The following is an 84599-nucleotide window of genomic DNA, read 5'->3' on the forward strand; positions in this document are numbered from 1 at the left end:
AATCACCCAGATCAACGCCGAATACACCGCAAACAGATAAAACTCCGGATGACCTTCGATCATGTGCCTGATCTGAAGAATGAAAATAAACACGAATGAGACCTTTCGTGGTCGAGGGCGTGAAATCCACAACGTCGGGGACCTGGTCGGATTCGGGATGTCCTGTTTCTAGCCGCCTTCTCAGACCCGGCGCAAGTCGAAAATCGGGTCCTCCGCCCGCGTTCGGAGACCCACCCACCGCGCGGTTTCGAGGGCGTCGACGGCACCCGGGTCCGCCGACACGCGGACATCGGAAACGCGTCGGCGAAATGACGGACACACCCCCGAGTGGGGGTCGCAGAATGGCCGGTCACGCGGCATTCCGTTTTCGTCGTGCATTGAACCCGCATCAATCTCCGGCAGCGCCCGTGTACCCCGCCTTGTACCCCGGTTGGTGACCCCCGAAAGAGGGTCTGAAAGCGCTTCCAAAACTCGTGAAAATTTACACAGCGGACACAAGCCGTTCACAGCGCTGAGCACTCCCACGTCCTCCGCAATGCGGACTCGACAGCGAGGCGAGAACGCGTTCCACGATCAGCGTCCACCCGTGACAGCGTCGGCGGCATCCCGTAGCCTCGACGCATGACGGAGCCGTCGGCAGTCGCGTCAGAGAGATCCACCCCGCCTGCGGGCGGCATGCGCACGTTCGCTCAGGTGCTCATCAACACGATGATCGCGAACATCACGACGAGTTTCCTCTGGTTCGCGCTGACGTTCTGGGTGTACCTGGAGACGCGATCCGTGCTCGCCACGGGCATCGTCGGCGGCACCTACATGCTGCTGGTCGCCGTGTTCTCGATCGTGTTCGGCACCGTCGTCGACCGTCATCGCAAGTATCACGTGATGCTGTTCGCGAGCGTGATAACGCTCGTCTCCTTCAGCATCGCCGGCGTCTTCTACCTGCTGTACCCCGAGTCGGCGATCATCGATCTCGGTGGCCCGATCTTCTGGATCTTCGCCGGCGTCATACTGTTCGGCTCGGTGATCGAGAACATGCGGAACATCGCGCTGTCGACCACGGTCACCCTCCTCGTGCCGGTGGAGCGGCACGCGAACGCGAACGGCATGGTCGGCACAGTGCAGGGCCTCGCGTTCATCGTGACGAGCGTCTTCAGCGGCCTGGCGATCGGCCTACTCGGCATGGGCTGGACGCTCGTGATCGCCATCCTGCTCACGGCGATCGCGCTACTGCACCTGCTGTTCCTGCGGATCCCGGAGGAGGCGCCGCACGTCGAAGGAGGCAAGCGGCCCGCCGTCGATCTGCGCGGCAGCATCGCGGCCATCCGGAGCGCTCCCGGGCTGTTCGCGCTGATCATCTTCTCGACGTTCAACAACCTCATCGGCGGCGTCTACCTGGCCCTGATGGACCCGTACGGTCTCGAGTTGTTCCCCGTCGCCCTCTGGGGCGTGGTGTTCGGCGTCGCGTCGACGGGCTTCATCGTCGGCGGCCTGGTCGTCGCGAAGTTCGGCCTCGGCGCGAACCCGATCCGCACGATGCTCGTGCTCGTCGTCGTGATGGGCGTGCTCGGCTCACTGTTCACCATCCGGGACTGGTGGTGGCTGTACGCGGCGGGCATCTGGCTCTACATGACGCTGATCCCGGCCGTCGAGGCCTCGGAGCAGACGGTCATCCAGAAGGTCGTGACCTTCCGCCGGCAGGGCAGGGTGTTCGGCTTCGCCCAGGCCTTCGAGTCGGCCGCCGCTCCGATCACGGCCTTCCTCATCGCGCCGATCGCGGAGTTCATCATCATCCCGTTCCTCGAAACGGAGGAGGGACAGGCGAGCTGGGGATGGCTGGTCGGTGACGGCGAGGCCCGCGGCATCGCGCTCGTGTTCTTCTTCGCCGGCATCGCGCTGGTGCTGCTCGCGCTCGGCGCGTTCCTCACGAAGTCGTACCGGATGCTCTCGAAGGAGTACCAGGACGGCGAGGCGCCGATCGCCGCGTGATCGGCATCCGCGCTACGGCGGCGCCGCCGCTGACGAGGAACGTCATGCGGAGCGCCGGACTCTGGGAATACCTCACAGATTGATGCGTTTACATGGATGAACAGAAATAGATAGGCAGGCAATGGAGCCGCGTCTTCACCCACCCTCGACTCCAGGAGTTCCATGTCACTCGCCGACCTGTCGACCCGCACCGCCGACACCACCGCACAGCTGCTTCCGGCCCTCGCCGAGCGCTGGAGCCCGCGGTCGTACGACGCCGCAGCCGTTATCGACGAAGAGAAGCTGAACGCCGCCCTCGAAGCGGCGCGCTGGTCGCCTTCCGCCGCCAACACGCAGCCGTGGCGCTTCATCGTCGCCCGTCGCGGAACGCCCGCCTTCGACGCGATCGTCGCGAACCTCCTCGGCTTCAACGCCACCTGGGCCGGTTCGGCCGGTGCCCTGATCGTCGCCCTCGCCGAGGTCATCGACCCCGAGGGCAACGAGCGCCGCTGGGCGAACTACGACCTCGGACAGGCCGTCGCCCACCTGACCATCCAGGCCCACCACGACGGACTGCACGCCCACCAGATGGGCGGCTTCGACGCACAGGGCCTGCGCGAGGCGTTCGACATCGACGAGCGCTTCGTTCCCGTCTCGGTGACGACCCTCGGCACCGTCGGCGACCCGGATGCCCTTCCCGACCGCCTGCGCGAGCGCGAGCTCGCCCCCCGCACGCGCGTCGCGCTCGACGACATCCTCGTCGTCAACGCCTAGCAGCGCGCAACGCGCCGTGCCGCGCCCGCACGCGGCACGGCACTGAGTGGCGCCGACTCGACCTTCACCCGACTCCGGAAGGTCGATCGGCGCCATTCGTGTTTCTCCACAGCCTGGGCGGGCGCCGGGGCGTGAACGGTCACGAACTGTCGCTGCCGGCGCCTGAGGGCCCTTGCGCGCGACAGTTAGCGACCACTCACGCCGGGGTGTCGCGCGGCAGCCCGGCAGCCCGGCAGCGGTAGCGCTCTACGGGCGTAGCAGCACCTTGATCGCGCGGCGCTCGTCCATCGCCGCGTACGCCTCGGCGGCCTCTTCGAGCGGCAGCTCGAGGTCGAACACGCGGCCGGGGTCGATCGCGCCCGACCACACGTCCTGCAGCAGCTCCTCGACGTAGTTGCGCACCGGGGCGACACCGCCGTTGACGCCGATGTTGTCGTTGAAGAGCGGGCGAACCGGAAGCTCGGGGCCGCCGTTGGGGACACCGACGTAGCCGACCATCCCACCCGGGCGGGCCGAGCGGATCGCCTGGTCCATCGACTCCTTGGTGCCGACCGCTTCGAGCACGCAGTCGGCGCCGATCCCGTCGAGCAGTTCCTTCACGGCCGCGACGCCCTCGTCGCCGCGCGTCGCGACGATGTCCGTCGCTCCGAAGGCGCGAGCCAGCTCCTGGCGCGACTCGTGCCGCGACATCGCGATGATCCGCGAAGCGCCGAGCCGCGAAGCCGCGAGCACGGCGCAGAGGCCGACGGCCCCGTCGCCGACCACCACGACCGTGCTTCCCTCGGTGACACCGGCCGAGACCGCAGCGTGGTGCCCGGTGCCCATCACGTCGGAGAGCGTCAGCAGGCTCGGGATGAGCTCCTCGCTCGGGTACTCGGGCGTCGCCACGAGGGCGCCGTCGGCGTGCGGAACGCGCACCTTCTGGCCCTGGCCGCCGTCGGCGAACCCGCCCAGCTTGTCGTCCGAGCCCCACCAGCCGCCGTTCAGGCACGACGTGCTGACGCCGTTCTTGCAGTTGACGCAGGTCATGTCGCAGTCGTAAAAGGGCGCGATCACGAAGTCTCCCGGGGCGATGGTCGTGACCTCCGGACCGACCTCCTCGACCACGCCGACGAACTCGTGTCCGATGCGGTGCGCGTGATGCGTGGGGGTGACACCCCGGTAGGGCCACAGGTCGGAACCGCAGACGCAGGCGGCGACGACGCGCACGATGGCGTCGCCTCCGGTGGAAAGAACGGGATCGGGGACCTCTTCGACGCGGATGTCCCGTTCGCCGTGGATGACGGTAGCAAGCATGGCTGAAAGCCTACGCCGCCACGGCTGGGCGCCGGGGCCGGAGTCCCCCGTTCGAGGTACGGCGCGTGGCGGTCGGGTGAACAGAACGTGAAGCCGGGCTCCGGTCGCTCGGCGCCGCCCTAGCATCGCACTGTCCGCTGGCGTCGCACCTCTCTGCTCGCCCCGCGGACGACCCCCACCCATCACCTCGAGGAGGCATCGCGCGATGTCCAAGCGCTCCCGGATCGCCGCGTTCTTCGCGGCACTCGGAGTGCTGGTGGCGGTCGCGGTGGTGCTGACGATCGCGGCCAGACCGGGCGTGGTGTCGGCCGCCGCGCATCCGGGCAGTGCCGCGTCGTCGACCACCTATTCGGTTTCGGCGGATCTCGACACGTGCGGCGCCGGCTGGGGTTCCGGCGCGAAGGCCCACGTGAACGGCGGCGACCAGACCTTCACCGTGACCAACCGCACCGTCGCGGGCATCGAGGTCTACCTGCAGGCCGCCGACAGCAAGAAGGTGTACCTCGACCTCGAGAGCATCGGGGCCGCGGCGCGAGCGACCGCCCGGGTGACGCTCGGGTCCGGACGCTACCGCTTCGTCTGCCTGCCCGCCGACGCCGATCCGGTCCGCGGCCCCACCGTGATGGTCGGCGCCGCACCACCGGGAGCTCAGCTGACGCCGGGCATAGTGCCGGTGACGCGCAACGACCTCATACCCGTCGCCCAGACCTACGGACGCTGGGTCGCCTCGCGCATCCCCGTGCTCCGCCAGCAGGTCGCGCTCCTCGGCGACGACGCATCGGAGGGCCACTTAGCGGCCTCACGCCATGATTGGCTGACCGCTCACCAGACCTACCAGACGCTCGGCGCCGCATACGATGCCTTCGGCGACCTCGGCGATGCGATCGACGGGATGCCCGCGCCGGGCCGCACGGCCGCCGACGACCCCGGCCTCACCGGCTTCCACAAGATCGAGGCACTCCTCTGGCCGGGCTCGGGAGCCGTGCCCGACACGACGTCCGGCGCGATCCCCGCCGCGATCGCGCGGCTCGCCTCCGACACCGCACAGCTCGCCACGGACTTCGCCGACGCGGAGATCGATCCGAACGACATCGGACTCCGCGCGCACGAGATCGTCGAGAACGCGATCCAGTTCGACCTCACGGATGCGACGGACGCGGGCTCCGGGTCCACCCTCGCCAGCATCGACGCCGAACTCACGGGGGCGGAGCAGGCCCTGGCCCCGCTGCACGACATCCTGAGCTCGCGTTACGAGGCGCTCGCGGCGACGATGGCCTCGCTCGTCTCGTCGCACCGCCTGGTCGAGACCTACCGTCACGCCGACGGCACCTGGACACCGCTCGCCTCGCTGCCGCGGGCCGACCGCCAGCGCCTCGACGCAGCACTCGACGAGGCGGCCGAATTGCTGGCCCCGGTGGCGGCCATCTGCGACATCCGGAGGGAATCATGACGGGGATCGATCGACGGGGGTTCCTGGGCGCGGCGCTCGGGGCCGGGGTGGCGGCGCCACTCGCGGCGGCCGCCGGCGCAACGCTGACGGCCGGGTCGCCCGCTGCCGCAGCGTCGTCGCCGGGCGGAACCGCGGCGAGCACCGTGGAGGGATCCGGCGCGTTCCCGTTCCACGGCGTGCACCAGCAGGGCATCCTGACCCCGGCCCAGCGCGCCTCCGCGTTCGTGGCCCTCGACGTCACCGCGGCCAATCGCGCCGAACTCGCCGACCTGTTCCGCACCATCACCGCTCGCGCGCGATTCGCCACGACCGGCGGCACCCCGCCCGACCCCGGACTCACCGCACCGCCGCGCGACTCGGGCATCCTCGGCGGCACGGTGCAACCGGATGGCCTCACTGTGACGCTCTCGGTCGGGGCGTCGCTGTTCGACCACCGGTTCGGGCTCGCGGCGGCCAAGCCTGCCCGGCTGCGCACCATGGAGGACTTCCCGAACGACGCCCTCCGACGCGAGGTCTGCGACGGCGATCTACTGCTGCAGGTCTGCGCGAACGACCAGGACGCCGTGACCTACGCCGTGCGTGAGATCGCCCGCGCGACGCGTGGCGCGATGCAGGTGCGCTGGCGGCAGGACGGGTTCGTGTCGCCTCCGCGGCCGTCGGGCACGCCGCGCAACCTGATGGGGTTCAAGGACGGCACCGGCAACCCCGCGGTGACGGATGCCGCGCTGATGGCATCCCTCGTCTGGGCGAAGGCCGGCGGAGCGGAACCGGCCTGGGTCTCCGGCGGCAGCTACCACGTGGTGCGCCTCATCCGGATGCTCGTCGAGTTCTGGGATCGGGTGAATCTGCACGAGCAGGAGAACATGATCGGCCGTCGGCGTGACAGCGGCGCACCCCTCACGGCCTCCCACGAGTTCGACGACCCGCACTACGAGAACGACGCGACGGGCGACGTCATCCAGTTCGACGCGCACATGCGACTCGCGAATCCGCGAACCGCGGAGACTGCGGATCAGCGCATGCTCCGCCGGGCATACAACTACGACGCGGGTCTCGACACCAACGGCAACCTCGACATGGGCCTCATCTTCACGGCGTTCAACCAAGACATCGAGCGCCAGTTCGTCACCGTGCAGAAGCGGCTCGCCGACGAGCCGCTCGTCGACTACATCTCGCCGTTCGGGGGCGGCTACTACTTCGCGCTGCCCGGTGCGCGCGACAGCTCCGACTGGCTCGGGCGCAGCATGCTCGCCTGACCGGCCGCACAGACTCGGCGCACCCGCGCCGACACCAGAGAAGAGAAAGAGGAACCAGTGTTCAGCACGTTCCGTCTGCGTCATGCGGCTCTCGCGCTCGTCGGCGCGACAGCCCTGGTCGGCGCGGGGATACTCGCGGGATCACCGGCGGTCGCCGGCACCGATCATTCGCCTTCACACTCGTCGTCGTTCACGATGACGCCGATCAAACACGTCGTCGTGATCTTCGACGAGAACGTCTCGTTCGACCACTACTTCGGCACCTATCCCACCGCCGCCAACACCGACGGCACGACCTTCACCGCAGCGAAGGGTACCCCGAAGGCGAACACCCTCGTCACCTCGGGCGCCCTCACGAAGAACCCCAACCTCTACCCGCCCAAGCGCCTGGCGCCGTCGCAGGCAGCGACCTGCGACCAGAACCACGGCTACAGCGCCGAGCAGCAGGCGGTGGACGGCGGCAAGATGGACCTCTTCGTGCAGAAGACGTCCACCGACACCTGCACGGGACTCTTCGGGGCTCCGGGACTCGCCATGGACTACTACGACGGCAACACCGTCACGGGTCTGTGGAACTACGCCCAGAACTACTCCATGAGCGACAACAACTGGGACACCCTGTTCGGACCGTCGACGCCCGGCGCGCTCAACCTGATCTCGGGCCAGACGCACGGCGGCACGGCGTACGACCCGAAGTCCGGCGCGGTGCTGCCCGCCTCGACGGCGGTCTCGTCGCCGAATGCGGCCGGCGTCGGAAGCGTGATCGGCGACCCCGACCCCGCGTACGACGACTGCTCCGACAACGACCACACGTCGACCAGCGCGGTCGTCGGGATGTCGGGCAAGAACGTCGGCGACCTGCTGAACAAGCGCAACGTGACCTGGGGCTGGTTCCAGGGCGGGTTCACGCCGACCACGCCGTGGAGCGGCGCCGCCGGAAGCTACGCGAAGTGCGACGCGACCACGGCGAACATCACCGGCGCGGCCGTGAAGGACTACTCGCCGCACCACTCGCCGTTCCAGTACTACAAGTCGACGTCGAATCCGCACCACCTCGCGCCGTCGTCGGAGAAGGCGATCGGTCACACCGACCAGGCCAACCACCAGTACGACCTGACCTCGTTCGACGCCGCCCTGCAGAACAACAACCTCCCGTCGGTGTCGTTCCTCAAGGCTCCGGAGGCTCAGGATGGGCACGCCGGCTACTCCGACCCGTTGGATGAGCAGAAGTTCCTGGTCAACGAGATCAACGCCATCCAGAAGTCGAGCTCGTGGTCGAGCACTGCTGTCGTCGTCACCTACGACGACTCCGACGGCTGGTACGACCACGTGGCACCGAAGGTCGCGAACGGGTCGAACGACCCGGCAGCGGACTCGACCGTCTGCACGAGCGTGAAGCATGTGGCCGGCGGCTACGCCGACCGCTGCGGACCGAGCCAGCGCATGCCGCTGCTCGTGATCTCGCCGTACGCGGCCAAGAACAAGGTCGACCACACGGCGATCGAGCAGACGTCGGTGCTGCGGTTCATCGAGAACAACTGGCTGACCGGACGCATCGGCGACTCGTCGTTCGACAGCCGCGCCGGATCGCTCGGCGGCCTGTTCGACTGGTTCCACCCGCAGCAGCGCGAGGTGCTGCTGTCGCCCTCGACCGGCGCAGTGTCGTCGATCGTCTCCACGAAGCCGCATTGGCCGACTCCGCCGCGCCACGGCTGGCTCGCCCAGCCGTAGCAGCTCCACCGAAATCGAGTCCGAACTTGTTGCCGCAACACGCCGCATTTCGGCGCAACAAGTTCGGACTCGATCGTGTGTGCGGGGGTGCTGAGTGCGCTGCAGGCGGAGGGGTTACTCCTCGTCGCGCACGGGGACGACGGTGAGAGCGTCGCCGCCGGGTGCGATGTCGACGCGCACGAGGTCCCCGTCGCGCACGACCCCGCTGAGCAGCGCCGTCGCGAGCCGGTCCTCGATCTCGTGCTGGATCAGCCGGCGCAGCGGACGCGCACCGTAGATCGGGTCGTAGCCGCGCTCGGAGAGCCAGGCACGCGCATCCGGCGTGACGGCCAGCTCGAGCCGGCGGTCCTGCAGGCGCCGCATCAGGCGGTCGATGTTCAGCTCGACGATCTCGCCGAGCTCCTCCTTGTCGAGCGTCGAGAACACCACGATGTCGTCGAGGCGGTTCACGAACTCGGGCTTGAACGCCTGGCGCACCATCTGCAGCACGGCCTCCTCCTTCTCGACCTCGTTCAACGTCGGGTCCACCAGATACTGGCTGCCCAGGTTGGAGGTGAGGATCAGGATGGCGTTGCGGAAGTCGACCGTACGGCCCTGACCGTCGGTCAGCCTGCCGTCGTCGAGCACCTGCAGCAGCACGTCGAAGACCTCTGGGTGCGCCTTCTCGACCTCGTCGAGCAGGATGACGGAGTACGGACGACGCCGCACCGCCTCGGTCAGCTGGCCGCCCTGCTCGTAACCGACATAGCCGGGAGGGGCGCCGACGAGCCGCGAGACGGAGAACTTCTCCCCGTACTCGCTCATGTCGATGCGCACCATCGCCTTCTCGTCGTCGAACAGGAACGCGGCGAGCGCCTTGGCCAGCTCGGTCTTTCCGACACCGGTCGGACCCAGGAACAGGAACGACCCGGTCGGCCGGTCGGGGTCGGAGATCCCCGCGCGGGTTCGGCGCACCGCATCCGCCACGGCCGTCACCGCACGCTTCTGCCCGATCAGCCGGCGGCCGAGCTCCGCCTCGAGGTGGAGCAGCTTCTCCGTCTCGCCCTGGGTCAGGCGATCGACCGGGATGCCGGTCCACGCCGCCACGACCGCCGCGATGTCCTCGCTGGTCACCTGCTCGTTCACCATCCGCGGGCGATCCGGGTGCTGCTCGGCCTGCTCGGCCTCCGCGAGCTCGCGCTCGATCGACGGGATGGTCTCGTACTCGATCTTGGACGCCTCCTGGTAGCGGCCGTCGCGCAGGGCGAGGTCGCGCTTGGTCTTGGCCTCCTCGAGCTGCGAGCGCAGCGCGCCCACGCGGTTGAGTGACGCCTTCTCGAGCCGCCAGCGCTCCTGCAGCTCTTCGAGCTCGCTCTCGCTCTCACGCAGCCGCTCCTGCAGCTGGGCGAGGCGGTCCTTGCTCGCGTCGTCCTTCTCCTTCTTGAGCGCGAACTCCTCGAGCTTCATGCGCTCGACGACGCGCTGCAGCGTGTCGATCTCGACCGGGGCCGAGTCGATCTCCATCTTGAGCCGGCTGGCCGCCTCGTCGATGAGGTCGATCGCCTTGTCGGGGAGCTGCCGGGCGGTGATGTAGCGGTTCGAGAGCGACGCCGCGGCGACGAGAGCGGAGTCTTCGATGGTGACACCGTGGTGCGCCTCGTAGCGACCCTTGAGCCCGCGCAGGATGGCGACCGTGTCTTCCACGCTCGGCTCGCCCACGTACACCTGCTGGAAGCGGCGCTCGAGGGCGGCGTCCTTCTCGATGAACTCGCGGTACTCGTTGAGCGTGGTGGCGCCGATGAGCCGCAGCTCACCGCGCGCGAGCATCGGCTTGAGCATGTTCGAGGCCGCGACGGATCCTTCGCCACCGCCGGCGCCCATCAGGATGTGCAGCTCGTCGACGAACGTGATGATGCCGCCTTCGGCGTCGTTGATCTCCTTGAGCACGGCCTTGAGGCGTTCCTCGAACTGGCCGCGGTACATCGCGCCGGCGACCAGCGCGGAGAGGTCGAGCATCACGAGCTGCTTGCCCTTGAGAGAGTCGGCCACGTCGCCCGCGACGATGCGCTGGGCGAGGCCCTCCACCACGGCGGTCTTTCCCACGCCTGGCTCGCCGATGAGCACGGGGTTGTTCTTGGTGCGACGGGTCAGCACCTGGCTCACCCGGCGGATCTCGGCGTCCCGCCCGATGACCGGGTCGAGCTTGCCGCTCTTGGCGATCTCCGTGAGGTTCACACCGTACTGTTCGAGCGCGCTCTTCTGCTCCTCCTGCGTGGAGGGTGCACCCTGCATGTTGGCCATGGGTCTCCTTTCAGACGGGTCGGACAAAGTTGAGTCTACTAAGCTCAACTTTCATCCGCATCCCCGTATTCCGGCCATGAGCGGATGCGGGCCGCCCCGCATGAATCCGGATGATCGGGGCCGTCGGCGCGCGTTCTCCGGAGTTGTGCCGGTCGACGCGGCGTGTCCGCTCGAGGTTCCGGAAATGCGTCGGCGGCAGGTGGCCGGCCACGCCGGCCAACCGGGCAGGCCGCCGGCCGGCTAGGGCACGTCGGTCGGCTCGTCGTTCGCGGAGGCCTCGATCCAGTCGACGGCCGTGTCGGGCATGGAGTGGTGCTTCGGCACCTCATCGCCCCACCACGAGTCGTGCAGGCCGGGGCCGCCGGCGGCCTCGATCTCTTCGACGATCTCCGACGGAACCTCATCGCCGTTGTTCGCAACGAGCCACTCTCGAGCGGATTGCGCGAGCCGCGGCCACCACTGTTCGATGTCCATGCCCGAAAGTCTGCCACCGGCCGCTCACGAGCGCGCCCCCGATCTTCTAGCCCTCCATCCTCTAGCCCTCGACGCGGAACCAGCGGTACCCGTATCCGTCGAGCGGCACCTCCGCGGCACCGCGCTCGACCGGCACCGTCACGCCGGTGAAGTGGTCGACGAGCCGGATGCCGTGCTCGCCGACCGGCTCGGCAGCCAGTGCCGCGTCGGGCAGGCCCACCGGCAGGCGCACCGTGCGGGCATCCGGCGAGAAGTTGTGGACGGCGACGGTGCGGTGACGCCCGGCGGTCAGCGTGTGCGCGAACACCGCGGAGTCGGGCTGCTCGATCACCTCGAACGCTCCCCAGCCGAGCTCGCGGGCGTTGCGGTAGTGCCGGATCAGGCCGGTCATGAACTGCAGCAGCGAGTCCGGGTCGTGCCGTTGGTCCGCGACGTTGACATGCTCGGGACCGAACGCGCCCTCGGTCATCGGCGTGCGGAGCCGCGACGGCCGGGCGGTGGAGAAGCCGCCGTTGCGTCCGGCGGTCCACTGCATCGGCGTCCGCACCGACATCCGGCCGCCGGCATCGAGGTTCTCGCCCATCCCGATCTCCTCCCCGTAGAACAGCACGGGGGTGCCCGGCAGCGAGAAGAGGAGGCTGTAGACCATCCGGATGCGGCGGGGGTCGCCGTCGAGCATGGGCGGCAGCCTCCGGATGAGACCGCGCCCGTACACCTGCATCCGCTCCTCAGGGCCGAACGCGGCGAACACCTCTTGGCGCTCGTCGTCCGTCAGCTTGTCGAGGGTGAGTTCATCGTGGTTGCGCACGAAGTTCGCCCACTGGATGTCGGGAGAGCCCTCCGGCCGCGAGAGCAACGCCTCGGCGAGCGGCCGCGCGTCGCCGCGGGCGAGGGACAGGTACAGGTTCTGCATCGCGATGAAGTCGAACTGCATCGTCAGCTCGTCGCCCTCCGCACCGTCGAAGAACTCGTTCTGCCTCTCGCGCGACAGGTTCACCTCGCCGAGGAAGATGCCGTCGCCCGTGCGCCGCCCGAGGAACGCCCGTAGCGAGCGCAGGTAGGCGTGCGGGTCGGGCAGCTTGCGGGCGCCGTCGATGACGCCGTCGGTCTGCAGCAGGAACGGAACCGCGTCGATCCGGAACCCGGAGACGCCGAGCTCCAGCCAGAAGCCGATGACCTTCACGATCTCGTCGCGCACGCGCTCGTCGGTGATGTTGAGATCGGGTTGCTGGCGATAGAAGACGTGCTGGTAGTACTGGCCGGCCTTCTCGTCCCACTGCCAGTCGCTCGTCTCCTGATCAGGGAACACCGGGGCCGGCTGGTGGGCGGGCGGCTCGTCGCGCCAGACGTAGAAGTCGCGGTAGGGGGAGTCGCGGCTCGATCGCGCCGCCTTGAACCACGGATGCTTGTCGGAGGTGTGGTTCACGACGAGGTCGACGATCACCCGGATGCCGCGGTCGCGCGCGATCCGGATCACCTCGACGACGTCGCCGAGGTGCCCCAGCCGGTGATCGACGCCGTAGAAGTCGGTGATGTCGTAGCCGTCGTCCCGGTCGGGCGACGGGTAGAAGGGCATCAGCCACAGGCAGGTGACACCGAGCTCAGCGAGGTAATCGATGCGGGTCGCCAGACCCCCGAGATCCCCGATCCCGTTGCCGTCGCCGTCCATGAAGCTCTCGACGTCGAGGCAGTAGATCACCGCGCTCTTCCACCACAGGTCACTCGTGTCACTGACTTTCATCGCGCCTCCTGGCCACACCGTACTCCGGGCCGCGATTCATCCGGTCGTCTGCTGAATGGCATCGCAAACTCGTGTTGGAATCGATCAATGGAGTGGGATTAGCATCGAGCGTGGGGAAGTTGGCGCCGTCGCCGTGAGCGGCGGTTGCCGGCACGACGACACTCCTTCGTCCTCGGAGAGATCACCGGCCCGCGCGTGCGGGCCCCGAGACACGAGGTGCCCGAGATTCGCGACCTGAAGATCGAGATCGTAGCCCGAGACGACATCGGGTCGATCGTCGCCCTGATCACGACCGACGGCGTCGTGGACGTCTGCACGGCATCCGCGGAGATCGCCACCGGGCGCGCCCGCTACTTCGCCGGACCCGACGCCTACGTGCGCGCTCCCGTCAGAGCGTTCTCGGACGCGGGCGGCACCTATCTCTACGCGAACTGGGACGGATCGCGGCGCAACCAGCTGCACGATCTCGCGGCGGCCGGGCGTCGCTCCCTGCGTGCAGCGGCGCACCGCACGTCGCCGCCCGCGTCGCCGGTGACGGTGACCAGCGCGCGTCCGTCACGCTGGTCCGCACTGTTCCGCGCGCTCGGCCTGGGCTGACGACCGGGCCGCCCACAACCGCAGACCTCCCGACAGCTCGGGCAGGAACAGCCCCCACGCCCGCCGCCGCGCTCGATGCGGATCGTTCTCGATCCGGTCGTTCTGGTCGATGATCAGCGTGGCGCGGCGCTCGACGTCGTACGGCGGCCAGGTGTCGGCCACGCGGCCCTCCTCGGCGAAGTCGAGCCAGTACGCACGCATCCGCTCGCCCGCCGCCGCATAGGGTTCGCGGCCGCCCAGCGAGGTCATCGCCCGGGCGAGCGGCAGATCGAGACTGTCGAAGAGCGCGAACATCTCGACCCCGTGCGTCGCGTCGAGCCCGAGCACTTTGAGCAGGCGGGGTGCGAGGTCGAACCGGTACGAGTGCACGGGCGCGTACGCCGAGTGGAAGTCGGCCGTCAGCACACTCGGGTACCAGAACCCGTAGTCGCCGCTGAAGTCGGCGGCGGCCCCGCGCGCGTCGGGGAGCCCCGGATACGCCGACCTCATCCGGTCGCGGGACCACACGGGCGCGCGACCGAACACGGCGGCGATCCGGCGGGGCGAGCGCGGCAGGATGTCGACACGACCGCGGAACACCGTGCCCTCGCGATCGTTGGTGCCGATGATGAGCGGCACCCGATGCGCCCGGCCCATCCGGATCGCGGTCATCGGATGCTCGGGCAGCAGGTCGCCGTCGATCACGGGCGCGAGGCAGAACCGGCCGGGGTACACCTCGGGGGTCCGGGTCTGCAGCACCAGCGAAGCGGCGAGCAGGTCGGCCACCTCGGCGCCGGCGATCAGGTCCCCCGCCTCCTGCTCGTCCCCTGGCGAGGCCCCGGTCGAGGCGGCCAGGATGTCGACGAAGTCCGCCGCCCACGCCGACGTCAGTTCCGGCCCGTACATCGCGGACGGCGGCGCGCTCTGGGCGATCGCGCGGGTGAAGAGGCCCTCGGCCGTCGGCATCGCCAGCAGCGCGATCACCGCGTTGCCGCCGGCGGACTCCCCGAAGATCGTCACGTTGCCCGGGTCCCCGCCGAACTCCCGGATGTTGTCCCGAACCCATCGCAGCAGAGCCAGCTGATCGCGCAGTCCGAGGTTGTTGTCGAACGTGTGCGACGGCGTCGAGTAGAGGGAGAAGTCGAGGTAGCCGAACGGCCCGAGCCGATAGTTGAAGCTGACGTAGACGGCCCGGCCGGACGCGACGAAACTCTCCCCGCGGCCCGAGAATTCACGAGACGATCCGGAGCTGTAGCCTCCACCGTGGATGAAGACCATCACCGGCAGCGGTTCGCCGCCGTCGTCGTCCACTGGAGCCTGCACGTTGACGGTCAGGCAGTCCTCGTCCGTCGCGACGAGCGCCGGCGCTCCGCGCAGCCGGCGCCGCAGCGTCTGCGGAGCGATGGCGCCGAACGCGGAGGCGTCTCGGGTGCCGGTCCACGGGATGACCGGTGCCGGGGCGCGGAAGCGCCGTTCACCCGTCGGCGGCGCTGCGTAGGGGATGCCGCGCCAGGCGCAGATCGCCCCCTCGCGCACACCCAGTACCTCGCCGCCGGTGACGTGCACGCGCAGCCGGCGCTCCGCGTCTCGGCGAGGGCTCATCGGGCACCTCCGTCCCGCTGGCCATAGAACACGCATCCAGCCGCAATGTAAGCGGGGCGGGCGGACTCAGCTCTCGTTCACGGGGACGCGCTGGCTGCGTCGCGAGCGCTGCGCCTTCGCTGTGCCCTGAGGAAGCTCTTCCCTGATCTCCGCGCGCAGGTCGTCGTCGAGCCGGAGACCGGGATTGGAATTCGCCTTCTCCGTGAGGATCTCGAGCCATTCGCGCTGGATCTCCGGAAGCGCGGTGCCGGCGAAGGCGAACTGCACGCTGATGGACGGATCGAGCCAGATCGAGCGCAGGTGTCCCTCGGGAGACGCGGTGCGATCGGTCCAGATCAGCAGGAAACCCTCGCGTCTCCGCAACTTGCTGCTGACGACGATCTGCAGGTGCGCGAGCACCCGGTCGTCGAATGTGAACTCGGCGCTGCCGTCATAGATCAGGCTCCCCACCGCGATCTCCTCTCAGGTCTCTGGGAGTACCTTCGCCTGGCGCGGGCGCTGAGTCAAGATGCGATCAGGCGGCGACTCCGCGATGTCGAGCGGAACGGGGCGCGGCCACGGTGCGCTGGAACACGTAGGTGACGAATCGCGGCGCGTCCGAGACGTCGTAGAGCGCGAACAGGTCGACGGAGGCGTCGCTCTCCGACTCGAGAGCGATCCTGCTCGGCAGTTCGTCGGGGTCGGCGGTCAACGTGGCCAGCACGTCTCCGCCCTCCCGCTTCGGGTAGACGAGAAACGCGGCCACCGTGACCAGGTGATGCCGGAGGGCCATTGCCCGCCGGAGCCGGATCAGCGTAGGACGGCCGCCGCAGGGCAGTCGAACGGGTCGCGGGCCGAGAGGCCGACGCGGTTCAGGTACGCGATGACGATGGCGTACGACCGCATCAAGGTGGTCTGCGTGTAGGGGATGTTCTCGGCCTCGCAGTGCTCGCGCACGATCGCCGCGGCCTTGCGCAGGTGCGGCCGCGCCATCGACGGGAACAGGTGGTGCTCGACCTGGTAGTTGAGGCCACCCATGAACGCGGTCGTTCCCGCGCCCTCGACGTTGCGCGAGGTGAGCACCTGGCGGCTGAGGAAGTCGACCTTGACGCCGGGCTCGATGATGGGCATGCCCTTGTGGTTGGGCGCGAAGCTCGCTCCCATGTACACGCCGAACACGGCGAGCTGGACGCCGAGGAACGCGACGGCCATGCCGAACGGCAGCAGCCAGAAGACGAGGCCGAGGTAGACCGTGAAGCGGACGGCGAGGAACGTGAGCTCCTTGCCGCGGCCGTCGATCTTCCCCTTGCCGAACAGCGTGGCGATCGAACGGCCGTGCAGGTTGATGCCTTCGAACATCAGCAGCGGGAAGAAGAGATAGCCCTGGCGCTCGGTGATCTTCGCCATGATGCCGGTGCGCTTGGCAGCGTCCTCCTCGAGGAACGAGATCGTGTCGACCTCGATGTCGGGGTCTTTGCCGATGGTGTTCGGGTTCGCGTGGTGACGGGTGTGCTTCGTCATCCACCACGAGTAGCTGATGCCGACGACGAGTGTGGAGAGCAGCCGGCCGATCCGATCGTTCACGGGGCCGGATGACGCGATCTGACGGTGCGACGCCTCGTGCCCGAGGAACGCGAACTGGGTGAAGATGATGCCGAGTGCTGCGGCGACGAGCAACTGGAACCAGCTGTCGCCGAGGAGGACCATACCGGCGATGCCGGCGCCCAGCGCGATCACGAGGCCGGCGAACAGCAGCGCGTAGAACACGGGCGAGCGGCGCAGGAGGCCCGCGTCGCGCACCGTGTTGAGGAGCCGCGAGTAGCTGGCCGTGCCGGTCGGCTGCGTAGTGATACGCGGGCCGGTTCTACGGATCGGACCGAGAATGGGTGCGAGGGTAGGAGCGGGTGCGGACATTGCGCGCCGTTCTGTCGATTTCGACTTCCCAGCCGCTGGGTCGGGTATTCACCCTCAGATGTCGCAAAGCTACCGCGCTACCCTGACCAGCGCCCGTGAATCGGCTGGCGCCGCGCCGGGCATCCTCAGCCGATCGGGCCGTCGTCCACGTGGGCGGGCGCCGTGGCGTCGAGCTCCTCCGGCAGTTCGAGCGGCCGCCGCGTGTAGTAGCCGCGCGCCTTGCGGAAGAAGATCAGCATCGGGATGATCCCGAGCACGATGAGCCCGATTCCGAGGATGTTGACGATCGCGTCATTGCTCGGGATGGACGCGATGAAGATCCACGCCATGAAGACGGCGCCGACCGCCGGCCAGAGCCCGATGAGCAGGAAGTTCTTCACCGAGCGGAAGAGCACCCGCCGATAGGCCACGACCACCGCGACACCGGCGAGCGTGTAGTAGAACGCGATCTGCAGACCGATCGACAGGATCGCGTTGTTCATGATGTCGCCGACGCTTCCGAGGAAGTTCGAGCCGATGAACAGCACCATCGAGACGCCGACCACGATCAGGGTGGCGAAGGCCGGCGTGCGCCACTTCGGGTGGATGCGCCCGAAGGCCGCCGGGATCGTGTGATCACGGCCCATCGAGAACAGGGTGCGAGTGACCTGGATCAGCGTGGTCTCGAGCGTGGCGATGGTCGACAGCGCGACCGCCACGACGAGGATCTTGCCGCCGATGCCCGGCCACACCACGTCGCCGAGGACCGACAGGATGTTGCCGCTGTTCTCCTCGATCGTCTTCGCGGGCAGCATGATCAATGTGCCTATGGTGAAGATCTCGAAGAGCAGGAAGACGATGACGACGCCGATGATCCCGGCGGCGCCTGCACTCTTGTGGCCGTCCTTGGTCTCCTCGTTGAGGTTGGCGCTGACGTCCCAGCCCCAGTAGTAGAACGCGGCGATGAGCGCGGCCGAGACGAAGACGCCGGCGCCCGACAGATGCGAGAAGCCCAGCCAGTCCCACGAGAACGACGGCCCTGCGTGACTCGTGGTCGCGGCCCGCACGATCATGAGCACGGCGAAGAGCACGAGGATGCCGACCTCGATGACCGACATGATCCACTGGGCCCTCGCGGTGACGTGCACGCCGAACAGCACGCAGGCGGCCATCACCAGGAACCAGAGGGCGCCGACGGCCGTGATGAGCGCCACGTTGCCGGCGTCCTTCGGGCTGAACAGGGTGACCGTCATCGCACCGGCCGGCAGCGCTCCGGCGACCATGAAGATCGTCGCCGAGATCACCAGCGCCCAACCGGAGAGGAAGCCCAGCACCGGATGCAGCGCCCGCGCGACCCAGGAGTACGAGGCTCCCGCGTTCACGTCGGCCCGACCGAGATAGAGGAAGGCCCACGCGATCCCCATCATCGGGATGGCCGACCAGAGCAGCGCACCCGGAGCACCGAGCACGGCGGTGCTGACGAGCGTCGCCGTGGTGGCGGCGATCGAGTAGGCGGGTGCGCTTCCGGCGACGGCCATCACGATCGAGCCGGCGGCGCTCACACCGTCGGACTGAAGCTTGTGCGGGTGGCCGGAACGGTCGGCCGGTCCCGTCGCTGGTGCGGTCGCCTGGTCGCCGGCAGGATCGGTGCGCGTCATTGCTCTCCCTGGGGGTCCGTCATGGAGGTCCTACGTTGGATGTCCAGGCAGAACCTAGCAGCGGTCGGTGACGGAGACAAGTCGCGTTACGCGGATTTCGTCGCCGAATCGCGCATCGGCATCGCAAACGGCCTGGCATTCGGCGCGTTCACCACCGAAACCGAAGCCAGAGCCCCGCGGCTCGCGGCGGCGTCGGCGAGCACGAGATCTTGACTTCGCGTCGGAGCCGGCCCAGTGTGGCGGCATGGCTCTCACCGTCGATCATGTGCTCGCCGTCGTCGCTGTGTCCGAAGTCGAGACCAGCGCCGCCTGGTACGAACGGCTCTTCGGTGTCGAGCCTACGAACATCCCCATGCCCGGCATCCTGGTGGAGTGGCGGGTGACCGGCAACGGCTGGGTGCAGGTCACGGAGGACCGGGAGCGCTTCGGATCGTCGCAGCTGAATCTGGCCGTCGACGACCTCGACGAGAAGCTGCGCGAGATCGAGGCGCGCGGGATCATCGTGGGCGACATCATCGAGGCGAACAAGGGCGTGCGGCTCTGCTCGCTCTACGACCCGGACGGCAATGTCGTCACGCTCATCGGCGGCTTCCGCGAACGGTACTGATGGCCGTGCGGATCGGCGACACCCTCCCTGAGGGCGCGCAGCTCGTCGACGGCACCGCGGACGATGTCGGAGCCTGCGTGGCCGTGTGGTTGTCGGCCGTCGAGGCACGGGACGGGCACCCGGCCGTGGCGGGGACGACTGAACGCTGCCTGGCGAAGTTCGAGCGACCGCGCGTCGCTTTCGTCGTCGCGCGGACGGCCGGCTCGGAACTCGCCGGATTCGGCCTCGTGACCGCTCCGGGCGGTGGCGCGGCGACCGATCCGCCCGGCGCTGCGTATCTCGCGCTGCTCGCGGTCGCACCGGCCGCTGCCAGACACGGCATCGGCGGCGCCATCCTGGACGCGCTCGTGGCCGGATCCGCTGCTGCCGGCCACGACGAGCTCGTCCTCCATGTGCTGACGGACAACACGGCCGCGGTGGGCCTGTACACGTCGAGGGGCTGGCGGGCCTACGGCGACGGGCACGCGCATCCGCTCACCGGCGCGGCGTCGCAGACCTACGTGCTGAGCCAGCGGTAGAGCTGGGCGTCTCGCAGCTCGACGGCTTCGGGAGCCGCCAGCGGCTCGCCCGCCTGCGAGCGAGCGGTGAGCATCGCGAGAACGTTCGTGCATCCACGAGTCGTCGTGCCGTCGGGGCCGGTCCAGTGCAGATAGGGGTGCAAGCCGCCACCCCCGGGCCGTCGCGCGCTGAGTCGCATCGACTCAGGCCGGTGGGCGGCGCGACGCCGTGACGGTGAACTTCGCGTTGCGGGCGATCTGCCGGGTGGGACCGACCGTGCGCTCGAGCGCCGAGCGGTAGCCGAGGTGCGAGTTCCACACCGTCCAGAGCTCGCCGCCCGGCCGCAGCACGCGGGCGGCGTCGGCGAACATCCGGAGCGCGATGCCGGTGTGCACAGCGCTGCCGATGTGGAACGGCGGGTTCAGCACGATGAGGTCGGCGCTCGCATCCGGCTGCGAACCGAGAGCGTCATCGCGCACGACCTCCACCCGATCGGCGACCCCGTTCGCCTCCGCCGTCGCCCGCGCCGATGCGACCGCCGCCGCGGACTGATCGGTCGCCAGCACCCGGATGCCCGGCCGCCGCCTCGCCAGTGTGGTCGCGATCACCCCGGTGCCGCAGCCGAGGTCGATGGCGGCCTGCGCGTCCGGGAGGGCGTCGTCGATCACCGTCAGGAGGAACCGGGTGCCGATGTCGACGGAGGTCCCCGCGAAGGCAGCGCCGTGCGCGCAGACCCCGACCCCGAGTTCGTCGTCGAACGCGCGGCGCGGCCACGGCTCGAGCGACTCCGCCGCATCCGGGCGGGCGCCCGTCACTGTGAGGACACGCGCCTTCTGCCGCGCGAGCGAGGCGGCGACACTGCCGAACGACTCGGCGAGCACCCCGTTCATAGCCGTCGTCAGGTGCTTCACCATCCCGCCCGCGAAGACCACGACATCCGGATGCGCGTGCCGGGCGACGAGCGCGGCGATCTCGGCGAGGGCGTCGAGACTGCGCGGTAGTCGCAGCAGCACGACGCGGGCGCCGGCGACCAGCGCGGCGTCGAGGTCGTGGTCGGCATAAGCGGTCTCGAGGCCGAGGGTCGTGGCGTTGGCGGCGAGCGCGCGGGTGCCGGTCAGCGCATCCTGATGCACGCGGATGTCACGTGCGCCGAGGTCGGCAGCGGCCAGGGTGAGGGCGCCGTAGGCGTCGCCGATGACGACGAGCTCGCCGTCGCCGAGCGCATCGAACGCGCCGGCTTCGGCCGCGGTGTCAAGGATGAGCCGGTCGGCGGCGTCGGCGGCGAAGAGGTTGGGCGCTTCGACGTCCGGCCAGCGACGCAGTCTCTCGAAGGCGAATCCAGGCACGCCCTCTTTCCTACCCGACATTCGACGCGAGCGGTGCCGAATGTCGGGCATTCGGGCGAAATGAGCGACATCCGGCACCTCTCGCGTCATAGGAAAAGCAGAATGTCGAACGGGGCGTGAGCCGTTCGACGTTCAGGTGTCACCACCACCGACAGGAGAGCACGATGCGATTCGAGATTCTGATCTACAACAACGCCGAGTTCGACGCCGCCATCGAGGGGCCGGATGCCGACCCGGCGGTCACGGCTGAGTGGAAGGAGGTCCACGAGCAGTTGCAGACGGAGCTCCGGGCATCCGACGAGCTGCTGGACTCCAACGAATACAGCCAACAGACCGCGGTCGTCGTGCGCCAGGACCGGGACGCCCCACATCGGGTGCGCTCGACCGACGGGCCGTTCAGCGAGTCCAAGGAGTGGGTCGGGGGCTTCTACACGGTCGACTGCGAGAGCGTCGAGCGGGCGGTCGAGATCGCCGGGCGCTTCGTCGAGGCGCGCTACTCCCCCGTCGAGGTGCGGCAGCTGGTGCATCCGGTCGCGTGAGCATCGACGACCGGGCCGTGTTCACTTGCATTTTCTACAGAGCGTAGAATTGTAAACACGGCTCGGGCGACGATGGCCGGCATCGACGACCGGCGTGGAACCTCGCGTCGACGCGAAAGGCTCCACCATGACCGCTCCACCCTCCGGCGAATCGACGCGCAAAATCGTCACGGCCGCACGATGGAACGAACTCAAGCGCGAGCACACCGCTCGTACCGCGCGCGCCGCCCGCCGTGCCGCCTGGCGGGAGGACGACCCTGCCGCCGCGGGCGACGCTTCCCCGATCGACGACGAACAGGGGTAGCGGCTTACAGCCAGCCCTTGCGCTTGAACGCGAAGTACAGGCCGAACCCCATCGCCACCATCAGGGCCACCGCGAACGGATACCCGAACGCCCAGTGCAGCTCTGGCATATGGGTGAAGTTCATCCCGTAGATCGTTCCCACCAGGGTCGGCGTGAACAGGATGGCCGCCCACGACGAGATCTTCTTCACCTCGTCGTTCTGCCGCTGACCCACCAGGGTCGTGTGCACGGTGAGCGCGTTCTGCAGAACCTGCCGGAACCCGTCGGCGCGCTCGGTGATCCGGATGACGTGGTCGTGCACGTCGCGGAATCCCTCGCGCAGTGCCGCGTCGGCGTGAACCGCCTCGAGGTGGTCCCGCAGCGTCTGCAGCACGGCACCGAGCGGCGCGACGGCGCGCTGGAACAGCATCACCTCGTTGGAGAGCTCGTAGATGCGCCGCGAAACCGCCTGGTCGCCGTTGAAGAGCTGGTCTTCGATCTCGTCGATGTCGTTCTCGAGGCCGGCGATGACGGGCGCGTACTCGTCGACGACCTCGTCGATGATGCCGTAGAGCGCACCGATCGGGCCGTGCTCCAGCATCACCGGGTCCGCCTCCATCCGCTGCCGCACGGCGGCGAGGTCGGGCTTCTCGGCGTGACGGACGGTGATCACGAACTGCTCACCGAGGAAGACGTGCACCTCGCCGAACTCGACCTTCTCGGTCTCGTCGATGTAGCGCGCGGGGCGCAGCACCACGAAGGTCGTGCCCGAGTACTTCTCGATCTTGGCGCGCTGGTGACCGGTCAGGGCGTCTTCGACGGCCAGGTGCGGCAGGTCGAACTCGGTCGCGACGGCGCCGAGCTCCGACTCCGACGGCCGGTAGAGGCCGATCCAGGCGAAGCCGTGGCGGTCGCGCACCGTTTCGAACGTCTCCTCGAGCGAGGTGGGATCGGCGGTGCGTCGTCCTTCCACATAGACGGCGTTGTCGACCAGCATGGCGGCGGCCCCTTCTCTCGGCTGCCGCCACGCTATCCCGTTCAGACTGTGAACTCGACGGGTGCCGACAGTGTCGCGACAGAGGTTCCGACGCGCACGGCGTAGGTTCCCTCTTCGGTGCGCCACGCGTGATCGTCGACCGACCAGTACTGCAGCGAGCGCGGCTCGACCTCCACAGAGGCCACCGTCGCCGCTCCCGGCTCCGAGCGCACGACGGCGTACCCCGCCAGCCAGAGCACCGGACGCTCGATCGCGGAGTCGGACACCCGCTGCAGGTACACCTGCACGACCTGCTTGCCGGCGCGGTCGCCGACGTTGGTCACCGGCACACTCACCGTGAGGCCGTGCGTCGCGACGTCCCCCTCGTGAGCACCCGCCGCCGCACCGGCGCCGAGCGTCGGCTCGCCGAGCTCCCACTCGGTGTAGCCCAGGCCGTGACCGAACGGGATGGCCGGCGCAGGTCCGCCGACGGCCGCGCGACGCGCCCACTCGCGGTAGCCGATGTTGAGGCCCTCGCTGTAGAAGAGCTTGCCGTCCACCGGCTCGACCTGCCACACAGGAACGTCGTCCTCGGCCGCCGCCCAGGTGGTCGGGATGCGGCCGCCCGGCTCACGGGCGCCGCTGAGCACGTCCGCGATCGCCGCGCCCATCTCCTGCCCGGGGAACCAGGTGAGGAGCGTGGCCGGGGCGTCGTCGAGCCAGGGCATGATGACCGGACCACCCGAGTTGACCACCACGACGGTGCGCGGGTTGGCCGCGATGACACGGCGCACGAGCTCGTCCTGACCTTCGGGAAGTCTCAGGTTCGCGCGATCGAAGCCCTCGGACTCGAGCTGGTCGGTGGTGCCGACGACGACGACGGCGACATCCGAGTCGGCGGCGAGCGCCACGGCTCGTTCGAGTTCGGCGTCGGCGTCGGAGAACGGCTCCTCGTAGCCGAGGGTGAACATCACGGCCGAGAGGCCCGCCTGCTGCTGCGGGCGGTGCTCGAGCCGAAGCTCGACGGTCTGACCGGCCGCGAGGCGGATCGGGAACGACTGCTTCGGCGGGTTGAGGAACGCCATGAACGGGTCCGTGCCCTCGGGGAAGAACAGGCCGTCGCTCTTCAGCTCGCCGTCCACCTCGAAGCGGAAGAGGCCCAGCCCGGCGAAGCCGACCGCGTACTCGCCGTCGGCGGGCGCGGTGAACGTCGTCTTCGCCTCGACGACGGCCGTGTCGCCGAGGATCGGGTCGCCCAGCCACATCAGCCGGCCGCTGCCGCGGTGCTCGTCGAGCACGACCCGGCCGTCGTCGGAGAGGAACCGCACGTGCACGCCCGATTCGCCCGTGACCGGATCGGACGCCACCGACGCGTCGACGGGCAGCAACGACTCGGACGACCGCACGCCCGGGGCGAACCGGACGGCGTCGCCGAATGCCTCGGTCAGACCGGCGAGCGGGGTGACGACGTGGTCGGGGAACACGGTCGCCGATCCGCCGCCCTGGCTGCGCGCGATGCGGGCGTGCTGGCCGATGACGGCGATCGACTGGCCGGAGCCGGCGTCGAGCGGCAGCACGCCGTCGTTCTTCACGAGCACGATGCCGTCGGCGGCCGCCTCGCGCAGCAGGGCGTCGATGCGCTCCTGCGGCCACGGCTCGGCGAGCGGCGCAGCCGCCTCGACGCCGGCGAGTGCCCCGATGCGCCCGGCGAGCCGCAGGATGCGGAGCACTTTCTCGTCGATGTCGGTCTCGGAGACCTGGCCGGCGCGCACGGCCTCGACCAGCGCATCCCCCCAGACGCCGTCGGGACCGGGCATCGCGAGGTCCTGCGCAGCCGCACCGGCGGCGACCGTGTCGCGCACGCCCATCCAGTCGGAGACCACGACGCCGTCGAAGCCCCACTCGTCTTTGAGCGGCGAGCGCAGCAGCTCGTTCTCGGTCATCGTGATGCCGTTGACCGAGTTGTACGACGACATCACCAGCCACGCGCCCCCTTCGGTGACCATCCGCTCGAACGGGGCGAGGTAGACCTCGCGCAGGGTGCGCTCGTCGACCACCACGTCGACGGTCATCCGGTCGGTCTCGCTGTCGTTCGCCACGTAGTGCTTGGGCGTGGCTCCGACGCCGCGCGACTGCACGCCCTTGACGAAGGCCGTGCCGACGACACCCGACAGCCACGGGTCCTCGCTGTACGCCTCGAAGTGGCGGCCGCCACGGGGCGAGCGCTGGATGTTCACGGTCGGGCCGAGCGCGACGCCGACGCCCTTGCGCCGCGCCTCGGCGGCGATCAGCTGTCCGAGCTCGAACACGCGCTCGACATCCCACGATGCGGCGAGCGCGGTCGGCGACGGCAGGTTCGCCGAGCTGTCGCGCTCATCCCAGAGCTGCCCGCGCACGCCGGCAGGACCGTCGGAGACGACGATCGTCTCGAGGCCGATCTGCGGTTCGTCGTGGAGGGTCCAGAAGGAGGCGCCGGTGAGCAGGCGCACCTTCTGCTCGAGGCTGAGGTCGGAGACGAGCCCGGCGATGAACTCGTCGGTGTCCTCCGGAGTGGTGGCGGCGGTGTCGGTGCTGGTGTCGGTCATGACGGATGGTTCACTTTCGGTTGAAGAGGCGGCGGCCGTAGTCCCTCTGCAACAGAGGGTAGAACGCCCACCAGACGAGGATCGAGGCGAGGATGCCCGCGAGCACGCCGAACAGGGTGTCGGAGAGCCAGTGAGCGTTGATGAGGGTGCGCTGCCAGACGATCCCGGCGACCAGCACGGCGGAGATGATCCACCAGCCGAGCCGGCGGCCGGCGGGGATGAGGGCCGCGACGCCGATGACGAGCGCGCCGACCGTCACGGCGTGGCCGGAGGGGAACGAGCCGTGGTCGACGGTGAAGAGGGGGCCGAACAGTCCGTTCGGTTCGTCGGCGGCCGGTCGCGGGCGATTCACGAGGTTCTTCGCGATCTGCGCGATGGCGATGGATGCGATGGCATCGTTGGCGAGGAAGAAGAGCGCCGACCGCCAGCGGCCGACGATGAAGAGCGCCACCGGAATGACGACGATCATCAGCACGGCCCCGGCCAGTTCGCCCAGGTTCTGGAAGAACAGCGACGGAACACTGTTCTCGAGTCCACCCGGACCCGAGCCGACCAGGCGGCGCCAGGCGTCGTCGAGCGGCTGGGTGAACGGGTGCTCCGGGTCGATCGCGACGTGCACGGCGAACGCGACGAACACGGCCAGCAGGGCGAGGGCGGTCCAGAGCATCCAGTTCGGCCGTGCCGACCGCCGCTCAGCGGGCGGCGCGGCGAACGTCGTCGTGCCGGCGGCGGCCGTCATCAGCGGACCGACTTGATGGGCAGCACCGCGAAGGCGCCGACGAGGGCGATGACGATGCCGATCGGGAACAGCGCCGCGTAACCGCTGAAGACGACCACAATCAGTCCGGCGATACCGGGTGCGAGCGTCTGCGGGAGGGTCGCGGCGATGTTCAGCACGCCGAGGTCTTTGGCGAAGTCGTCCTTCGACGGCAGCACCTCGCTCATCAGGGCCGTATCGACCGACTGGTACGCGCCGAAGCCGAGGCCGGAGACGAACGAGAAGATCAGCATGCCGGTGACGGTGGGCATGACCAGCGGGAAGACCAGCGAGATCGCGAGGATGACGCCCGCCACGATCACGACGATCTTGCGGCGTCCGAGCCTGTCGGAGAGCGGTCCGCCGATGAGGGTCGCGATGATGATGCCCGCGAGGCTGACCACGCCGAGCAGTGGCACGATGGCGACAGCCTGATCCTTGAGGCCGATGAAGTCCTGCAGGATGTACAGCTGGTACCCGGTGACCATGAAGTAACCGGCGTAGAGGAGCAGGCGTCCGGTGAAGCCCCAGAAGAAGTCGGGGTGCTTGCGGGGGCTGACCCAGAAGGTCTTCGCGAACGCGACGAGGTTGAACGGCGGCTTCGGCTCGCCCTTGTTCGAACGGTCCGGGTTGAAGATGATGAACAGCACCACGATGATCATCGCCAGGCCGGCGAAGGTGAGGTAGCCGGCAGGAACGTTCTGCGCGAACTGCACGCCGACGATCTGGCCGCCCAGGGCGCCTACCATGACACCGAGCCCGGCCAGGGCCGAGAACGTTCCGCGCACGGCACTGGGAACCCGGTCGGGCAGGATGGCGCTCAGCGGACCCTGCGCGAAGTTGTACGCGATCTGCACGATCACCCAGGCGATCGCGACCTGCACGACCCCGTTGGCTGCAGCCATCCCGACCAGGGCGAGTCCGCCGACGAGAGCGCCGGCGACCATCCACGGCGCGCGACGGCCGAAGCGGCTGCGCGTACGGTCGGACACCATGCCGGCGATCGGCTGAGCGAGCATCGCGGCGAAGGCGCCGATCGTGGCGACCACGGCCAGCGTTCCCGCCTTGGCGCTGTCACCGACGATGCCCTGGATCTGCAGGGGAAGCAGGATGCCGGGAACCGCTCCCCAGATCATGAAGATGCCGACGTTCGCGAACATCATCGAGATCATCAGCTTGAGCAGTTTGCCGCGCACCTTGACCTTGGGGGCGACGGCCGAGGTGGCCGAGGTGGGCGCCGCGCTGAAGGCGGAGCCGGAGGTGGTGAGTGTGGAGGCGAGTGACGAGCTCTCGACCGTGCCGGTGAGATTCGGCGGAATGGTCGGCTGAACGGGGCGGGGCTGGTTCGGATCTGACGGCGATGTCACGAGGGGTGTCCTTTCACAGCAGGCGACTTTGCGTGCTAACACGCGTAACCATAACCGACGACCGCCGCCGAATACAAGCCGTTGCTCGGTTTTCGGTTACCCGCGTAAGCAGATTGTCACCCGACGCCTAGACTGAAGCCAGCATGTTCACACCTCAGGTCGTCAAAGCACCGACCAGCACCGACGTTGCGCTCGCGGCCGGAGTGTCGCGCGCCACCGTGTCGTTCGTGCTCAACGACAAGCCGAACTCGCGCGTCTCCGAAGACACGCGTCATCGCGTGCTCGAGGCCGCCCGGCTGCTCGGCTACACACCGAACAACGCAGCACGATCGCTCGCCAGCGGCGAGGCCGTCGCCGGGTTCCTCCTCTCCGCGTCGCGCCAGGACTACGGTTCGACTCTCGGCCGCACCTTCGACGCGCTCCTCGCCCGCACCACCGACGACGGCACGGATGCCCTGCGCCACACCGACACGGAACAGGCGGGTGCCGAGGCGGCCCAGCTCTGGGCGAAACTGCGACCGGAGGCGGTACTCGCCGAGTCGTCCCGCTGCGACGCGGAAGCGACGGAACTCCTGCGCCTTGCCGGCGTGCGAGCGCTGATCGTTCATGGTGCGGTCGCCGTCGACTATGCGCCGTCGCTCGTCGTGCCGCAGCAGCCGTTCGGGCGCATCGCGGTCGAGCACCTGGCGGCACTGGGGCACACGCGGGTCGCGTTCCTCACGCCGACCGACCCCGCCGCGGCGGACACCGCGCGCGAGCGGCTCGCCGGCGCGCGCACCGCGGCGGACGCGGCCGGCATCACCCTCACCGTGTCGCCTGCGGCCGCATCCAGTGCGTCACTGCGCGATTGGGCCCACGCCTGGCGGTACGACCCGCACGCCCCGACGGCTGCGGTGGCGTACGACGACCGGATCGCGATGGCGGCGGTGCGGGCACTGGCCGATGCGGGCATCCGGGTGCCGCGCGATGTCTCCGTCATCGGAGCCGACGATCATCCGGCCGGTGCCGACTTCATCCCGCGCCTGACCACGGTGACCTTCGCGGCGGACCTGCTCGCGGACCACCTGCTCGACGCCTACACGCAGATGCGCGCCGGCACCCGCGTCGAGCGCGTCGACGCCCCCGCGATCACCCTCGTCGCGCGCGAGTCGACCGCAGCGCCGGCCCGCCCATAATCGAGTCCGAACTTGTTGCTCCCTCCGCTCGGCGTGTCGGGGCAACAAGTTCGGACTCGATTGCAGGGATGAGGCGAATCGCTCAGGCGGCGGCGACGGCGTCGCGGGCGGCGACGAAGGCGTCGACGCAGCGACGGATCTCGTCGTCGGTGTGCGCTGCGGAGAGCTGCACCCGGATCCGCGCCTTGCCGCGCGGGACCACCGGGAACGAGAACGCCGTCACGTACACCCCGCGCTTCTGCATCTCGTCGGCCATGCGCGCGGTGAGCGCCGCATCCCCGAACATCACGGGAACGATCGGATGCTCACCCTCGAGCAGCTCGAAGCCGGCATCCGTCATCAGCGACCGGAACAGGTAGGCGTTCGCGATGAGCTGCGACCGCAGGCCGTCCGACTGCTCGAGCAGGTCGAGCGCGGCCAGCGTACCGGCGACGATCGACGGCGCGAGCGTGTTCGAGAAGAGATACGGACGCGCGCGCTGGCGCAGCAGATCAACGATCTCCTGGCGCGACGACACATAGCCGCCGGATGCTCCACCCAGCGCCTTGCCGAAGGTTCCGGTGTAGATGTCGACCCGGTCGGCCACACCGCAGAACTCCGGTGTGCCCCGCCCGTGCTCGCCCACGAAACCGACCGCGTGCGAGTCATCGACGAAGACCAGCGCACCGAACTCGTCGGCGAGGTCGCAGATCTCGCTCAGGGGTGCGATGTAGCCGTCCATCGAGAAGACCCCGTCGGTCACGATGACCGTGTGCCGGGCATCCGCCGCCTGAGCCGCGACGAGCTGCGCGCGCAGGTCGGCCATGTCGCGGTTCTTGTAGCGGTAGCGCTTGGCCTTCGACAGCCGGATGCCGTCGATGATCGACGCGTGGTTGAGCTCGTCGGAGATGATCGCGTCCTCGGCGGAGAACAGCGTCTCGAAGACGCCGCCGTTCGCATCGAAGCACGACGAGAACAGGATGGTCGCCTCGGTTCCGAGGAACTGCGAGACGCGGCGCTCCAGTTCGAGGTGCTGCTCCTGGGTTCCGCAGATGAAGCGCACGCTCGCGAGTCCGTATCCCCACTCGTCGAGCGCGCGTTTCGCCGCGGTGACGAGTGCGGGGTGGTCCGCGAGTCCCAGGTAATTGTTGGCGCAGAAGTTGAGCACCTGGGCGCCGTCGGCCGTGATCAGCGCCGCCTGCGGACCCAGGATGCTGCGCTCGTGCTTGGTGAGCCCGGCCTCCTCGATCTCCGCCAGCTGGGCCGCGACGTGTTCGCGAAACGTTCCGTACATCAGAGCTCCGTCCAGTCGAGGATGACCTTGCCTCCGCCGCCGGCAGCCGCCGCGGCGAATCCGTCCTGCCAGTCGCGCGCCGCGAACCGGTCGGAGACGATCGACGCGATCGCCGTGCGCAGCACCTCGCTGGTCTGCAGCATGGCACCCATCGCGTTCCAGGTCTCGAACATCTCGCGCCCATAGATCCCCTTGAGCGTGAGCATGTGGGTGACGACGATGCCCCAGTCGACCGCGATCTGCGACGACGGCAGGCCGAGCATCGCGACGCGACCGCCGTGGTTCATGTTCTCGATCATCTGCGGGAGGGCCGTCGGTGCGCCGCTCATCTCGAAGCCGACGTCGAAGCCTTCGCGCATCCCGAGCGCCTCCTGCGCCGACCGGATGGGGGCCTGCGAGACGTCGACCGTGAAGTCCGCTCCCATCCCCATCGCGAGCGCGAGACGGGATGCGCTGACGTCCGTTCCGACGATGAACCGGGCGCCCACGTGCCGCGCGACTGCGATCGCCATGAGACCGATCGGGCCGCATCCGGTCACCAGCACGTCTTCGCCGACGACCGGGAACGCGAGTGCGGTGTGGACGGCGTTGCCGAGGGGGTCGAACAGCGCGCCCACCTCGGGCTCGATCGCGCTGTGATGCACCCAGACGTTGGTGGCCGGCAGCGTGAGGAACTCGGCGAACGCCCCGTTGCGCTGAACGCCCAGCCCCTGAGTCCGGATGCACATCTGGCGGCGTCCGGCGCGGCAATTGCGGCAGGTGCCGCAGACGATGTGCCCCTCGCCGGAGACCAGGTCGCCGAGGGCGACGTCGTGCACGAGGGGGCCGACCTCGACGACCTCGCCGAAGAATTCGTGGCCGGGGATGAGGGGGGCCTTCACAGCGGAGGCCGCCCAGTCGTCCCAGCGCTGGATGTGCAGATCGGTTCCGCAGATGCCGGTGCGGAGCACGCGGATCTTGACGTCCTCCGGACCGATCTCGGGTTCTGGTACGTCGACCAGTTCGAGGCCTGGTGCGGCCTCGCTTTTGAACAGCGCCTTCATCGCCACCTTCCTTGTAGGAATTCTGTGTTCATGGTGCGCGCGGCCCTCGTGAGGCTGCGGATTCACCGCAGTAAGCCTACGCGGCGCGCGCCGAGTCGTCTCTTCCCGTTGAAGGGCGGCTAACGCAGCCAAAACGGCGGTTTTGGATGCGTTAGCCGCCCCTCGACGAAAGGCATTCGGCCTTCGGCCGCGCGCTCAGCGGGAGGCGGCACTCCGCGCGGGCTGGCCCTGGTCGAAGTAGTCGATCAGCTCGGGGACGAGGGTCGGGACGGGGAGCGTGCGGCCGTCGCCGCGCAGCGATTCCGTGGCGACGACACCGGCCGCCACCGCGTTGCGTGCCGCGACCGGCGACGTCTCCGTCGCGCCGCCGTCGCGCACGAAGCGAACGAACTCGGTGATGAGCAGGCCGTCGGCGCCACCGTGGCCGCCCACCGCCTCCGGCACCACGAACGTCTCGTCCGCCGGCGCCGCCCCCTGGTGCCGCCGGTTCCACAGCTTGACCTCGGCCCCGGACTCGTCGCCGAAGTTCTCGATGCGCCCCTCCGTACCGATCACCGTGTAGTTGCGCCAGTAGTCCGGTGTGAAGTGGCACTGCTGGTACGAGGCCAGGGCTCCGTTGTCGAGCACCATGTTCACCTGCGAGATGTCCTCGACGTCGATCACCGGGTTGAGGCCCTCGGCGGCCGTGGGCGGCCAGTTGTCGAGGCTGAACCAGTCGCGCATCCGCTCACCCGATCGGTCGCGGCGGTCGTCGATGTCGCCGTAGACGCTCAGCGACCCGATCGCCTGCACCCGGCTCGAGTAGCCCCCGGCCAGCCAGTGGATCACGTCGATGTCGTGAGCGCCCTTCTGCAGCAGCAGCCCGACCGACTTGGAGCGGTCGGCGTGCCAGTCCTTGAAGTAGAAGTCGCCGCCGTTGCCGACGAAGTGCCGGCACCAGATGGCCTTGACCTCGCCGATGCGGCCCTCCTGGATGAGGCTGCGCATCAGCGCGATCACCGGCATGTGACGCATGTTGTGCCCGACGTAGAGGCGCGAGCCGGTGCGGTGAGCCGCTTCGAGGATGCGGTCACAGTCCTCGATCGAGATCGCCAGCGGCTTCTCGCAGAACACGGCGAACCCCGCCTCCAGGGCCGGGATGGCGACCGCCGCGTGCTGGTCGTCCGGCGTGAGTACCATGACCGCGTCGAGATCGAGCGCGAGGAACTCCTCGAGGCTCGCGGTGACGGCGGCATCCGGGAACGCCGCCAGCGCCTCTTCGCGCGATCGTTCGCTCAGGTCGCACACGGCGACGACGGCGGACCCGGCCCCCGGCCGATGCGCCTCGAGGGCCAGGTGCCCTCGCAGCCCGAATCCGACGACCCCGATTTTGACGTCCACGAAAAACTCCTTCGGTTGTGGTGCTGATGGTGATGGGTGGTGCGGTGGTGATGGATGGTGCGATGGTGCGGTGGTGCGATGGTGCAGTCGAGCGCTCGGTGCGCCGATTCGCACGGGAGGCGGCATCCACGATGCCGCCGGAGCGCCGGAGCGCCGGGGTGCCGGAGCGCCGCCGACGGCCCGGGGCGACCTGCCTAGGCCCCGGTCGACTCGCGCACGATGAGCGACCACTCGAAGACGTGCAGCTCACCGGGCTCCGGTTCGCCGCGGCCCTCCAGGGCTCGGTCGACGATGATCTCCGCCTGCCGCCGGTAGAAGTCGGTAGGGCCGACGGTCGAGAGCGCGGGCTGGATCAGGCTGCCATCCGGTGTATTGCCGACGCCGATGACCGCGACGTCGTCCGGCACGCGCATCCCGAGCCGGTGGGCGGCGTTGATGGCCGCGATCGCCGCGAAGTCCGTCGTCGCGTACAGCGCAGTCGGCCGGTCGTCGCGCGAGAGCACCTCGAGCGCCGCCGTGAACGCGCTCGCCTGGGTGTCTTCGAAGAAGCCGACCCACTCGGGTCGCACCGCGATGCCGCGCTCGGCCAGCGCATCCCGATACGCCGAGTAGCGGGTCTCGCCCCGCGACTCGAACGAGCCGCGCGTCGTGAGACAGGCCACGTCCGTGTGCCTCTCGAGCAGGTGCTCGACCGCGAGCCTCGCTCCGGGAAGCGCATCCGACCGGATGACGTCGAAGCCGTTGGGCTCCAGGGTCTCGTCGAACACGACCAGCTTCTGGCCCCGCTCGACCAGGGCCGCCAGCTTGCGTTCGCCCTCGACCCGGTCGGCGCCGATGCCGTCGACGTAGGCGACATCCGCGTGCTGACGTTCCAGCGCGCCGAACCAGTCGCCGTCGGCGAGGATCATCGTCGTCAGGTCGTGCTCGTTGGCCGCGGCGTTGACGGCCGCCGCCACCGCGAGAGACCAGGGGTCGCTGAGCATGTGGAGCGACAACTGCACCACGCCGGTGCGCCCGGTGCGCACGGCCTGAGCCGAACGGTTGGGGTGATAGTTGAGCCGTCGAGCCACCTCGTGCACCCGGCGGGCCGTGTCCTCGCTCACGCCTGGGCCGCCCTTGGAACGGCCCGAGAGCACGTACGACACCGTCGCGGTCGAGACCCCGGCCTCCGACGCCACTGTCTTCAGGGTGGGGCGGGTCGACTCGCGCTGCGCTGCTTCCGTCACCGGCTCATCCCTTCGATCCCGAGAAGGCTATGCCCTGGATGAACTGCTTCTGGAGTATGACGAACGTGATCAGCATAGGAAGGGACGCGAGCAACGCGCCAGCCATCAGAACCGGATAGTCGGTTCCATGCAGACCGACCAGCTGCGAGAGCCCGACGGACAGCGGCATCTTCGATGGATCCGTCGTGATGACGAGCGGCCAGAGCAGGTCGTTCCACGACCAGAGCACCGTGAAAACGGTCAGGGCCACGATGCCCGGCTTGGCCAGCGGCAGCATGATCCGCCAGAACGTCTGCCACACGCTCGCTCCGTCGATGCGCGCCGCCTCTTCGAGCTCGGCAGGCATCGACATGAAGAACTGACGCATCAGGAAGGTGCCGAACGCGCTGAAGATGCCCGGGATGATCAGACCTTGCAGCGAGTTGAGCCAGCCGAGCGACTGCACGATCTCGTACTGCGGCAGCAGGTAGAGCTGCGACGGCACCATCAGCACCGAGAGGAACACGACGAACAGCGCGTTGCGACCACGGAACGGGATGCGCGCGAACGCGTAGCCCGCCATGGTGCACAGCACGACCTGTCCGACGGTGCGCCCGATCGTCAGCACCACGGAGTTGACGAACATCATCGCGAACGGCATGGAGTCGAACACCTTGGCGAAGTTGCCGAACTCCCACGGGCTCGGGATGAGCTGCGGGGGCACCTGCACGGAGCCGTTGAACGTCTTGAACGCGGTGAGCACCTGCCAGACGAACGGGAAGACCATCACGATCGCCCCGAGGATGAGCAGCCCGTGCACCAGCCAGGGCTGACGCCGGCGCGGCTCGGAACCCCTGGTCGAGAGGGTCGAAACGCTACTCATAGTGCACCCACTTCTTCTGCAGCCGGAACTGCACGACGGTCAGCCCCAGGATGATGATCAGCAGGAGGAACGCGATGGCCGCCGCATACCCCCGGTCGTTGTCGAGGAAGCCCGCCTGATAGAAGAGGTAGACGATCGTGCGCGTGTCCGGCATGGCCGGGTTGGTGCGCCCGATCATCAGGTAGACCAGGTCGAACACCTGCAGCGAGCCGATCACGCTGATCACGCTCACGAAGAAGATGCTCGGGCTGAGCAGCGGCACCGTGATCGAGAAGAACTTGCGCACGGGGCCGGCGCCGTCGAGATCCGCCGCCTCCATCACGGTGTCGGGGATGGACTGCAGGCCGGCCAGGAAGATCACGATGTTCGTGCCGAGCCCCGCCCAGATGCCCACCAGCGCCACGGCGTACAGCGCGGTCGCCGGGTTCGTCAGCCAGCTCGTCCCCTGGATGCCGACGACCCGCAGCGCCTCGTTCAGGATGCCGTAGTCACCGTTGTAGAGCATCCGCCACACCAGCGCGATCGCGGCCGGCATGGTCACGACCGGCAGGAAGTACAGCACGCGGTACAGGCCGCGTCCGGCCAGCCCCTTGGTGTTCAGCAGACTCGCGATCACCACGGCGATCGGGATGCCCACCAGTGCGATGACCGTATAGATCGCCGTGTTCGCGAGGGCACCGAGCAGGTCCGGATCGCTCACCAGTCGGGAGTAGTTGTCGAGCCCCACGAACGTCGAACCGCCGAAAGCGCCCGACTGGGTGAACGACAGGATGAACGTGCGGATCGTCGGCCAGAGGTAGAAGACGACCAGGCCGAGGGCGGTGGGCCCGATGAAGAGCAGCGCCCACCACGGCGAGGCCGAGGGGCTCTTGCGCCGCCGGGTCGCGGATCCACCCGCGGCCGGGGCCGCCCCGCCCGGCGCCGGGGACACCCCCGGCGCCGAGACGGTGCGCCCTCGCGATTCGGTTGCGACGGACATGGGCTACTTGTTCTCTTTGTCCAGCGCGGCCTGCATCTTCGTGGCCAGCGTCTTCAGCCCGTCCTCCGGCGAGACGCTCAGCGCCCACACCTGCGACAGGGTCTGGTCTTGGATGGTCGTCCAGGCGGCCGTGTTCTTCGAGGCGGGATACGGCACGGCCGTCTTCAGCCCGTCGGTGAAGATCTTCAGATCGAACTTCGGCATCGAGTCCACCCAGGTCTGCTGGGTGCCGTTGTACGCGGGGATCACCGCGCCGGCCTCTGCCTGGATGTCGGCGGCTTCTTTGCCGCTGGCGAACTCGGCGAACTTCTTCGCGGCGTCGAGGTGGGCCGACTTGGCGTTGGCGACATTCGCGAGTCCGTGCACGACCGACTGGTTTCCTTCGGGCCCGGCGGGCAGGGCCGCGACGTTCACGAGGTCTTTGGTCGCAGCATCCTGACCGAACTTGTTGGCGCTCCAGGACCCGCTCCAGTACATCGCGATCTTGCCGGAGACGAACGCGTCCTCCGGCGACGTGTCGGTCATCTGCTGCTGGGTCGGCGAGACGCCGTCTTTGATCTGGTTCGTCCAGAACTCGATGCCCTTGAGCGAGGCCGGGTCGTCGTAGCCGGAGGTCTTGCCGTCTTTGCTGATGACGTAGCCACCGGCCTGCGGGATGGTGTTGTAGTAGTTCTGCTGGTCGTTGAGGGCGGCGGCACTGCCCCAGACGCCGGCGCTCTTGTTCGTCAGGGCCTTGGCGTCGGCGAGGTAGTCGTCCCACGTCCAGCCGGCTTTGGGGTACGCGACGCCGGCGGCGTCGAAAAGCTTCTTGTTGTACCAGACACCGATGGTGTCGAAGTCTTTGGGGGCGCCGTAGAGCTTGCCGTCGTAGGTGTAGATGTCGACGAGCCCCTTGGAGTAGTTCGCGGCGTCGACGTCGTCGAGCGGTGCGAGCATCCCGTTGGAGGCGTAGAGCTTGATGTTCGGGCCGTTCATCCAGAAGACGTCGGGCGCGCTGCCGCCGGTCGCTGCGGTCTGCAGCTTCGTCCAGTACTGGGCGAACGGGGTGACCTGGATCTTGACGTCGATGTCCGGGTTCTTCTTCTCGAACGCGGCGATGATCTTCTCCATCGCCGGCTGCTGCACCGGGTCCCAGATTCCGTACTGCAGCGTGACGTTGCCGCCATCGCCGCCCGAGCCGCTCGCGCAGGCGCTCAGGCCGACGGCGGCCAGCGCAGTCGCGGCGACGGCGGCCGCGATCCGGAATCTGTGGGTGGTGCGTCGCATCTCGATCTCCTTTGATGTGGGGCGGTGCCAGGTCGTTAATCGATTAACGTGTTAATCGATTAACGGCGACTCTAGGCAAGGACCACCGGATGCGTCAAGCAACGATCACCGCAGGTGCGCGGTTCGATTGCATTGAAGAGCGACGACGAATTCAGCGCTCGAGCGGGCGCCAGACGACGATCTGGTTGCTGCGGCGCACGCGGGTGCCCGCGCGCATCGAGATGACCTCGCCCTCCGAGCCCGCCGCGAAGACGCGGCGGCCCGGGCGGTTGAGCAGCTCGTCGGCGAGCGCGCTCTCCAGCTCATGGACGCGCGAGGTCAGTGCGCCCACCTGGTCTTCCAGCTCGAGGATGCGGCGGATGCCCTCGAGGCTCACGCCCTCTCCACCGAGCCGGGCGATCTCCTGCAGCTTGGCCACATCGCGCATCGAGTACCGTCGCGACTTCCCCGACGTGCGGGTGGGGCTGACGAGTCCGAGCCGGTCGTACTGCCGGAGCGTCTGCGGGTGCATCCCCGCGAGCTCGGCCGCGATCGAGATCACGAAGACCTGGCTGTTCTCGTCCATCATCATCCGCGTGCTCTCGCCAGGAGGTCGTCGCGCGGGTTCTCGTCGGGGAGCTTCTCGGCGAACGACTTGAGCGCCTCCTCCGCCTCGGCGGAGAGGTGCGACGGCACGGCCACCTGCACGACGGCGAGCAGGTCGCCCGTGCCCTTGGCCGTCTGCACTCCGCGACCCTTGACGCGCAGCACGCGGCCGCTCGGCGTGCCGGGCGCGACGCGGAGCTTGACTGGATCTCCACCAAGCGTCGGAACCTCGATGGTCGCTCCGAGAGCGGCCTCGGTGAAGGTGACCGGCACGTTCACCCGCAGGTTCAGGCCGTCGCGCTCGAACACCGGATGCTTGCGGACGCTGACCGTCAGCACGATGTCGCCGGCCTCGCCGCCATCCGGGCTCGGCTGGCCCTTGCCGCGCAGCTTGATCTTCTGACCGTCGGCGACACCGGCGGGGATCTTCACCTTGATCGGCTTGCCGTCCGACGCCTGCAGCGTGATCGTCTCGCCCCTGGTCGCGGTGAGGAAGTCGATGGTGGTGTGCGCGGTCACGTCGCGTCCACGGGTCGGTCCGCCGTAACCGCGGTAGCCGCCGCTCGACGAGCCGAAGCCGCCGTTGCCGAACAGGCCGCTGAAGACGTCGTCGAAGTTGCCGCCCTGCTGGGTCGTGTAACCGCGAGCGCCGCCACCCTGACCGAACATCCCGCCGAACACGTCGTCGAAGCCGCCCTGGCCGGCCGAACCGGGGGCGGTGAAGCGGGCGCCGGAGCCCATCGCGCGGATCTGGTCGTACTCCTTGCGCTGCTCCGGGTCACCGAGCACCGAGTGGGCCTCGCTGATCTCCTTGAACTTGGCCTCCGCCGCCGCGTCACCCGGATTCGAGTCGGGGTGGTACTTGCGTGCGAGCTTGCGGTAGACCTTCTTGAGTTCCGCCGGGGTGACGTCTTTGGAGACACCAAGGACCTTGTAGAAGTCCTTGTCGAACCAATCCTGGCTTGCCACGGCGCCTCCTCTCTACGTCTGCTGCTGCTGTGTCTGATGTTGCCTGAATGAAGTGTGCATTGTGAAGCCGGGGAGCGGTGGGATGTTCATCCCTTCGCTCCCCGGCCGCATGTTCCGTCTAAGCGGGGACCGCCACGACGACCTTGGCCACGCGCACGATCGTCGACCCGAGCTGATAGCCCGTCTCGACCACATCGGCGACGGTGTCGGCCGTCACATCGGCACTCGGCTGCTGGAAGATCGCCTCGTGGATCTGCGGATCGAACGGGTCGCCTGCGGCGCCGTACGAGGTGAGCCCGAGACGCTCGACCGTGGTGCGCAGCTTGGCCGCGATGGTCGCGAACGCGCTGCCCTCCTCGAGGTCGCCGTGCTTCTCAGCCCGGTCCAGATCGTCGAGCACCGGAAGGAGTCCCTTCACTGTGTCGCCGATCGCGCGCTCGCGCTCGACCTCGCGGTTCGCCTCGGTGCGCTTGCGGTAGTTCGCGTACTCGGCGGTGACCCGCTGCAGATCCGCGAGCCGCTCGGCGGCCAGCTGGTCGGCGGTCGCCTGACCGCTGAGCAGGTCGAGGTCGTCGTCGCTCAGGAGTGACGCGAAGCCGTCGCCGCCCTCGGTCGGCCCGACGTCCACGAGCTCCTCGTGGGCGAGGTCGGGGTCGGAGGCCGCGTCCGAAGACGCGTCCTCCGCCCCGTCAGCCGGCTGCCGAACCTTTCCGGTCTCGGGGTCGATGCGCCGCTTGTCGCGGATGATCGGCTCCTCGTGCTCAGGCTCGTTCGAGTCCTGTCCGTTGGGGTTCTGGTCGGACATGCTTACTTCTTCTCCTCGTCCTCGACGACCTCGGCGTCGATGACGTCCTCGTCGTCGGACGAGGTCTCGCCCTCGGCCTGCTCGCCGGCCGGAGCCTGCTCACCGGCGGCAGCGTCGGCCTGGCTCGACGAGTAGATCGCCTCGCCCAGCTTCTGCTGGCTCGCGTTGAGCTTGTCGTACGCGGTCTTCACCGCGTCCTCGTCGTCGCCGGCGAGTGCGCTCTTCAGCGCGTCGACGTCGCCCTGGACCTCGTTCTTGACGTCCTCGGGGAGCTTGTCTTCGTTGTCCTTGATCAGCTTCTCGATCGAGTAGGCGAGCTGCTCGGCCGTGTTGCGGGTCTCGGCGGTCTCACGGCGCTTCTTGTCCTCGGCTGCGTGCTCCTCGGCCTCGCGCACCATGCGCTCGATGTCGTCCTTCGGCAGCGACGAGCCACCGGTGATCGTCATCGACTGCTCCTTGCCGGTGCCCTTGTCCTTGGCGGACACGTGCACGATGCCGTTGGCGTCGATGTCGAACGTGACCTCGACCTGCGGGATGCCGCGGGGAGCCGGGGCGATACCGGTCAGCTCGAAGGTGCCGAGCGGCTTGTTGTCCCGGGTGAACTCGCGCTCGCCCTGGAAGACCTGGATGGCGACGGACGGCTGGTTGTCGTCTGCCGTGGTGAAGGTCTCGCTGCGCTTGGTCGGGATGGCCGTGTTGCGGTCGATGAGCTTGGTCATGATGCCGCCCTTGGTCTCGATACCGAGGCTCAGGGGGGTGACGTCGATGAGCAGCACATCCTTGCGCTCGCCCTTGAGGACACCGGCCTGCAGGGCGGCGCCGACGGCGACGACCTCATCCGGGTTCACGCCCTTGTTGGGGTCCTTGCCACCGGTCTCCTGCTTCACGAGCTCGCTCACGGCGGGCATACGCGTGGAGCCACCGACGAGCACGACGTGCGCGATGTCGGACACCTTGATGCCGGCCTCACGGATGACGTCCTGGAACGGCTTCTTGGTGCGGTCGAGGAGGTCGCTGGTCATCTGCTCGAACTGGGCGCGGGTGAGCGTCTCGTCGAGGTTGGCCGGACCGTTCTCGGTGAGCGACAGGTACGGCAGCTGGATGCTGGTCGACATGCTCGACGACAGCTCCTTCTTGGCCTGCTCCGCGGCCTCCTTCAGACGCTGGAGGGCGATCTTGTCCTTCGAGACGTCGACGCCGGTGCTGTCCTTGAAGCGCTTGATGAGCCACTCGACGACGCGCTGGTCCCAGTCGTCACCACCGAGGCGGTTGTCACCGGCGGTGGCGCGCACCTGGATGGTCGAGAAGTCGTCGTCCTTGCCCACCTCGAGGAGGGAGACGTCGAACGTTCCACCACCGAGGTCGAAGACCAAGATGAGCTCGTCTTCCTTGCCCTTGTCGAGGCCGTAGGCGAGCGCAGCGGCGGTCGGCTCGTTGATGATGCGGAGCACGTTGAGGCCCGCGATCTCGCCGGCCTCCTTGGTGGCCTGGCGCTCGGCGTCGTTGAAGTACGCGGGAACGGTGATGACGGCATCCGTCACGGTGTCACCCAGGTACTGCTCGGCGTCGCGCTTCAGCTTGGCCAGGATGCGCGCGGAGATCTCCTGCGGCGTGTACTTCTTGCCGTCGATCTCGACCGTCCAGTCGGTGCCCATGTGGCGCTTGACGGAGGCGATCGTGCGGTCGACGTTGGTGACGGCCTGGCGCTTGGCGGTCTCGCCGACCAGCACCTCGCCGTCCTTGGTGAAGGCGACGACCGACGGGGTCGTGCGGAAGCCTTCGGCGTTGGCGATGACGGTGGGCTCGCCACCCTCGAGGACCGAGACGACGGAGTTCGTGGTTCCGAGGTCGATTCCTACTGCACGTGACATATGTGCTTCTCTCCTTGTTGTTGCGGGTGTTGCTCTGAAAGTCAGGGTCAAGACTTGAGTCTTGATGGCTCAAGTGTTTCATCGGGCATCCGGGTTGTCAAGACGACCGGTCGAAACTTGAGCGTACTTAACTCAACTTTGTGCACCGTCTTTTCATTCCTCGGGCGCGCGCTTTTCTCTCGCCCCGGCCGCGCTGCTTCCGCACCGTTTCGGCGCCCATGGCCGCAACGCGTCGTTTGCCAGTAGTGGTGGCTGAGCCGTCGTCCTAGCCACCGTTACTGGCAAACGACCGGATGGCCTCCCCGACTAATACCCGACGAATGCCCAGGCACAGGATGGCCACCGGCGCGCATCCTGTGCCTGCGCCGGGGTGCCGCGTGCGCCCGCCGCTACGCCTCTTTGCCGAGCTGGATCAGCAACTCGGGCGCGCGGGCCTCGAGCAGGCGGCCGCCGACGCGCACGCCGACGGCGAGCAGCACGGCGCCGAGCACGGCGCCCACCACGAGTCCGACCCACCCCCAGATCGCCTCCTGCGTGACCAGCGAGACGATCAGCAGCACCGCCTCCGGCAGGCAGAGCACCGCCAGAACGGCCCACGACACGAACGTGGCCCCGACGTTGGCAACGTTCGAGCCGGGACGCGAACGGAACGGGTTGTCACCGGGCGCCGGCACTGGGAAGACGAAGAGCGCCGAGGTGACCGACGACACCGCCAAGCCGCTCAGCAGCAGCCCGAAGGCCAGCCCGAGGAGGCCGGGGAGCGCCAGCCAGCCGTCTTGAAGGGCGGCGGGGAGGATGGTCAGCAGCAGCACGATCGGGATCGCGAACACCAGCACGGCCGACGCGCGGCCGAGACGGTCTGCGCTGCCCGGGACCGCCTTGGACATGTGGAGCGCGAACGCCGTCGAGTCGAGCGAGACGTCCGCGAGCAGCGAGATCCCGAGCAGGAAGGCCACGATCGGGCCCGACGCGATGAGGAAGCCGGAGCTGTTGTTGAGGCTGGCGTAGAACCAGAGCAGCAGCGGCAGCAGCGGGATGACGATCAGCTGCCGCAGATACCGCGGGTCACGGAACCAGTAGGTCAGGGATCGAGCCGCGATGGCGCCTGTCTGCGTGCCCGGGAACAGCCCGAACAGGCCGAGGCTGCTGCTCGCCCGGGTGCGCGACGCCGAGTGCGCCGGGGTGACGAGCGAGCGGGTCAGCCCCCAGCGCCAGAGCGCGAGCAGCACCCCGAGCGTCGCGAGCGCGATGAGCAGCCGCAGCAGCGCCCCGACCGGATCGCCGAGCGCGACCGACGAGGGGACGGCCCAGACCGCGCCGAGCGGCGTCCACGACAGCGCATCGGCGACGCCGGGCAGGCCGTCTGCCGTGCTGCGCAGGCCCTGTGTGATGCCGATGATGATCGGACCGGCCAGGATGAGCGGGATCATGATGAGCAGGCCGCTGGCCTCCCGGAATCGTCGCCCGGACGAGAGCCCGCTCGAGACCGAGGTGACCGCCCGCGCGGCGACGACGCAGGTGACCGCCCCCAGCGCACCGGTGACGAGCGCGATCAGCGCGACCCCCGGCATCCGGAGCCACGAGCCGAACGTCGCGAGCGCGGCGATGGTGGTCACCGCGCCGGGCACCCCGACGATGCCGCTCAGCAGCATCCCGGTCAGCAGCTGATTCAGCGGGATCGGGTACACCGCCAGATGCGACGGATCGAGCGTCTGCTCCCCGCCCAGGAACAGCGGGAAGATCACCCAGCCGAGCACAGCGGCCGAGCCGGCGAGCACGACGACCGTGCGCACGACGTCGACCGGCGCGAGATTGAGGAAGAACAGGCCGAGGATCGCCGCGAAGAGCATCCCGAGGCCGTAGACCGCGCCGATGATCACGGCGACGAGCTGGCTCGTGCTGCGCCGGAACGAGTTGCGGAGGACGAGAAGCCGCAGCCTTACGAGTGTTGCAACCACTCCGGCCCCTCCCCGACGCGACGGCCGCCGACCAGCTCGACGAACCGGTCTTCCAGCGTGGACGCGCCGCGCACGTCGTCAACGGTTCCGGATGCGACGACGCGGCCTGCGGTGATCACGGCGACGTGGTCGCACATCCGCTGCACGAGATCCATCACGTGAGACGACACGATCACCGTGCCGCCGCCGCGGACGAAACCGGCCAGGATGTCGCGGATGTTCGCCGCGGACACCGGATCGACCGACTCGAACGGCTCATCGAGCACGAGCAGCCGGGGTGCGTGCACCATGGCGCAGGCGAGCGCGATCTTCTTCGTCATGCCGGCGGAGTAGTCGACGACGAGCGTGCCGCCGTCCTTCTCGAGATCGAGGAGCTTCAACAGGTCGGCCGTGCGCTGCGTGGCCGTCGGGCGATCCATGCCGCTGAGCAGCCCGGCGTACTCCACGAGCTGCGTTCCGGTGAGGCGGTCGAACAGCCGCACGCCGTCGGAGAGCACGCCGACCATCGACTTGGCCGCGATCGGGTCGCGCCACACATCGACGCCGTGGATCGACACCTGGCCGCCATCCGGGCGCAGCAGCCCCGTCGCCATGCTGAGCGTCGTGGTCTTCCCCGCGCCGTTCGGGCCGACCAGCCCGTAGAAGCTCCCGCTCGGCACATCCAGGTCGATGCCGTCGACGGCCGCCTTCGAGCCGAAGCTCTTGTGCAGGTTCCGGATGCTCAACGCAGTGCCCGGGTCATGCGGTGGTAGCTCGCTCGCGGCGTTGACTCTGCTCATTCGGCTTCCCGTTCGTCGGTGACAACTCCGCCAACAGTACAAGCGGTCCACCCCCGGGCAAAGAGGCCGAGCGGTGGTCGCTTTACTTTCACACCGAGGCTTTCACACCGGGCCCACAAGCGGCTTCGCTAGCGTCGAATGCGTGACTTCGGAACCTCTCGCAGCTGAACCCGGCGAACCCCTCCTGTCGGAGCGCGCGATCCTGGCGCTCCAGCAGATCGACCCGATGACGCTGTTCGAGATGCGCGCATTCCGGGAGAGCTTCGCGCGCTTCATCATGCCGTACAAGTTCGGTATCGACGAGATCTCGACCAAGGTGAGCATCCTGCGCGAGGAGTTCGCCCAGCTGCACGACTACAACCCGATCGAGCACATCTCGAGCCGTCTGAAGTCGGCGGAGAGCATCGAGGCGAAGATCGTCCGCAAGCAGTGCGAGCCGTCGTTCGACGAGATCCGCAAGTCGATCACCGACATCGCCGGCGTCCGCATCGTCTGCAGCTTCGTCTCCGACGTCTACCGGGTGTACGAGCTGCTCGCGGCGCAAGAAGACGTGCACATCGTCAAGGTGAAGGACTACATCGCCAACCCCAAGCCGAACGGCTACAAGAGCCTGCACGTGATCCTCGAGATCCCGGTGTTCCTCAGCGAGGGCAGCGTGCTGGTGCCCGTCGAGGTTCAGCTGCGCACGGTCGCCATGGACTTCTGGGCGAGCCTCGAGCACAAGATCTACTACAAGTACGACGGGGACGTGCCCGCCGGGCTGCTGAGCGACCTCACGGACGCGGCGGCGACGGCCAACGAGCTCGACGTGACGATGGAGAAGTTGCACCGTCAGGTGCGCGGCGGCGCGGTCCAGTCGCGGGCGATCGCGATCTGAGGTCTTGATCCAGGGTCTTGATCCAGGGTCTTGATAACGGGCGGCGGCAGACGCTAGCCTGATCAGGTTCTGCCGGGAGGTCGTCTCCTGAGCCCGGAGCGGAGAGGATGCGTGACACCATGACTGCGATTGCCGTGCCCGCATCCGGCCCCCTCTTCTTCGAGGCCACCGCGAACATCTGACGTTCGGTGGCCTCCGTTCTCTGGAGCTCACCACCGTGACATTCGACGAAACGTCGTTCGCTGTACCCGCTTTCTCCGTACCCACTTTCGCCACCCACGAACCCATCGACGGGCAGCGCTGGTCCACCTGGCCCGCCACGATGCCGAGCGAGCGCGGCCCCCAGCCGTGGCCCGCCTGGCTCGTCACCTCGGCCGGCGCCTTCGATACCGAACTCGGCATCGTGAAGACCGGCAAAGAGGCCGACGTGCACCTGATCGAGCGCGCCGTGCCGGATGACCCGTCCCGAACCGTGCTGCTCGCCGCCAAACGCTACCGCGACGCCGCGACCAGCGACTTCCACCGCTCCGCCCGCTACCAAGAGGGCCGACGGATGCGCAACACCCGCGACAGCCGGGCGGTTGCGCGCGGCTCCGCGTACGGACGCCAGGTCGCCGCCGGGCGCTGGGCGTACGCGGAGTTCGAGACGCTCTGCCGGCTGCAGACGCTCGGACTCCCCGTGCCGTACCCGGTGCAGGTTCACGGCACCGAACTGCTCATGGAGTTCATCGGCGACGGGATGACTGCGGCGCCCCGTCTGGCGCAGCAGCGCCTCGACGGCGCCGAACTCGCCGGATGCTTCGACCAGGTCGTCACCATCATGCGGGCCCTCGCTGCTGCCGGGCTCGCCCACGGCGACCTGTCCGCCTACAACCTGCTCGTGCACCACGGCCGGGTGGTCGTGATCGATCTGCCGCAGGTCGTCGAGGTGGTGAGCAACCCGAGCGGCATGGACTTCTTGCAACGGGACTGCGTGAACATCTGCGACTGGTTCACGCGCCGAGGTTTCGAGTGCGACGCGGACGAGCTGTTCGGCGAGCTGGTGGCGGAGGCGTTCGGGTAGCGCGCAGCTGCGCTCGCGCCGCACGCGTACGGCGTAGGCGCGCATCCCCCATCGTTCACCGGTGCTCGCTACTGTGTGCTCATGACCAACGACCCGACCGGGCCCGGCGACGACGCGGGCCGTGGAGCAGCGAGCACGGATGCGCTCCTCACCGCCGCGAGTCCCCTCTTCATCGACAGCAGCACCAAGCGGGACATCCCGACGGGGCGCGTCGTGGCATGGGCTCTCTGGGACTGGGGCGGTGCCGCGTTCAATGCGGTGATCACGACCTTCGTCTTCACCGTGTACCTCACCGGCAGCCTGTTCGTCGATCCGGCCCTGGTGTCGGCGCGGGACGCGGAGACGGACGTGCACGGACCGGCCCACGCTGCCGTGACGGCGGCCGAGGCGCCACTGTCGAGCGGGCTGGGCTGGGGCCTGGCGATCGCCGGGATCATCGTGGCACTGCTCGCTCCCGTGCTCGGCCAGCGCACCGACGGATCCGGGCGCCGCAAGCTCTGGCTCGGGATCAACACGGGCGTCGTCGTGCTGGTGACGGCTCTGATGTTCTTCGTCGTCGGCGAGCCGTCGTACTTCCTCCTCGGGGTCGCACTGGTGGCGATCGGAACCGTGTTCTACGAGATCGCGACGGTCAACTACAACGCCATGCTGGTGCAGGTGTCGACGCCGAAGACGGTGGGGCGCGTCAGCGGCTTCGGCTGGGGCGCCGGCTACCTCGGTGGGATCATCCTGCTGCTCATCGTGTACTTCGGCCTGGTGGTCGAGAACCCGGACGGCACCGCGGGCTTCCTGCACGCCACGCAGGACGGCGGGCTGAACATCCGGATCATCGCGCTGATCGCGGCCGCCTGGACTCTCGTGTTCTCGCTGCCGGTGCTGATCGCGGTTCCGGAGATGCCGAAGCACGCGCGGTCGGTTCGCGTCGGGTTCTTCCGCTCGTACGCGGTGCTCGTACGCGACGTGGGCCGCCTGTGGAAGGAGAGCCGCAACACCGTGCTGTTCCTGATCGCGTCGGCGCTGTTCCGCGACGGACTGGTCGGCGTGTTCACCTTCGGCGGCATCCTGGCGCAGGGGACCTTCGGGTTCTCGAGCGGGCAGGTGATCATCTTCGCGATCGCGGCGAACGTGGTGGCCGGCGTGAGCACCCTCGTGTCGGGACGATTCGACGACCGGTTCGGGCCGAAGCCCGTGATCGTGACCTCGCTCGTCGGCCTCATCGTGGCCGGGCTGGCGGTGTTCCTCGCGCACGACCTGGGTGCGACGGCATTCTGGATCGGCGGGCTCGTGCTCTGCCTGTTCGTCGGGCCGGCGCAGTCGGCGAGTCGCACGTTCCTGGCACGGATCACCCCGACGGGGCGCGAGGGCGAGGTGTTCGGGCTCTATGCGACGACCGGACGCGCGGTGTCGTTCCTGGCGCCGCTGCTGTTCGCGACGTTCGTGGCGGTCGGCGGCGCGCAGTACTGGGGCATCCTGGGCATCGTGATCGTGCTGGCGATCGGGCTGGCGCTGCTGATCCCGGTGCGGGCTCAGTCGCAGCTGGGGGCGCCGGGGGCCGGGTCGGCGGGGGCCGGGGCCGGGCCGGGGGCCGGGACGGCGTCGCGCTGAGGCCGGTGCGGCGGCTGTTCGCTGCGTAACTCCGGAAGTTGCGTTCGACACGCCGCCGGGGCGGGCATAACTCCGGAAGGATGCGGCGCTTCGGGCTCGAGGTTCCGGAGTTGTGAGCGGGCGTCGGGGTCGGGGTCGGGCCGGGCGAGAGTCAGTCGCGGGGCCAGGCGCGCACGAAGCGGTCGAAGAGCTGCGCGAAGGTGCGGACCTCTTCTTCGGTGAAGCCGGCGAGCGCCTCCTCCACGGATGAGCGGCGGTGCGATCTGACCTCGGAGATCAGCGAACGGCCGGCAGTCGTGAGCTGGATGAGCGTGCGGCGGGCGTCCGACGGATCGGTGACCCGGCGGACCAGACCGCGCTCGACGCCCTCCTGCACGAGGCGGCTGGCGCGCGGCTGATCCACACCGACCGCCTCGGCGAGCGAACTGATCGACAGCTCGGAGCCGGCCTTCTCTGCGGACTCGAGCGCGTCGAGCATCCGGAAGCGCGCCGCTCGGCCGAGGGAACCGTCGGGGCGCCCGCGTCGTCCGCCGCGGGCGCGAGGGCCGGGGCCGCCGCCGGGAGCGCCGCTGCCTTCGGAGCCGTCGCCGTGATCGTGGCCGCCATGGTCGTGGTCGTGGTCGTCGTGGCCGTGACCATGGGAGTCGGGGCTGAGGCCGTGGCCGTAGTGGCCGCCGCCGGGGCCGAACTGGCGGCCGCCCCAGGGTCCGCCGGGGAACGGGGCCGACCCGAACGGACCAGCGAAACCGCCCGCGCCGGGGCCGCCCGGGCCGCCGAAACCTCCGCGGTGCTGCATCCGCCACCGCGACTGATCGTGACGGACGGCGACCAGCGCCTGCTCGATCAGTGCAACGACGTCCGCAGGCTGGGAGTTCTCTTCACGAGCTTGACCGTCCATTTCCATGTATGCAATCATACATTTGGTTGTAATAGTACATACAACAAGAAAGGGGTTCTCTGATGAACACCACCACAGACACACATGGCACGCCGCCCGGCTACTGGTTCGGCGTGATCGAACACAACCTGCGCGCTTCGATGCGCGACGAGCTCGCCGAGTTCGGCCTGCGCCGCGGGAGCTGGCGCATCCTGCACACCCTCGCGGACGGCCACGCCTCCGTCGAGGACATCGAGGCCTCCCTGCCTCCCCGGCGCCACCAGGGACACGGCCGCTCGCGCGGCGGACGTCGCGGCCACGGATACGGCCGCTGGGCCGGCTTCGGCGGCGAGCTCAGCTTTAGCGGCGAGCGCGGTTTCGGCGGCGAGCGCGGTTTCGGCGGCGAGCGCGGTTTCGGCGGCGAGCGCAGCTTTAGTGGCGAGCGCGGCTTCGGCCCGGGCGCCGACGACGCTGGCGGCCCCGTCGGCGGAAGGGGACGCGGACGCTTCGGCTTCGCCTCCGACGAAGAGCGCCAGGCGTTCTTCGATAAGAAGCGCGAACAGCTCGGACATCCGCCGTTCTCGTCGGACGAGGAGCGCGAGGCGTTCTTCGCCGAGCGCCGACGTTCGCACGGGGTTCCGGCATTCCACGAGGGCGACGAGCGTGGTCCCGCACCGTTCGCCTCCGACGAGGAGCGCCACGCGTTCTTCGCCGGGATGCGCGCAGCGGGCTTCGCTCGCGGCGGCCGCGCCTGGCACCATCACCGCGGAGCCGACGGCTTCCGCGGGTACGGCGGCGACGCACATCCCGACCACCACGGTCACGACGGTCGCAACGAGCACCATCACCACGGCGCCGAGGACCACCACGGCCACGACCACGACCACGAGGGTCATGACGGTCACGACGAACACCTCCACCACGACCCCGAGGCCGACCATGGCCGCGGCCACGGGCACGACCACCACCGCCGCTTCGGCGGCCGCGGTCGGGACCGCACCGGCCGCGTGGCCTCAACTCTCGACGCCTTCGTCGAGAAGGGTTGGGTGACCGTCACCGACGGCGTCGCCGAGCTCACCCCCGAGGGACGCGCCGCCCACGATGCCGCCTTCGAGCGCATCCGGGCACTCCGCACATCCGTCGCCGAGGGCATCACCGACGAGGACTACGCCACCACCATGGCGACCCTCGAAGCGATGGCCCGCAACCTCGGCTGGGATGGCGCCCGTAGCGAGTCGCCCGACGAGCCGACGACGGGGGCCCCCACCCCCGAGTCCTGACCCGGCCGGCTCCATCGAGGGGTCCCGCCGCTCCGTCCACAGCCCCTGTGCGACGGCGTGGCGGGACCCCTCTTTTCGCGCGACGCTCGCCGCCCGGGCGTGTCGCTTTCTGTGAGGGCTCGCAGAGTTCCCAGGGGCGGGTCCGGCCGGCGAACCGACCCGAGCATCCCATCGGCGAGAATGGAGCCATGACCGCACCCCGCGAACAGGTCGTGCTCCTGTCCGACGACGGCACCCCCGTCGGCGTGGCCGACAAGGCAACCGTCCACACCGACGACACTCCGCTCCACCTGGCCTTCTCCTGCCACCTGTTCGACGGCGAGGGGCGCATCCTCGTCACCCGTCGCGCGCTCGGCAAACTGACGTGGCCCGGCGTGTGGACGAACTCGTTCTGCGGGCATCCCGCGCCAGGCGAGGCCATGGAAGACGCGGTGGAGCGCCGTGCTCAGGACGAACTGGGTGCCGCGATCGACAACCTCACGATCGCGCTCCCCGATTTCCGCTACCGGGCGATCGACGCATCCGGGGTCGTGGAGAACGAGATCTGCCCCGTGTACACGGCGACCGTTGCGGGCGAGCTCGCGCCGGCGCCGTCCGAGGTCGTCGAGTGGGAGTGGGTCGACGTGCGCACCCTGCTCGCCGCGGTCGAGGCGACACCCTGGGCGTTCAGTCCGTGGTTGACCCTGCAGCTGCCCGCGCTCTACGCCGATCGCTCCCTCGAAGCTTCGGATCAGCTGTGAGCGGAACTCATGATTTCCACCTGTGGAATTGATTGTGGATAACTACCTATCCGGCATGCCCCGACGCGTATGACCGTGTCACCCGAACGTGGGACGCCCTCGGCACGCGTCGCCGGATGGCGACGAGTTCGCCGCTGAGGGCGGGCCGGTCGGACGGCAGGCGCGGCAGTAGACAAACGGGTCGTCGCGACCGCGCTAGCTGCTCACCCGGGTCGCGTCCATGTGCTGCTCCAGCCACCAGGTGCGGCCCTCGTCGTCGGAGACCCAGCCGTCCCATTGGAACGAATCCGCCGTGATCTCGCTGAAGTTCCATCGGATCGGGCGGCCGTCGGTCTGCGTGCCGTCCTGCCGGATGCCGTCGCGGTGCCCCGTCGCGACCAGCGTGCAGAAGTCGTTGCCGACGGCGCCGAACCAGTTCACGCGCCAGGCTCCGAGCACCGGATCGTAGACGCGCACCGTCGTGCCCTTGGTCTCGAGGACCGCCGGATCGGATGCGCTCGGGGCGACCAGCACATCCTGAACGGCGCGGCCGCCGATCGTGTACGCGAACGTCCAGTCGTAAGTGAACTCGGACCAGGCGCCGGACTCCTCATCGAGGAACCGGCACTCGGCTTTCCAGCTGCCGACGAGTTGCCCGAAGAGGTGCATCCGCTGCGGGCGCACCGGCGTGGGGCCCGAGGCGACCAGCGCCCTGGCGAAGGTCTCGTTGCTGTTCTCGCTCATTGCGCTGGCCTCCGGGTGCGGTCGACAGGTGCGGTGGTCGGATGCGGTGGTCGGGTGCGGTGGTCGGTGGATGCGCGCAGTCGCGGGCTCGCATCCGGACGGCGCACGTCAGGTGGTGGGGCGACCCGCCTCGGTGGTCGTCACGTCGGTGCGGTGGAAATTGAGGTACGAACGCGAGGCGGTCGGGCCGCGCTGCCCCTGGTACCGCGAGCTGTAATCGGACGAGCCGTACGGCTTCTCGGCGGCCGACGACAGGCGGAAGAAGCACATCTGCCCGATCTTCATGCCCGGCCAGAGCTTGATCGGCAGGGTCGCCACGTTGCTGAGTTCGAGCGTGACGTGCCCCGAGAATCCGGGGTCGATGAATCCGGCAGTGGAGTGCGTGAGAAGACCGAGGCGGCCGAGCGAGCTCTTGCCCTCGAGGCGCGCAGCGACGTCATCCGGAAGCGAGACGAGCTCGAACGTGGAGCCGAGCACGAACTCACCCGGGTGCAGGATGAACGGCTGGTCGGGGTCGACCTCGACGAGGTGCGTCAGCTCGGGCTGGTCCTCGGCCGGATCGATGAACGGGTACTTGTGGTTGTCGAACAGGCGGAAGTACCGGTCGAGGCGCACGTCGATGCTCGACGGCTGGATCATCGCCGGCTCGTACGGCTCGAGAGCGATGCGGCCGGCGTCCAGTTCGGACTTGATGTCGCGGTCAGAGAGAAGCACGTTCGTAGCCTACTGGGGCCGGGTCGCTGTGAGGATGCCCACGAAACCGTGCGTAGCGGGCGAACGGACGCACAATAAAAGGGAGCGACGTCGAGATCCTCCCGACGCCATGGAGTTGAGACTCATGGTTGCCTTCTATATCGTCCTCACGATCGTGATCATCGTTGCGGTCATCCTGTTCTTCATGTCGGTGCGCGTGGTCAAGCAGTACGAGCGCGGCGTGGTGCTGCGCTGGGGCAAGCTGATCGGCGTGCGCGATCCGGGGCTGCGCTTCATCATCCCGATCGTCGACGTGATGCACCGCGTCTCACTGCGGATCGTGACGCTGCCCATCCAGTCTCAGGGCATCATCACGCGTGACAATGTGAGCGTCGGCGTCTCGGCTGTCGCCTACTACCGGGTGATCGATCCGGTGAAGTCGGTGATCGCGATCCAGGATGTGAACGAGGCCATCGATCAGATCGCCCAGACCACCCTGCGCAAGGTCGTCGGCCAGCACTCCCTCGACGAGACGCTCGCCGAGACGGACACGCTCAACGGCAGCATCCGGCAGATCCTGGACCTGCTCACGCTCGACTGGGGCGTCGAGGTCACGCTCGTCGAACTGAAGGACATCCTGCTGCCCGACGAGATGAAGCGTGCGATGGCGAAGCAGGCGGAGGCCGAGCGCGAGAAGCGGGCGAAGATCATCGCGGCCGAGGGCGAGTCCCTGGCGGCGGCGGCGCTCGGCGAGGCGTCGGACACGATGATGGCGCACCCGCTCGCACTGCAGCTGCGCAACCTGCAGACGCTCGTCGACATCGGGGTCGACAAGAACACCATCGTCGTCTTCCCGGCCCCGCTGATGAGCACGATCGGCGAGCTCGGAACCTTCCTCGCGCACGAGACCGCCGCGAGCGCCGAGCACGGGGGTGGCGCCAACGGCGTCGCCGCCCCCGGCCTCTCCGGGGTTCCGGGCATGGTTGCCGCCTCCGCGGCGAGTATCGCGCCGGCTCCGACGCCGGCTCCCCTCGCGCCGCGGCCCGATCCATCGATTCCGGATGCGGCGTGAGGGTATAGCGCACCGGCCTTCGAGGGGCGAATACTGGGGCGCAGACATCGAGGAGGGCGCCCGATGGAGATCCTTCAGGTTGCGCAGCACGCCGACGACCTCGACCGCGCCGCGGCCTTCTACGAGTTGCTGCTCGGTAGCCCGCCTGCCGCCCGGTACGACCCGCCGGGCCTGGTGTTCTTCAACGTCGGGATCGCGCGCCTGCTGCTCGAGGAGGCCGCACCCTCCGCGCTGGTCTACTTCCAGGTCGAAAGCGTCGCCACGCGCGTTACGGAGCTTCGCGCCGCGGGCATCCGGATCGTCGGAGAGCCCCACGTGATCTTTAGCCACACCGACGACACCCTCGGGCCGGCCGGGACCGACGAGTGGATGGCGTTCATCGAGGACAGCGAGGGCAACACGGTCGGCCTCGTCTCGCACGAGCCGCGCCACGACCCGTGAGCACTGCGGCGCCGCCGCGTTCAACGGTTCCAGGATGAATCGCGTCTGGCGTCGGCTGCGCGCGTTTCTTCCCGGAACCGATGCCGCCCTAGAAGGTGCAGGGCACGAGGTCGGCGACCTTCGCTGTGAGGGTCGCAGTTCCGCCGACGAGGGTCACCGTTCCGGTGCCGAGACGGCCGAGGCCGGAGAGAACGCCGCGGGGAACGCAGTTGCTGGGTGCGAGGTAGAGGGGCGAGGCCGTCGTGCCCGCCCAGCTGGTCGCGGACAGCGCGTCGGAGAAGCCGGTGCCGGACGCGATGATGGCCGTGGACGCATGCTTGTAAGCCTTGCCGTTGACCGCCACTGCGGTGCTGTAGCGGTCTGGACCGGCGAGTCGCGTCACGGCGTAGCCTGCACGCGTCAATGACGTCGCGACCCCCGGCGATAGCGAGCCCGTGCCACCGACGAGCACGACGCTCTTCGCCTTGAGCGTCGACAGCACCTTCGCCGTGGCCGAATCGACAGAGCCCGCTGCGCCGTTGACCAGCAAGACCGGAACGCCATTGGCTCCCGCGACACCGCCGGCCGACAGGGCGTCGGGGAAGTTCGCCCCCGACGCCACGTAGACCGTGCTCGCCGTCGCGAACGCGCGCGACACGACGGCCCGCGAAGTCGAGTACCGGTCAGCGCCAGCGACCCGCGCGACGGTGGCAGAGGGCACAGTCGCACGCAGCTTCGTGAGAACAGCATCCGACACGGAAGCGGGGCCTCCGGCGACGACGATGGTCGCCGGCTTCAGACGTGCGACCTCGGCGGCGACGCTCGGCGGCAGCGCGCCGGGGGCCGTCAGCAGGAGGGGCCCGTCGCCATGCGCGGCAGCGGGACCTGCCGAGAGGGCATCCGGATAGATCATGCCGGACGCGATGTAGACGACGTGCGCAGTGCCAGGGAACTGCCGCTTCGAAACGGCCACCGCGATCGCGTACCGGTCGCTGCCGGCCACGCGGTCGACGCCGAGCGTCCGAACTGCCGACACGGTCGTGTTCCCGGACTTCGCGCCCGAGACATAGGCCGTACCCGTCGCCGTGTTCACCGCGACGTCCGCCGGGGTCGAGAGCGGCGTGGTCGTGACGATCGACCGCGACGCGGTGCTGATAGTGAGGAGCTCGTTGACCGCGCCGCCTTCGAACGGCTGCGCGACGGCGGCGTAGAGGCGTCCAGCGGTCGGATCGACGTCGAGCGACTGGGCCTGGGCCGGAATTGTGATGTTCGCTGCGACCGAGGCGGCACCCCGGGGCACGACGGCGACGCTCGTCTTGTTGGAGATCGTGCGCTGTCCGACGTAGACCGTGCCGGTGCTCGGGTCAACGGCGGAAGTGGCGGGCATCCCGGCGAGCGGGATGGTGCGTGTCACGCTGTTCGTCGCGGCACTGACGACGAAGAGTGAGGGTGACGAAAGGTCGTTGCTTGCTGCATACACGACGCCCGCCGTTGAATCGACGGCGACGGAGACCTGATCGCCGAACGGCAACGAGACCGTGGTCGGGGTGACCGCCGCTCCGCCGATCGCGGTGGTGATCTGCGCCGCACTGAGCACCTTCAACCTGGGGCCGGAAGTGTTTCCGCTGGTGGCGATGCCGGCCAGGTAGATCGAGCCCGTCACACTGTCGACGCCGATGCCTGAGGCACCGCTGCCTGCGGTCGGAAGGAATGCACCGAGCGGGATGGTCGCGACGAGTGCCTTCGTGGCCGTGCTGAACACCAGCACGCTTCCGGTTTGGGCATTGACGTCCGTACGGGTCACGTACACCAGGCCCCGCCCGGCATCGAGTGCCACGTCGTCAACCGCCTTCGCCAACGGGATCGTCTTCGCTACCGTGTTCGACGCCAGGTCGACAACCGACAGGCTGCTGTGGTCACCGCTCACCAGGGCGTACAGCGCGTTGTGCCCCGCGTCCACCGCCACGGCCGGCACGCTGGCGTACGCGTAGCCGCCGGCGGGCAATGTCACCGTGCCGACGACCGCAGAACGCGGCGTCGCGGCGTTCGCCGGAAGCGCACCGAGAGCGGCTCCCGCGACAACGGCAGAAATCGCCAGTCCGACAGTGAACCGCTTGATGTACCGGCCTGTATCCGGCATCGATGCCCCCCATATTCGATTGAATCCAGGGCGATTATGCCAGCATCCGCGCGTGGGCCCGGCACGACACGTTCGTGTCTTCTGCGGCGCACGACGCCGGAGAGCGGTGCGAGCCGGGTCACCGATACCTCCTGCGTCAGTTCGTTGCCGACGCTTCAGGTTCCGAGACCGCACCGAAGCCCCGCGGCCGCCTGACCCGCGCCATGTGAACTGCTATTCTCGGAGGACGCGAGTGTAGTTCAATGGCAGAACTTCAGCTTCCCAAGCTGATAGCGCGGGTTCGATTCCCGTCACTCGCTCTCCTAGTCACCTTTTGAGCTATGCGGGCTGCTGACCTATCCGGACAGCCGAAGCCGCCGACCTCGTGCCTCGTAAGCACCCACGACCCGCCCGCGGCGCCAGCTCCAGCGCGGTGACCCCACATAGGGCGGCACCAGTTCTAGGTATTTTGTGGTTTCATCCGACGCTGGATACTGATGTGACCCAACGCAGTCACATGAGATGACGCCAATCGCGCCGCACCCGAGCCGCCGAAAGCCGAACCGAAATGCCGACCACAGACACCATCACCGCCCGCCCCGACAGCATGGTCGCCCTGGACCTCTGCGACTTCTTCGCCTCACCTCACCCGCACCGGTGGGAGTACACGAACGGGCATCTGGTGTGTGCGTACTGCGACTGCAAGCAGTCGCTCTCGTCGTAAGGTCGTCGATAACCTCGACCGGCACCAGGGTTCGAGCTTGGCGCCCGCCGCCGAATAGCCAACCCCCTACGCACCGCGGCTCGCGCTGCGACGACGGTTCAGCAGCACCCCGACGCCGCAGAAGATGGTCAGGATGGCGAGGCCGGCGGGCAGAGCGATGTCACTGCCGGTGGCGGCGAGGCCACCGTCACCGCTCGCACCTCCCGAGGTAGTGGGTGGCGCAGGGCTGATCGGTGGGGTCGGGCCGGCAGGGGTGGTGATGGTGAGAGCGACCACGGCCACAGTCGTGTCTGTGCCGACCGTCTGGGTGACGGTGAATTCGTGTGGCCCGGCCGTGAGGGCGACGACCGGGACGACCGTCCAGGTGCCGTCGGATGCGACAGTGGCGCTGCCGACGACGGCACCGGCCTCGTCGGTGATGGTGATCGTCGCGCCCGGCTCGCCGGTTCCGGCGAAGGTGGGTGTGCGGTCCGTGGTCGACGCCCCATCGGCCGGGGCGGTGATGGTGACAGGGGCGATGCCCAGAGGACCGTTGACCGTGATGTCGACGACGGCAGTACTGCCGTCCGAATCTGTTGCGGTTATGGCGTGCGGGCCGCTCGAAAGCGCGGTTGAGATGAGGGACCAGGTGCCGTCCGCGAGGACCGTCGTCGTCCCGAGGACGGCGCCGGTTTCGTCGGTCACCGTGACGGTCGAACTGGGCGTCGCCGTTCCGGTGATGGTCGGGGTGTCGGTGGCGATGGTCGAACCGTCTGCGGGTGAGGTGATCTGTATCGGTGCGGGGATGGCGACGGTGATTGCGGTGGACTCGGATGTCGCAGTCGTCCCGGTCCCCTGGGTGGCCGTGATCGTGTGCGGCCCGTTCGAGAGGCCGGTGGCCGGGGTCAGCGTCCATGAACCGTCCACCCCGACGGTGGGCGTGCCGAGGGTTGCGCCGGTCTCGTCGGTCACGGTGACGATCTGACCGGGTTCACCCGTTCCCGTGATGACGGGGGTCGCTGTCGTGACCGTGCTCCCGTTCGTCGGGCTGCTGATCGTGACCGGGGTGAGAGTGATCCGCAGCGTGGAATCCTCTATCTCTCCCGAATCCGACATGCCGGCCGGCACCGTCGACTGCGCACTGTCGTAACCGATCCGGAGTCGTGCGTTGGCGACCTGGGACACCACTCCCGCCGGCACCGTCCACGTCAGGTCTGCGGTTGCCGCACCTGCGGGAACCACTGCTGTCGCCTGCTCGTCTGCGCCGAACACGCCGTCCCCGTTGAAGTCGATCCAGCCGGCGAGGGTCGACGCCGTCTTGGTCGGGCCGCCTGCTGCGTTCGACACCGGAACAGTCGCCGTGTAGGCCTGCCCGGCCAGCGCTGTGGAGAGCGCCGGCCATGCGGGGGTTCCGTCGTTCGTGCTCGACGGTGCTGCGACAGCGGTCGTGTTCAGGATTTCGGCGTTGTCGTTGGATGTCGACGGTCCGATCGCCACGTCGGAGCGGAGCGCGGAGGCTGCACCGTAGGTGTCGCCGAGGTTCGAGCCGTCCTCATCGGCGGAGACGGTCGTGTAGTAGAACGCTGACGCCGTGCTCGGCGTAGCTCCGCCTTCAGCGTGCCGTGCGAGCGATACCCCGAACGTCACCTGCGTCACCGTCCCGCTGACCTGCACCGAGCCACAGCCCTGCGGGGACGTATTCGGGCCCAGTGGAGATGTGCAGGCCGGAGCCCCACCTCCCGCTGTTGCGGCAGGATTGTCGGCGACGATCGACGTCGAACCAACCCTCCAGCCCGTCCAGCCCGCGGTCGGAGTCATCGTCAGGCCGCCCTGCAGATCCAGGCGCAGCGTGCTGGAGGCGAACATCGTCGGAGTCGAACCGGCAGCCGGGCTCCCATTCAGATTTGTGAAGTGGATCGACGGGTTGGTGACCGGGCGGCTGAACGTGTAGGTGACAATTCCGACCGGGCGGTACACGTCATCCGTGGCACCGGAGGGAACGAACGCGGTTCGCGTCTGGTCCGCGTTCAGGATTCCGGTGGGCGCGTAGGTACCGCCTCGCGGAGCCAGGCTTCCTCCACCGGCGAACGGCCCCATGCTGCCGAGCGCGCTCAGGGTCACGGTGACGCCGCCCGGAAACGTGGCGACTCCATTCGTCCACTGTGCGCCCGCAGCGCCGGCAGGCGCCTGAGCTGCCTGTGCCGACAACGGCACACTCACTCCCAGGGCGACCACAGCCATCACAAGCGCAGCGACGCCGACCCTCTTCGCGACCCCCATCGGACAACCCTTTCCCGGGAAGTCGACGTGGCCGTCTCCCCCTGTTTGCGTGTCACGAGTGTTTCGAGACAGAGAGTACGCCCAGCGGACCACTCATTGCTACGGCCTGATCTAGGGCGCGATGTGAGGCGCTCTCTGCGCTCGCAGGTGGATCAGTAGGGCGACCCCTGAAACTCGACCCCTCGATTCGACGAACCGCGCACTCTCGGTTGACATCCGCCATGTCAGGATGGGACGCGTGCTGCCGGGAGGGCCGGCAGCCGTGGCTAACCGTCCGGTGGGACGGAGGACGGCGGGACACGTGGGAGTCCGCGCTCGAGACCGGCGCTCGCGCCGTTGGGGCAGGATGCTGGTCGCGCATGCGGTCGCCGTAGCGTTGTGTTCGCTCGTCGTAACGGGGACCCTCCTGACCGCAACCGCAACCGCCGCGCCTGCGCAGGCCCACCTCGCCGGCGGCGCGCCGGCCGCAGCCCTGGCCCCCACCGGGGTCGACGACTTCACGTTCGCGAGCTTCGACGGCGACTACCGGCTCGGCCGCGATGCCGAGGGTCACTCGACGCTCACCACCGTCGAAACACTGGTGGCGCGATTCCCCGGGACCGACCAGAACCACGGCATCCGGCGCGAGCTTGTCAAGGACTACGACGGTCACCCGACCAATCTGAAAGTCGTTTCGGTGGCCGACCAGAACGGCAAGCCGCGACCGTACAGCAGCGAATCCGACGACGGGATCCTCTCGCTGACGATCGCGGCGAAGGGCTACGTCCACGGCGACCAGACCTACGTCATCACCTACACGCAGACGAACGTCACGCGCTACTTCTCAGATACCAGTAATGACGAGTTCTACTGGGACGCCAACGGCACGGAGTGGGCGCAGCCCTTCGATCGCGTCACGGCGACCGTGAACCTCGGTTCCGGCCTGACCGAGGCCCTGCAGGGCACCGCATCCGCCTATCGCGGTGCCCAGGGCTCCACCCAGGCTGCGGGCGTCGAGCGCACCGACGACGGGTTCCGCTTCAGTGCCGACCAGCTCGGTCCGCGTGAGAACCTCACGTTCGCCATCGGCTTCGCCCCAGGCACGTTCACCGCGCGCGCCGACGGGCTGTTCGACACCGGCTGGGGCTACGCGGCTGTCGCCGGCCTACTGCTCTGCATCCTGACGCTGGTCGGCGCGATCGTCGTGCGTGTGCGCCTGCTGCGCGACGCTCCCGGGCGCGGCACGATCATTCCCGAGTACGTTCCACCGAAGGAGGGGCTTCTCCTCGCTGCTGACGTGACCGGACGCAGCAAGAAGGCGGTCGCCGCGCAGACGCTCGACCTCGCGGTATCGGGCCGAGTGCGCGTGCTGCAGACCACGGGATTCTTGGGCCGCCCTTCCTACACGCTGGAGCTCGTCTCGACGGAGGCGACCGGTCTCCAAGCGCTGCGCGACCCGCACCCGACCGCCGACGAGCTGCAGTTTTTGCAAGCCCTCTTCGGGGACGCGGTCGTCCCGGGCAGAACGCTCGAGCTCGGCTCCACCAACTCTCGTGTCGCCCGCGCCATCTCCGCGCTGCAGAAGCGCGTGCACAAAGACGCCACCGGCTTCGGCTACCGCACCACCGGACCGCGCGGTCCGGTCCGCGCGGTATTCTTCACCGCGTTGGGCGCGACCGTTCTCGCCGTCGTCGCTTCGGTGCTGTGCATCGTCGGCGTCTACGGAGGAGCGGTGCCGATCGCAACCCTCATCGGCTCGGTCCTGCTCTTCGTCGCCGTCGCCGTGCTCCTGTCGCGCTCGCCTCTGACCAGAACAGGCACGACTCTGCGCGAATATGTGGACGGCCTGCGGATGTACGTCGACCTCGCCGAGGCCGACCGCATCCGGTACCTGCAATCGCCGCAGGGAGCGGAGCGCGTGCCCGTCGCCGTGGACGACCCGCGCGAGATGCTGAAGCTCACCGAGCGTCTCCTGCCCTGGGCCGTGCTGTTCGGCGACGAGAAGAAGTGGCTGGCGGAGCTCGGGAGATTCTACGAACAGACCGGACAGACGCCGACCTGGTACTCCGGCCAGACCGCCTTCAACGCCGCTGTGCTCTCCCAGATGGTCAGCGGGATCTCCTCCAGCACGACCATCGCGAGCAGCTCGTCATCCGGGGGCACCGGAGGCGGCGGGTTCTCCGGCGGCGGAGGCGGAGGAGGCGGTGGTGGCGGCGTCTAGGTTGGTCTCACCATCGCTTGAGCCCTCCTAACCGGCCGGCTCCTGAATGACGCGCAGCCACCCGAGCTCGATGCCGTCGGTCGAGATGAACGCCAGCTGCACCGGTCCGCTGAAGTCCGACACACCGCTGGTCTGATCGCGCACGGCCTGACCGCATGCGAGTTCGCCCTCCGTAAGGGTGCGTGGCGCACTGCTGACCTCGGCTGTCGTCAGCCGGAATCGACCACCACTCGGGCCCACACAGCCACCCTCGATGACGAACGATCGGCCACGAACGAGGAGCCCGGGACCGACAGTGCTTCCGTTCGTGGGCATCGACGACACGCTGTCGACCTGCGCGAACGCGACTTGGCCGGGGACGCTGCCCTGCGGCATGTCGAAATCAGACGAGGACGAGGGCGAGCCGCTGCCCGCCGACGGTGTCGCGGGCGAGGGGATGACCGGGGTCGAGCACCCCGAGAGGGTTATCGCCCCCGCTAAGGCGAACGCCAGTGCCGTCCCCCGCACGAAGCTCGATCTCACGAGAGGGATCGTATCGGCCGCGAACACGATCCGTCGATCAATTCCCGGGGTGCGCGACCCGGTACCTCATCCGCGAGCAGCCGGTATTCCGTTCAGCGGCCGCGTACCAGTAGGTTTTGCCCATGAGGACTGCCAGGGTCGTTCGCCCCACTCTCGCCATCGCCGCCGCCGTCGTGCTCGCCGCTCTCACCGGATGCTCGTCTTCGGGCTCCTCCTTCACAGGGACCTGGGGTCAGGACTCCCCTGGCCAGCCAACCCTCACGATCAAGGAGGACGGCAGCTTCTCGGGCAACGACGGCTGCAACGACATGAGCGGCAAGGGCACCATCTCCGGCGACACGTTCACCTTCGGGCCGTTCGCCACCACTCAAAAGGCGTGCGAGGGCGTTCACCCCTGGCTCAACATCGCGAGCACGGCCAAGGTCGATGGCGACACCCTCGTCGTCTACAAGAACAGCGGCGACAAGATCGGCACGCTCGAGAAGCGCTGACGGCGGCGGGCGCGGCCGGGTCACGCCCCGGGCTGCGGTGAAGACCGCTCGAACTCCTCGTCGCTGACGTGCTCCTTCCAGGTCGTGGTCGCGGCGGGGTCGTCGGCGCTTTCGAGCATCGCGATGTGCTCCATGAAACAGCCGGGCGCCGCAGCGTGCCAATGATCCTGGCCCGGAGGCGTGTAGAGGGTCTGGCCGGGGCGCACCTCGATGACGTTCCCCTCGCGGTCGCCGAACCAGGCGACACCCTGCGTGACCCGCAGGTACTGGCCGCGTGCATGGGAATGCCAGGCGGTGCGCGCGCCTGGGGCGAAGCGCACCAGCGCGACGGTCATCCGCTGATCGGCGTCGTGAGGGCCGGCGATCGGGTCGACCCAGACGTCGCCGATGAACTGCTTCGGCGGGTTCTTGGTGGTCGGCGGAGTGGGTTCGATGTTCATGCTCGATGCTCTCTTTCTCGATCGGTCCGGATGCTCACCCAGCCGCTCACGGCCGGCGACGTGCCGCGGGCGTCAGCTCTGCGGCGCCGTAGCTGTTGTCCTCGGGGTTCACTGTGACGCCCGGCGCGACGAGCTGGTCGATCCGGTCCAGCACGTCCGCGGTGAGGACCACCTCGGTCGCCGGCAGGTACGACTCGAGCTGCTCCATCGTGCGCGGGCCGACGATCGCGGCCGTCACGGCCGGATGCGTGATGACGAAAGCGATCGCGAGCTCGATGAGGGCGAGCCCTGCCTGTTCGGCGAGCAGCGCGAGCTCCTCGACGATGTCGAGCTTGCGCTGGTTGGCCGGATTGCTCATGTCGAAGCGGGCGCTCGGGCGCGCGGACGACGTCGGCGTGGATGCCGCGTCCTTCCTCCACCGGCCGGAGAGCCAGCCGCCGCCGAGCGGGCTATAGGTGAGGGAGCCCATCCCGTGCCGCTGGATCGTCGGCAGCACGTCCTCCTCGATACCGCGCACGAGGATCGAGTACGGCGGCTGCTCGGTGACGAAGCGCTCCAGGTTGCGCTCCCGTGACGCCCACTGCGCCTCGACGATCTGGGATGCCGAGTACGACGAGGAGCCGATGTACCGGATCTTGCCCTGCCGCACCAGATCCGTGAGTGCGCCGAGGGTCTCCTCGACGTCGGTGTCCGGGCTCGGGCGGTGCACCTGGTACAGATCGATGTAATCGGTGTCGAGGCGGCGCAACGAGTTCTCGACCTCGCGGATGATCCACCGACGCGAACCGCCGCGCTGGTTCGCGTCGTCGCTCATCGGCATGAAGAACTTGGTGGCGAGCACGACGTCGTCGCGTCGACCCTGCAGGGCCTCTCCGACGATCTCTTCCGAGACGCCGTTCGAGTAGACGTCGGCGGTGTCGACGAAGTTGATGCCCGCGTCGAGAGCGCGGTGGATGATCCGGATGCTGTCGGCGCGATCGTCGTTGCCCCAGGGGCCGAACATCATCGCGCCGAGACAGAGCGGGCTCACCTGCACACCGGTTCGGCCGAGAGGACGGTAGTCCATGATTCTCCTACTTACTCTGACTGTTCAGACTTCGGGGATGACCATCGCGAACCGCTCGACGCGGGGCTCGTCGGGGTCGGGACCGCTGCGCACGCCGGTGTCGAGAGCGTCGATGCGGTCGAGCTCGTCCGGCGTCAGCTCGAAGTCGAAGACGGCGAAGTTCTCGGCGATGCGCGTGGGGTTGACCGACTTCGGGATGGCGGAGCGCCCCTGCTGAAGGTGCCAACGCAGCATCACCTGGGCCGGGGTCTTGCCGTGGGCGGCGGCGATCGAAGCGATCGTGGCGTCGTCCATCACGCTCTTCCGCTGCTCGCCCCAGCCGGGGTAGAAGGTGATGCCGCCGATCGGCGACCACGCCTGCGTGATGATGCCGTTCGCGGCGTCGGCGGCTTGAACAGCCGGCTGCGTGAAGTACGGGTGCAGCTCGATCTGGTTCACTGCCGGCACCACGTCTGTTTCGGCGAGAAGACGCTCGAGGTGGTGCGGCATGAAGTTGCTGACACCGATCGCGCGCACCCGGCCGTCGGCCGCGAGGGCCTCCAGCGCCCGGTAGGCGGCGATGGTCTTCTCGAACCGGTCGGGTGCCGGCTGGTGCAGGATGAGCAGATCGAGCTGACCGACGCCGAGCTTGCCGGTCGCCTTCTCCCAGGCGTGCAGGGTTTCGTCGTAGCCGTAGTCGGACACCCACACCTTGGTCTCGATGAACACGTCGGAACGATCGAGGCCCGAGCGCCGGATGCCTTCGCCGACCTCGCGCTCGTTGCCGTAGGCGGCTGCCGTGTCGATATGCCGGTAGCCGGTGTCGAGGGCGGCCTGCACGGCGCCGGTCGTCTCTTCGGGTGATGACTGGAAGACGCCGAGCCCGAGCGCGGGCATCCGGACGCCGTTGTTGAGGGTGAGTTCTGTGACCATGCCATTCACGATAGGAGCGGTTCGCGGAGACAGGGAGGGCACGTCAGTGCCTCCCTCGGTCGCGGGCCCCGGCGTAGGGTCGGGCTATGGCGCAGACCGATGACGTGCGGGAGTTCCTCACCTCCCGCCGCGCGAAGATCACCCCCGAGCAGGCCGGCCTGCCCGCGTACGGCGGCAACCGCCGGGTGAAGGGACTCCGCCGCGAAGAGGTCGCGATGCTCGCCGGGATGAGCGTCGACTATTACACGCGTCTCGAACGCGGAAACCTCTCGGGCGCATCCGACAGCGTGCTCGAAGCCCTCTCGCGTGCCCTGCAACTGGATGACGCCGAGACCGCGCACCTCTACGACCTGGCGCGCGCGGCCGGCCTCGCGCCGCGTGTTCGACGCAAGCGCAGCCCGACGACGGTGCGTCCCAGCGTGCAGCGGATCATCGACGCCATCGTGGGCGCGCCCGCCTGGATCCGGAACGATCGCGGCGACGTGCTCGCCGCTAATCAGCTCGGCCGTGCCCTCTACCTCGACCTGATGGCCGAGACCGTGCAGCCGCCCAACAACTCGCGGTTCACGTTCCTCAACCCGCGAGCGCGTGAGTTCTACTGGAACTGGGAGCAGGCCGCCGACGACATCGTCGCCATCCTGCGATCCGCGGCCGGGCGCAACCCGTATGACAAAGACCTCACCGACCTCATCGGCGAGCTCAGCACGCGGAGCGAAGAGTTCCGGATCCGGTGGGCGCGACACGACGTGCGCCATCACCGCACCGGGCGCAAGCGCATCCATCACCCGATCGTCGGCGACCTCGACCTCGCCTTCGAAGCGTTCGAGCTGCCCGCCGATCCCGGACTGCGGATGAACGTCTACACGGCCGACCCCGGCACCCCCTCCGAGGATGCGCTCAAGGTCCTTGCCAGCTGGGCCGCGACGCGGGAGCGGGAGACCGCCGAGGCGACGGCCGCGGAGACGGCCGACATCGAGCAGAGCGGCCGCAGCACTCCGTAGCGGGATATCACCGACCGGCTAGAGCGCGTCTATGCAGTGAACGGTCAGGCCGCCCATAGGGTACAAGCACTCGACCCGTCGTGCAGAGGGGCTCGTGCACGACCGAACCCGACCTCGGGCCGGTCCATCCGTCACAAGACCGCGGCGGCGCCGCGGCGGAAGGAACCCATGTTCGACTTCCTGACCGGTCCAGTTGCAGGGATCATCCTGCTCGTCATCGTGGTCGGCATCATCGCACTGATCTACGCACGCACGGTGTACAGGAACGCCGGCCCCGACGAGGCGCTCATCATCACCGGCAAGCGCCCGAAGAAGGAGCGCGGCGCGGACGGAACCACCACGGAACGCTCCGGGACCCGGATCGTCCACGCGCAGGGCGTGTTCATCACGCCGTTCTTTCAGAAGGCGCACAAGATCAGCCTCCGTTCCCGCGCCATCGACATCAGCGCCGCTGCGCAGGACCAGAACGGCATCACCCTCACCGTCGACGCGGTTGCCATCGTGAAGGTCGGCGACGCGGAGAGCTCGATCCGGGCGGCCGCCCAGCGGTTCCTCGGCCAGGACAAGAACATCGACAGCTTCGCGCAGGAGGTCCTCTCCGGTTCGCTGCGCGCATCCATCGGTTCGACGAACGTGATGACGATCATCCAGAAGCGCGACGAACTCGGAACCACCGTGCTGAACACGGCCCGCGAGTCGCTCGCCAGCCAGGGGCTCGACGTGGACTCGTTCGAGATCAAGGGCATCACGGATGAGAACGACTACATCAACGACATCGGGCGCGCTGAGCAGGCCAAGGTGCGCAAGCAGGCGGAGATCGCCGAGCACGTCGCGAACCGCGAGTCCCGCGAGGCGGCCGTCACGGCCGAGCAGGCGATCGCGGAGGCGGAGAACGCCCTTGCTCTGAAGAAGGCCGCTCTGCAGTTGGATACAGACCGTGCCGCGGCGGAAGCTGCGGCCGCGAAACCGATCGCGGAGGCGAAGGCGCAGCAGTCGATCATCAGCGAACAGGAGCAGGCCGCGAAACGCCGCGCCGAACTCCGCAAGGCCGAGCTCGAGTCCGAGGTCAACGCGAAAGCCGATGCCGACGCCTACGCGATCCGGGTGAATGCCGAAGCTCAGGCGATCGCCGCCCGTACCGCCGCCGAAGCCGACCGCGACGCCCGCAAGGCTTCTGCGGAGGCGGTCACTGCCGAGGGTGTCGCTCAAGCCGACGCGATCCTTGCACGGGGTAAGGCCGAGGCCGAGTCCACCAAGCTCTCCGCGCAGGCGACGGCCGAGAACTCGGAGCAGCTCCTCGCGCTGCGTCTGATCGAGCTTCTGCCGGCGCTTGCGAAGGAGATCGCCGCACCGATGGGTAACATCGACACCCTCACCGTGGTGTCGACCGACGGCGCATCCGAGTTGTCGAAGAACGTCGTCGGCGGCGTCACGCAGCTGGATGCGATGCTCGAGTCGTCTCTCGGCGTCAGCATCAGGGGCCTGCTCGGCAACGTGGCCGGCGGCTTCGCCGCCGGCAGGGGCGTCGCGTCGAGTGGCGGTTCGTCCACTGCGACCGCTGACCTGGCTGCGGCGGCAGCAGCCGTCGCGAATACCGTCGACCCTGCTGTCGGCACCGCACTGGTCGTCACGGACGGCCAGACCGCGGATTCCAAGGACCTTCTCCCCGTCGACTAGACCGACCCGGATGACCGCCGACGGCGGCGCGACCACCACGGTTGCGCCGCCGTTCGCCGTTCAACGAGTTCGAGCCGATCGCCTGAACCCGGCCCGCAGTCCATCCACCGTGTTTTAGTCACCGGAGGAAACCAGATACTCCGCGGCGGGGCCGGCCGAGGTACCGGTGCGCACGGCGAAGATCTTGCCCGCATCCGGATCGGCGGCCAGAGCCCGCTCGTCGTAGCCCTCTTGCGACGTCGTGATGAACAGTGTCGACCCGTCGGAGTCGCCGAAGCAGCAGCTCGAGACCTGGGCGGCGCCGACGTGCACACGCTCGAGAAGGCGGCCGTCGGCGCTGTACCGCTGCACGGCACCGCCGCCCCACAGCGCGACCCAGAGGCAGCCGTCGGCGTCGATGCACATGCCGTCGGGAGCTCCCTGTTCCGGCGGGATGCTCACCACCACCTCGCCGTCCGACAGCCCGGCGGGCGAGACCCGGAACCGCCGGACGGTCCGGGTCGGTGTGTCGATGTAGAACATGGTGCCGCCATCCGGCGTCCAGGCGAGACCGTTCGAGATCGTCACGCCGTCGAGCACGAGCTGCGGGATGTCGGCCTCCAGCCGATACAGGGCACCCGCACCGCGCTGCTTCGAGTACGCCATCGATCCCGCCCAGAACCGTCCCTGCGGGTCGCACTTGCCGTCGTTCATCCGGCGCCGCACCCCGTCGTCGGGCAGTACGTCGGCGATCGGTGACAGGCGCCCGTCCCGCGCCAGGCGATGGAAGCCGTCACCGGCCGCGACGAGCCAACCGTCCGCCGCGGGCACGACCGCGCCGACGGCCATCCCGAGGTCGAAGCGTTCGCACTCCACGAGAGCCCCGGATGCCGCACGCCGCGCTCGGCGGATGCCTCCCCGGTACTGGTCGACCCACAGCAGCGTGTCGTCACGGCCGTCCCAGATCGGGCCCTCCGCGTGCTCGACTGCGTCGTCGATGACGATCTCCGCGATCCGGTCGACGACATCGCCGTCCGACACAGCATCACTCTCCGTCACAGCGCCGCCCGGTCGTAGCCGAGGCTCGGCATCTGCGTCGCGAACTTGCCGCCGCTGACGTCGACCAGCGCGCCCGTGATGTAGCCCGCATAGTCGCTGGCGAGAAAGCAGACCAGGTCGGCGACGTCCTCGGGCCGTTCCCAGCGCCGCAGCGAGAGCGTGTCGAGCAGGCGCTCCTGGCGGTCGACGGCCATGTCGGCGAAGCCGTTCATCGCGGTCGGGATCATTCCGGGAGCGTACGCGTTCACCGTTATGTTCCACGGGCCGAGCTCGGACGCCAGTACGCGCGTGAACTGCACGACGGCCGCCTTGGAGGCGCCGTATGCCGCGGCGCCGACGCTCGGGATGATCGCCGCGAACGAGGCGGCGTTGATGATGCGCCCGCGTCCGGCTCGTTTCATCGCGGGGATGACGGCCCGCGAGAGGGCGAAGACGCCGAACACGTTCACGTCGAAGCAGGCGCGCCAGCGTTCCGGGTCGAGCGACTCGACCGCCCCCTCGACGTTGATGCCCGCGTTGTTCACGAGCACGTCGATGCGGCCGAACTCCTGCTCGACGGCCGCGATCGCGTCGTTCACGGAGCCGGTGTCGGTGACATCGCAGCGGATCGTGCGCACGCCGTCGATCGGCTCGGCGAAGTCGAGATCGAGGGCCACCACGGTCGCGTTCTCTGCGTGGAACCGTTCGACGAGCCCCCGCCCGATGCCACGGCCGCCCCCGCTCACGATGACGACCTGCCCGGCGAAGTCGATCAGCATTCTTCCTCCAATAGTCATACTATTGGGACTCATCGTAGTGACGATCGAGGAGAACAGCGATGAGCAATCCGGAAACGGTCGGGTCGGAAGCGACCGAGACCCGCAAGGTCGTCTGGATCACCGGCGCGGGTTCCGGGATGGGACGCGCGGCTGCGATCGAGGCAGCGAAAGCAGGATGGCGGGTGGCCCTGACCGGCCGCCGGTCCGCCGCCTTGGAGGAAACGGCGGCCGCGGTGCGTACCCTGCCCGGGCATCCGGAGGCGCTCATCGTCACCGCCGACGTGACGGACGATTCCGACATCGAGAGCGCGCGCGACCGCATCCTGGAGCGGTGGGGGCGGATCGACGGCCTGGTGCTGGCTGCCGGGCTCAACTCGCCGCGCCGTCGCTGGAGCGACCAGGACCTGCCCGCCTTCGACGACATCGTGAGCGTGAACCTGGTCGCACCCGCGCACGTCGTGGCCGCGGCGCTGCCCGCGCTGCGCGAGGCGCGTGGCGTCGTCGTGTTCGTGTCCTCGTACGCCGCCTGGGCGTTCAACCCGATCGCCGGCGTCGCATACAGCGCGAGCAAATCCGGTCTCTCCGCGCTCAGCCGCACCCTGAACGCCCAGGAGGCGGAGTCGGGCGTGCGCGCATGCCATCTCTGCCCGGGTGACGTGAACACCGACTTCCTCGAACTCCGGCCCCAGGTCCCCGACGACGCCGCACGCGCCGCGATGCTCCAGCCCGATGAGGTCGCGCGGGCCATCCAGTTCGTGCTCGATGCGCCGGGCCACGTGCGCTACGACGAGCTCGTGATCTCGCCGACCTCGCAGCGATGAGCTCGGGCGGGGTGCGCAGGAGCGCCTACCAGCGGGTGCTCGACCGGGTGGGCGCTGCGATCGTCTCCGGCGAGCTCGAGGCAGGCAGCGTCATCAGCGTGGACGCCCTGGTCGACCTGACCGGAGCATCCCGCAGCATCGTCCGCGAGGCGACGCGCGTGCTCGCATCCGTCGGGCTGCTCACCGCGCGCCCGAAGGTCGGGCTCCGGATCGCCGATCGACGCGACTGGGATGCCCTCGACAGCGACATCGTGCGCTGGCGCCTCGATTCGCCTCAGCGCTCGGAGCAGATCGCGGAGCTGCTCGAGTTGCGCCTGGCGATCGAGCCCGCCGCCGCGCAGAGCGCTGCCCGGCGACGCACCGACGACCAGGCCGCCGAGCTGGTCGCCGCTGGAGAGCAGCTCCGAGCCGCCGCGAGCCTGCGTGACGGCGCGGCCTTCTTCGACGCCGACGCCCGGTTCCACGGCCTGGTCACGACCGCGAGCGAGAACCGGATGTTCGCCCGACTGCAATCCGTGCTGAGAGAGGCCCTCCGCGAGCGGACGCCGCGCGAGCCGTTCACCTGGGACGACGCCCCGGCCGACGTCGACCTCCACGTCGCCCTGGCGGACGCGATCGATCAGCGCGACCCCGACGGCGCCCGCGACCTCATGAGTCTCATCGTGCGCGGTGATCGCGCGCACGCGCAGCGCTGACGCGCCCGGTCACCCTTCGAGCAGGCGCTCCAGCGGGTTCTCGCGGAGCTTGCGCTCCACCCCGCCGTCGACCAGGCGTCGCGCGGCGGTCTCCGGCTTGCGGATGGCCTGGTCTTTGACGCACGCCGTGAATTCCGCAGCCAGTTCGCCGCGCGGGTAGCGTTCAAGCACCTCGCGACGGAAGTCGAGCGAGAGCTCGTCGGCGTTCGCGCCCGAGATGTCGAGCGCGGTCGAGGTCGAGAGCAGATGCCCCTCGACGTCGAATTCCGGATCGACCTCCGGCCAGTTGTGCCGCACGATCACCTCGTGAGCGCGCACGCGCCGCGCATCCGGCCAACCGCTGCCCGCGGTGAGGGCGATCGCGACGTGCCCGGCGGCGTCTTCGTAGGCGAGCGTGTGATTGTCGAACGCGGGCACGATCCCGAGGTCGTGCAGAAGCGCGGAGACATAGAGCAGTTCGTGGTCGGGCTCCAGCCCCCGCGCTTCAGCGAAGCCGAGCGCCCAGAGCCAGGACCGCTGCACGTGGTTGAGGAGGGAGGGCGAGTGGTAGGCGGTGGCGATCTCGAGCGCGGCGCGCGCAGCCGAGGTGTCGGGGGCAGTGATCTCACTCAGTCTCATGGACCCATCTTCCCGGATGCTGCGCGCACTCGACCCTCGCGCGCTGCGTTCGGACGCTGGATGATGGTTGGGCGGCGGGAGAAGATCCGTCCACGGACGAGACCGGGGAGAACCATGCGAGCCATCACTGTGTCGGATCAGACGGCGGGAGTCGGCGGGCTCAGCCTGAGCGAACTCGAGTACCCGCACGCCGCGGAGAACGACGTGATCGTGGAAGTCCACGCGGCCGGCTTCACCCCGGGTGAACTCGGCTGGCCGGCAACCTGGACGGACCGGGCGGGACGCGATCGCACACCGAGTGTCCCGGGCCACGAGGTGGCCGGCATCGTCGCCGAGCTCGGCTACGGCACCACGGGGCTCACCGTGGGCCAGCGCGTGTTCGGGCTCACCGATTGGACGCGAAACGGATCACTGGCCGAGTATGTCTCGGTAGAAGCACGCAACCTCGCGCCGCTCCCCGCGAGCATCGACTTCACCACCGCGGCCGCTCTGCCGATCTCCGGCCTCACCGCGTGGCAGGGGCTCTTCGAGCACGGGCGCCTCCAGGCGGGCCAGACGGTGCTCATCCATGGGGTGGCCGGCGGCGTCGGTTCCATCGCCGCCCAGCTCGCCCGCGACGCCGGCGCCCGGATCATCGCCACCGGACGCGCCGCGGATCGCGAGACGGCGCGCGGCTTGGGCGCCGACCGGTTCATCGACCTCCAGAGCGATCGGCTGGAGGATGCCGGCCAGGTCGATCTCGTCTTCGACGTGATCGGTGGAGACGTCTACGATCGCTCACTCCCGCTCGTCCGCGCGGGCGGCCGCATCGTCACCATCGCCGCCCCGCCGCCCGCGCAGCCCGTCGACGGCCAGGCCCTGTTCTTCGTCGTCGAGCCGGACCGCGCCACCCTGGCCGAGCTGGCTCTGCGCGTCGCCACCGGGCGGCTGACACCGATCGTCGGCGCCGTGCGCTCACTCGAGGAGGCACCCGCCGCCTTCTCCCCGGCGACGCGCGTGCCGGGCAAGACCATCATCGCCGTGGATCACTCCGCCTGATCGGGCGTGCCCGGGGCGAGCAGCCCGCGTGCCTGCTCGGCGGCCCGGGCGATGCTCTCTCCGACGAAGTCCATGAAGCGCGCCATGTTCTCGAGACGGCTACCCGCCGGGGTGTCGCTGCCGAGGAGGCGGACGCCTTCGCGAGCCGTCTCGGCGATCTGGGCGTTGGACCGCGCCGCGGCGATCATCGACTGGTACCAGACGTCGCCGTCGGCGATGTACCGTTCCCGACGGCCCTCGCTGCGGTCCCGGATGACCAGGCCCTGACTCTCGAGGAGCGCGATCGCCTTGGAGACGGACGCCGGGCTCACCTCGAGCCTCCGAACGAGCTCGGCCGCCGTGAGGCTGCCCGCGTCGGTGGTGTAGAGGCTGGTGAGGATGCCGGCGGCGACGCGCGGCAGGCCCGACTGCATGAACAGCGTGGTGAAGGTCTCCTCGTAGTCCCGCACGGCCTGGGAGTCCCGTCCGTCCCCGTCGGGTGCGCCTGACGCGCGAGGAACGGTGCCGCGACGCGTGTGCGCGCGGTGCTCAGTGGCACGCTGAGCCACGTCGGCGCGGTATGCGGCGGGGCCGCCGTTGCGCAGCACTTCGCGCGTGATGGTCGACGTCGGTCGTTCGAGGCGCCGCGCGATCTCGGCGTACGCGAGGTCGTCGGCCAGCCCGAGGGCGATCTGCTGACGTTCCTGCCTGGTGAGTCTGCCTGCCGGCATCCGGGATCCCTTCCGCATCGTCGAATGAGTCGATCGTAGCGTTCACCTTTGCTCTAGTGCAACGAAATTTGTCTCGAGAATTGCGTTCTCTTCTGGTCGAGTGCAACGATATAGGCAACTTGATCGGCAACTTTGTCTTTCTAATGCAACATTTGTCTTGCGCACTTACTGAACGCAACGTAGCGTTTCTCATATCGGAAACATAACCAGCACCACCGATCACTGGAGTTGAGAACAATGCAGACCTACAACACCCCGACCGCCATCACCGCCGTACTGGACGTTCCGGCCGGCCACCTCCGCTTCATCGCGGCCGAGCGCACCGACACGCTCGTCGAGGTCCGGCCCGTCGATGCGTCGAAGGCGCGCGACGTCAAGGCGGCGGAGCGCACGACCATCGAGTTCGCCGACGGCGTCCTTCGCGTCGAGACTCCCGAGAAGAACGCGGCCTTCGGCCCCACCGGCACCGTCGAGGTGACCGTGCAGCTGCCCGCCGGATCACGCATCCAGGCGACGGGCAGCGCGGAGCTGCGAGGCGCCGGGCGCCTCGGCGAGGTGAGCGTCCAGAACGCCTACGGCCCGATCAAGCTCGACGAAGCGACGACCGCGCAGCTCGGGGCACTCGACGGCGACATCACCATCGGTCGTCTGACCGGCCCTGCCGAAGTCTCCACCGCACGCGGCGACGTCCGCGTCGGCGAGGCGCTGCAGGGCACGCTCGCGCTCAGCACCCAGCTCGGCAACGTGAGCGTCGGCGTCCCCGCCGGCGTCACGGCCAGCCTGAACGCCGGGACCCCCTACGGCCGCATCAGCAACGCACTCGCCAACACGGGCGGCGCTCCCGTTGTCGAGATCCACGCCACCACCGCATCCGGCGACATCGACGCTCACACCGTCTGAGCGCATCCCGTTTCGACGCGAACCATCCCGCTTCGACAAACCGTCCAGGAGGAGATCATGACCAGCAACAGCACATCCGCAGCCCTGTCACCGTGGACCGGCATGGTCCCCGTCGACGACACCGCCCTCGCCGTCACCGACACCGGCGGCACCGGCACCCCCGTCATCTACCTCAACGGTCAGTTCGCGACCCAGGGGTACTGGCGGCGGGTGACCGCAGACCTGGGGCCGTCGTGGCGGCACATCACCTACGACGAGCGCGCCCGCGGACGCAAGTCCCTGACCTCGGCGGACTACTCGTTCGAGGCCGCTGTGCGCGACGTCGACGCCGTGCTCGCCGCTCGCGGCGTCGAGCGTGCGCTCCTCGTCGGCTGGTCGTACGGCGCGTATGTCGCGGCCCACTGGGCGAGCCGCAACCCGGCACGCACGATCGGCGCCGTGCTGGTCGACGGCGCGCAGCCGTACGACTGGCTGGATGACGCGATGGAGGAGCGCATCCGCACACTGTTCCGCCGCATGGGCTGGTTCACGCCGCTGCTGCGCCCGACCGGCCTGACCCCGCGGATGTCCGCCGCGCAGCAGGCCGAGAGCAACATCGAGCTCGGCAAGCTCGGCAGCACCAGCGAGCTCGGTCCTGTGCTCGACAGCATCGTCGTTCCGACCCGCCACGTGGTCGCATCGGGCACCTCGCTCGGAAGCCGCGGCGACGAGCAGGAGGTCATCCGCGCCGGCCTCGCCGAGGTCGTCGCCCGCAACCCGAACATCGCGATCAGCGCGAAGGTGCCGAGCAACCACGGTGCGATCCTCAAGAAGGACCACGCAGCGGTCGCGGCGGCGGTTCGCGAAGTCGCGGAGCTCGGCCACCACGAGCACTGACCGCGACGCGGGGCCGGCCTCACGGTCGGCCCCGCCTGTGCGCGTCGTCCGGTGAAGCCGCCTAGGGGCGCGGAGAGCCTGCGCAGGCGAGGGTCTACCATGGCGGGCATCGCACCTCACGGCACCCACCGCAGCCCACGGAAGGAACCCCCATGCCCGCACTGACCGACACCTTCACACTCTCGAACGGCGTCACCATTCCGAAGATCGGTTTCGGCACCTGGCAGATCCCCGACGGGCCGGAGACCTACGACTCGGTGCGAACCGCGCTGGATGCCGGCTACCGCCACATCGACACGGCGCGCGCATACGGCAACGAGGCGAGCGTCGGGCGAGCCGTGCGCGACAGCGGCATCCCGCGCGACGAGATCTTCATCACGACGAAGTGCCCCGCCGAGGTCAAGGACGCCGCGGGCGCGCGTAACGCGTTCGAGCGGTCGACCGCGGCCCTCGACCTCGGCCCGGTCGACCTCTACCTGATCCACGCGCCGTGGCCCTGGAACGCGATCGGAAGCGATCACCGCGCCGGCAACATCGAGGTGTGGAAGGTGTTCGAGGAGCTCTACGAGGCCGGGAGCACCCGCTCCATCGGCGTGAGCAACTTCGAGGTCGATGACCTCGAGTCGCTGACCGCGGCGACGACCGTGCTCCCACACGCCAACCAGATCCGCTGGTTCGTCGGCAACACCCAGCCGGAGACGACCGCCTACTGCCACGAACGCGACATCCTCGTCGAGGGGTACTCACCGCTCGCGACCGGGCGCCTGCTCGGCAACCAGGACATCGCGGCCATCGCGGAGAAGTACGGCAAGTCGGTGGCTCAGGTGAGCATCCGGTACCTGCTGCAGAAGAACGTGCTGCCGTTGCCGAAATCCACGACGCCGTCGCGCATCGTCGAGAACGCGGACGTCGACTTCGAACTGGCGCCGGAGGACGTGGCCGCGCTGGATGCGCTCGAGGGCGGGGACCGCTGAGACAGCCGCATCGCGCGGTCCCGTAGGGTCGGATCATGGCTTCAACCGACCAGGATCAGACTCCGGATGACAGCGGCCGCCCGATCGCGCTCGTCACCGGAGCGTCGCGCGGCATCGGCAGGGCGATCGCCCTCGAACTGGGCAGCACCCACCATGTGCTCGTCGGCGGGCGGGACGAGGCCGCCGTCGACGCTGTCGTCTCGGAGCTCCCGTCGGCAGAGCCGTTCGTCGGAGATCTCACGCACGGGAGCATCCCGCCGCTGCCCGCTCGGCTCGACGTCCTGGTCCACTCGGCCGGTGTCGAGGACGGCGGGCGCATCGAGGACACGTCACTCGACCTGTGGCGCCGCGTCTTCGAGGTGAACGTCTACGCCGTCGGCGAGCTCACGCGCCTGGCGCTCCCTTCGCTGCGGGCGGCGGGCGGTCTCGTCGTCGTGATCAACAGCGGGTCCGGCCTGACGAGCGGGGCGGGGAGCGGCGTCTACGCCGGGTCCAAGTTCGCGCTCCGGGCGCTGACCGACGCCCTGCGCGAGGAGGAGCGCGGGAACGGGGTGAGGGTCAGCAGCATCCACCCCGGACGCGTCGACACCGAGATGCAGCGGGCACTGGTCGCCCGCGAAGGCGACGACTACGACACGACCTACACGATCTCGCCGGAGATGGTGGCGGCGACCGTGCGCACGGCCGTTGATCTGCCGCCGACGGGCACCATCGAGTCGCTCAGCGTGCGCCCCGTCCACCGTCGTTGACGGGCCGGGTTCGTCATCCCCGCTCACCCGTGGTGAGGGGCTGCACAGAACGCCTGCCCGGGTGGATCATGGTGAGACCGGGATGTCCGGCCGAGCCGTGAGGTAAGAGCGGAAGCACGGGGTTTCAGGCGGCCTCCGCCGAGGCAGCGCCAAGCAGAGCACGACTGGTCCCATCCGCCGCCGGGCATCTTCGACTTCTCGGTGTCGCGCGTCAGACCGTGATGACGATCTTTCCGCGCACCTCTCCCGACTCGAAGTAGCGCATCGCGTCGGCTGCGTGCTCGAGCGGGAAGGTCTTGTCGACGCGCGACGAGAGGGTCCCGTCTGCGAGCAGGGATGCGAGCTCGTCGAGGTCGGCCGTGGACTGCGAACCCATCAGCATCACCAGCCGCTGCCGGATGAACGGGGAGATGATCAGCGCTCGCAGTTGGCGGCCCATCCCGAGCCACTCGCCCGCGCCCTCGCCGCCGACGATGATCGCCGCGCCATTCGGAGTGAGAGCACCGCGGAGCTGGGCGAGCGACGGGTTCCCCGCGACATCCAGGATCACGTCGTAGGGTCCGCCTTCACTCGGGAAGCCACCCGCCGTGTAATCGCTGACGTGGTCGGCCCCGAGTTGCCGCACGAATGGGATCTTCGACGTGCTGCACACACCCGTGACCTCGGCGCCGGCCGCCTTCGCCAGTTGGACGAGATAGCTGCCCACCCCGCCCGCGGCCCCGGAGACGAGCACCCGCTGGCCCGACTCGATGCCGGCCGCGCGCACGGCCTGCATGGCCGTGATCGCCGGGACGGGCGCCGCAGCGGCGTCGACGAAGCTGACGTTCGCCGGCTTGCGCGTGAGTTTGGCCGGCGACGCCGCAGCGTACTCGGCGAACGTGCCGCGCCCGACACCGAAGACTTCGTCGCCGATCGCGAACCGCTCGACGTCGGCGCCGATCCCGACGACCGTGCCCGCCACATCCTGACCGATCACCGACTGTTTCGGCCCGCGGAGCCCGAAGGCCGCGCGCATCGCATACGGCGTGCCGGTCATCAGGTGCCAGGTGGCTCGGCTGAGTCCGGCGGCGCTCACCCGCACGAGCACCTCATCGGCGGCGATCGTCGGGCGCGGCACGGAGCGGAGCTCGAGGGCGTCGGCGCTTCCGTAGTGGTCTTGGACGATCGCTCGCATCGCGGGCGCCGCCGTGACCGACGGCGACACCTCGGTCGCGGCGGTCGCCTTGTCGAGTGAAGTCATCGTGTTCCCTTCCGCGCCGACGGGGAGTCGACTCGTACTAAGTACGAACATTAGCGTACTTAGTACGAGAATGCGATAGGTTGGTCCCATGAGCTCGGAACCAGCAGGCGAACATCCGGCCATCGTCGATGGACAGCACACCCCCCGCCCGCGCCTGAGTCGCGAGCGCGTGCTTCGGGGCGCCATCGCCGTCGCGGGCGAATCGGGCATCGGATCGCTGACCATCCGCTCGCTCGCCGAACACCTCGGCACAAAGCCGATGTCCGTCTACCATCACGTCGCCAACAAGAGCGAGATCCTCGACGGCATCGTCGATCTCGTGTTCGCCGAGATCGAGCTGCCATCGCTCGAGGGGGACTGGCGGGAGGAGTTGCGCACCTGGGCGGACAACGCGCGCCGCGTTCTGGCACGCAACTCGTGGGCAATCACCCTGCTGGAGTCGCGCGCCACGCCAGGCCCCGCGACTCTGCGACACCACGACCGGATCATCGCCGTCTTGCGGGGCGCCGGCTTCTCGGTCGAGCTGACCGCCCACGCTTACGCCCTGCTCGACAGCTACGTGTACGGCTTTGCGCTGCAGGAGGCGGCGCTCCCGTTCGACGCGGAGAATGCGTCGGAAGTCGCGGACGCCATCATGGAGCCGTTCGCACCGGGCGAGTATCCGCACCTCGTCGAGCTCGCCCTCCACGTGGTGGCGCAGCCCGACTACGACTTCGGCAACGAGTTCGGATTCGGGATCGACCTCATCCTCGACGGACTCGCGAAGGCGCTGGCGCGGGAGGCCGGCTGACGGCTGGCGGAGGGGTGCCCCCAGCGCCGCAGTCCTATTGTTGACGCATGGAGGGATGGGGCGATTTCGCCGTCATCACGGGAGGTGCCGCCGCGGCTCTCCTCGGGCTGCTGTTCGTCGCCGCGTCCATTCGGGCCGACGTGATCGGCAGATCGCACGTGCTGCGATCGCGCATCTCGCAGGTACTCGGGGTGTTTCTCTCCTTGTTGATCGCCAGCATCGCGATCGCGCTTCCCCAACCAGCGGCCTGGGCACTCGGCGTCGAACTGCTCGTGGTCGCCGTGCTCCTCGGGGTCGCCTTGCTGATCCTCGACCACCGGGCGAAGGCCTCCCGCGAGGGAGGGACGCTGGCGCGCATCCTGGATCGGGTCAACCCGAACATTTCGACCTCGGTTCTGCTCGCCCTGGCCGGCATCGTCGTCGCGATCGGGTTCGACGCCGGGCTGTACCTCGTCGCCCTGGCCGCGCTCGTCGGGTTCGTCGGCGGAGTGACCAGCGCTTGGCTCGTCCTAGTGAGCGATTCGGAAGTGTAGCGCGCCGGAACCCCCTCGTCTTCAGGCAGGGAGGACGACGACCTTTCCGGCGATGCGCCCCGCGCTGGCCTCGGCGTGGAGGGCGGGCAGCTCAGTGAGCGAGATGCGGCGGGTCACCTCCACCGCGAGTTCCCCGTCGTCGACGAGGGACGGGTGAGGTGTCACCTCGGTGACGCGTACCGGTTCGAGGCCAACCTCTACCGCGCGCTCCCTGACGCTGGGTGCGTCAGCGCGAAAGGTGCCGAATGTCGCTCATTCAGTCGAGATGAACGACATTCGGCACCTCTCGCCGACAGCCCACCGCGAACGTTCCAGCCGCACACACGATCACCACGCACGAAGCACCCACCGACGTGATCGGCCCGCCGAGACGGCCAGGTTAGGCGTCTCCCCGAGCGACGCGGGCCTTCCGCTTTTCCCGCTCGAGTTTTGTCACGTTGATGATCGCGAAAACAAGAAGCGCGACGACCGCGACCGACGCGACATTGGCGATGGGCACCATGATCAGCTCGTGCGGTAGAAGAAGTGTGTCCGGCATGCCGACGGGGTCTGCCCGATCGACATTGATGGCATCGATGATGTCGAGCCACACGGTCACCGCAACGACGAGCAGTGTCGCCACCAGCCCCAGGGCTGCCACCCACCAGGCGATCGCGCGCCCGGGCATCGGGGGCGCGATGGTCGCCTCGCTCGTCGCAGCGTTCATGTTGCCCACGGTAGGCGGCTAGTACCGGCTGGCGCGTCACGCGCAAGGATGACGATGCTGTGGCGTCTGAGCCCTATGGAGCGCACTCCTCACCCTGACGCCGGTCGCCGGAGACCCTTGGACTCGGCCACCCCACGCTTCGTTCCGTCCACCCGGCCTAAGCGCGAGAGCTCTGCCGCCTACTCGCTGGGATGTCACCGGCTACCGTTGGCGGCGAAAGCACCCGAGAGTGCGCACCCAGGGTTGTTACTGACTCGATCAGGCAAGACCTAGACCACACGGTTTCCTTCGCATCAGGCGATGGCAGCTCCGCGAGGTCTAGGTCTTTTTTGTTGGTGTTTCTTTGGTTCCGTGATGGGCGAGTGAGGAGAGAAGACATGGCCGGCATCGACTACGCCGACTTGGCACGAGACGTTCTGTCGGGCGTCGGCGGAGAAGAGAACGTGAAGACCGTCTCGCATTGTGCGACGCGTCTGCGCTTCGTGCTGAAGGACCCGGCACGGGCCGACAAGGCCCGGGTCTCCACGATCCCAGGCGTGATCAGCGCGGTGGAGAGTGGCGGCCAGTTTCAGGTCATCATCGGCAACAACGTTCCGGTCGCCTTCGCTGCGCTCGAGAAGCAGAGCTCGATTCTGAGTGAGAGCCGTCCGGCCTCGAGCAACGGCCCCTCGGGACAGCCGGCGAAGAGGGGCAACATCATCGTGCGTGGGTTGAACGGCGCCATCGCTGTCGTCTCGGCCATCTTCGCGCCGATCATCGGCACTCTGTGCGCGGCGGGGATACTCAAGGGGCTTCTGATGATCGTCTCGACGGTCGGCTGGTTGCCGACGACGTCGACGACCTACGTCATCCTGTGGACCGCCGCGGATGCGTTCTTCTTCTTCCTTCCGATGATCCTGGCGGTGCCCGCGGCGCGGAAGTTCGGCGCCAACATCTACACGTCGATGGCGCTCGCCGGCGCGCTCCTCTACACCCAGGTCGCGAGTGTCAGCTTGCTCCTGGATGGGGAAGCCGTTTCGCAGCCACTGCGAGCGTTCCAGGATGCCGGCGGCCCGGTCGACTTCTTCGGCATCCCGGTGGTCCTTCAGGGGTATTCCGCCACGGTCGTGCCGATCATCCTCGCGGTGTACCTGCAGTCGGTCATCGAGAAGCTGATCGCGCCCCGCATCCACGACTCGATGCGCAACTTCATCGTGCCTCTGGTCGCGCTTGTCGTCACGTTCCCCGTGGCTCTCTTGGCGCTCGGCCCCGTCGGCAATTGGCTCGGTCAGGGGATTGCAGACATCTTCCTCGCCATCCAAGGCTTCTCGCCGATCCTCACCGGCTTCCTCTTCGCGGCGCTCTGGCAGATCCTCGTCGTGTTCGGCCTTCATTGGGCTCTGGTGCCGATCTTCATCAACAACATCGCCACCATCGGATACGACACGTTCAAGCCGCTGGTGTGGCCCGCGGTCTTCGGCCAGGCCGGCGCTGCCCTCGGCATCTTCCTGCGCTTGCGGGAACCCCGCACGCGCGGCATCGCCGGCTCAGCGGTGGTCGCTGCGATGTTCGGCGTCACGGAGCCCGCGATCTACGGTGTGAACCTGCCGCGCAAACGGGCGTTCGGCATCGCGATCGTGTCCGCCGGTATCGGTGGTGCGATCGTCGGCGCCGCCGGGGCGCGAGTCTACGGCTACGGACTCTCGGGCATCCTCACCCTTCCGCTGGGCTACGGCGACCCCCTCGGCTTGGGCGACACATTCCTGTGGCTGCTCCTCGGCACGGCGGTGTCGTTCGTCCTCGCCGCGGTGCTCACCTTCTTCTTCGGCGTCAGCAAGAAGGACATCGCCCACGACCGGGATGCTGCCACCGCAGAACTCGCCGGGTCGACCGAGGCGAACGACGGCACGTCCACAACCGAATCGCACGCGATCGTCGCCGCGATGCCGATGACCGGCACCCTCATTCCTCTCAGCGAGGTGGACGACGAGGTCTTCTCCTCTGGCGTGATGGGTCCGGGGTTCGCTGTTCGACCGACCGATGGCCGCGTGTACGCGCCCGTGACCGGCGTCGTCGTCGCGACGATGCCGCACGCCGTCGGTATCCACTCCGACGACGGTGTCGATTTCCTGATCCATGTCGGGATCGACACCGTCGCGCTGAAGGGAAAGACGTTCACGCCTCACATCGCGGAGGGCGACCGTATCGATCGAGGAGATCTCCTGTTGGATGCCGACCTCGGCGCGATCACTGCCGAGGGGTATGACACGACGACGATCATCGTCGTCACCAACGATCACGAGTACGACGCATCACTGATCGCACCCGCCGGCCCTACGGCGTCCGGAACGACCGTTCTGGCCATCCACCCCGTAACCGAGAATGCCGCAGGCTGATGGCCGCCGCCCGGCCCACACCCCGGCCACGACGACAAGGAGATAGTTCAATGTTCCCCGAAGGATTTCTCTGGGGCGGCGCGCTGGCCGCAAACCAGACCGAAGGCGCTTGGAACGTCGACGGGCGCGGTCCATCCGTCGCCGACGTGACGGCATACAAGCCGAAGGTCGATGTCACGGACTACGAGGCGCTGCACCAGATCACAACATCTGATATCGAGGCGGCGCTGTCGGATCAGGGTGTGGACACATTCCCCAAGCGGCGTGGGATCGATTTCTACCATCGGTACACGGACGACCTGGCACTTTTCGCCGAGCTCGGCTTCACGACGCTCCGTGTTTCCATCTCGTGGACGCGCCTGTTCCCGACCGGCGAAGAGGACGTTCCACTCGAGGCCGGCATCGCGTTCTATGAGTCGCTGTTCACCGAGATGCGGCGACACCATATCGAGCCGATCGTCACACTTCATCACTACGAAATGCCGGTCGCGCTCTCTCTGAAGTACAACGGCTGGGCTGATCGGCGGGTGGTCGATCACTTCGTCCGGTACGCGCGGGTCTGCTTCGAACGGTTCGGGCATCTGGTGAAGCTGTGGCTGACCTTCAACGAGATCGATGGCATCATCCGGCACCCGTTCTCCTCCGGAGGAGTGATCCCGGATCGGGGCGATGTGGTTCAGAACAGCTACAGCGCGTTGCATCACCAGTTCGTCGCATCCGCCATCGCGACCCGACTCTGTCACGAGCTCGTGGAAGAGGGACGAATGGGCTGCATGCTCACGAAGCTCACGACCTACCCCCTCACCTGCCGGCCCGAAGATGTCGCAGCAACACAGCAGAAGACTCTGCTGAACCTGTTCCCGGCCGACGTGCAGGTCTTCGGTGAATACCCGCCGCTGATTCTGCGCAGACTCGAGCGGGACGACATCACGGTGCCGTTCGAACCGGGAGATGCGGCGATCCTGAAGGAGCACACGGTCGACTTCGTTTCGTTCAGCTACTACATGACCACGACCGAGTCGGTCGATCCGGACGCCGAGCGCGCGCCCGGCAACACGATCGTGGGCGTCAAGAACCCATACCTGCCGTCGAGCGAGTGGGGGTGGCAGGTCGATCCCGTCGGGCTGCGCATCTCCTTGATCGACCTGTACGACCGGTACCGCAAGCCGCTGTTCTGCGTCGAGAACGGCATCGGTTCGATCGACGTGGTCGGTGACGACGGCATCGTCCACGACGACTACCGCATCGACTACTTCCGCGCGCATTTCGAGGAGATGAGTAAAGCCATCGACGCCGGCGTCGACCTCATGGGATACACGAGCTGGGCGCCGATCGACATCGTGAGCCTGTCGACGTCCCAGATGTCCAAGCGTTATGGGTTCATCTACGTCGACCAGGACGACCATGGAAACGGGACCCTGGAACGCCGGCCGAAGGATTCTTTCGCCTGGTACAAGAAAGTCATCGCGTCCAACGGATCCGATCTCACCTGATTTCCCGGGAGACCAGGTGAAAGTCGTCAAGATCTTCAACAACTCCGTCGTGCTGGGGGCCGACGGGAACGGCCAGGAGGCGGTGCTGCTCGGTGCCGGCCTGGGCTTCGCGCTCAAGGTCGGAATGAACATCGACCCAGCACGGATCGAGCGAACCTTCCTCCCCGAGAACGCGGCCTCGATCGAGCGACTCGTTCAATACGCGCAAGAGATTCCACTCAGCGACATCGAGCTGACCGAGGAGATCCTCCTCGAAGCAAGCCAAGCGCTTCATATCCGGACGCCGGACCAGCTCCTCCTGCCTCTCGCGGACCACATCACGTTCGCGCTCAGCAGGGCCCGCACGGGGGTCGGAGAGATCGACTACCCCCTGCGATGGGAGGTGCAGCAGCTCTATCCCGACGAACTCGCGGTCGCTCGCACGGCTATCGCGATCATCGCCTCGCGCACGGGGGTCTTCCTGCCGAGCGTCGAGGCTGTGCCGATCGCGTTGCATTTCGTCAACGCTCATGTCGGAGCAACGGACGTCACGACCACGATGCGGATGACGACTGTCCTCAGCGAAGCCCTGGACACGGTTCGTCGGCATCTCGACATGGACATCGACGAGGATTCCCTCGCGGTTTCGCGCCTGGTCACCCACCTCCGGTATCTCTTCCTCCGGCAACAGCGAGGCACGATGTCGCAAAGCGGGCAGGTCGCACTCGATGCCGAGATCAGGGGCGCCCTCCCCCGCGAATACGAGTGCGCCCGCGCGGTCTCGCAACTCCTCGCCGACCGCTGGGGCACACCGGTGACCTCCGAGGAGACCCTCTACCTGACGCTCCACATCGGCCGGCTCAGCGCGACCCTCCGACACCGCGACGACGACGAGCCACCCAGAATCGAACCGAATCCGACGACGACAGCAGAATCGATCCTTCGACACGTCGGCGGACCGTCCAACGTGACACACCTGACGCACTGCATGAGCAGGCTGCGGATGACCGTGGACGATGGACTCGCCGTGGACGAACGAGGGATCGAAGCCCTCGATGACGTCGCTCTCGTCCTCTGGCAATCCGGGCAGCTCCACATCGCGATGCGACGCAAGCTCGACGTCGCCTACAAGGATCTCGCGTGCGCAGTCGGGATGCACACAGTGATGTCCCCGCGGCCCGACCCCAGCGGCGACACGGCGTAGACCAGTCGACTCCGGTTCAGACGTTCTCGGCACCTTCCGGCGCCGTGCCTGACGAGGTGATGGGTGCCCGGACGACCTCCGGGCACCCATCCCGGCATTGCTACTTCTTGGAGCTGACCGACCACTCCCAGAAGTTCCAGAAGGGTCCGGTCTGGTTGCCCATGTACTTCGCGCCGTCGACGCGAGCGCTGACGCCGAAGATGCCGGGGAGCTGGAACAGCGGCAGGCCGTAGCCGTCGGAGAACGTGGCCTTGTCGATCTGCTGCTCGAGCTTGACGAGCTCGCTCTTGTCGACCGTGGTCTGCGTCTGGACGGCGACGTCGTTCATGGCGTTGTAACGGTTGTTGTTGCCGCCACCACCGGTCGTGAACAGCTGCGGGATCATGGTGTTGCCGGCGCCGGGGCTGATCCAGCCGAAGAGCGATGCGTCGTAGTTGCCACCGGGGAGCAGGGTGCTCCAGTCGGGCGATCCGGCGTCCACGATCGTGAAGCCGGCCTTCGACGCCGAGGCCTGGATGGCCTGGAACTCGTCGACAC

Annotated in this window: 79 protein-coding genes, 1 tRNA gene and 1 pseudogene; 37 read left to right on the forward strand and 44 right to left on the reverse strand. The window is 68.5% G+C overall.

The genetic code is table 11. The features are described from left to right. Positions 1–621: 621 nt before the first annotated feature. Positions 622–1986 carry an MFS transporter gene (locus PKE84_RS14315; RefSeq protein ID WP_271177945.1) on the forward strand — a complete coding sequence of 455 codons (1365 nt, stop codon included), beginning with the start codon at positions 622–624 and terminating at the stop codon, positions 1984–1986. A gap of 162 nt (positions 1987–2148) precedes the next feature. Then, on the forward strand, positions 2149–2739 hold the full coding sequence (locus tag PKE84_RS14320) for a nitroreductase family protein (RefSeq protein WP_271177946.1): 591 nt from the start codon (positions 2149–2151) through the stop codon (positions 2737–2739). Between the two features lie 246 nt (positions 2740–2985). Here the strand turns inward: PKE84_RS14320 and PKE84_RS14325 are convergent, their stop codons facing one another. Then, positions 2986–4035 (reverse strand): zinc-dependent alcohol dehydrogenase family protein, encoded by a 1050-nt coding sequence (locus tag PKE84_RS14325; RefSeq protein ID WP_271177947.1) that lies wholly within the window; start codon positions 4033–4035, stop codon positions 2986–2988. Between the two features lie 205 nt (positions 4036–4240). On the opposite strand from PKE84_RS14325, the gene PKE84_RS14330 reads away from it, so the two are divergent. Genes PKE84_RS14330 through PKE84_RS14340 form a run of 3 tightly spaced genes read left to right on the forward strand, consistent with a single transcriptional unit; the run spans position 4241 to position 8472 of the window. After that, complete coding sequence (locus PKE84_RS14330) at positions 4241–5485, forward strand: EfeM/EfeO family lipoprotein (RefSeq protein ID WP_271177948.1); 1245 nt, start codon at positions 4241–4243, stop codon at positions 5483–5485. Continuing rightward, positions 5482–6741, forward strand: a complete 1260-nt coding sequence (efeB, locus tag PKE84_RS14335) for an iron uptake transporter deferrochelatase/peroxidase subunit (protein WP_271177949.1) — start codon at positions 5482–5484, stop codon at positions 6739–6741. The genes PKE84_RS14330 and efeB overlap by 4 nt, the downstream gene beginning before the upstream one ends. A gap of 57 nt (positions 6742–6798) precedes the next feature. Next, entirely contained in the window at positions 6799–8472 is a 1674-nt protein-coding gene (locus tag PKE84_RS14340) for a phospholipase C (RefSeq protein ID WP_271177950.1), read from the forward strand. Between the two features lie 114 nt (positions 8473–8586). Here PKE84_RS14340 and PKE84_RS14345 read toward each other — a convergent pair whose 3' ends face one another. The 3 genes from PKE84_RS14345 to PKE84_RS14355 all read right to left on the reverse strand — a co-directional run bounded on the left by PKE84_RS14345 (position 8587) and on the right by PKE84_RS14355 (position 12967). Further along, positions 8587–10752: an ATP-dependent Clp protease ATP-binding subunit gene (locus PKE84_RS14345; protein WP_271177951.1), complete on the reverse strand. Its 2166-nt coding sequence runs from the start codon at positions 10750–10752 to the stop codon at positions 8587–8589. A gap of 240 nt (positions 10753–10992) precedes the next feature. Continuing rightward, a complete protein-coding gene (locus tag PKE84_RS14350) occupies positions 10993–11226 on the reverse strand; it encodes a hypothetical protein (RefSeq protein WP_271177952.1) in 234 nt (77 codons plus the stop codon). Positions 11227–11287: 61 nt separating this feature from the next. Beyond that, positions 11288–12967, reverse strand: a complete 1680-nt coding sequence (locus tag PKE84_RS14355) for an alpha-amylase family protein (protein WP_271177953.1) — start codon at positions 12965–12967, stop codon at positions 11288–11290. Positions 12968–13183: 216 nt separating this feature from the next. Here PKE84_RS14355 and PKE84_RS14360 point away from each other — a divergent pair, with 216 nt between their 5' ends. Further along, positions 13184–13564: a hypothetical protein gene (locus PKE84_RS14360; RefSeq protein ID WP_271177954.1), complete on the forward strand. Its 381-nt coding sequence runs from the start codon at positions 13184–13186 to the stop codon at positions 13562–13564. Here PKE84_RS14360 and PKE84_RS14365 read toward each other — a convergent pair. The 5 genes from PKE84_RS14365 to PKE84_RS14385 form a co-directional block, all read right to left on the reverse strand. After that, positions 13523–15145 (reverse strand): carboxylesterase/lipase family protein, encoded by a 1623-nt coding sequence (locus tag PKE84_RS14365; RefSeq protein ID WP_271177955.1) that lies wholly within the window; start codon positions 15143–15145, stop codon positions 13523–13525. The two genes, PKE84_RS14360 and PKE84_RS14365, sit on opposite strands and share 42 nt — an antisense overlap. 66 nt (positions 15146–15211) lie before the next feature. Next, positions 15212–15595, reverse strand: coding sequence for a DUF7882 family protein (locus PKE84_RS14370; RefSeq protein ID WP_271177956.1), 384 nt, complete (start codon positions 15593–15595; stop codon positions 15212–15214). Between the two features lie 64 nt (positions 15596–15659). Beyond that, complete coding sequence (locus PKE84_RS14375) at positions 15660–15890, reverse strand: hypothetical protein (protein ID WP_271177957.1); 231 nt, start codon at positions 15888–15890, stop codon at positions 15660–15662. A 44-nt stretch (positions 15891–15934) separates the two neighbouring features. Continuing rightward, positions 15935–17038 carry a fatty acid desaturase family protein gene (locus tag PKE84_RS14380; RefSeq protein WP_271177958.1) on the reverse strand — a complete coding sequence of 368 codons (1104 nt, stop codon included), beginning with the start codon at positions 17036–17038 and terminating at the stop codon, positions 15935–15937. A gap of 125 nt (positions 17039–17163) precedes the next feature. Next, positions 17164–18675: an APC family permease gene (locus tag PKE84_RS14385; protein ID WP_271177959.1), complete on the reverse strand. Its 1512-nt coding sequence runs from the start codon at positions 18673–18675 to the stop codon at positions 17164–17166. Between the two features lie 39 nt (positions 18676–18714). Here PKE84_RS14385 and PKE84_RS14390 point away from each other — a divergent pair, with 39 nt between their 5' ends. The 3 genes from PKE84_RS14390 to PKE84_RS14400 are packed head-to-tail and all read left to right on the forward strand — an operon-like array spanning position 18715 to position 19800. Next, on the forward strand, positions 18715–18888 hold the full coding sequence (locus PKE84_RS14390; RefSeq protein WP_271177960.1) for a hypothetical protein: 174 nt from the start codon (positions 18715–18717) through the stop codon (positions 18886–18888). A gap of 31 nt (positions 18889–18919) precedes the next feature. Continuing rightward, entirely contained in the window at positions 18920–19282 is a 363-nt protein-coding gene (locus tag PKE84_RS14395; RefSeq protein ID WP_271177961.1) for a VOC family protein, read from the forward strand. After that, on the forward strand, positions 19282–19800 hold the full coding sequence (locus PKE84_RS14400; protein ID WP_271177962.1) for a GNAT family N-acetyltransferase: 519 nt from the start codon (positions 19282–19284) through the stop codon (positions 19798–19800). The genes PKE84_RS14395 and PKE84_RS14400 overlap by 1 nt, the downstream gene beginning before the upstream one ends. A gap of 183 nt (positions 19801–19983) precedes the next feature. Here PKE84_RS14400 and PKE84_RS14405 read toward each other — a convergent pair whose 3' ends face one another. Next, positions 19984–21126: a class I SAM-dependent methyltransferase gene (locus PKE84_RS14405; RefSeq protein ID WP_373877150.1), complete on the reverse strand. Its 1143-nt coding sequence runs from the start codon at positions 21124–21126 to the stop codon at positions 19984–19986. Between the two features lie 164 nt (positions 21127–21290). On the opposite strand from PKE84_RS14405, the gene PKE84_RS14410 reads away from it, so the two are divergent. Continuing rightward, entirely contained in the window at positions 21291–21665 is a 375-nt protein-coding gene (locus PKE84_RS14410; protein ID WP_271177964.1) for a YciI family protein, read from the forward strand. 127 nt (positions 21666–21792) lie between these two features. Beyond that, the gene (locus PKE84_RS14415; protein ID WP_271177965.1) at positions 21793–21969 is read left to right on the forward strand and encodes a hypothetical protein; all 177 of its coding nucleotides are present in this window, start codon (positions 21793–21795) and stop codon (positions 21967–21969) included. A gap of 4 nt (positions 21970–21973) precedes the next feature. Here PKE84_RS14415 and corA read toward each other — a convergent pair whose 3' ends face one another. From corA to PKE84_RS14435, 4 genes are read right to left on the reverse strand one after another with little or no spacing between them, the layout of a single operon-like run. After that, a complete protein-coding gene (gene corA, locus PKE84_RS14420; protein WP_271177966.1) occupies positions 21974–22945 on the reverse strand; it encodes a magnesium/cobalt transporter CorA in 972 nt (323 codons plus the stop codon). Between the two features lie 41 nt (positions 22946–22986). After that, positions 22987–25509 carry a beta-glucosidase family protein gene (locus PKE84_RS14425; protein ID WP_271177967.1) on the reverse strand — a complete coding sequence of 841 codons (2523 nt, stop codon included), beginning with the start codon at positions 25507–25509 and terminating at the stop codon, positions 22987–22989. A 10-nt stretch (positions 25510–25519) separates the two neighbouring features. Next, a complete protein-coding gene (locus PKE84_RS14430; protein WP_271177968.1) occupies positions 25520–26248 on the reverse strand; it encodes a phosphatase PAP2 family protein in 729 nt (242 codons plus the stop codon). Next, on the reverse strand, positions 26248–27633 hold the full coding sequence (locus PKE84_RS14435; RefSeq protein WP_271177969.1) for an MFS transporter: 1386 nt from the start codon (positions 27631–27633) through the stop codon (positions 26248–26250). The genes PKE84_RS14430 and PKE84_RS14435 overlap by 1 nt, the downstream gene beginning before the upstream one ends. 143 nt (positions 27634–27776) lie before the next feature. Here PKE84_RS14435 and PKE84_RS14440 point away from each other — a divergent pair, with 143 nt between their 5' ends. After that, the gene (locus PKE84_RS14440) at positions 27777–28808 is read left to right on the forward strand and encodes a LacI family DNA-binding transcriptional regulator (protein WP_271177970.1); all 1032 of its coding nucleotides are present in this window, start codon (positions 27777–27779) and stop codon (positions 28806–28808) included. 82 nt (positions 28809–28890) lie between these two features. Here the strand turns inward: PKE84_RS14440 and PKE84_RS14445 are convergent, their stop codons facing one another. From PKE84_RS14445 to PKE84_RS14505, 13 genes are all read right to left on the reverse strand, one after another. After that, on the reverse strand, positions 28891–30081 hold the full coding sequence (locus PKE84_RS14445; RefSeq protein ID WP_271177971.1) for a glycine C-acetyltransferase: 1191 nt from the start codon (positions 30079–30081) through the stop codon (positions 28891–28893). After that, entirely contained in the window at positions 30081–31124 is a 1044-nt protein-coding gene (gene tdh / locus PKE84_RS14450; protein ID WP_271177972.1) for an L-threonine 3-dehydrogenase, read from the reverse strand. The genes PKE84_RS14445 and tdh overlap by 1 nt, the downstream gene beginning before the upstream one ends. Positions 31125–31319: 195 nt before the next feature. Further along, positions 31320–32504, reverse strand: a complete 1185-nt coding sequence (locus tag PKE84_RS14455; protein ID WP_271177973.1) for a Gfo/Idh/MocA family protein — start codon at positions 32502–32504, stop codon at positions 31320–31322. 194 nt (positions 32505–32698) lie between these two features. Beyond that, positions 32699–33730, reverse strand: a complete 1032-nt coding sequence (locus PKE84_RS14460) for a LacI family DNA-binding transcriptional regulator (protein ID WP_271177974.1) — start codon at positions 33728–33730, stop codon at positions 32699–32701. A gap of 4 nt (positions 33731–33734) precedes the next feature. Beyond that, positions 33735–34592 carry a carbohydrate ABC transporter permease gene (locus tag PKE84_RS14465; protein WP_271177975.1) on the reverse strand — a complete coding sequence of 286 codons (858 nt, stop codon included), beginning with the start codon at positions 34590–34592 and terminating at the stop codon, positions 33735–33737. Then, the gene (locus PKE84_RS14470; protein WP_271177976.1) at positions 34585–35571 is read right to left on the reverse strand and encodes a carbohydrate ABC transporter permease; all 987 of its coding nucleotides are present in this window, start codon (positions 35569–35571) and stop codon (positions 34585–34587) included. Before PKE84_RS14470 ends, PKE84_RS14465 begins: the two co-directional genes overlap by 8 nt. Positions 35572–35574: 3 nt before the next feature. Then, positions 35575–36837, reverse strand: a complete 1263-nt coding sequence (locus tag PKE84_RS14475; protein WP_271177977.1) for an ABC transporter substrate-binding protein — start codon at positions 36835–36837, stop codon at positions 35575–35577. A 151-nt stretch (positions 36838–36988) separates the two neighbouring features. After that, positions 36989–37402 carry a heat shock protein transcriptional repressor HspR gene (locus PKE84_RS14480; protein WP_271178022.1) on the reverse strand — a complete coding sequence of 138 codons (414 nt, stop codon included), beginning with the start codon at positions 37400–37402 and terminating at the stop codon, positions 36989–36991. Positions 37403–37404: 2 nt separating this feature from the next. Beyond that, complete coding sequence (locus PKE84_RS14485) at positions 37405–38391, reverse strand: DnaJ C-terminal domain-containing protein (protein WP_271177978.1); 987 nt, start codon at positions 38389–38391, stop codon at positions 37405–37407. A 118-nt stretch (positions 38392–38509) separates the two neighbouring features. Next, a complete protein-coding gene (locus PKE84_RS14490) occupies positions 38510–39196 on the reverse strand; it encodes a nucleotide exchange factor GrpE (protein ID WP_271177979.1) in 687 nt (228 codons plus the stop codon). Positions 39197–39198: 2 nt separating this feature from the next. Next, positions 39199–41067, reverse strand: a complete 1869-nt coding sequence (gene dnaK / locus PKE84_RS14495; protein ID WP_271177980.1) for a molecular chaperone DnaK — start codon at positions 41065–41067, stop codon at positions 39199–39201. Positions 41068–41456: 389 nt separating this feature from the next. Beyond that, positions 41457–43025 carry a transporter gene (locus PKE84_RS14500; protein ID WP_271177981.1) on the reverse strand — a complete coding sequence of 523 codons (1569 nt, stop codon included), beginning with the start codon at positions 43023–43025 and terminating at the stop codon, positions 41457–41459. Continuing rightward, complete coding sequence (locus PKE84_RS14505; protein ID WP_271177982.1) at positions 43007–43804, reverse strand: ABC transporter ATP-binding protein; 798 nt, start codon at positions 43802–43804, stop codon at positions 43007–43009. Before PKE84_RS14505 ends, PKE84_RS14500 begins: the two co-directional genes overlap by 19 nt. A 226-nt stretch (positions 43805–44030) precedes the next feature. On the opposite strand from PKE84_RS14505, the gene PKE84_RS14510 reads away from it, so the two are divergent. The 3 genes from PKE84_RS14510 to PKE84_RS14520 all read left to right on the forward strand — a co-directional run bounded on the left by PKE84_RS14510 (position 44031) and on the right by PKE84_RS14520 (position 47349). Beyond that, entirely contained in the window at positions 44031–44681 is a 651-nt protein-coding gene (locus PKE84_RS14510) for a GTP pyrophosphokinase (protein ID WP_373877152.1), read from the forward strand. Positions 44682–44898: 217 nt separating this feature from the next. After that, entirely contained in the window at positions 44899–45744 is an 846-nt protein-coding gene (locus tag PKE84_RS14515) for a serine protein kinase RIO (RefSeq protein ID WP_271177984.1), read from the forward strand. 81 nt (positions 45745–45825) lie between these two features. Further along, positions 45826–47349 carry an MFS transporter gene (locus PKE84_RS14520; protein WP_271177985.1) on the forward strand — a complete coding sequence of 508 codons (1524 nt, stop codon included), beginning with the start codon at positions 45826–45828 and terminating at the stop codon, positions 47347–47349. Between the two features lie 151 nt (positions 47350–47500). On the opposite strand, the gene PKE84_RS14525 is transcribed toward PKE84_RS14520, so the two are convergent. Beyond that, positions 47501–48253: a MarR family winged helix-turn-helix transcriptional regulator gene (locus PKE84_RS14525; protein WP_271177986.1), complete on the reverse strand. Its 753-nt coding sequence runs from the start codon at positions 48251–48253 to the stop codon at positions 47501–47503. Positions 48254–48309: 56 nt separating this feature from the next. Between PKE84_RS14525 and PKE84_RS14530 the strand changes: the two genes are divergently transcribed. Next, positions 48310–49506: a winged helix DNA-binding protein gene (locus tag PKE84_RS14530; RefSeq protein ID WP_271177987.1), complete on the forward strand. Its 1197-nt coding sequence runs from the start codon at positions 48310–48312 to the stop codon at positions 49504–49506. 188 nt (positions 49507–49694) lie between these two features. Next, positions 49695–50246, forward strand: a complete 552-nt coding sequence (idi, locus tag PKE84_RS14535; protein WP_271177988.1) for an isopentenyl-diphosphate Delta-isomerase — start codon at positions 49695–49697, stop codon at positions 50244–50246. Positions 50247–50441: 195 nt separating this feature from the next. Here the strand turns inward: idi and PKE84_RS14540 are convergent, their stop codons facing one another. Further along, positions 50442–50969, reverse strand: a complete 528-nt coding sequence (locus PKE84_RS14540) for a hypothetical protein (protein ID WP_271177989.1) — start codon at positions 50967–50969, stop codon at positions 50442–50444. A 108-nt stretch (positions 50970–51077) separates the two neighbouring features. After that, positions 51078–51683 carry a dCTP deaminase gene (gene dcd, locus PKE84_RS14545; protein WP_271177990.1) on the reverse strand — a complete coding sequence of 202 codons (606 nt, stop codon included), beginning with the start codon at positions 51681–51683 and terminating at the stop codon, positions 51078–51080. Between the two features lie 124 nt (positions 51684–51807). On the opposite strand from dcd, the gene PKE84_RS14550 reads away from it, so the two are divergent. Both PKE84_RS14550 and PKE84_RS14555 read left to right on the forward strand, forming a co-directional pair. Then, positions 51808–52734 (forward strand): slipin family protein, encoded by a 927-nt coding sequence (locus tag PKE84_RS14550; protein ID WP_271177991.1) that lies wholly within the window; start codon positions 51808–51810, stop codon positions 52732–52734. 63 nt (positions 52735–52797) lie between these two features. After that, positions 52798–53175, forward strand: coding sequence for a VOC family protein (locus PKE84_RS14555; protein WP_271177992.1), 378 nt, complete (start codon positions 52798–52800; stop codon positions 53173–53175). Between the two features lie 88 nt (positions 53176–53263). Here the strand turns inward: PKE84_RS14555 and PKE84_RS14560 are convergent, their stop codons facing one another. Then, positions 53264–55294 carry a cell wall-binding repeat-containing protein gene (locus PKE84_RS14560; protein WP_271177993.1) on the reverse strand — a complete coding sequence of 677 codons (2031 nt, stop codon included), beginning with the start codon at positions 55292–55294 and terminating at the stop codon, positions 53264–53266. Between the two features lie 228 nt (positions 55295–55522). On the opposite strand from PKE84_RS14560, the gene PKE84_RS14565 reads away from it, so the two are divergent. Both PKE84_RS14565 and PKE84_RS14570 read left to right on the forward strand, forming a co-directional pair. Next, positions 55523–55593: transfer RNA gene (locus tag PKE84_RS14565), tRNA-Gly, on the forward strand. Between the two features lie 248 nt (positions 55594–55841). Next, complete coding sequence (locus tag PKE84_RS14570) at positions 55842–55997, forward strand: hypothetical protein (RefSeq protein WP_271177994.1); 156 nt, start codon at positions 55842–55844, stop codon at positions 55995–55997. A 66-nt stretch (positions 55998–56063) separates the two neighbouring features. On the opposite strand, the gene PKE84_RS14575 is transcribed toward PKE84_RS14570, so the two are convergent. Continuing rightward, positions 56064–58256 carry an Ig-like domain-containing protein gene (locus tag PKE84_RS14575; RefSeq protein WP_271177995.1) on the reverse strand — a complete coding sequence of 731 codons (2193 nt, stop codon included), beginning with the start codon at positions 58254–58256 and terminating at the stop codon, positions 56064–56066. Positions 58257–58602: 346 nt separating this feature from the next. Here PKE84_RS14575 and PKE84_RS14580 point away from each other — a divergent pair, with 346 nt between their 5' ends. After that, positions 58603–60456 carry a DUF2207 domain-containing protein gene (locus tag PKE84_RS14580; protein ID WP_271177996.1) on the forward strand — a complete coding sequence of 618 codons (1854 nt, stop codon included), beginning with the start codon at positions 58603–58605 and terminating at the stop codon, positions 60454–60456. Positions 60457–60483: 27 nt separating this feature from the next. Here the strand turns inward: PKE84_RS14580 and PKE84_RS14585 are convergent, their stop codons facing one another. Next, entirely contained in the window at positions 60484–60978 is a 495-nt protein-coding gene (locus tag PKE84_RS14585) for a hypothetical protein (RefSeq protein ID WP_271177997.1), read from the reverse strand. Between the two features lie 122 nt (positions 60979–61100). On the opposite strand from PKE84_RS14585, the gene PKE84_RS14590 reads away from it, so the two are divergent. Beyond that, positions 61101–61469, forward strand: a complete 369-nt coding sequence (locus tag PKE84_RS14590; RefSeq protein ID WP_271177998.1) for an META domain-containing protein — start codon at positions 61101–61103, stop codon at positions 61467–61469. A gap of 20 nt (positions 61470–61489) precedes the next feature. On the opposite strand, the gene PKE84_RS14595 is transcribed toward PKE84_RS14590, so the two are convergent. The 3 genes from PKE84_RS14595 to PKE84_RS14605 are packed head-to-tail and all read right to left on the reverse strand — an operon-like array spanning position 61490 to position 63887. After that, the gene (locus PKE84_RS14595; protein WP_271177999.1) at positions 61490–61909 is read right to left on the reverse strand and encodes a (R)-mandelonitrile lyase; all 420 of its coding nucleotides are present in this window, start codon (positions 61907–61909) and stop codon (positions 61490–61492) included. A gap of 46 nt (positions 61910–61955) precedes the next feature. Beyond that, complete coding sequence (locus PKE84_RS14600; protein WP_271178000.1) at positions 61956–62975, reverse strand: aldo/keto reductase; 1020 nt, start codon at positions 62973–62975, stop codon at positions 61956–61958. Between the two features lie 24 nt (positions 62976–62999). After that, positions 63000–63887 (reverse strand): aldo/keto reductase, encoded by an 888-nt coding sequence (locus PKE84_RS14605; RefSeq protein WP_271178001.1) that lies wholly within the window; start codon positions 63885–63887, stop codon positions 63000–63002. Positions 63888–63973: 86 nt separating this feature from the next. On the opposite strand from PKE84_RS14605, the gene PKE84_RS14610 reads away from it, so the two are divergent. Both PKE84_RS14610 and PKE84_RS14615 read left to right on the forward strand, forming a co-directional pair. Beyond that, a complete protein-coding gene (locus PKE84_RS14610) occupies positions 63974–64888 on the forward strand; it encodes a helix-turn-helix transcriptional regulator (RefSeq protein WP_271178002.1) in 915 nt (304 codons plus the stop codon). A 168-nt stretch (positions 64889–65056) separates the two neighbouring features. Continuing rightward, on the forward strand, positions 65057–66565 hold the full coding sequence (locus PKE84_RS14615; protein WP_271178003.1) for a flotillin family protein: 1509 nt from the start codon (positions 65057–65059) through the stop codon (positions 66563–66565). 114 nt (positions 66566–66679) lie between these two features. On the opposite strand, the gene PKE84_RS14620 is transcribed toward PKE84_RS14615, so the two are convergent. After that, entirely contained in the window at positions 66680–67585 is a 906-nt protein-coding gene (locus tag PKE84_RS14620; RefSeq protein ID WP_271178004.1) for an SMP-30/gluconolactonase/LRE family protein, read from the reverse strand. Positions 67586–67599: 14 nt separating this feature from the next. After that, positions 67600–68361, reverse strand: a complete 762-nt coding sequence (locus tag PKE84_RS14625) for an SDR family NAD(P)-dependent oxidoreductase (protein WP_271178005.1) — start codon at positions 68359–68361, stop codon at positions 67600–67602. 59 nt (positions 68362–68420) lie between these two features. Between PKE84_RS14625 and PKE84_RS14630 the strand changes: the two genes are divergently transcribed. Then, on the forward strand, positions 68421–69182 hold the full coding sequence (locus PKE84_RS14630; protein WP_271178006.1) for an SDR family oxidoreductase: 762 nt from the start codon (positions 68421–68423) through the stop codon (positions 69180–69182). 11 nt (positions 69183–69193) lie between these two features. Beyond that, a complete protein-coding gene (locus PKE84_RS14635; RefSeq protein WP_271178007.1) occupies positions 69194–69877 on the forward strand; it encodes a FadR/GntR family transcriptional regulator in 684 nt (227 codons plus the stop codon). A 9-nt stretch (positions 69878–69886) separates the two neighbouring features. Here the strand turns inward: PKE84_RS14635 and PKE84_RS14640 are convergent, their stop codons facing one another. Beyond that, the gene (locus PKE84_RS14640; RefSeq protein WP_271178008.1) at positions 69887–70495 is read right to left on the reverse strand and encodes an HD domain-containing protein; all 609 of its coding nucleotides are present in this window, start codon (positions 70493–70495) and stop codon (positions 69887–69889) included. A 114-nt stretch (positions 70496–70609) separates the two neighbouring features. Here PKE84_RS14640 and PKE84_RS14645 point away from each other — a divergent pair, with 114 nt between their 5' ends. After that, entirely contained in the window at positions 70610–71533 is a 924-nt protein-coding gene (locus PKE84_RS14645; protein ID WP_271178009.1) for an NADP-dependent oxidoreductase, read from the forward strand. On the opposite strand, the gene PKE84_RS19560 is transcribed toward PKE84_RS14645, so the two are convergent. Continuing rightward, the gene (locus PKE84_RS19560) at positions 71521–72243 is read right to left on the reverse strand and encodes a GbsR/MarR family transcriptional regulator (RefSeq protein WP_373877151.1); all 723 of its coding nucleotides are present in this window, start codon (positions 72241–72243) and stop codon (positions 71521–71523) included. The genes PKE84_RS14645 and PKE84_RS19560 overlap by 13 nt on opposite strands. A 237-nt stretch (positions 72244–72480) precedes the next feature. Between PKE84_RS19560 and PKE84_RS14660 the strand changes: the two genes are divergently transcribed. The 4 genes from PKE84_RS14660 (at position 72481) to PKE84_RS14675 (ending at position 75742) form a co-directional block, all read left to right on the forward strand. Continuing rightward, positions 72481–73143: a DUF4097 family beta strand repeat-containing protein gene (locus tag PKE84_RS14660; RefSeq protein ID WP_271178010.1), complete on the forward strand. Its 663-nt coding sequence runs from the start codon at positions 72481–72483 to the stop codon at positions 73141–73143. Between the two features lie 57 nt (positions 73144–73200). Continuing rightward, positions 73201–74019 carry an alpha/beta fold hydrolase gene (locus PKE84_RS14665; RefSeq protein WP_271178011.1) on the forward strand — a complete coding sequence of 273 codons (819 nt, stop codon included), beginning with the start codon at positions 73201–73203 and terminating at the stop codon, positions 74017–74019. Between the two features lie 152 nt (positions 74020–74171). Beyond that, the gene (locus PKE84_RS14670; RefSeq protein WP_271178012.1) at positions 74172–74993 is read left to right on the forward strand and encodes an aldo/keto reductase; all 822 of its coding nucleotides are present in this window, start codon (positions 74172–74174) and stop codon (positions 74991–74993) included. A gap of 35 nt (positions 74994–75028) precedes the next feature. After that, positions 75029–75742, forward strand: coding sequence for an SDR family oxidoreductase (locus PKE84_RS14675; RefSeq protein ID WP_271178013.1), 714 nt, complete (start codon positions 75029–75031; stop codon positions 75740–75742). 211 nt (positions 75743–75953) lie between these two features. Here PKE84_RS14675 and PKE84_RS14680 read toward each other — a convergent pair whose 3' ends face one another. Beyond that, positions 75954–76982, reverse strand: a complete 1029-nt coding sequence (locus tag PKE84_RS14680) for an NAD(P)-dependent alcohol dehydrogenase (RefSeq protein ID WP_271178014.1) — start codon at positions 76980–76982, stop codon at positions 75954–75956. An 88-nt stretch (positions 76983–77070) separates the two neighbouring features. Between PKE84_RS14680 and PKE84_RS14685 the strand changes: the two genes are divergently transcribed. Then, positions 77071–77772: a TetR/AcrR family transcriptional regulator gene (locus PKE84_RS14685; RefSeq protein WP_271178015.1), complete on the forward strand. Its 702-nt coding sequence runs from the start codon at positions 77071–77073 to the stop codon at positions 77770–77772. Positions 77773–77819: 47 nt separating this feature from the next. After that, entirely contained in the window at positions 77820–78305 is a 486-nt protein-coding gene (locus PKE84_RS14690) for a hypothetical protein (RefSeq protein WP_271178016.1), read from the forward strand. A gap of 21 nt (positions 78306–78326) precedes the next feature. Here PKE84_RS14690 and PKE84_RS14695 read toward each other — a convergent pair whose 3' ends face one another. Together PKE84_RS14695 and PKE84_RS14700 are read right to left on the reverse strand one after the other, a co-directional pair. Next, positions 78327–78470: a hypothetical protein gene (locus PKE84_RS14695; RefSeq protein WP_271178017.1), complete on the reverse strand. Its 144-nt coding sequence runs from the start codon at positions 78468–78470 to the stop codon at positions 78327–78329. A 214-nt stretch (positions 78471–78684) separates the two neighbouring features. Then, entirely contained in the window at positions 78685–79011 is a 327-nt protein-coding gene (locus PKE84_RS14700; protein WP_271178018.1) for a hypothetical protein, read from the reverse strand. Positions 79012–79388: 377 nt separating this feature from the next. Between PKE84_RS14700 and PKE84_RS14705 the strand changes: the two genes are divergently transcribed. The 3 genes from PKE84_RS14705 to PKE84_RS14715 are packed head-to-tail and all read left to right on the forward strand — an operon-like array spanning position 79389 to position 84062. Continuing rightward, positions 79389–81386: a beta-glucoside-specific PTS transporter subunit IIABC gene (locus tag PKE84_RS14705; RefSeq protein WP_271178019.1), complete on the forward strand. Its 1998-nt coding sequence runs from the start codon at positions 79389–79391 to the stop codon at positions 81384–81386. Continuing rightward, complete coding sequence (locus tag PKE84_RS14710; RefSeq protein ID WP_271178020.1) at positions 81386–82879, forward strand: glycoside hydrolase family 1 protein; 1494 nt, start codon at positions 81386–81388, stop codon at positions 82877–82879. Before PKE84_RS14705 ends, PKE84_RS14710 begins: the two co-directional genes overlap by 1 nt. Positions 82880–82895: 16 nt before the next feature. Then, positions 82896–84062: a PRD domain-containing protein gene (locus tag PKE84_RS14715; protein ID WP_271178021.1), complete on the forward strand. Its 1167-nt coding sequence runs from the start codon at positions 82896–82898 to the stop codon at positions 84060–84062. A 100-nt stretch (positions 84063–84162) separates the two neighbouring features. Here the strand turns inward: PKE84_RS14715 and PKE84_RS14720 are convergent. After that, positions 84163–84599, reverse strand: a pseudogene (locus PKE84_RS14720) (ABC transporter family substrate-binding protein); the annotation flags it as partial.

The sequence above is a fragment of the Leifsonia poae genome, from assembly GCF_027921845.1.
GTDB classification, from domain to species: Bacteria; Actinomycetota; Actinomycetes; order Actinomycetales; family Microbacteriaceae; genus Leifsonia; species Leifsonia poae.

What these genes read in the sequence shown, in the direction of transcription:
- PKE84_RS14690 (WP_271178016.1), top strand. Translation starts at nt 77,820, where the DNA reads ATGGAGGGATGGGGCGATTTCGCCGTCATCACGGGAGGTGCCGCCGCG.
- PKE84_RS14605 (WP_271178001.1), bottom strand. Translation starts at nt 63,887, where the DNA reads ATGGTCACAGAACTCACCCTCAACAACGGCGTCCGGATGCCCGCGCTC.
- PKE84_RS14560 (WP_271177993.1), bottom strand. Translation starts at nt 55,294, where the DNA reads ATGCCGGATACAGGCCGGTACATCAAGCGGTTCACTGTCGGACTGGCG.
- PKE84_RS14590 (WP_271177998.1), top strand. Translation starts at nt 61,101, where the DNA reads ATGAGGACTGCCAGGGTCGTTCGCCCCACTCTCGCCATCGCCGCCGCC.
- PKE84_RS14570 (WP_271177994.1), top strand. Translation starts at nt 55,842, where the DNA reads ATGCCGACCACAGACACCATCACCGCCCGCCCCGACAGCATGGTCGCC.
- PKE84_RS14415 (WP_271177965.1), top strand. Translation starts at nt 21,793, where the DNA reads ATGACCGCTCCACCCTCCGGCGAATCGACGCGCAAAATCGTCACGGCC.
- PKE84_RS14425 (WP_271177967.1), bottom strand. Translation starts at nt 25,509, where the DNA reads ATGACCGACACCAGCACCGACACCGCCGCCACCACTCCGGAGGACACC.
- PKE84_RS14320 (WP_271177946.1), top strand. Translation starts at nt 2,149, where the DNA reads ATGTCACTCGCCGACCTGTCGACCCGCACCGCCGACACCACCGCACAG.
- PKE84_RS14710 (WP_271178020.1), top strand. Translation starts at nt 81,386, where the DNA reads ATGGCCGCCGCCCGGCCCACACCCCGGCCACGACGACAAGGAGATAGT.
- PKE84_RS14430 (WP_271177968.1), bottom strand. Translation starts at nt 26,248, where the DNA reads ATGACGGCCGCCGCCGGCACGACGACGTTCGCCGCGCCGCCCGCTGAG.
- PKE84_RS14670 (WP_271178012.1), top strand. Translation starts at nt 74,172, where the DNA reads ATGCCCGCACTGACCGACACCTTCACACTCTCGAACGGCGTCACCATT.
- PKE84_RS14540 (WP_271177989.1), bottom strand. Translation starts at nt 50,969, where the DNA reads ATGAGCGAGAACAGCAACGAGACCTTCGCCAGGGCGCTGGTCGCCTCG.
- PKE84_RS14470 (WP_271177976.1), bottom strand. Translation starts at nt 35,571, where the DNA reads ATGTCCGTCGCAACCGAATCGCGAGGGCGCACCGTCTCGGCGCCGGGG.
- PKE84_RS14530 (WP_271177987.1), top strand. Translation starts at nt 48,310, where the DNA reads ATGAACACCACCACAGACACACATGGCACGCCGCCCGGCTACTGGTTC.
- PKE84_RS14445 (WP_271177971.1), bottom strand. Translation starts at nt 30,081, where the DNA reads ATGTACGGAACGTTTCGCGAACACGTCGCGGCCCAGCTGGCGGAGATC.
- PKE84_RS14355 (WP_271177953.1), bottom strand. Translation starts at nt 12,967, where the DNA reads ATGAAAGTCAGTGACACGAGTGACCTGTGGTGGAAGAGCGCGGTGATC.
- PKE84_RS14520 (WP_271177985.1), top strand. Translation starts at nt 45,826, where the DNA reads ATGACCAACGACCCGACCGGGCCCGGCGACGACGCGGGCCGTGGAGCA.
- PKE84_RS14630 (WP_271178006.1), top strand. Translation starts at nt 68,421, where the DNA reads ATGAGCAATCCGGAAACGGTCGGGTCGGAAGCGACCGAGACCCGCAAG.
- PKE84_RS14625 (WP_271178005.1), bottom strand. Translation starts at nt 68,361, where the DNA reads ATGCTGATCGACTTCGCCGGGCAGGTCGTCATCGTGAGCGGGGGCGGC.
- PKE84_RS14645 (WP_271178009.1), top strand. Translation starts at nt 70,610, where the DNA reads ATGCGAGCCATCACTGTGTCGGATCAGACGGCGGGAGTCGGCGGGCTC.
- PKE84_RS14595 (WP_271177999.1), bottom strand. Translation starts at nt 61,909, where the DNA reads ATGAACATCGAACCCACTCCGCCGACCACCAAGAACCCGCCGAAGCAG.
- PKE84_RS14440 (WP_271177970.1), top strand. Translation starts at nt 27,777, where the DNA reads ATGTTCACACCTCAGGTCGTCAAAGCACCGACCAGCACCGACGTTGCG.
- PKE84_RS14550 (WP_271177991.1), top strand. Translation starts at nt 51,808, where the DNA reads ATGGTTGCCTTCTATATCGTCCTCACGATCGTGATCATCGTTGCGGTC.
- PKE84_RS14610 (WP_271178002.1), top strand. Translation starts at nt 63,974, where the DNA reads ATGGCGCAGACCGATGACGTGCGGGAGTTCCTCACCTCCCGCCGCGCG.
- PKE84_RS14385 (WP_271177959.1), bottom strand. Translation starts at nt 18,675, where the DNA reads ATGACGCGCACCGATCCTGCCGGCGACCAGGCGACCGCACCAGCGACG.
- dnaK (WP_271177980.1), bottom strand. Translation starts at nt 41,067, where the DNA reads ATGTCACGTGCAGTAGGAATCGACCTCGGAACCACGAACTCCGTCGTC.
- PKE84_RS14640 (WP_271178008.1), bottom strand. Translation starts at nt 70,495, where the DNA reads ATGAGACTGAGTGAGATCACTGCCCCCGACACCTCGGCTGCGCGCGCC.
- PKE84_RS14660 (WP_271178010.1), top strand. Translation starts at nt 72,481, where the DNA reads ATGCAGACCTACAACACCCCGACCGCCATCACCGCCGTACTGGACGTT.
- PKE84_RS14350 (WP_271177952.1), bottom strand. Translation starts at nt 11,226, where the DNA reads ATGGACATCGAACAGTGGTGGCCGCGGCTCGCGCAATCCGCTCGAGAG.
- PKE84_RS14705 (WP_271178019.1), top strand. Translation starts at nt 79,389, where the DNA reads ATGGCCGGCATCGACTACGCCGACTTGGCACGAGACGTTCTGTCGGGC.
- PKE84_RS14665 (WP_271178011.1), top strand. Translation starts at nt 73,201, where the DNA reads ATGACCAGCAACAGCACATCCGCAGCCCTGTCACCGTGGACCGGCATG.
- PKE84_RS14505 (WP_271177982.1), bottom strand. Translation starts at nt 43,804, where the DNA reads ATGAGCAGAGTCAACGCCGCGAGCGAGCTACCACCGCATGACCCGGGC.
- efeB (WP_271177949.1), top strand. Translation starts at nt 5,482, where the DNA reads ATGACGGGGATCGATCGACGGGGGTTCCTGGGCGCGGCGCTCGGGGCC.
- idi (WP_271177988.1), top strand. Translation starts at nt 49,695, where the DNA reads ATGACCGCACCCCGCGAACAGGTCGTGCTCCTGTCCGACGACGGCACC.
- PKE84_RS14685 (WP_271178015.1), top strand. Translation starts at nt 77,071, where the DNA reads ATGAGCTCGGAACCAGCAGGCGAACATCCGGCCATCGTCGATGGACAG.
- PKE84_RS14330 (WP_271177948.1), top strand. Translation starts at nt 4,241, where the DNA reads ATGTCCAAGCGCTCCCGGATCGCCGCGTTCTTCGCGGCACTCGGAGTG.
- PKE84_RS14600 (WP_271178000.1), bottom strand. Translation starts at nt 62,975, where the DNA reads ATGGACTACCGTCCTCTCGGCCGAACCGGTGTGCAGGTGAGCCCGCTC.
- PKE84_RS14525 (WP_271177986.1), bottom strand. Translation starts at nt 48,253, where the DNA reads ATGGAAATGGACGGTCAAGCTCGTGAAGAGAACTCCCAGCCTGCGGAC.
- PKE84_RS14700 (WP_271178018.1), bottom strand. Translation starts at nt 79,011, where the DNA reads ATGAACGCTGCGACGAGCGAGGCGACCATCGCGCCCCCGATGCCCGGG.
- PKE84_RS14510 (WP_373877152.1), top strand. Translation starts at nt 44,031, where the DNA reads ATGACGCTGTTCGAGATGCGCGCATTCCGGGAGAGCTTCGCGCGCTTC.
- PKE84_RS14580 (WP_271177996.1), top strand. Translation starts at nt 58,603, where the DNA reads ATGCTGGTCGCGCATGCGGTCGCCGTAGCGTTGTGTTCGCTCGTCGTA.
- tdh (WP_271177972.1), bottom strand. Translation starts at nt 31,124, where the DNA reads ATGAAGGCGCTGTTCAAAAGCGAGGCCGCACCAGGCCTCGAACTGGTC.
- PKE84_RS14675 (WP_271178013.1), top strand. Translation starts at nt 75,029, where the DNA reads ATGGCTTCAACCGACCAGGATCAGACTCCGGATGACAGCGGCCGCCCG.
- PKE84_RS14490 (WP_271177979.1), bottom strand. Translation starts at nt 39,196, where the DNA reads ATGTCCGACCAGAACCCCAACGGACAGGACTCGAACGAGCCTGAGCAC.
- PKE84_RS14395 (WP_271177961.1), top strand. Translation starts at nt 18,920, where the DNA reads ATGGCTCTCACCGTCGATCATGTGCTCGCCGTCGTCGCTGTGTCCGAA.
- PKE84_RS14575 (WP_271177995.1), bottom strand. Translation starts at nt 58,256, where the DNA reads ATGGGGGTCGCGAAGAGGGTCGGCGTCGCTGCGCTTGTGATGGCTGTG.
- PKE84_RS14480 (WP_271178022.1), bottom strand. Translation starts at nt 37,402, where the DNA reads ATGGACGAGAACAGCCAGGTCTTCGTGATCTCGATCGCGGCCGAGCTC.
- PKE84_RS14475 (WP_271177977.1), bottom strand. Translation starts at nt 36,837, where the DNA reads ATGCGACGCACCACCCACAGATTCCGGATCGCGGCCGCCGTCGCCGCG.
- PKE84_RS14615 (WP_271178003.1), top strand. Translation starts at nt 65,057, where the DNA reads ATGTTCGACTTCCTGACCGGTCCAGTTGCAGGGATCATCCTGCTCGTC.
- PKE84_RS14345 (WP_271177951.1), bottom strand. Translation starts at nt 10,752, where the DNA reads ATGGCCAACATGCAGGGTGCACCCTCCACGCAGGAGGAGCAGAAGAGC.
- PKE84_RS14380 (WP_271177958.1), bottom strand. Translation starts at nt 17,038, where the DNA reads ATGTCCGCACCCGCTCCTACCCTCGCACCCATTCTCGGTCCGATCCGT.
- PKE84_RS19560 (WP_373877151.1), bottom strand. Translation starts at nt 72,243, where the DNA reads ATGCCGGCAGGCAGACTCACCAGGCAGGAACGTCAGCAGATCGCCCTC.
- PKE84_RS14400 (WP_271177962.1), top strand. Translation starts at nt 19,282, where the DNA reads ATGGCCGTGCGGATCGGCGACACCCTCCCTGAGGGCGCGCAGCTCGTC.
- PKE84_RS14390 (WP_271177960.1), top strand. Translation starts at nt 18,715, where the DNA reads ATGTCCAGGCAGAACCTAGCAGCGGTCGGTGACGGAGACAAGTCGCGT.
- corA (WP_271177966.1), bottom strand. Translation starts at nt 22,945, where the DNA reads ATGCTGGTCGACAACGCCGTCTATGTGGAAGGACGACGCACCGCCGAT.
- PKE84_RS14325 (WP_271177947.1), bottom strand. Translation starts at nt 4,035, where the DNA reads ATGCTTGCTACCGTCATCCACGGCGAACGGGACATCCGCGTCGAAGAG.
- PKE84_RS14555 (WP_271177992.1), top strand. Translation starts at nt 52,798, where the DNA reads ATGGAGATCCTTCAGGTTGCGCAGCACGCCGACGACCTCGACCGCGCC.
- PKE84_RS14410 (WP_271177964.1), top strand. Translation starts at nt 21,291, where the DNA reads ATGCGATTCGAGATTCTGATCTACAACAACGCCGAGTTCGACGCCGCC.
- PKE84_RS14365 (WP_271177955.1), bottom strand. Translation starts at nt 15,145, where the DNA reads ATGAGCCCTCGCCGAGACGCGGAGCGCCGGCTGCGCGTGCACGTCACC.
- PKE84_RS14465 (WP_271177975.1), bottom strand. Translation starts at nt 34,592, where the DNA reads ATGAGTAGCGTTTCGACCCTCTCGACCAGGGGTTCCGAGCCGCGCCGG.
- PKE84_RS14680 (WP_271178014.1), bottom strand. Translation starts at nt 76,982, where the DNA reads ATGACTTCACTCGACAAGGCGACCGCCGCGACCGAGGTGTCGCCGTCG.
- PKE84_RS14315 (WP_271177945.1), top strand. Translation starts at nt 622, where the DNA reads ATGACGGAGCCGTCGGCAGTCGCGTCAGAGAGATCCACCCCGCCTGCG.